This is a genomic window from Flavobacterium azizsancarii, assembly GCF_027980145.1.
GTDB lineage: Bacteria > Bacteroidota > Bacteroidia > Flavobacteriales > Flavobacteriaceae > Flavobacterium > Flavobacterium azizsancarii.
Genome location: NZ_JAMZNK010000010.1, coordinates 1 through 115,343, shown reverse-complemented (window position 1 = coordinate 115,343; position 115,343 = coordinate 1). Strand labels below are relative to the sequence as shown.

At 33.8% G+C, this 115,343-nt stretch carries 104 protein-coding genes and 1 pseudogene (1 of these 105 running past the window's edge); 39 read left to right on the top strand and 66 right to left on the bottom strand.

The features are described from left to right. On the top strand, window positions 1–11 hold the end of the coding sequence (locus tag NJT12_RS08735) for a DUF3137 domain-containing protein (protein WP_271335503.1). The gene continues 946 nt to the left of window position 1, outside the view; only the last 11 of its 957 coding nucleotides appear in the window; the start codon falls outside the window, past its left edge; it ends in the stop codon at window positions 9–11. Between the two features lie 15 nt (window positions 12–26). Here the strand turns inward: NJT12_RS08735 and NJT12_RS08730 are convergent, their stop codons facing one another. From NJT12_RS08730 to NJT12_RS08715, 4 genes are all read right to left on the bottom strand, one after another. After that, the gene (locus NJT12_RS08730; protein ID WP_271335502.1) at window positions 27–923 is read right to left on the bottom strand and encodes a hypothetical protein; all 897 of its coding nucleotides are present in this window, start codon (window positions 921–923) and stop codon (window positions 27–29) included. Between the two features lie 78 nt (window positions 924–1,001). Beyond that, the gene (locus tag NJT12_RS08725; protein WP_271335501.1) at window positions 1,002–1,454 is read right to left on the bottom strand and encodes a hypothetical protein; all 453 of its coding nucleotides are present in this window, start codon (window positions 1,452–1,454) and stop codon (window positions 1,002–1,004) included. Window positions 1,455–1,800: 346 nt separating this feature from the next. Further along, window positions 1,801–1,962: a hypothetical protein gene (locus tag NJT12_RS08720; RefSeq protein WP_271335500.1), complete on the bottom strand. Its 162-nt coding sequence runs from the start codon at window positions 1,960–1,962 to the stop codon at window positions 1,801–1,803. 65 nt (window positions 1,963–2,027) lie between these two features. Further along, window positions 2,028–2,168: a hypothetical protein gene (locus NJT12_RS08715; RefSeq protein WP_271335499.1), complete on the bottom strand. Its 141-nt coding sequence runs from the start codon at window positions 2,166–2,168 to the stop codon at window positions 2,028–2,030. Between the two features lie 227 nt (window positions 2,169–2,395). Here NJT12_RS08715 and NJT12_RS08710 point away from each other — a divergent pair, with 227 nt between their 5' ends. Both NJT12_RS08710 and NJT12_RS08705 read left to right on the top strand, forming a co-directional pair. Continuing rightward, window positions 2,396–2,839, top strand: a complete 444-nt coding sequence (locus NJT12_RS08710) for a DUF6896 domain-containing protein (protein WP_271335498.1) — start codon at window positions 2,396–2,398, stop codon at window positions 2,837–2,839. Window positions 2,840–3,216: 377 nt separating this feature from the next. Further along, window positions 3,217–6,123, top strand: coding sequence for an FAD-binding and (Fe-S)-binding domain-containing protein (locus tag NJT12_RS08705; RefSeq protein ID WP_271335497.1), 2,907 nt, complete (start codon window positions 3,217–3,219; stop codon window positions 6,121–6,123). 781 nt (window positions 6,124–6,904) lie between these two features. Here the strand turns inward: NJT12_RS08705 and pgl are convergent. The 3 genes from pgl to gndA all read right to left on the bottom strand — a co-directional run bounded on the left by pgl (window position 6,905) and on the right by gndA (window position 10,660). Then, a complete protein-coding gene (pgl, locus tag NJT12_RS08700) occupies window positions 6,905–7,624 on the bottom strand; it encodes a 6-phosphogluconolactonase (RefSeq protein WP_271335496.1) in 720 nt (239 codons plus the stop codon). Between the two features lie 78 nt (window positions 7,625–7,702). Next, complete coding sequence (gene zwf, locus NJT12_RS08695; protein WP_271335495.1) at window positions 7,703–9,214, bottom strand: glucose-6-phosphate dehydrogenase; 1,512 nt, start codon at window positions 9,212–9,214, stop codon at window positions 7,703–7,705. A 39-nt stretch (window positions 9,215–9,253) separates the two neighbouring features. Next, window positions 9,254–10,660 carry an NADP-dependent phosphogluconate dehydrogenase gene (gene gndA / locus NJT12_RS08690; protein WP_271335494.1) on the bottom strand — a complete coding sequence of 469 codons (1,407 nt, stop codon included), beginning with the start codon at window positions 10,658–10,660 and terminating at the stop codon, window positions 9,254–9,256. A 282-nt stretch (window positions 10,661–10,942) separates the two neighbouring features. Here gndA and NJT12_RS08685 point away from each other — a divergent pair, with 282 nt between their 5' ends. Together NJT12_RS08685 and NJT12_RS08680 are read left to right on the top strand one after the other, a co-directional pair. Beyond that, window positions 10,943–12,874: an amino acid permease gene (locus NJT12_RS08685; RefSeq protein ID WP_271335493.1), complete on the top strand. Its 1,932-nt coding sequence runs from the start codon at window positions 10,943–10,945 to the stop codon at window positions 12,872–12,874. 279 nt (window positions 12,875–13,153) lie between these two features. After that, window positions 13,154–14,248 (top strand): DUF695 domain-containing protein, encoded by a 1,095-nt coding sequence (locus tag NJT12_RS08680; RefSeq protein WP_271335492.1) that lies wholly within the window; start codon window positions 13,154–13,156, stop codon window positions 14,246–14,248. Window positions 14,249–14,452: 204 nt separating this feature from the next. Here NJT12_RS08680 and NJT12_RS08675 read toward each other — a convergent pair whose 3' ends face one another. Further along, window positions 14,453–15,655 carry an aminotransferase class I/II-fold pyridoxal phosphate-dependent enzyme gene (locus NJT12_RS08675; RefSeq protein ID WP_271335491.1) on the bottom strand — a complete coding sequence of 401 codons (1,203 nt, stop codon included), beginning with the start codon at window positions 15,653–15,655 and terminating at the stop codon, window positions 14,453–14,455. Between the two features lie 421 nt (window positions 15,656–16,076). Between NJT12_RS08675 and NJT12_RS08670 the strand changes: the two genes are divergently transcribed. Beyond that, window positions 16,077–16,532 (top strand): Lrp/AsnC family transcriptional regulator, encoded by a 456-nt coding sequence (locus tag NJT12_RS08670; RefSeq protein WP_133509395.1) that lies wholly within the window; start codon window positions 16,077–16,079, stop codon window positions 16,530–16,532. Window positions 16,533–17,027: 495 nt separating this feature from the next. Further along, the gene (gene lpdA / locus NJT12_RS08665; protein ID WP_271335490.1) at window positions 17,028–18,431 is read left to right on the top strand and encodes a dihydrolipoyl dehydrogenase; all 1,404 of its coding nucleotides are present in this window, start codon (window positions 17,028–17,030) and stop codon (window positions 18,429–18,431) included. A 62-nt stretch (window positions 18,432–18,493) separates the two neighbouring features. On the opposite strand, the gene NJT12_RS08660 is transcribed toward lpdA, so the two are convergent. Continuing rightward, window positions 18,494–19,147: a hypothetical protein gene (locus NJT12_RS08660; RefSeq protein WP_271335488.1), complete on the bottom strand. Its 654-nt coding sequence runs from the start codon at window positions 19,145–19,147 to the stop codon at window positions 18,494–18,496. 144 nt (window positions 19,148–19,291) lie between these two features. On the opposite strand from NJT12_RS08660, the gene NJT12_RS08655 reads away from it, so the two are divergent. Beyond that, on the top strand, window positions 19,292–19,834 hold the full coding sequence (locus NJT12_RS08655; RefSeq protein ID WP_271335487.1) for a lipocalin family protein: 543 nt from the start codon (window positions 19,292–19,294) through the stop codon (window positions 19,832–19,834). Window positions 19,835–19,963: 129 nt separating this feature from the next. On the opposite strand, the gene NJT12_RS08650 is transcribed toward NJT12_RS08655, so the two are convergent. Continuing rightward, window positions 19,964–20,341, bottom strand: a complete 378-nt coding sequence (locus tag NJT12_RS08650) for a DoxX family membrane protein (RefSeq protein WP_271335486.1) — start codon at window positions 20,339–20,341, stop codon at window positions 19,964–19,966. A 403-nt stretch (window positions 20,342–20,744) separates the two neighbouring features. On the opposite strand from NJT12_RS08650, the gene NJT12_RS08645 reads away from it, so the two are divergent. The 3 genes from NJT12_RS08645 to NJT12_RS08635 all read left to right on the top strand — a co-directional run bounded on the left by NJT12_RS08645 (window position 20,745) and on the right by NJT12_RS08635 (window position 26,262). Continuing rightward, entirely contained in the window at window positions 20,745–22,031 is a 1,287-nt protein-coding gene (locus NJT12_RS08645; protein WP_271335484.1) for an anthranilate synthase component I family protein, read from the top strand. Between the two features lie 821 nt (window positions 22,032–22,852). Then, the gene (gene tilS / locus NJT12_RS08640; protein WP_271335482.1) at window positions 22,853–24,166 is read left to right on the top strand and encodes a tRNA lysidine(34) synthetase TilS; all 1,314 of its coding nucleotides are present in this window, start codon (window positions 22,853–22,855) and stop codon (window positions 24,164–24,166) included. Beyond that, window positions 24,163–26,262, top strand: a complete 2,100-nt coding sequence (locus NJT12_RS08635) for a protein-disulfide reductase DsbD family protein (RefSeq protein WP_271335480.1) — start codon at window positions 24,163–24,165, stop codon at window positions 26,260–26,262. The genes tilS and NJT12_RS08635 overlap by 4 nt, the downstream gene beginning before the upstream one ends. A 372-nt stretch (window positions 26,263–26,634) precedes the next feature. On the opposite strand, the gene NJT12_RS08630 is transcribed toward NJT12_RS08635, so the two are convergent. The 3 genes from NJT12_RS08630 to NJT12_RS08620 all read right to left on the bottom strand — a co-directional run bounded on the left by NJT12_RS08630 (window position 26,635) and on the right by NJT12_RS08620 (window position 32,635). After that, entirely contained in the window at window positions 26,635–27,951 is a 1,317-nt protein-coding gene (locus NJT12_RS08630; RefSeq protein WP_271335479.1) for an ammonium transporter, read from the bottom strand. Between the two features lie 339 nt (window positions 27,952–28,290). Next, on the bottom strand, window positions 28,291–29,598 hold the full coding sequence (locus NJT12_RS08625; protein ID WP_271335478.1) for an amidohydrolase family protein: 1,308 nt from the start codon (window positions 29,596–29,598) through the stop codon (window positions 28,291–28,293). Window positions 29,599–29,638: 40 nt separating this feature from the next. After that, window positions 29,639–32,635, bottom strand: a complete 2,997-nt coding sequence (locus tag NJT12_RS08620) for an amidohydrolase family protein (protein ID WP_271335477.1) — start codon at window positions 32,633–32,635, stop codon at window positions 29,639–29,641. 129 nt (window positions 32,636–32,764) lie between these two features. On the opposite strand from NJT12_RS08620, the gene NJT12_RS08615 reads away from it, so the two are divergent. Then, complete coding sequence (locus NJT12_RS08615; RefSeq protein ID WP_271335476.1) at window positions 32,765–33,742, top strand: Gfo/Idh/MocA family protein; 978 nt, start codon at window positions 32,765–32,767, stop codon at window positions 33,740–33,742. Between the two features lie 13 nt (window positions 33,743–33,755). On the opposite strand, the gene NJT12_RS08610 is transcribed toward NJT12_RS08615, so the two are convergent. The 3 genes from NJT12_RS08610 to NJT12_RS08600 form a co-directional block, all read right to left on the bottom strand. Then, window positions 33,756–34,451 carry a DUF1963 domain-containing protein gene (locus NJT12_RS08610; RefSeq protein ID WP_271335475.1) on the bottom strand — a complete coding sequence of 232 codons (696 nt, stop codon included), beginning with the start codon at window positions 34,449–34,451 and terminating at the stop codon, window positions 33,756–33,758. A 134-nt stretch (window positions 34,452–34,585) separates the two neighbouring features. Continuing rightward, on the bottom strand, window positions 34,586–35,659 hold the full coding sequence (locus NJT12_RS08605) for an alanine/ornithine racemase family PLP-dependent enzyme (protein ID WP_271335474.1): 1,074 nt from the start codon (window positions 35,657–35,659) through the stop codon (window positions 34,586–34,588). Between the two features lie 36 nt (window positions 35,660–35,695). Continuing rightward, window positions 35,696–36,130, bottom strand: coding sequence for a GNAT family N-acetyltransferase (locus NJT12_RS08600; RefSeq protein WP_271335473.1), 435 nt, complete (start codon window positions 36,128–36,130; stop codon window positions 35,696–35,698). Window positions 36,131–36,426: 296 nt separating this feature from the next. Here NJT12_RS08600 and NJT12_RS08595 point away from each other — a divergent pair. Beyond that, window positions 36,427–37,519 (top strand): annotated as a pseudogene (locus NJT12_RS08595) (YifB family Mg chelatase-like AAA ATPase). A 355-nt stretch (window positions 37,520–37,874) separates the two neighbouring features. On the opposite strand, the gene NJT12_RS08590 reads toward NJT12_RS08595, so the two are convergent. The 12 genes from NJT12_RS08590 to NJT12_RS08535 form a co-directional block, all read right to left on the bottom strand. Beyond that, on the bottom strand, window positions 37,875–38,096 hold the full coding sequence (locus tag NJT12_RS08590) for a hypothetical protein (protein WP_271335472.1): 222 nt from the start codon (window positions 38,094–38,096) through the stop codon (window positions 37,875–37,877). Window positions 38,097–38,128: 32 nt separating this feature from the next. Further along, entirely contained in the window at window positions 38,129–38,815 is a 687-nt protein-coding gene (locus NJT12_RS08585; RefSeq protein WP_271335471.1) for a GNAT family N-acetyltransferase, read from the bottom strand. Between the two features lie 38 nt (window positions 38,816–38,853). Further along, a complete protein-coding gene (locus tag NJT12_RS08580) occupies window positions 38,854–39,723 on the bottom strand; it encodes an alpha/beta hydrolase (protein WP_271335470.1) in 870 nt (289 codons plus the stop codon). 184 nt (window positions 39,724–39,907) lie between these two features. Further along, window positions 39,908–41,137 carry a porin family protein gene (locus tag NJT12_RS08575; protein WP_271335469.1) on the bottom strand — a complete coding sequence of 410 codons (1,230 nt, stop codon included), beginning with the start codon at window positions 41,135–41,137 and terminating at the stop codon, window positions 39,908–39,910. A 117-nt stretch (window positions 41,138–41,254) separates the two neighbouring features. Beyond that, the gene (locus NJT12_RS08570; protein WP_271335468.1) at window positions 41,255–41,776 is read right to left on the bottom strand and encodes an SRPBCC family protein; all 522 of its coding nucleotides are present in this window, start codon (window positions 41,774–41,776) and stop codon (window positions 41,255–41,257) included. 29 nt (window positions 41,777–41,805) lie between these two features. Then, a complete protein-coding gene (locus NJT12_RS08565; protein WP_271335467.1) occupies window positions 41,806–42,306 on the bottom strand; it encodes an SRPBCC family protein in 501 nt (166 codons plus the stop codon). Beyond that, window positions 42,296–42,622, bottom strand: coding sequence for an ArsR/SmtB family transcription factor (locus NJT12_RS08560; RefSeq protein WP_271335466.1), 327 nt, complete (start codon window positions 42,620–42,622; stop codon window positions 42,296–42,298). The genes NJT12_RS08565 and NJT12_RS08560 overlap by 11 nt, the downstream gene beginning before the upstream one ends. A 163-nt stretch (window positions 42,623–42,785) precedes the next feature. Further along, window positions 42,786–43,496, bottom strand: a complete 711-nt coding sequence (locus NJT12_RS08555; protein WP_414655389.1) for a M949_RS01915 family surface polysaccharide biosynthesis protein — start codon at window positions 43,494–43,496, stop codon at window positions 42,786–42,788. A gap of 75 nt (window positions 43,497–43,571) precedes the next feature. Beyond that, on the bottom strand, window positions 43,572–44,060 hold the full coding sequence (locus NJT12_RS08550; RefSeq protein WP_271335464.1) for a YegJ family protein: 489 nt from the start codon (window positions 44,058–44,060) through the stop codon (window positions 43,572–43,574). A 38-nt stretch (window positions 44,061–44,098) separates the two neighbouring features. Further along, the gene (locus tag NJT12_RS08545; protein ID WP_271335463.1) at window positions 44,099–45,286 is read right to left on the bottom strand and encodes a COG3014 family protein; all 1,188 of its coding nucleotides are present in this window, start codon (window positions 45,284–45,286) and stop codon (window positions 44,099–44,101) included. A gap of 258 nt (window positions 45,287–45,544) precedes the next feature. Beyond that, window positions 45,545–45,934 carry a VOC family protein gene (locus NJT12_RS08540; RefSeq protein ID WP_271335461.1) on the bottom strand — a complete coding sequence of 130 codons (390 nt, stop codon included), beginning with the start codon at window positions 45,932–45,934 and terminating at the stop codon, window positions 45,545–45,547. A 129-nt stretch (window positions 45,935–46,063) separates the two neighbouring features. Then, window positions 46,064–46,621, bottom strand: a complete 558-nt coding sequence (locus NJT12_RS08535) for a hypothetical protein (protein WP_271335460.1) — start codon at window positions 46,619–46,621, stop codon at window positions 46,064–46,066. Between the two features lie 332 nt (window positions 46,622–46,953). On the opposite strand from NJT12_RS08535, the gene NJT12_RS08530 reads away from it, so the two are divergent. Further along, window positions 46,954–47,259, top strand: coding sequence for a nucleoside triphosphate pyrophosphohydrolase family protein (locus tag NJT12_RS08530; RefSeq protein ID WP_271335459.1), 306 nt, complete (start codon window positions 46,954–46,956; stop codon window positions 47,257–47,259). Between the two features lie 118 nt (window positions 47,260–47,377). Here NJT12_RS08530 and NJT12_RS08525 read toward each other — a convergent pair whose 3' ends face one another. The 11 genes from NJT12_RS08525 to gltB all read right to left on the bottom strand — a co-directional run bounded on the left by NJT12_RS08525 (window position 47,378) and on the right by gltB (window position 61,122). Next, window positions 47,378–48,463 (bottom strand): DUF6688 domain-containing protein, encoded by a 1,086-nt coding sequence (locus tag NJT12_RS08525; protein ID WP_271335458.1) that lies wholly within the window; start codon window positions 48,461–48,463, stop codon window positions 47,378–47,380. A 37-nt stretch (window positions 48,464–48,500) separates the two neighbouring features. Beyond that, window positions 48,501–49,220: a PA3715 family protein gene (locus NJT12_RS08520; protein ID WP_271335457.1), complete on the bottom strand. Its 720-nt coding sequence runs from the start codon at window positions 49,218–49,220 to the stop codon at window positions 48,501–48,503. Between the two features lie 8 nt (window positions 49,221–49,228). Beyond that, window positions 49,229–49,948, bottom strand: a complete 720-nt coding sequence (locus NJT12_RS08515; protein ID WP_271335456.1) for a hypothetical protein — start codon at window positions 49,946–49,948, stop codon at window positions 49,229–49,231. A gap of 144 nt (window positions 49,949–50,092) precedes the next feature. After that, entirely contained in the window at window positions 50,093–50,881 is a 789-nt protein-coding gene (locus NJT12_RS08510) for a hypothetical protein (RefSeq protein WP_271335455.1), read from the bottom strand. A gap of 23 nt (window positions 50,882–50,904) precedes the next feature. Then, a complete protein-coding gene (locus tag NJT12_RS08505; RefSeq protein WP_271335454.1) occupies window positions 50,905–51,273 on the bottom strand; it encodes a hypothetical protein in 369 nt (122 codons plus the stop codon). A 105-nt stretch (window positions 51,274–51,378) separates the two neighbouring features. Further along, window positions 51,379–51,669, bottom strand: a complete 291-nt coding sequence (locus tag NJT12_RS08500; protein ID WP_271335533.1) for an RDD family protein — start codon at window positions 51,667–51,669, stop codon at window positions 51,379–51,381. Between the two features lie 3 nt (window positions 51,670–51,672). Next, entirely contained in the window at window positions 51,673–51,834 is a 162-nt protein-coding gene (locus NJT12_RS08495) for a hypothetical protein (RefSeq protein ID WP_271335453.1), read from the bottom strand. Between the two features lie 18 nt (window positions 51,835–51,852). After that, on the bottom strand, window positions 51,853–52,302 hold the full coding sequence (locus NJT12_RS08490) for a hypothetical protein (protein WP_271335452.1): 450 nt from the start codon (window positions 52,300–52,302) through the stop codon (window positions 51,853–51,855). 623 nt (window positions 52,303–52,925) lie between these two features. Further along, a complete protein-coding gene (gene lysA, locus NJT12_RS08485) occupies window positions 52,926–54,149 on the bottom strand; it encodes a diaminopimelate decarboxylase (RefSeq protein WP_271335451.1) in 1,224 nt (407 codons plus the stop codon). A gap of 815 nt (window positions 54,150–54,964) precedes the next feature. Then, a complete protein-coding gene (locus NJT12_RS08480) occupies window positions 54,965–56,419 on the bottom strand; it encodes a glutamate synthase subunit beta (RefSeq protein ID WP_271335450.1) in 1,455 nt (484 codons plus the stop codon). Window positions 56,420–56,604: 185 nt separating this feature from the next. Then, the gene (gene gltB / locus NJT12_RS08475) at window positions 56,605–61,122 is read right to left on the bottom strand and encodes a glutamate synthase large subunit (RefSeq protein WP_271335449.1); all 4,518 of its coding nucleotides are present in this window, start codon (window positions 61,120–61,122) and stop codon (window positions 56,605–56,607) included. Window positions 61,123–61,537: 415 nt separating this feature from the next. On the opposite strand from gltB, the gene sucC reads away from it, so the two are divergent. After that, window positions 61,538–62,731 carry an ADP-forming succinate--CoA ligase subunit beta gene (gene sucC, locus NJT12_RS08470; protein WP_271335448.1) on the top strand — a complete coding sequence of 398 codons (1,194 nt, stop codon included), beginning with the start codon at window positions 61,538–61,540 and terminating at the stop codon, window positions 62,729–62,731. A 390-nt stretch (window positions 62,732–63,121) separates the two neighbouring features. On the opposite strand, the gene NJT12_RS08465 is transcribed toward sucC, so the two are convergent. Beyond that, window positions 63,122–63,925, bottom strand: a complete 804-nt coding sequence (locus NJT12_RS08465; protein ID WP_271335447.1) for a DUF5694 domain-containing protein — start codon at window positions 63,923–63,925, stop codon at window positions 63,122–63,124. A gap of 219 nt (window positions 63,926–64,144) precedes the next feature. Here NJT12_RS08465 and NJT12_RS08460 point away from each other — a divergent pair, with 219 nt between their 5' ends. Both NJT12_RS08460 and NJT12_RS08455 read left to right on the top strand, forming a co-directional pair. Further along, window positions 64,145–65,185 carry a sensor histidine kinase gene (locus tag NJT12_RS08460; RefSeq protein WP_271335446.1) on the top strand — a complete coding sequence of 347 codons (1,041 nt, stop codon included), beginning with the start codon at window positions 64,145–64,147 and terminating at the stop codon, window positions 65,183–65,185. A 3-nt stretch (window positions 65,186–65,188) separates the two neighbouring features. After that, window positions 65,189–65,893 (top strand): LytR/AlgR family response regulator transcription factor, encoded by a 705-nt coding sequence (locus NJT12_RS08455; protein ID WP_271335445.1) that lies wholly within the window; start codon window positions 65,189–65,191, stop codon window positions 65,891–65,893. A 145-nt stretch (window positions 65,894–66,038) separates the two neighbouring features. On the opposite strand, the gene NJT12_RS08450 is transcribed toward NJT12_RS08455, so the two are convergent. The 3 genes from NJT12_RS08450 to NJT12_RS08440 all read right to left on the bottom strand — a co-directional run bounded on the left by NJT12_RS08450 (window position 66,039) and on the right by NJT12_RS08440 (window position 68,837). Beyond that, the gene (locus tag NJT12_RS08450; RefSeq protein ID WP_271335444.1) at window positions 66,039–66,503 is read right to left on the bottom strand and encodes a DUF1456 family protein; all 465 of its coding nucleotides are present in this window, start codon (window positions 66,501–66,503) and stop codon (window positions 66,039–66,041) included. A gap of 289 nt (window positions 66,504–66,792) precedes the next feature. Continuing rightward, window positions 66,793–67,821: an aminotransferase class I/II-fold pyridoxal phosphate-dependent enzyme gene (locus tag NJT12_RS08445; protein ID WP_271335443.1), complete on the bottom strand. Its 1,029-nt coding sequence runs from the start codon at window positions 67,819–67,821 to the stop codon at window positions 66,793–66,795. Window positions 67,822–67,826: 5 nt separating this feature from the next. Next, window positions 67,827–68,837: a dipeptide epimerase gene (locus NJT12_RS08440; protein WP_271335442.1), complete on the bottom strand. Its 1,011-nt coding sequence runs from the start codon at window positions 68,835–68,837 to the stop codon at window positions 67,827–67,829. Window positions 68,838–68,973: 136 nt separating this feature from the next. Here NJT12_RS08440 and NJT12_RS08435 point away from each other — a divergent pair, with 136 nt between their 5' ends. Continuing rightward, entirely contained in the window at window positions 68,974–69,375 is a 402-nt protein-coding gene (locus NJT12_RS08435) for an excinuclease ABC subunit B (RefSeq protein WP_271335441.1), read from the top strand. On the opposite strand, the gene uvrB is transcribed toward NJT12_RS08435, so the two are convergent. From uvrB to NJT12_RS08385, 10 genes are all read right to left on the bottom strand, one after another. Beyond that, window positions 69,372–71,363: an excinuclease ABC subunit UvrB gene (gene uvrB / locus NJT12_RS08430; protein ID WP_271335440.1), complete on the bottom strand. Its 1,992-nt coding sequence runs from the start codon at window positions 71,361–71,363 to the stop codon at window positions 69,372–69,374. The genes NJT12_RS08435 and uvrB overlap by 4 nt on opposite strands. Before the next feature lie 392 nt (window positions 71,364–71,755). After that, on the bottom strand, window positions 71,756–72,694 hold the full coding sequence (locus NJT12_RS08425; protein ID WP_271335439.1) for an alpha/beta fold hydrolase: 939 nt from the start codon (window positions 72,692–72,694) through the stop codon (window positions 71,756–71,758). Between the two features lie 269 nt (window positions 72,695–72,963). After that, complete coding sequence (gene rlmF / locus NJT12_RS08420; protein ID WP_271335438.1) at window positions 72,964–73,920, bottom strand: 23S rRNA (adenine(1618)-N(6))-methyltransferase RlmF; 957 nt, start codon at window positions 73,918–73,920, stop codon at window positions 72,964–72,966. Between the two features lie 263 nt (window positions 73,921–74,183). Then, window positions 74,184–74,846 (bottom strand): thiamine diphosphokinase, encoded by a 663-nt coding sequence (locus NJT12_RS08415; RefSeq protein WP_271335437.1) that lies wholly within the window; start codon window positions 74,844–74,846, stop codon window positions 74,184–74,186. 213 nt (window positions 74,847–75,059) lie between these two features. Beyond that, entirely contained in the window at window positions 75,060–75,515 is a 456-nt protein-coding gene (locus tag NJT12_RS08410) for a RidA family protein (RefSeq protein WP_271335436.1), read from the bottom strand. 130 nt (window positions 75,516–75,645) lie between these two features. Continuing rightward, a complete protein-coding gene (locus NJT12_RS08405; RefSeq protein WP_271335435.1) occupies window positions 75,646–76,086 on the bottom strand; it encodes a DinB family protein in 441 nt (146 codons plus the stop codon). A gap of 153 nt (window positions 76,087–76,239) precedes the next feature. Further along, a complete protein-coding gene (locus tag NJT12_RS08400; protein WP_271335434.1) occupies window positions 76,240–76,722 on the bottom strand; it encodes a GyrI-like domain-containing protein in 483 nt (160 codons plus the stop codon). Window positions 76,723–76,730: 8 nt separating this feature from the next. Further along, complete coding sequence (locus NJT12_RS08395) at window positions 76,731–77,552, bottom strand: DUF4249 domain-containing protein (protein WP_271335433.1); 822 nt, start codon at window positions 77,550–77,552, stop codon at window positions 76,731–76,733. Between the two features lie 37 nt (window positions 77,553–77,589). Then, complete coding sequence (locus NJT12_RS08390) at window positions 77,590–79,971, bottom strand: TonB-dependent receptor (protein ID WP_271335432.1); 2,382 nt, start codon at window positions 79,969–79,971, stop codon at window positions 77,590–77,592. A 258-nt stretch (window positions 79,972–80,229) separates the two neighbouring features. Beyond that, window positions 80,230–82,452, bottom strand: a complete 2,223-nt coding sequence (locus tag NJT12_RS08385) for an NADP-dependent isocitrate dehydrogenase (protein WP_271335431.1) — start codon at window positions 82,450–82,452, stop codon at window positions 80,230–80,232. A gap of 403 nt (window positions 82,453–82,855) precedes the next feature. Between NJT12_RS08385 and NJT12_RS08380 the strand changes: the two genes are divergently transcribed. Further along, on the top strand, window positions 82,856–83,266 hold the full coding sequence (locus tag NJT12_RS08380) for a helix-turn-helix domain-containing protein (RefSeq protein ID WP_271335430.1): 411 nt from the start codon (window positions 82,856–82,858) through the stop codon (window positions 83,264–83,266). 531 nt (window positions 83,267–83,797) lie between these two features. Here the strand turns inward: NJT12_RS08380 and rplS are convergent. Both rplS and trmD read right to left on the bottom strand, forming a co-directional pair. After that, the gene (gene rplS, locus NJT12_RS08375; protein WP_271335429.1) at window positions 83,798–84,148 is read right to left on the bottom strand and encodes a 50S ribosomal protein L19; all 351 of its coding nucleotides are present in this window, start codon (window positions 84,146–84,148) and stop codon (window positions 83,798–83,800) included. A 266-nt stretch (window positions 84,149–84,414) separates the two neighbouring features. Next, window positions 84,415–85,098 (bottom strand): tRNA (guanosine(37)-N1)-methyltransferase TrmD, encoded by a 684-nt coding sequence (gene trmD / locus NJT12_RS08370; RefSeq protein WP_271335428.1) that lies wholly within the window; start codon window positions 85,096–85,098, stop codon window positions 84,415–84,417. Window positions 85,099–85,363: 265 nt separating this feature from the next. Between trmD and NJT12_RS08365 the strand changes: the two genes are divergently transcribed. From NJT12_RS08365 to NJT12_RS08315, 11 genes are all read left to right on the top strand, one after another. Beyond that, entirely contained in the window at window positions 85,364–85,693 is a 330-nt protein-coding gene (locus NJT12_RS08365; protein WP_271335427.1) for a hypothetical protein, read from the top strand. A 115-nt stretch (window positions 85,694–85,808) separates the two neighbouring features. Further along, a complete protein-coding gene (locus NJT12_RS08360) occupies window positions 85,809–86,264 on the top strand; it encodes a nuclear transport factor 2 family protein (RefSeq protein ID WP_271335426.1) in 456 nt (151 codons plus the stop codon). 553 nt (window positions 86,265–86,817) lie between these two features. After that, on the top strand, window positions 86,818–87,279 hold the full coding sequence (tnpA, locus tag NJT12_RS08355; RefSeq protein WP_271335425.1) for an IS200/IS605 family transposase: 462 nt from the start codon (window positions 86,818–86,820) through the stop codon (window positions 87,277–87,279). Between the two features lie 33 nt (window positions 87,280–87,312). Further along, window positions 87,313–88,218, top strand: coding sequence for a Zn-dependent protease (locus NJT12_RS08350; protein ID WP_271335424.1), 906 nt, complete (start codon window positions 87,313–87,315; stop codon window positions 88,216–88,218). Window position 88,219: 1 nt separating this feature from the next. After that, window positions 88,220–88,762 carry an NADPH-dependent FMN reductase gene (locus NJT12_RS08345; protein WP_271335423.1) on the top strand — a complete coding sequence of 181 codons (543 nt, stop codon included), beginning with the start codon at window positions 88,220–88,222 and terminating at the stop codon, window positions 88,760–88,762. A gap of 49 nt (window positions 88,763–88,811) precedes the next feature. Next, window positions 88,812–89,684: a sugar phosphate isomerase/epimerase family protein gene (locus NJT12_RS08340; protein WP_271335422.1), complete on the top strand. Its 873-nt coding sequence runs from the start codon at window positions 88,812–88,814 to the stop codon at window positions 89,682–89,684. A gap of 54 nt (window positions 89,685–89,738) precedes the next feature. After that, the gene (locus NJT12_RS08335) at window positions 89,739–90,086 is read left to right on the top strand and encodes a cupin domain-containing protein (RefSeq protein WP_271335421.1); all 348 of its coding nucleotides are present in this window, start codon (window positions 89,739–89,741) and stop codon (window positions 90,084–90,086) included. A 215-nt stretch (window positions 90,087–90,301) separates the two neighbouring features. Next, window positions 90,302–91,444: an MFS transporter gene (locus NJT12_RS08330; protein ID WP_271335420.1), complete on the top strand. Its 1,143-nt coding sequence runs from the start codon at window positions 90,302–90,304 to the stop codon at window positions 91,442–91,444. A gap of 1 nt (window position 91,445) precedes the next feature. Then, window positions 91,446–91,739: a hypothetical protein gene (locus tag NJT12_RS08325; RefSeq protein WP_271335419.1), complete on the top strand. Its 294-nt coding sequence runs from the start codon at window positions 91,446–91,448 to the stop codon at window positions 91,737–91,739. A 47-nt stretch (window positions 91,740–91,786) separates the two neighbouring features. Beyond that, entirely contained in the window at window positions 91,787–92,719 is a 933-nt protein-coding gene (locus NJT12_RS08320) for a peptidylprolyl isomerase (protein ID WP_271335418.1), read from the top strand. 97 nt (window positions 92,720–92,816) lie between these two features. Then, window positions 92,817–93,125, top strand: a complete 309-nt coding sequence (locus tag NJT12_RS08315; RefSeq protein ID WP_271335417.1) for a c-type cytochrome — start codon at window positions 92,817–92,819, stop codon at window positions 93,123–93,125. 112 nt (window positions 93,126–93,237) lie between these two features. Here the strand turns inward: NJT12_RS08315 and NJT12_RS08310 are convergent, their stop codons facing one another. The 3 genes from NJT12_RS08310 to NJT12_RS08300 all read right to left on the bottom strand — a co-directional run bounded on the left by NJT12_RS08310 (window position 93,238) and on the right by NJT12_RS08300 (window position 95,630). Further along, window positions 93,238–93,633: a GreA/GreB family elongation factor gene (locus tag NJT12_RS08310; RefSeq protein ID WP_271335416.1), complete on the bottom strand. Its 396-nt coding sequence runs from the start codon at window positions 93,631–93,633 to the stop codon at window positions 93,238–93,240. 418 nt (window positions 93,634–94,051) lie between these two features. Continuing rightward, a complete protein-coding gene (locus NJT12_RS08305) occupies window positions 94,052–94,606 on the bottom strand; it encodes a thioredoxin family protein (RefSeq protein ID WP_271335415.1) in 555 nt (184 codons plus the stop codon). A gap of 130 nt (window positions 94,607–94,736) precedes the next feature. Beyond that, a complete protein-coding gene (locus NJT12_RS08300; RefSeq protein ID WP_271335414.1) occupies window positions 94,737–95,630 on the bottom strand; it encodes an alpha/beta fold hydrolase in 894 nt (297 codons plus the stop codon). 134 nt (window positions 95,631–95,764) lie between these two features. On the opposite strand from NJT12_RS08300, the gene NJT12_RS08295 reads away from it, so the two are divergent. Next, on the top strand, window positions 95,765–96,100 hold the full coding sequence (locus NJT12_RS08295) for a tRNA-binding protein (protein WP_271335413.1): 336 nt from the start codon (window positions 95,765–95,767) through the stop codon (window positions 96,098–96,100). Between the two features lie 265 nt (window positions 96,101–96,365). Here NJT12_RS08295 and NJT12_RS08290 read toward each other — a convergent pair whose 3' ends face one another. The 4 genes from NJT12_RS08290 to NJT12_RS08275 form a co-directional block, all read right to left on the bottom strand. Beyond that, on the bottom strand, window positions 96,366–96,911 hold the full coding sequence (locus tag NJT12_RS08290; RefSeq protein ID WP_271335412.1) for an RBBP9/YdeN family alpha/beta hydrolase: 546 nt from the start codon (window positions 96,909–96,911) through the stop codon (window positions 96,366–96,368). A gap of 21 nt (window positions 96,912–96,932) precedes the next feature. Next, window positions 96,933–97,757, bottom strand: a complete 825-nt coding sequence (locus tag NJT12_RS08285; RefSeq protein ID WP_271335411.1) for an alpha/beta hydrolase — start codon at window positions 97,755–97,757, stop codon at window positions 96,933–96,935. A gap of 161 nt (window positions 97,758–97,918) precedes the next feature. Then, a complete protein-coding gene (locus NJT12_RS08280) occupies window positions 97,919–98,287 on the bottom strand; it encodes a PUR family DNA/RNA-binding protein (protein ID WP_029268690.1) in 369 nt (122 codons plus the stop codon). Window positions 98,288–98,355: 68 nt separating this feature from the next. After that, the gene (locus NJT12_RS08275; protein ID WP_271335410.1) at window positions 98,356–100,134 is read right to left on the bottom strand and encodes an ABC transporter ATP-binding protein; all 1,779 of its coding nucleotides are present in this window, start codon (window positions 100,132–100,134) and stop codon (window positions 98,356–98,358) included. A gap of 204 nt (window positions 100,135–100,338) precedes the next feature. Here NJT12_RS08275 and NJT12_RS08270 point away from each other — a divergent pair, with 204 nt between their 5' ends. The 3 genes from NJT12_RS08270 to yajC all read left to right on the top strand — a co-directional run bounded on the left by NJT12_RS08270 (window position 100,339) and on the right by yajC (window position 103,530). Continuing rightward, window positions 100,339–101,448 carry a Glu/Leu/Phe/Val family dehydrogenase gene (locus NJT12_RS08270; RefSeq protein WP_271335409.1) on the top strand — a complete coding sequence of 370 codons (1,110 nt, stop codon included), beginning with the start codon at window positions 100,339–100,341 and terminating at the stop codon, window positions 101,446–101,448. A gap of 831 nt (window positions 101,449–102,279) precedes the next feature. Then, complete coding sequence (gene nusB / locus NJT12_RS08265) at window positions 102,280–103,194, top strand: transcription antitermination factor NusB (protein ID WP_271335408.1); 915 nt, start codon at window positions 102,280–102,282, stop codon at window positions 103,192–103,194. A gap of 60 nt (window positions 103,195–103,254) precedes the next feature. Next, on the top strand, window positions 103,255–103,530 hold the full coding sequence (gene yajC / locus NJT12_RS08260) for a preprotein translocase subunit YajC (RefSeq protein ID WP_271335407.1): 276 nt from the start codon (window positions 103,255–103,257) through the stop codon (window positions 103,528–103,530). Between the two features lie 1,363 nt (window positions 103,531–104,893). Here yajC and pepT read toward each other — a convergent pair. Together pepT and NJT12_RS08250 are read right to left on the bottom strand one after the other, a co-directional pair. Then, window positions 104,894–106,171, bottom strand: coding sequence for a peptidase T (pepT, locus tag NJT12_RS08255; protein WP_271335406.1), 1,278 nt, complete (start codon window positions 106,169–106,171; stop codon window positions 104,894–104,896). A gap of 252 nt (window positions 106,172–106,423) precedes the next feature. Continuing rightward, complete coding sequence (locus tag NJT12_RS08250) at window positions 106,424–107,557, bottom strand: formylglycine-generating enzyme family protein (RefSeq protein ID WP_271335405.1); 1,134 nt, start codon at window positions 107,555–107,557, stop codon at window positions 106,424–106,426. Between the two features lie 432 nt (window positions 107,558–107,989). On the opposite strand from NJT12_RS08250, the gene NJT12_RS08245 reads away from it, so the two are divergent. Next, on the top strand, window positions 107,990–109,024 hold the full coding sequence (locus tag NJT12_RS08245) for a quinone-dependent dihydroorotate dehydrogenase (RefSeq protein WP_271335404.1): 1,035 nt from the start codon (window positions 107,990–107,992) through the stop codon (window positions 109,022–109,024). On the opposite strand, the gene NJT12_RS08240 is transcribed toward NJT12_RS08245, so the two are convergent. Further along, a complete protein-coding gene (locus NJT12_RS08240) occupies window positions 109,010–109,726 on the bottom strand; it encodes a DUF3307 domain-containing protein (protein ID WP_271335403.1) in 717 nt (238 codons plus the stop codon). The two genes, NJT12_RS08245 and NJT12_RS08240, sit on opposite strands and share 15 nt — an antisense overlap. Next, window positions 109,723–110,337, bottom strand: coding sequence for a SatD family protein (locus tag NJT12_RS08235; RefSeq protein WP_271335402.1), 615 nt, complete (start codon window positions 110,335–110,337; stop codon window positions 109,723–109,725). The genes NJT12_RS08240 and NJT12_RS08235 overlap by 4 nt, the downstream gene beginning before the upstream one ends. A gap of 184 nt (window positions 110,338–110,521) precedes the next feature. On the opposite strand from NJT12_RS08235, the gene NJT12_RS08230 reads away from it, so the two are divergent. The 4 genes from NJT12_RS08230 to guaB all read left to right on the top strand — a co-directional run bounded on the left by NJT12_RS08230 (window position 110,522) and on the right by guaB (window position 115,181). After that, the gene (locus NJT12_RS08230) at window positions 110,522–111,388 is read left to right on the top strand and encodes a hydroxymethylglutaryl-CoA lyase (RefSeq protein ID WP_271335401.1); all 867 of its coding nucleotides are present in this window, start codon (window positions 110,522–110,524) and stop codon (window positions 111,386–111,388) included. A gap of 121 nt (window positions 111,389–111,509) precedes the next feature. Further along, entirely contained in the window at window positions 111,510–112,061 is a 552-nt protein-coding gene (locus tag NJT12_RS08225) for a hypothetical protein (RefSeq protein ID WP_271335400.1), read from the top strand. Continuing rightward, window positions 112,058–113,458 carry a DUF5723 family protein gene (locus tag NJT12_RS08220; RefSeq protein ID WP_271335399.1) on the top strand — a complete coding sequence of 467 codons (1,401 nt, stop codon included), beginning with the start codon at window positions 112,058–112,060 and terminating at the stop codon, window positions 113,456–113,458. The genes NJT12_RS08225 and NJT12_RS08220 overlap by 4 nt, the downstream gene beginning before the upstream one ends. Window positions 113,459–113,708: 250 nt before the next feature. Next, window positions 113,709–115,181 (top strand): IMP dehydrogenase, encoded by a 1,473-nt coding sequence (guaB, locus tag NJT12_RS08215; RefSeq protein WP_271335398.1) that lies wholly within the window; start codon window positions 113,709–113,711, stop codon window positions 115,179–115,181. The last annotated feature ends 162 nt before the right edge of the window (window positions 115,182–115,343 follow it).

Here is a 115,343-nt window from a genome sequence, read left to right as displayed (position 1 = left end):
GGAAGGAGTAGGGTAATTTATAAAAATCAAAATTCACAAAGTAAAGACACGGGATATTTTTGTTCTCTGAATATGGTAATATGATTGTCAAGGTCTATAAAAATTTTTTCAAATCGATCAAAAGAAGATTCGTATCCGTATCCGGCATCTCTTTTAAAACTCTCTTTTATTTTGAGTTTACCAACAATTTCAAACTTATCTTTGAACGAAATCATATCTCTATGAGTAACCAAACTATAAGAAAGTCCGAAGAAAAAATTGTCTCGATTCACATATTCCCAAATTTCATCAACGTTTGGCTGTTGTAGTAAAGTTGTTTTCCAGTCATAACCAGATCCAATTTTCTGTCCTGCAATAAAGCAAGATTTCAAATCCTCAACAGTTGGTTTATTTTTTCCTTTATAGGTTGTAGCAACTAAATCATACGTGCATTGTCCTCTATGTTGCGTTATTTTTGCACAGATTATGGCATAATAATTTTGGTCTGAAAGTTGAAACGTTAATAAGTCGTCAGGTTGAAAATAAAGGTTTTTAATTAATCTGTATTTTTTTCTTTTCCTAATTTTCAAATTGGGTTGACTAATCTTCTTTATAAGTTTATCAAGTTCTTTTTGTCTTTTTTTACCTTCGTTTATATCACATTCCTCTGTCCATACTTTAACGCCGGCTTTTAATTCAATCACTCGTTTTACTTCTTCAATAATATCTTCTGTCATTTCTCCAATTTCCCAAAATGCAAGTGCGTAAGAAGTCACAAATATTTCGTGATAAAAATCGGTTTCCTTTCCGTAATCTTCTTTAATAAAAGGAATTTCTTTTTTAATGGTTTCAGTACTTGCATCACTATCATATAAATCCATTATTTGCTCGTAGGTATCTCGTGCTAAGTCTCCGTCAATTATTTTTATTCCGTCTGTTGCCATTTTATTTCAATAAATATTTAAAAATTGTAAGCTAATATAGTGCGTGTGTTTATGTGAAATTTAAATGTTTTCCTTGTTTTATTTGGATTTACCAATGAAATACTTTTCGATGCTGGCATTGTATCTTTTACTATTGTATTCTATAATAGGTTTATTTTTTCCATCAAAAATAACCATTGCTGTTCTTTTCTGAAGCTTTGTAATATCTATTAGATAGGTTTTATTGTTAGTTACAAATTTTAATTGTCGGGCATTTGTTCTTCCTATGAATCTATTATCAGTTGCTGGGCCATAATTATTGTAAAGAGAGTTTGCTACTTTCGTATGGATTTCAATTTTGTTTTTTGAAGCTGGAATTTTCTGATTTTCTACAAAAAAAACACCTCTTGAAGGTGAGGTTAGAGTAATACCGAACTCAGTTTTTGTATCTGGACTTACAAGTTTAATATACTTTGAAGAGCAAGCATTCATAACAATGATAATTACTAATGAGCAAATAGCAAGAGTTGTATTATTTTTTAAATTATTCATTTGTTTTAATGTTAATGTTTTTTTATTTTATCTCTGTTTTTTATGAATAGTTTTACCAGACTTCAAAAGATCTAAGCAATTTATCAACTCATTTTTTTTTGTTCTGTTCATTCTTAATTTCTCTCATGCTTTTCTTTGTGCTATCATCAAATTTTATTATTTCGGATAACGATTTATTGTGATCAAAATTTAAAAAACCAGTTTGATCTACTTTTGTCAACTATAGAATACCATTCATTACTTATACCATGAGTATCTTCATATTCAGTCTGTCCTTTAGTTGGTAAAACAAATATAAGTTTATTCGTACTCTCTTTTAATGAATCTTTTTCGATATTATAAAGACTTATCTTATTTTTCTGACACCCCAATCTAAATAATCTAATTCACCATCACTATCAAAATCTGCAAAAACTCTTGCGTCATAGAAGCTATTATAAAAAAGCCAGAAACCTATTAGTTGATTTTGATCCATCTTAATTAGAAGATAACTAAAGATAGTTCCCATTCATATTAAAATTTCTATTTTCTAACCCTATCAAAATAAAATCATTTTTAGTGAAATGTAAATAACTAAAATTTACCTGCCTTAGTGCTTTCGCCATTTGATCTGGCGCGATGGTGTTGTTGAAAAAAGACATAAGCCTGAATTCGGCTTCTTTCGAAAGGTTTTTTGTACTCATAACTTGACATTTTTTTGAATGTAAAACCCATGTAAATAAGATGTTATATGTCTTTAAGAACATTATTGTTGATTACAATATACCATCATACCGCAAGGGCAAATTTATTTAATTCTCAATGTGAAGATTTAAGAATAGCAAAGATATCAAAAAAGGAACATAATCAATAAGTAAGAAAAATAATATATTTAAAAATGTTTTATTAAAAATTTGACAGAGTTGCGAATCCAATATTTTCCATTTAATTTTGGAGTAATTATGATAGAACAAATCTTAACAGATTACATCAAGTTCATTAGGAATTTTGAAGTTTTACTAAAGGACAAATACAAACAAGACATAAATCCATGTTCATTTTCTCATACTTTTTTTGAGAGAATAGGATCGATTGACGGAATTGAATATTGGTTTCACGGAAGTGGCTGTACAGCTGAAAAAGACGGAGTCATTTATGCTTATGATATTGGAGGAAATGAAATTGAGTTTTCACAATGGAAATTTTCAGAATTTATTAGAACCCATCCTGAATATCGAAAATTAAATTATAGTCCTGAATTTATTGAATATGAACTATATCAGCTTATAAGTAAAGGAATTCTAAGCTGGTTAATTATTGAGGGAATAGAAGGAACTTCTTTTGGATGTGTTTTTATGTCATATAGAGTTATTCTTGAAGCGCCTTATGTTTGTGAAAATTTTTAAATTAATAGTCGCGCTGATAAATTACAAATTCTAATTTTCTGCATGCCTTATTTCCACAATCCCTTAGCGATCTTAAAGCAAAGCGAAATAACGACAAAGTCTTTGTGAACTTTGCGTAAACCTTAGCGTCCTTAGCGGTAAATTATTTTTTTTTAATTCTACATTCCAATTTTTGGTAAGGATTTAATGTAGTTTTCATTAGCCTTCGAATTCGCTCAGGGTCACAATTGAGTGTATAAATTCTAAATAATAAATAATAAATTCCAACTCAGGAAAGCCAAAGAAAAGAAAACCTCTGAACCTTTGGCACTTTGCACCTCTGAACCTTAAAAAATAACTATTTTTGTAACTGAAAGAAAGCCATAAATTCAGCGATAATGTCAATAAATAAGGAGTTAGAACAATTAGCAACGTCATTAGAAGGAACACTTTTATACGATGATCTTCATAAAACGCTTTATTCGACCGATGCTTCGGTGTACAGAATTCGACCAAAAGCGGTTTCTGTTCCTAAAACTATCGAAGATATCAGTAAAGTGATTCGGTTTGCGGCGCAGCATCATATTTCGATTACGCCCAGAACGGCAGGAACTTCACTTGCCGGACAAACGGTTGGTGACGGAATTGTGGTCGATGTTTCGAAAAACTTTACCAAAATCCTGAATTTCGACCCCATTAAAAAAACGGTTACAGTTCAGCCCGGTGTAATTCGTGATGAACTGAATTTATTTCTGAAACCACATGGCGTTTTTTTCGGACCTAACACTTCAACCACAAACCGTTGTATGATTGGCGGAATGGTGGGCAATAATTCTTCGGGAACGACTTCGATTCGTTATGGTGTGACGCGCGATAAAATTGTCGAAATCAAAGGACTTTTAAGCGATGGTTCTCAGGTGGTTTTTAACGAGTTGACTTCGGCGGAATTTATTGCAAAAACCAAAGGAGATACTTTAGAAAATAAAATATATAAAAGTCTTTATGAGGAACTTTCGGTAAAAGCAACGCAGGACGAAATTATCAAGGAGTTTCCAAAACCGGAAATTCACAGACGAAATACAGGTTATGCCGTTGATATTCTATTAAAATCGGATTTGTTTGGCGGAACTGAACCCACAATAAACGTAGGGAAATTACTTTGCGGAAGCGAGGGAACGCTGGTTTTTACAACCGAAATTACTTTAAAAGTTGATGATTTACCGCCAGCGAATAATATTATGGTCGTGGCGCATTATCATAGTATTCAGGAATCGCTGGAATCTGTCGTAGTAGCAATGAAACATCATTTGTATACTTGCGAAATGATCGACGATACAATTTTAGATTGTACAAAAACAAGTCGCGAACACATTAAAAACAGATTTTTTCTGGTTGGAGAACCTAAAGCGATTATGATGTTTGAAGTCGCTTCACATGATGCGGCAGATGCCGAAAATCAAGCAAATGCTTTAGTGGCCGATTTAGAAAAAAATAACTTTGGTTACGCGCTCGTAAAAATATACGGTGCTGATATTGATAAAGTAAACGAACTTAGAAAAGCCGGTCTCGGACTTTTAGGAAGTATTGTTGGCGATGACAAAGCAGCTGATTCTATTGAGGATACGGCAGTTCAATTGAGTGATTTACCTGCTTATATTGCAGAGTTTTCGGCCATGATGCTACGCCACGGACAAGACGCTATTTATTACGCACATGCCGGAGCGGGAGAACTGCACTTGCGTCCGGTTTTGAATTTAAAGAAAACATCAGATTTAAAACTCTTTAGAACCATTGCGACCGATGTGGCCATTTTGGTAAAGAAATACAGAGGTTCGCTAAGCGGTGAACACGGCGACGGAATTGTGCGCGGAGAATTTATTCCGTTTATGATTGGCGAAACCAATTATGAGTTGCTGAAAAGAATCAAATTGACGTTTGATCCGAATTCGGTTTTGAATATCGGGAAGATTGTCAACGCTTTAAAGATGGACGAAAACCATCGTGTGATTTCAGGCAGGACAGAACCGGATATAAAGACGTTTCAGGATTTCTCAGACAGTTTAGGGATTTTGCGTGCTGCCGAAAAATGTAACGGATCAGGAGATTGCAGAAAATTACCATCGGCAGGAGGATCAATGTGTCCGAGTTATCGTGCGACAAAAAACGAAAAAGAAACAACGCGTGCGAGAGCGAATGCGTTGCGTGAATATTTAACGTATTCTGAGAAAGAAAACAAATTCGATCAGAAGGAGTTATACGAAGTTTTTGAGTTGTGTGTGAGCTGTAAAGCTTGCGCAAGTGAATGTCCTAGTAATGTGGATGTTGCAACCTTAAAAGCAGAATTTTTATACCAATATCAAAAAGCAAACGGATTTTCGACCCGAAATAAGATTTTTGCACACAATGCAAAACTGAATAAAATGGGAAGTTTGTTTCCGTCGATTACGAATTTTATTTCGAATCAATCCCTGGTGAAGAAAAGTATGGGAATTGCACCGGAAAGACAAGTTCCGTTGCTAGCCAAAAAGACGTTTAAAAAATGGTATGAAAACCATAAGCCACAACAAAATAATTTCCCGAACGGACAAGTGTATTTGTTTAATGATGAATTTACGAATTATTACGATGTCAATATCGGAATCGATGCTTTCGAATTATTAACCAAATTGGGTTACGAAGTTCTGGTTGTAAATCACGAAGAAAGCGGAAGAACCTATTTGTCGAAAGGATTTCTGGAAGAAGCAAAGAAGATCGCGAATATCAATGTCAATATTTTCAAGGATTTAATTTCTGCGAAAGCACCTTTGATAGGTATAGAACCATCGGCAATTTTGACTTTTAGGGACGAATATTTACGTTTGGCAGATGATAAAGAAAGCGCTCAGAAAGTAGCACAAAGTGCTTTTACGATCGAAGAATTCTTTAAAAAAGAAATTATAGACGGTAAGATCAAACCTGATTCTTTTTCAGAAGAAAAGAAGGAAATCAAAATTCACGGGCATTGCCATCAGAAATCGTTGAGTTCGGTAGAAGCGACTTTCGCAATGCTGAATTTGCCAACGAATAATACGGTTACTATCTATAATTCGGGCTGTTGCGGAATGGCAGGATCATTTGGCTACGAAAAAGAACATTATCAGGTAAGTATGCAAATGGGAGAGGATGCCTTATTCCCTAAAGTCCGTGCTACTGCCGAAAACGTAAAAATCGCCGCCGCAGGAACGAGCTGCCGCCATCAAATTTTTGACGGAACGAGTAGGGAAGCACAGCATCCGGTAAGCATTTTAAGGAATTGCTTGCGTTGAGATAGTATGCCCACGGATGATACGGATTCACTACGTGAAAACGCGGATAAGCGCGGATTTTTATGTTTTATCTTAAGTTTTAGCCACTCATTAAAAAGATTCTTTCACGCAGTCCCGATAGCTATAGGGAGCGTGAGAAATAATTTGTGCTAATTTGTGAAATTTGTGGCAAAAAAATCTAAGTAAAGAAATGTTCAGCCAAAGACTATTAAGATTAAAATGATTTTGTTTCACGTAGTCCCGATAGCTATCGGGCAATGTCATTAAGTTAAGGAAAAGCTATGATGCTTTTGTCTAATTGATCTCGCGCAAAGTCGCAAAGCCGCCAAGTTTACATCCGTTTTCTTTGCGCCTTTGCGAATTTTTTTAGCCATAATTGTCCTTAAAAAACTTAACTTAATGACATTGAGCTATCGGGAGCGTGAGAAAATAATTTGTGCTAATTTGTGAAATTTGTGGCAAAAAAATCTAAGTAAAGAAATGTTCAGCCAAAGACTATTAATATTAAAATGATTTTGTTGCGCGCAGTCCCGATAGCTATCGGGAGCAGATTATAGCAGATTTAATTTTAGATTTTTATTAAATAATCTGCGCTTATCTGCTTAAATCTTTTTAAATCTGCGAGAAATTTTTATTAAAAGAATCTATGGCTAATTTTTTCTCTCGCAGATTTATCAGATTTTTTTTGACAAAGATTAAAAAGAAACCGGCGTCAATCTGTTTTGTCCGTAAAATCCGTGGGCAAAAAAGCTCTCCGGGAATCTCTGTGAGATACCTCGCCTTATAGCAAGCTGGAAGCTGCTTCATCAACAAACCAGGTCAATTTTCCGTCGATAGGCTGTATCAATTGAGAAGGGTAGTTGTTCACCTCTTTTTGCTCGTCTTTAATTACGTGTTTTAGTGCTTCGGCTTTGTTTGCTCCAAAAACTAAAAATGCCACATTTAGCGCTTTATTGATTAACGGAGCTGTTAAGCTAATACGATGTGTGTTTAATTTTTCTACAAATACTGATGCTACAGTAGCTTCTGTATCAGCAACCAAAGTAGTATGCGGGAAAATAGAAGCTGTGTGTGCATCATCTCCCATGCCTAAAAGAATTAAATCAAAAACAAGATCATTGTTGTCAAAATGTTTGTCGATTCTGCTTTTATAATCAGCGGCTGCGGCTTCAGGATCTAAAGTAGTATTGACATAAAAAATATGATTTTCGGATGTTTCTAAGATATCAAAAAAAGATCTTTTAGCCATTAAGCCGTTATAGTTTTCATCGTTTGCAGGAACAGTACGTTCGTCGCCAAAAAAGAAAAATACCTTGTTCCAGTCGATTTTGTTTCTGTATTCAGTAGCTAGAAAAGTATAAAGTGCTTTAGGTGAATTTCCTCCGGTAAGCACAAAATTAAAACGGTCGTTTTTTTCTATTGCTGTTTGTGCAATCTCAATAATGTAATTGGCTAAATCCAGCGTTAATTCTTCGGTTGTTTTGTATATACGTAAGTTCATGTTTTTTATTCTAAATAAGTAATAACGAAGCACAAATAATTTTTTAATTGATTTGTACTTCGTTCAATTACGTTTGTATTATTCTTTTTCTTTTAATGGTAGATTAAACCAATGAAAACCATCTCTGGCAATCAATGCTTCAGCTTTTTCAGGTCCCCAGCTGTCAGCTTGATAATTAGGGAAGTTAATCGATTTTTTGCCTTCCCACGAGTTCAGGATTGGCATCACCAATTCCCAGGCAGCTTCTACCTGATCGCCACGCATAAATAACGTTTGATCGCCCATTATGGCATCTAGCAGCAATGTTTCGTAAGCTTCCGGACTGTCATTTTTATAAGTGCCTTTATAATCAAAAATCATGTCTACAGGATTTAGGACCATATTCAGCCCCGGTCTTTTAGCCAATACTTGCATTCGAATACTCATCTCTGGCTGAATACTGATTATTAATCGGTTTTGCTGCCAGTTTTCGGTCGCGCTTCCGGAAAAAATCTGATGAGGTACGTCCTTAAATTGAATAGTGATTAAAGACGAAGTTTGGTTTAAACGTTTTCCTGTTCTTAAATAGAAAGGAACGCCTTGCCATCTCCAGTTGTCGATATGAAATTTAGCCGCTGCAAAAGTTTCTGTATTAGATTCCGGGTCAACACTTTTTTCCTGGCGATATCCAAGTACTTCTTTGCCCTCGACCCAACCTTTGCTATATTGTCCTCTTACGGTGTTAAAACGAATGTATTCCTGAGAAAACGGACGAACAGCTTTTAGAACTTCTACTTTACGATTTCTAATTTCAGTCGCATCAAAACTTATAGGAGCTTCCATTCCAACTAAACAAAGCAATTGCAAAAGGTGATTTTGAATCATGTCTCTTAATGCTCCGGCTCCTTCATAATAGCCACCGCGATCTTGTACGCCCAATTGTTCCGTTACCGAAATTTGGACATGATCAATATATTGCCTGTTCCATAAAGGCTCAAACATAGCATTTGCAAAACGGAAGGCCATCATGTTTTGCACTGTTTCTTTTCCTAAATAGTGATCGATACGATAGATTTGCTTTTCAGTAAAAATGCTGCTTAACAGCGAGTTTAAATCTTTTGCAGTTTCTAAATCGTAGCCAAAAGGCTTTTCGATTATAATTCGGCTATTATCTTCGTCTTCAGTTAATTTGTATTTTTTTAAGCTTTCGGCAATTACAGGAAAAAAACTAGGTGCTACAGCTAAGTAAAAAATTACCTGTGTATCTTCTCCATATTCCTGTTGGTATTTTTCGATACAGGCTTTTAAATTTTCAAAAGTTTGAGGCTGATCAAAATCCGTTGCACAATAATGTAAGGTATTACCAAAACGATCCCATTTTTCCTTGACTTTTCCGGTGCGCGAGAATGCGCAAACAGCGTCTTCCAGTGCATCTTTATAGCCTTGATCAGTATATTCTGTTCTCCCTGTGCCAATGATAGCAAATTGATCAGGCATATAACCTTCGATAAACAAATTATAAAGTGCCGGCGCTAATTTTCTTTTATTTAAATCACCTGTTCCTCCAAAAATTACAAAAATAGTGGGGTTTAACTTGGCTTTAGTTTTCATATTTATATTGTGATTCGTGTATTAAAACATTGATGCTGGTTAATTCCATTTCGCATGAAAAACACCTTCTTTATCAATGCGTTCAAAAGTATGAGCTCCAAAGAAATCTCTCTGTGCCTGAATTAAGTTCGAAGGCATTCGGGCACTTGTAATAGTGTCAAAATAAGTAAGAGTCGAAGCAAAAGCAGGAATACCAACACCAGAAGTTACACAAGCAGCAACTGTTTTGCGAGTACCTGCCAAAGTAGATTTGATGATTTCCTGAATACCGGCATCTCCAAACAAATGTTCTAATGTGTTGTTTTTATCATAAGCCTGATAAATATTTTCTAAGAATTTGGCTCTAATGATACATCCTCCACGCCAAATTTTAGCAATTTCGTTTAATTTCAATTCGTACTTGTATTCTTTAGAAGCTTGTACAAGCAAATGCAAACCTTGTGCATAAGCAGAAATCATCGAAAAATAGAATGCATTTTCAAGATCCTCAAGCGAAATATCAATTTTAGAATCTTTTTTGCCAAAAGCATCTTCCAGAGAAACTCTCAGTGCCTTGTATTTAGATAAATCACGATTGGTAACAGCTTCATTAATGGTAGGGACAGGCAATTGCAGTTCCATCGAAACCTCTGAAGTCCATTTTCCAGTACCTTTTGATCTCGCTTCATCTTTTATCATGTCCAGAAGGTCGTTTGGTGTTTCGGTATCTTTAACAGGGAAAATATCTGTTGTAATTTCTAATAAAAAAGATTGAAGCCTTCCTTCATTCCATTTCTTAAATACATTGTGAATTTCCTGATTCGAGTATCCCAAACCATTTTTAAGAATTCCGTACGTTTCGGCAAGAAGCTGCATGATAGCATATTCAATTCCATTATGCACCATTTTTACAAAATGTCCGGATGCACCAGGACCAATATAAGTTACACACGGATCGTTGTTTACTTTTGCAGCAATGGCTTCAAAAATATCTTTCATGACATTGTAGGCATTTTTGTCTCCGCCAGGCATCATACTAGGACCAAATCGCGCACCTTCTTCACCACCGGAAATACCCATACCAAAGAAATGTAAACCATCATTTTCTAGTTCTGCAACTCTTCGGTTCGTATCGCTAAAATGAGAGTTCCCACTATCGATAATGATATCGCCTTTGCTCAAAAGCGGTTTAAGTTCAGCTATAACACTATCAACAATTGGTCCGGCAGGCACTAATAAAATTAGCGTGCGGGGTGTTTGCAGACTGTCAATAAAGTTTTCGATATTATCAAATCCTTCCAAGTTATGATTCTTACCTTCCTCTTCAAGTTTCGTAATCATTTTTTGGTCTTTATCATACCCTGTAACAGAAAAACCTTTGTCTGCCATATTCAATAAAAGGTTTCGGCCCATTGTGCCTAATCCAATCATTCCTAATTTATATTTTTTAGAATCGTTATTTGCCATTTTTTATACATTTAGAACATCAAAAATAAGGTTTAAAATTTATATTATTAAGGATTAGTCCTGATTTCGAATTAAGGATCCGGTATTTTAGCTTTGAGGTTATTCAGATAAATTAAGTTATAAAGAAAAATCCTTAATTATGTTGTTTAAATTTAATTTTATCAGAATAACTAAAGAGAAAACAAAATGGTTTTATATATTTGAAATCAGGATAATTTTTGCATTATTTGCAAAATAAAACAGCAAACACCGATTTAAATTAATTTAAAAGCAAAACCATATATGGCATTATCAGGTTTATTCCGTAAAAAAACGGTACAAGATATTCTGAAGCAAGTTGCAAAAAACGAAGCAGATGGTCATAATGCATTAGGAAAACATTTAACCACGAGAGATTTAACTGCGTTTGGAATTGCTGCAATTGTGGGAGCAGGAATTTTTAGTACCATCGGAAAAGCCAGTGCTGATGGTGGACCGGCGGTAATTTTCTTGTTTTTATTTACTGCTTTAGCCTGTAGTTTTGCTGCTTTTGCTTACGCCGAATTTGCCTCAATGGTTCCGGTTTCAGGAAGTGCTTATACGTACTCTTATGTAGCTTTTGGAGAAATAGTTGCCTGGATAATTGGTTGGGCTTTAATCATGGAATATGCTGTAGGAAATATAACCGTTGCCATATCGTGGAGTGATTATTTTACAGGACTGCTCCAGAGTGGCGGAATTCATCTCCCGCAATGGATCCAGATGGATTATCTAACGGCTTCAAACGGATTTAAAGATGCCACGGCTTTAATGCAGGGCGGAAAATCATATGAGAATTTAGGCAGGGGATTACAGGAAGCTTATACGGCCTGGACAACATCACCAACGATTGGATCTTTCCATTTTGTTGCTGATTTACCGGCATTGTTTATCATTATTTTGATTACAGCGTTGGTTTACAGAGGAATGAAAGAGTCCCGTAATGCCAGTAACTTAATGGTTGTAGTAAAACTTTGCGTAGTGCTTTTAGTAATTGCAGTGGGTGTATTTTATGTAGATACAGCAAATTGGGATCCGTTTGCACCAAATGGGGTTAGTGGAGTTTTAAAAGGAGTTTCGGCTGTTTTCTTTGCTTATATTGGTTTTGATGCAATCTCGACAACTGCCGAAGAATGTAAAAATCCACAACGTGATCTACCACGCGGAATGATGTGGGCGATTATCATTTGTACTATATTATATATCGCCATAGCCTTGGTTCTGACCGGAATGGTAAATTATAACGAACTAAATGTTGGAGATCCTCTGGCGTTTGTTTTCGATAAATTAAACTTAAAATGGATGTCCGGAATTATAGCCGTAAGTGCTGTAGTTGCAATGGCAAGCGTTTTGTTGGTTTTCCAGATGGGTCAGCCCCGTATCTGGATGAGTATGAGCCGTGATGGTTTATTGCCAAAGAAATTTTCTACCGTGCACCCAAAATTCAAAACACCATCATTTGCTACTGTTGTAACAGGTTTTGTGGTGGCAGTTCCAGCTTTGTTTTTGAATTTGACAATGGTAACAGATTTATGCAGTATCGGAACTTTATTTGCCTTTGTCTTGGTTTGCGCCGGAGTTTTGGTTTTACAGGATAAAAAAGATATCCCGAGAGGAAAATTCAAAACACCTTATGTGAATTCAAAATATATTTTGCCAGTTTTTATGATTGTCGGACTGTATTATGCTTTCAATTTCAATACTAAAGCAACAATGGCTTTTATTAATAATGAAGAGCAGACTTATGACGCAACGACAATTATCACATCATTAAATAAAGAAGAATCAACCAAAGTTTTCAATTATTTAGAAAGTATCGATCTTCATAATAAAACTGCACAAACCGCAGATTTAGAGCATTTATTAAGCCAGTATCAAGACGATGATGCTAAATATGCTGCCGTTGTAAAAGGATTGCCAGTCAGTGATTCTCTAAAATACGAATCAGGATTCAGCTTATTCAAACACAAAATCCCAATGTGGATATTTTTAGTAGTTTTAGTTGGATTAGCAGTTTGGGCCTTCAGAAAAAACTTGTCTTTAATTCCGTTATTAGGTCTTATCTGTTGTCTGTATATGATGGCTGAATTAAGCGTCTGGAATTGGATCTACTTTACCATCTGGTTATTAATAGGATTGATTATTTACTTTACGTACAGTAGAAAAAACAGTAAGCTGAATACGATTGAAATATAATTAACTATAAATTATAAATAGAAATCCGCTCTGAAAATAATCTCGGAACGCTACAAACACGAATTTTATCAATTGTCAGTACTAACTAGTTTGTGAAATAAATTTTACAAACTAGTTTTACGCAATTAAACTTGGTGCTAAGACGTGAAATTCGTGTTCATAACAGATTTATAATACTTCCATAATTAGTTCAGAACGACTTTTTTTATCAATATATTCTTATGTTTTTCTAAAAGGTTTTCTTAAGTTTGAGGATTGTAATTTTTAAATTCTAAACGAATGAGTTTTCTTAAAAATATTCTGGGTAAAAAAGATACTCCGATAAATTCTAGTAGCGATTTTTGGAATTGGTTTCTAAAAAATGAAAAAGAGTTTTTTAAAATTGTTCAAAGCCGTAAAAACATAAATACAGATTTCTTTGATAAACTTGCTCCAAAGTTAAATGAAGTGCACTCTGGGATTTATTTCCTGACGGGTATGTTTGACGATCAGACTGTCGAATTAATTTTAACACCGGATGGGGCAATTAAAAATATTTACGTAATTGAAGAGTTGGTAAATAATGCTCCGCAAATTAAAGGCTGGAAATTTACAGCTCTTAAACCGGCATCAAATATTAAAGACGTTAGTATTAATTATGAAGATTATGAATTTAAGAAAGAAAATTTAAAATTTTATCCTAATCTCGATAAAAACTATCCGGACGAAATTGATCTTACAATTATTTACGATCATTTTACAGAAGAAAAAAAAGGAATACTAGCGAATGGAATTTATATTTTTCTGGATAATTACCTGGGCGAATTGCATTCAGTTACTTTGATAGATAATATGAGAGTAATTGGCAACAATGAAGTTGCTGAGGAGCTGATTCCAATCGAAAAATTAAAAGATTATTTAATTTGGAGAGAAAAAGAGTTCATCGAAAAATACGAAGGCACAAGGCATAATACAGAACATGATGGTTACGCAAGTTTTGAAGGGAAAACAAAAGAGGGTGGAATTGTTTTGGCAGTAATCAATACAACTCTTTTGCAATGGGATAAAAAAGCATCCCATCCCTGGATTTTGATAGTTGGAATTCCGTATGAGGAAACTGACGAAAGTGGTTTGCCGGATAATGAAACTTACAAACGATTGGATGAAATTGAAGATGAAATAACGTTAAGTTTAACTGATGCAGATGGCTATCTAAATGTTGGACGCGAAACAGCAAATAACAAACGAGAGATCTTTTTTGCCTGTAAAGATTTTCGAAAACCTCCTAAAGTTTTAGATGCATTAATAAAAAAACACAATAAAACGTTTGAAATAAATTACGAAATTTATAAAGATAAATATTGGAAATCCTTTAGGCATTACGAACCAAAATAAAGTAAAAATCCGTTCTGATAGATTTCAGAACGGATTTTTTGTTTTGCTACAGATAAAAAAGGTTTTTTTTTCACGCAGATCTTGCAGATTTCAGCACATTTAATGTAGATAGTAATAAATAAGACCTGTTTATATCTGCCTAAATCTTTCAAAATCTGCGTGAAAAAACTTTAGTGCAACACTGCGAGCCTCTGTGAACCAAGGCTACAATATGCCAAGCTCCACCATACAAGCCTTCATCATTTCATAAGTACGCTCAATATCGTTATCCAACCCAATAGAGAAACGAATCAAACCGTCCGTTAATCCCATTTCGTGTTGTTCTTCTAACGGAATCTCACTAGACGTCGAAGTTCCGGGAGCACTAAATAGTGTTTTGTAGAATCCTAAACTTACAGCGAGATAACCTAGATTTCTGGCTTGCATCAATTCCATTAGTTCATTCGCTTTTGCCAGAGTTCCAACATCAATTGTCAGCATTCCGCCAAAACCATATTCCGGATTGATCATCGTTTTGTAAAGTTCATGGCTTGGGTGACTTTTCAGTCCCGGATAAACTGTTTTGAGTCCGTCTTTTTCGAATTTATCCGCCAGGACATGAGCATTATGACTGTGTTGTTTGATACGGATATGTAAAGTACGAAGGTTTTTCATCACAGAAGCTGATCGCAAACTGTCCATTGTTGGACCCAAAAGCATACTTGCTCCCGAGTTTACATTTTTAAGCGAATTGATGAATTCTTTCGATGCGCAGGTCACGCCGCCAACTGTATCGCTGCTTCCGTTGATGTATTTGGTCAAACTATGAATCACGATATCGGCGCCTAATTTTGCCGGAGAAACAGACAAAGGCGAAAACGTATTATCGACCACCAATTTCAAATTATGCTTTTTAGCAATTTTGGACAAACCTGCAATATCAGCAACTTCTAATAACGGATTACTCACCGTCTCGCAATACAAAACTTTCGTTTTTGGCGTAATTGCAGCCTCTACAACATCAAGTTTTGTAATGTCTACAAAGCTTGTTTCGATCCCGAATCTAGGAGTGAAATTCTTCAAAAAAGCATAAGTTCCGCCATAAATTGTTCTGCTCGAAACAATGTGATCGCTCGTACCACACAACTGCAACAGAGTAGGTGTAATCGCGCCCATTCCCGAAGCCGAAACATTTGCCGTTTCCGTTCCTTCCATTGCCGCCAAAGCCTGATCTAAGTATAAATTGCTTGGAGACGAATGACGTGAATACAAATAGCAGCCCTCCATATTCCCCTCGAAAGTGTCGAACATCGTTTTAGCCGAAAGAAACGTATATGTCGAAGAATCAGAAATAGAAGGGTTTACACCGCCAAATTCACCAAAGTATTGCAAATCCTGAATTTTATCTGCTGGATTAAAGTTTTTCATTTTTAGTTAGTTTCAAGTTTTTATTTGTTTTAAGTTTTAGGTTTCAAGTTGTTGGAACTGATTATCAAATTTTAATTTTTAACCATTTTCATTGGAATTCAAAATTTGGAATTTGATTTGTCATCCTGAGCGAAGTCGAAGGAAGGAACTATTCCTGCTATCCGTTTCAATCTTTTGTGCCGAACCCCGGCACAAAAGGATTTCCACTTCTATCAGGGCTAATACATTCGTATTCAAAAGAAATTCTATTCAAAATAAGGACTATTTAGAAAATTAATCAATTGAGTAAGTAATAATTAGAATTTAAAACTATAAAAAGTAATTTTTAAAGATTTTTAATCTAAATTTGATAAAGAAAGTCTAACGCAGTAGATTTTCTATCTTTTCGTAACAAACTATCAACCAAAAACCATCAACTATAATGACTTTAGACGCCACCGATAAAAAACTCTTAGTCTTACTACAGACCGACAGTAAAAAGACCACCAAAGAATTATCTTTAAAACTGAATCTGTCAGTAACTGCAGTTTACGAACGCATCAAAAAGCTAGAGCGCGAAGGAATCATCAAAAACTACGTAGCATTAGTAGACAAAACCAAAATCGACAAAGGATTTGTCGTTTTCTGCCACTTAAAACTCATTCAGCATACCAAAGAGTTCCTCACCAAATTCGAAAGCGAAGTGATCAAACTCAACGAAGTTTTAGAATGCCATCACGTAAGCGGCGATTATGATTATATCCTGAAAGTATTAGTAAAAGATATGGAAGAATACAGAGAATTTCTGGTAACCAAATTGACTTCGCTACAGCATATTGGCAGCACGCAAAGTATGTTTATGATTAGCGAGGTAAAGAATTCGACGGTGATTTTTTGAGGAAGGTTCAGAGAGGCAAAGGGACGAAGGTTTTTCTCATCATTTTTGTCATCCTGAGGAACGAAGGATCACATGAGATATTCCGCAAACAGAATCGCCAATCTTTGCCGAGCCCCATATGTGATCCTTCGTTCCTCTGGATGACAAGTTTATGTATAAGCTTTGCGACTATGTGACTTCTAAGTTTTTTTAAAACTGCTTTATCTGTAAAATCAGCCTGAAACATTCTTTTTCATTTTCAAAATCAAAAAGAAAATTTAAAAAATTTGCGTCTCTTCACGAGACTAAAAAACAACAACTTTGCGAGCTTTCGCGTAACTCTTCGCGAACTTCGCGGTAAAAAAAACTTTGTACCTTCGAGACTTCGTGGTAAAAAAACAAAACTTCTTAGCAAAACCCTCCACCCAAAATTTCACACAAAAAACATTGAGATTTAAACTTTAAACAAAACTTTATTCCTTAATTTTGTATCGCTAAAAATAAAATAGACAAACTATGAGTTCATTTGACGTAGTCATTATAGGTTCAGGTCCTGGAGGATATGTATCAGCAATTCGTTGCGCACAATTAGGTTTCAAAACTGCGATTGTAGAAAAATATAATTCATTAGGCGGAACTTGCCTTAACGTAGGTTGTATTCCTTCAAAAGCATTATTATCATCTTCTCATCATTATGCAGAAATTGCACATTTTGCAGATCACGGAATCGAAGTTTCGGGTGAAGTAAAAGTCAATTTAGAGAAAATGATTGCTCGTAAACAAGCAGTTGTAGATCAAACCGTAGGTGGAATCAACTACCTAATGGATAAAAATAAAATTACTGTTTTCAACGGTTTAGGATCTTTCGTAGACGCAACGCACATTGCAGTTGCAAAAGCTGACGGAACTTCTGAAACTATCGAAACAAAATATGCTGTAATCGCTACAGGTTCAAAACCATCTTCTTTGCCATTTATCAAAATTGATAAAGAAAGAATTATCACTTCTACTGAAGCATTGGCTTTAAAAGAAGTGCCAAAACACTTAGTAATTATTGGTGGTGGAGTTATCGGAATCGAGCTTGGACAAGTTTACTTGCGTTTAGGAGCACAAGTTTCTGTAGTAGAATTCATGGACAGAATCATTCCCGGAATGGATAGTTCTTTGTCTAAGGAATTGACTAAAGTATTGAAAAAACAAGGAATGAAATTCTACGTTTCTCACAAAGTAAAATCAGTAGAAAGAAACGGTGATGCTGTTGTCGTTCAGGCTGAAAATGCAAAAGGAGAAACAATCACTTTAGAAGGAGATTATTCATTAGTTTCTGTTGGTCGTCGTCCGTACACAGACGGATTAAATGCTGACAAAGCAGGAGTTAAAATTTCAGACAGAGGACAAGTAGAAGTAAACGATCATTTACAAACTAACGTTCCTAATATTTATGCAATTGGTGATGTTGTTCGTGGAGCAATGTTAGCACACAAAGCAGAAGAAGAAGGAACTATGGTTGCTGAAACCTTAGCAGGTCAAAAACCACATATCGATTATAACTTAATTCCTGGTGTAGTTTATACCTGGCCGGAAGTTGCTGCAGTTGGACAAACAGAAGAGCAGGTTAAAGCTTCTGGAACTGAATACAAAGTAGGAAGTTTTCCTTTTAAAGCTTTAGGTCGTGCAAGAGCAAGTGGAGATTTAGACGGATTCGTAAAAATCATTGCTGATGCTAAAACAGATGAGGTTTTAGGAGTTCACATGATTGGAGCCCGTACTGCAGATTTAATTGCTGAAGCGGTTACTGCTATGGAATTCAAAGCTTCTGCTGAAGATATTTCAAGAATGAGTCATGCACATCCAACTTTTGCTGAAGCAGTAAAAGAAGCAGCATTAGCGGCTACAGATAATAGAGCATTACACGTATAATTTACGTTAAATCATAATTTTAAAAAACCTCTAATTCCGAAGTTTTGGAATTAGCGGTTTTTTTATTCTTTTACGATTTTAAAAATATAGTAGGTTTCTTTGTTTTTAGTATAAAGACTATACGTTTCATTTTCTTCATCGTATATTTTATAGAGGTATTTATCGCCTTTAATACTTAAATTTCCCCTTGAGATATTATTGCTTTCAATGAATTCCAGTTCAAATTCGCAATTGCCTTTTTTTCGATAATGAAGTTTTGAAAAAGTATTATCAGAAAATTGCTCAGTCCACAAATTATCCTTTAAAGTTACTGCTACCTTATTGCCATCGTTCTCGATATAATAATATTTTGAAGTCTTGTCGAATTGATTACACTTTGCCTTCGCTATTTTCTCGACAGGTTTTTCCTCTTGCATAGACCAGGTCCTTTCTTCTGCCTTATTAGGAAAAAGTGCTACAAATTCATTACAGTTTTTTTGTAATCTATAGAATATAAGTTCAAAAGCTTTTTTTTGAACCAGACTATCATTAAACTTTGCTAAATAAGGCGTAATGTGGGAATTGTTTATAGTATTGATTCTGATTTCATTATTCAGGTTTTTATTCTGAATCAATGATTTACATATTTCAGTAGTTAATGAATCAACAGATTGTATCGATTGAGCGTTAGAAAAATAATAAAAAGATAAGAAAGCTAATAAGATATATTTTTTCATTTAATGGAGTTGTTGATTGATCAAATATATAATTTTCAGCAGAAAATCTTCTTTCTTAAAACCAATAAAGTTGTAAATGTTATTTTAAATTGTGTAAAATAAATGCTTTACGGTATTTGTAGCTTTATACAAAAATAGATCGTTATGAAAAATAGATATATAGCTCCCGTTTTAGTTGGAGCAGGAATAGCTCTCGCACTTTATTCTTGTGGTACTACAATTCCCAAAAATGCAAAAGCAGTTACTAATTTTGACAAATCGAAATATTTAGGAAAGTGGTACGAAATTGCCAGACTTGATTTTAAATATGAAAAAGGACTGAATAATGTTACAGCCGAATATTCTCTCAATGATAACGGAACAATCAAAGTTGATAATAAAGGTTATGACGAAAAAAAAGAAAAATGGGAGCAAAGTATAGGTAAAGCTAAGTTTGCTAAAAGCGATAATGTCGGAATGCTGAAAGTTTCCTTCTTTGGTCCATTTTATGCCGGATATAATGTGATTGCTGTTGAAGACAACTATAAATATGCACTTGTTGCCGGCGAAAATTTAAAATACTTGTGGATACTTTCCAGAGAAACGACAATCCCCGAAAGTATAAAAGCAGATTTTCTAATTAAAGCCAGAGAAATAGGATATGAAATCTCAGATTTAGTTTGGGTAAAACATGATAAAGCAAATTAATGAAAACGGATTACTGTTAAATGCCGTGACACGATAAATTAATAAAGATTATAAACGTTGAATCTTTATTAAATAAGAAGCCCGATGCTCAAAAAGTATCGGGCTTCCGTATTTTTAAGTACAAATAAGTTATCTCGTAAAAACAGTTTTATAATTATCCCAATATCTGTAAATCAAAAATAAATTAGCAAGAAAGAGCAATGCCGCAATTGGCAAACCTTCAGGAGTCAGAAAATAATTGATAAACAAGATATTTACCGTTATCGGTAAGATCAAAATATTAGCTAACGTTACGTAGCGGCCAGTTACAAAAGCAATTCCGCAAAGCAATTCGATTGATTTCGCTAAAGGCATTAAATAAGTAGAGGCCAGTAAACCAGTATTAAAAGCTTTAAAGTCATCATTTGTAGCTGGTTCTGCAGGCATCAAATGAAAGAAAAAACTAATAGAGGCAAAAAGAAATAAAAGGCCAATTAAAACGCGGACAATAATAGTAGCAATTTTCATAATACTTAGGATTTTTAGATACGTTAAAAAAGTATAATTATTTTTTGAAAAGTGATATAATCTAAATCCTCAATTGAAATGGTATTTGATTTTTAAGGCTTTTTTATTGAGAATTTTACAATCTATTCAACCTATTTTAGGATTAATACAATGCTATATCAAATATAACGAATTTTTACTTACTAAATTGCTGTTTTTTTAACACTTTTGCTATTTCTTTATGTATTTCTTGTAAAGGATAAATCCACCTGCGCCAATCAAAATAAAGGGCCATAAATTAATAAGAAATACAAAGATGGATTCAGGAAAATACGGCGACTTTTAGGCAATTAATAATTTTTGACTATTCTTTTATCGAGGGATTTTTTTTGTCGTAATTTTGGAATCTAAAATTTATTTATTTTTGAGAGTTTCCATTCATAAACATATTGCAAATCCAGAGCACTTGAAGCAACAACTATTAAGCTGGTCGCAACAATTTCGCGAAGTAGTTTTTTTAGACAGCAATTCGTATCCGCAAGAATATTCCAGTTTTGATTGTATGTTAGCTGTAGATGCTTTTACTTCGTTAAAAACTGATTTCCATAATGCCTTCGACGATTTAAAACAATATCAGCAAACGACTAAAGACTGGCTTTTTGGTTATCTTTCTTATGATTTGAAGAATAATGTCGAAGAGTTAAAATCAAGTAATTTTGATGGATTAGATTTTCCTGATTTGTTTTTCTTTCAGCCAAAAAAAATAATGGTATTGAAAGGAAATCAGCTGGAAATTAAATATTTATTCCTTTGCGATGATGAGGTCGAAGATGATTTTGATGAGATTGTTCAAAATGAATTTAATACTTTCGAAACACTGAGTAAAGTCGATGTACAGCAAAGAATTTCGAAAGAATCGTATGTCGAAAAAGTAAGCGCAATGCTCAGACATATTCATAAAGGAGATATGTATGAAGCCAATTTTTGCATGGAGTTTTTTGCAGAAAATGCAATCATAAATCCGCTGGAGAAATTTCAAAAATTAAATGCAATTTCACAAGCCCCGTTTTCTGCATTTTTTAAAAATAATAAACAATTTTTGCTTTCAGCGTCTCCGGAACGTTATCTGAAAAAAGTAGGAGAGACTCTGATTTCACAACCCATAAAAGGAACATCAAAGCGGTTTTCTGACCCAATTGAAGATGAAAAATCAAAACAATTTTTAGCATCAGATTCGAAAGAACGCGCTGAAAATATTATGATTACAGACCTGGTTCGGAATGATTTGTCTCACACCGCACAAAAAGGTTCTGTAGAAGTGGTTGAGCTTTGCAAAATCTATTCGTTTTTGCAGGTACATCAAATGATTTCTACGATAACTTCAAAGTTAGATCCTCAATATTCGCCTATTGATGTTTTAAAAACAACTTTTCCAATGGGTAGCATGACAGGAGCACCGAAGATTTCGGTAATGAAAATTATCGAAAATCTCGAAGAAACTAAACGCGGTTTATACAGCGGAGCTATTGGCTATTTTACACCCGAAGGCGATTTTGATTTTAATGTCGTAATCAGAAGTATTTTGTACAATCAGGAAAATAAATACGTTTCGTTTTCAGTAGGGAGCGCCATTACAGCACAATCAATCCCTGAAAAAGAATACGAAGAATGTTTGCTGAAGGCTAAGGCGATGCATGAAGTTTTGCAGTAAGTTTTTTAAAAAAAAAGTTAGCCACGAATTACACTAATTAGCGCGAATTTTTTATTAGCTTAATGTAATTTAATTAGTGAAAATTTGTGCAATTCGTAGCGAAAAAGTATAGCCACAGATTATAAGGATTATAATGATTTTGTTTCACGTAGATTCTGCAGATTAAAGCAGATTTAAAATGATTTTTATTAAAATTGATTTGCATTAATCTGCTGAAACCTTTTTAATCTGCGTTAAAAAATAATTCGTGCTAATTTGCGCAATTCGTGGCGAAAATCATAGCCACAGATTAAAGGATTATAACGATTTTGTTTCACGCAGATCCTGCAGATTAAAGCAGATTTGAAAAGATTTTTATTAAAATTAATTGCGTGAATCTGCTGATTTTTTTTTAATCTGTATTAAAAAATAATTCGTGCTAATTCGTGCAATTCGTGGCAAAAAATATAGCCCCAGATTAAAGGATTAAAATGATTTTTATTAAAATTGATTTGCATTAATCTGCTGAAATCTTTTTTAAATCTGCATTAAAAAATAATTCGTGCTAATTCGTGCAATTCGTGGCGAAAAAGTACAGCCACAGATTAAAGGATTATAATGATTTTGTTTCACGCAGATTCTGCAGATTTAAGCAGATTTGAAAAGATTTTTATTAAAACTGATTTGCGTGAATCTGCTGAAATCTTTTTTAATCTGCGTTAAAAAATAATTCGTGCAATTCATGGCAAAAAAAATAGAGCAATAGTAAAATTAGTGGCAAAAAATACACGCTTAACATTTCATTTAAAAATAGAACGAATTTAATTTTTTACATTTATCAAATGTTTTCAAAATTTCAAAATCATATCGTTTCAAGGTTTCCATTTTTGGAAGATAAAAAACTATTTCTGGCCGTTAGCGGAGGTTTAGACAGTATGGTCCTATTGCATTTAATAAAGCAATTGCCGTATGAAATTGCCGTCTTGCATTGCAATTTTCAACTGCGCGGATTAGAAAGTTTTGGTGATCAAAGTTTTATTCAGGATTATTGTGATCAGAATAATATTTCTGTATTTATTACTCAATTTGATACTGAAGCTTTTGCGAAAGATTATAAATTGTCGACACAAGTTGCAGCACGTGAATTACGTTATAGTTGGTTTTATGAACTTTTAGAAACCGAAAATTTCGATTATATCTTAACTGCACATCATGCTGACGATAATCTCGAAACTTTTATCATTAACTTAACCCGTGGAACAGGATTGGAAGGATTGATAGGGATTCCGGAAGAGAACGATCGGATTATTCGTCCGTTATTGCCATTTTCCAGAGATGAAATCCTGAAATATGCTGAAGAGAATGGTATTGAGTGGCGAGAAGACAGCAGTAATGCGTCGAATAAATATCTTAGAAATAAGATTCGTCATGATTTGGTTCCAATGCTGAAAGAAATCAATCCTAACTTTTTGAATGCTTTTCAGAAAACACAATCGTATTTGCAGGAATCGCAGGTAATGGTCGAAGATGCTTCGATTATGATTTACCAGCAAGTAGCTAAAGAAGAAGGGGATGATATTCATTTCGACTTGAAGCAGCTTAAAAAATTACCCAATTATAAATCGTATTTGTACCAATGGCTGAATGAATTTGGTTTTTTGGCATGGAACGATATTTATGATTTGGTCGACGGACAATCAGGTAAACAAGTGCTTTCATCTGAATTTCGCTTATTAAAAAATAGAAATACTTTGATTTTAAGCCCAATTTCTGAAATGTCAGAAAAGGAAGAATTTGAAATTACTGCAAACGATAAAGAAGTTAATTTTCCCTTAAAATTAAAGCTTTGTAACGTAAGTCACATAGCAATAGATGCAAATAAAGCTATATTTGTCGACGCTGAAAAAATCCAATTTCCCTTGATTTTACGTAAATGGAAGGAGGGGGATGTTTTTTATCCTTTTGGAATGGAGGGGAAGTCTAAAAAAGTGAGTAAACTTTTTAAAGATGAAAAATTATCCCTGATCGAAAAAGAAAAAATATGGATTCTGTGTTCTGATAATCAGATTGTATGGGTTATTGGAATCAGACAGGACGATCGTTTTAGAATTGAAAATGCCACAAATCGAATACTTAAAATAGAATTAGAATCATGAACTTTAATCAACATCATCAAGCAATAATGTCAAAAAATATCTGGAATAAAACTATTGTGTTTTTCTTGTTTTTTTTGTTCGCTTTTTCAAAAGGTAATGCTCAAATCCTGGAGCCGGTAAAATGGACTTCAAAAATTGAAAAGAAAGCAGGTAATAATGCTGTTTTAATTTTCGACGGAACGATTGAAAAAGACTGGCATATGTATTCGCAATTTACACCTGATGGTGGACCGCTTGCGTTAGAAATTACATTTCAAAATCAAAAAGGAAATTATAATTTAGTTGGAAAAGCTAAAGAAAGAAAAACAAGAACCGCTTTTAATGATGTTTTTGGGGTTAATGAAACTTTTTTTGAAGGTAAGGCACATATCGAACAGGAAATTACTATTATCAATCCTAATTTAAAAACGGTTGATGTTGAATTTGATTTTCAGGTTTGTAAAGAAGTTTGTATCAATTCAAATAAAAAGTTCTCACTTGCTATTCCATCAACTTTTAAAATGGATGCGGTTGCTGCCGTAACTGAATCGAAATTAGACGAAACAAAAGTTCCGGCTTTAGTTGTGGATACAGCAAAAACTGTCGTAAATAATGCTAAAACTGAAACAGGAAAAGCAGCAGTTACTGAAACTCCTGCAAAAGAAGATATGCCTGAGCAGGCTCCTGCAAGAAGTTTATGGACGATCTTTTTTATCGCTTTTATTTCAGGATTTGCAGCGTTGTTAACACCTTGCGTTTTCCCGATGATCCCAATGACGGTAAGTTTCTTCACGAAACAAAGTAAAAGCAGGGCAAAAGGAATTCGTAATGCTGTAATTTACGGTTTCTCTATTATTGCTATTTATGTTATTTTAGGATTAGTTGTTACTAAAATATTTGGTGCAGATGCATTGAATGCGTTGTCTACAGATGTTTGGTTTAACTTGATCTTCTTTGTGATATTGATCATTTTTGCAACTTCATTTTTGGGTGCCTTCGAAATTATGCTTCCAAATTCATGGGGAAATAAAGTAGATCAGCAAGCTGACAGAGGCGGAATAATCGGAATATTGTTCATGGCTTTGGCTTTGGCAATTGTGTCATTCTCTTGTACAGGACCAATCGTTGGGACTTTATTGGTTGAAGCTGCTTCAAACGGTGGAATTGCTCCGGTTGTTGGAATGTTAGGATTTTCGTTAGCATTAGCATTGCCTTTTATGTTGTTTGCTATGTTTCCGGGCTGGTTGAATTCGCTGCCAAAATCAGGAGGATGGCTGAATACTGTCAAAGTAGTTTTAGGGTTCCTGGAATTGGCTTTAGCATTTAAATTTTTATCAAATGCTGATTTAGTTTTACAATTGCATTTATTAGAGAGAGAAGTTTTCCTAGCAATCTGGATCGCCATTTTTGGAGCATTGACGTTGTACTTATTCGGGAAAATTTCATTGCCGCATGATAGTCCGTTACAGCATATTTCTGTAGGCAGATTGTATTTAGGATTACTTACTCTTGTGTTTACAGTATATTTAATTCCGGGACTTTGGGGAGCACCATTGAAGTTAATTAGTGCTTTTCCGCCACCGCCACAATATAGCGAAAGCCCGTTTGGAGTAGGAGGTTCGTCTAATTCAAATGTTAGTGCAGAATCTATAAAAGGTTTTCCTGACGGAGCAGAACTAGGTCCTCATGGTATTATGGTTTTTCATGATTACGAAGATGGTGTTGCCTATGCAAAATCAATCAACAAACCAATTATGCTTGATTTTACAGGTTATGCTTGTGTGAATTGCAGAAAAATGGAAAACAACGTTTGGTCTGAACCAATGATATTGCCAATCTTAAAAAATGATGTTGTTCTGATTTCTCTTTATGTAGATGATAAACGTGAGTTGCCAGAAGAGCAACAATTTGTAACAGCTGCAGGAGATAAAATCATAACGGTTGGTGATAAATGGACTGATTTTATGATTTCAAAATATAAAACCAATACACAGCCTTTGTATATCATAACAGATTTAGAAGGAAATAATTTAAACAGTTCAAAACCTACTATTAGTTATGTAAATGCTGAAGAATACTTACATTGGCTAAAAGAAGGAATTGGGAATTTTAAGTAGAGAATAAAGAGAATAGAATAAAAATTATAGATGAGAGAGATTGTCGAATTGATAGAATAGAATAAGGGCAATCTAACAAGAAAATATAGAGAATAAATTTAGAATTTGCATTCTCAAATTACAATAATAAGGTTGAAATTAATTCAAAGTAAAAAGCACTTTAGGTAATAACTTAAAGTGCTTTTTTATTTGGTTTACCCACAGCCTAAAATTTAGAAAAAATCTTTCGTCTAAATCTACTCTCTTGACTCTTTGTTCTTGACTCTTTACTCTATATTCTCTTCCCTCTTAAAATCTTCAAAGCAAAAAGCACTCTAAGTCAGACTCAGAGTGCTTTTTTAATTTTGGTTTATTTGGTTTTGGTTTGTTTTTTTATAAAAATTCTCCGTGTTGAGAAATGTCAAGACCTAATTCTTCTTTTTCTTCAGTAACTCTTAGTGGTGTAATTTTATTTACAACGAAGAATAGGATATATGAACCTACAAAAGCGAAGATAGAAACGATGATCATGGCAGTTAATTGGTTGATGAATAAAGTTGGACTTCCGAAAATCAAACCTTGATTATCTCCAACAGCCGGGTTGATTGCTTTAGAAGCAAAAACACCAGTTAATAACATTCCTACCATACCACCAACACCGTGACAGGCAAAAACATCAAGAGCATCATCGATTTTTCCTTTAGGGAATTTGCTCACTACAAGATTACTTACGATGGCAGAAAAAGCGCCTATAAATATTGCATGCGGAATGCTAACGAAGCCTGCGGCAGGTGTAATAGCAACAAGGCCTACCACAGCTCCGATACATGCACCAAGTGCAGATAATTTGTGTCCAATTATTTTATCAAGGAAAACCCATGCCATTGCAGCAGCGGCAGCAGCAACAGTTGTAGTTCCTAAAGCCTGAACGGCTAATCCGTTTGCTCCAAGTGCAGAACCTGCATTGAAACCAAACCATCCAAACCATAGTAAACCTGTACCTAGTAATACATAAGTAATTCTGGCAGGATTCACTTTCTGGATTTTTCTTTTTCCTAAGAAGATCGCTCCGGCTAACGCAGCCCAACCAGCACTCATGTGTACCACAGTTCCTCCGGCGAAGTCTAATACTCCCATTTTAAAGAAAACTCCATCAGGATGCCACGTCATGTGTGCCAAAGGAGCATATATAAGTAAGATAAATAAAACCATGAATAATAAATAAGCCCAGAAACGTACACGCTCTGCAAATGCACCAGTGATTAATGCAGGTGTAATGATGGCAAACTTAGCCTGAAATAATGCGAATAACATAAACGGAATAGTTGGGGCAAGACTCCATGCGGTATTAGTACCAACACCCTGAAAAAACAAGTTAGAAGTTGGATCTCCAATGATGCCTCCAATAGTAGGGCCAAATGCTAATCCAAAAGCAACAACAACCCATAAAATAGTTACAATTACCATTGCCATAAAACTTTGCAGCATAGTACTGATAACATTTTTCTTACCTACCATTCCTCCGTAGAAAAATCCTAGTCCTGGTGTCATAAGCAATACAAATGCAGTTGCTACGATCATCCAAGCTGTATCTCCTGTATCAAACTTAACAGCTTCTGCCGGAATAGGGTTATCTGTTAAGATAAAATTCGATATAAAGGTTAGTACCAAAATAGTGATAAGAATCACACTTAAAATAATTTTTCGCATAGTTATTTAGTTTTAAATTTTTTATAAAAGTATAAAATCAATCGACATCCCTATAAAAAATAGGGGCTAATGCTTAATTTTTGTTAATTTTAAAATTTAACCCCCTGTATTTTGCGTGTATTTGTTAAAAAGAACTTAAAATTTGTAATTTGTCAATCTAAAATTCGAAATATTTGCCTTTTTGGAGCTGTGTTAACAAAAAGCAGAGATAATATTTTATGTTTTAAGAGTAATTATGGTTGAATTGTTGCTTAAAAGAATAAAACGTTACCAATTTTAAATAAAAAAGGCATCAGATGATTTCTCAAATGATGCCTTTTTTATAAAAAGAGTTTTTAACTATTTCTGATTGTATTTTGCTTTGAATTTATCGCTCAGCTTGGTTTGGAAAGTCTCTAAATTAATTGTTCTTCCCTGAATAAAAGCTGATGTTAATTTGTTTGTTCGCATATCCAGCGCATCACCTTCAGAGATAAAGAGTGTGGCATCTTTACCGGTTTCTAATGTACCGCAGGTCGCATCTATTCCTAGCAATTTTGCTGTATTAGAAGTAATAAGCTGTAAAGCTTTTTCTTTGTCTAAGCCAAAAGCGGCACAAGTTCCTGCTAAAAAAGGCAGGTTTCTTACACTCATACGTTCGTGATCCCCACTGTTTTCAAGACCAACCACAATACCTTTATCAGTAAGTATTTTTGCCATTTTATAAGGCAGGTTTACATCTTCGTCATCACTGGTTGGCATATCATGAACACGTCTTAGTAAAACACCCACATTGTATTTTTGCAAAACATCAGCTGATTTATAAGCTTCAAATCCTCCTACAATCACAATCTTTTTGATCTGGTTATCAACTGCTAATTGTATGGCGTCTACAATTTGTTTTTCCTCATCTGCGTGTACATAAAGCGTTTGGGTACCATCAAAAAGTCCTTTTGTAGCTTCCAGGACAATGTTTCTGTCTTTTGAAGCAGTTTGGTTGTAAGCCTTTGCATTGACTAAAAAAGCAGTTATTTCCTCAACTTGTTTAGGATATTCTTTATTAGCTTCAATTATTCCAGGTTCAAACCAGGATCCCGATCTTTTAAAATTAGATGGAAAATTAAGATGAATTCCGTCATTCTCTTTTATAATGGCATCTTCCCAACTCCAGGCATCGAGCTGAACCACTGAGGATGTTCCTGAGATGCGACCACCACGAGGTGTTATCTGAGCAATTAAAACACCATTTGGACGAACTGTTTCTACTACTTTCGATTCAGAATTGTATGCAATAATACTTCTTACATTCGGATTAAAACTTCCTATTTCTTCCTCGTCATTTGATGATTTTACAGCATCAATTTCTACCAGACCTAATGTTGCGTTAGGAACAATAAATCCGGGATAAACGTGTTTTCCGCTGGCATCTATAGTCGTATCATATGCATTGGCGGCAAGTCTGATTGTTGTTGCATCAGCTACCAGAGTAATTTTTCCGTCTTTAAAACCAATCGCACTATTCTGAATCACCGTTCCGTTGCCTAAATGGGCTGTGGCATTTAAAATCAAAATGGATTTGGTTTGTTTTGGTGCCGGTATTTGTTGCGCTTTTATTTGCAGCGAAGCACAAAAAGCGATCAACATTATATATATGTTTTTATGTATCATATTATCTGTTTTTATCTTTACGAATTTTCTAAAGCCGTTATTATTGTTCTAAAGTATCACAGTGGTATTCTGTTTTCTCTTTTCTGGTAGGCTGTTGCATGCTCATTCCCTTGTTTTTTTCCTGCAACATTTGTCCAATTAGTACACTTCTTTCTTTAGAAATAGACAATTGTTTTTCAGCATCTTTTTCAATGTCAAAATAAACCACACCATCAATAATTGTTTTTTCGGCTTTAGCATAAATAGACAAAGGATTATCGCTCCATAGGACAACGTCAGCATCTTTGCCCACTTTAAGACTTCCTACTTTATCATCAATATGCAATAATTTAGCAGGATTCAGGGTTACAAATTTCCAGGCATCTTCTTCAGAAATATTTCCGTATTTGACCGCTTTTGCAGCTTCCTGATTCAATCTTCTTGACATTTCTGCATCATCAGAATTATAGGCAACTATTAATCCTTCGTTGTGCATGATTGGTCCGTTGAACGGGATTGCGTCATTTACTTCAAACTTATAAGCCCACCAATCAGAGAAGGTCGAAGCACCAGCTCCGTGTTCTTTCATTTTGTCAGCAACCTTATAACCTTCAAGAATGTGGGTGAAAGTGTTTACTCTAAAATTAAATTTTTCAGTAACATTCATCAACATCAAAATCTCTGATTCTACATAAGAGTGGCAGGTAATAAAACGCTCTTTATTGATAATTTCAGCAATAGTTTGTAATTCTAAGTCAACTCTTGGCGCTTTTCCTTTTTTTGAATTTGCATTGAATTTTTTCCAGCTTTCATCATACTCTTTTGCACGCTGAAAATAATCGGTAAAAACTTGTTCAACTCCCATTCTGGTTTGCGGAAAACGAGTAGGATTATCAATTCCCCAATTGGCTTGTTTTACATTTTCTCCTAAAGCAAATTTGATAAACTTAGGTTGGTTTTTGTATAACATTTCGTCTGGAGACGAACCCCATTTCCATTTTACAATCGCAGAACGGCCACCAATAGGGTTGGCAGATCCGTGTAATAACTGAGAAATGGTTACACCACCGGCAAGATCTCTGTAGATATTAATGTCTTCAGAGTTTACTACATCCTGAATGGTAACTTCGGCAGTTGAGTTATGTCCCATTTCATTAACCCCTTTTGATATAGCGATATGGGAATGTTCATCAATAATTCCGCTTGTGATATGTTTGCCTTTTGCATCAATAACAGTAGCAGTTGCATCCGAAAGGTTTTTACCAACGGCAGCAATTTTTCCGTTTTTAATTAAAACATCTGTTTCAGTCAAAACACCTTCTTTTTCATTTGTCCAAACCGTAGCATTTTTGAATAGTAAAGTCTGAGCCGTCAATTTTTTAGTATCACCAAAAGCAATGTTAGGGTATGTTGTAGGAATAACAGGATTTGGTTTATCTGCTTTGACAGTATCTTTAACAGCAACAAATGCACTGGTTTTCAAAGCTGTCCAAACCAATTCATCTCCGTTTGATAATACTGCTTTTCCGGATAAACTTTCCGGTTTTTCGATAAATCCTGTTAAACGGCTATAATTAGATTTAATAGTATCTGCAGGTTTAATCAAGAGTGAAATCCAATTTTTAGAAACTGAAAAAGTAGTTTTTAATTTTTTGGCATCAGCAGTAGTAATTTCAGATTTTGGTGCATCGACAGTTCCGTCAATTTTCCATTTATAAGTGTCTTTTCCAACAGTTAAGTTATAGTTTCCACGAATATCTTTTGCATTAATATCGTTCACCACATATTTGCTTCCCTGAACCCAGTTTTCGTATAAAACTGTTTTCTCATCGAAGATTTCTCCTGAAGTAATGACAAAATTGGCATAACTGCCCGTTTTTAAACTTCCAATTTCGTTGCTTTTCCCTAGAATCGCTGCCGGAATTGTAGTCAAAGCTTCTAGAGCTTTTGTTTTGTTAAAACCATATTTAATGGCTTTCAGTAAGTTAGGTTTAAAATCTTCTGTCTTTTTTAACTTGTCCGTTGTCAGGGCAAAAACAATTCCGTTCTCTGATAGCACTTTTAAGTTGGTAGGTGCCTGATTCCAGAAACGCATATCAGTCAATTCGATCTGGTTTGATAAATACGGATTTGAGACATCGTATGCTTCCGGGAAACTGATCGGAATAATATATTTAGCATTTGTACTTTTAATCTCTTCGATTCTTTCAAACTCATTTCCACTGCCTTTCAGAATATAGTTCAAGCCAAATTCTTTGGCGATTTTTGCAGCTCTTAAACTATTCAGTTTGTCTTCGGAGGCAAAAATCTGAATTAGTTTTTCATTGTTTGCCAGTGCTTCTAATGATAAATCTTTAGTTTCAGAATTTCCTTTTTTGTACCAATCCAGATCCAGATACATTTGGCGTAACAATGCCATCATACCCATTAATGAGCTTGGATAAGCCTGTTTTGTCAAGGCGCTTTTTGTAAATGCAAAGTGGTTGGTGATTTTATTGGCAATAATTTGTTTACTGTTTTCAGTATTGTTTAATGCGACTAAAATTCCGGTTCCCTGTGCAATTCCGTCAGGAATATGAGTACCTACAACACCAAAACCTGCTTTTAGCAATTCTTCGGCTTTAGGTTGATCGTATTTAAAAGTCTCATAAGTGTTTACTTCCGGTTTCACACTTTCGTTCCAGTAATATCCCACTCTTTTCGTATCGTATAATGGGTTACGATCACGCCCGCGAGAGAGGTTACTTTTTGGTTTTTCAACTCCAAAACTAGTATAAATATCAATAAATGAAGGATAGATTGTTTTTCCTTCAAGATCGATAATAATGCTATTTTTAGGAATAGCCACAGTATTACCAACCGAAACGACTTTACCATCCTGAATCAGTAAAGTTCCTTTTTCGATTTTTTGGGTTGGAGTAACATAAATAGTGGCATTCATAAAAACAGTATAATTTTTGTTTTTATTCTGCACACTTTCATTAACAGGGAAATAGTCTTGAGCATACGTTTTTGTTAAAAAAACGCTCAAAAAGAGTAGGAGTAGGGCTTTTTTCATAGTGTATCTGCAATTTTGTTGCTAAAAATATGAAATATATGTTGTTTAAAATTGATTTTTTTAAATGTTTTTTCTTTATTTAGATAATAATTTAATTAAACGCCTGATAAGTAGCGTTTATAGAAACGTATGAAAAATAACAATAAAATAAAATGGGGAGTTATTGGCTTAGGAAATATTGCAAATCAATTTGCTGCAGATTTATTACTACTAAACGATGCAACGCTATTTGCGGTTGCTTCCAGAAATAGAGATAATGCGATTGACTTTGCTGAAAAGTACAATTGCCCAAAAGTTTATGATTCTTATGAGGCACTTTGTAAGGATGATGAGATTGATATTATTTACATCGCAACGCCGCATAATTCGCATGCCGAATTATCGATCAAGGCATTAGAAAATGGTAAACATGTCTTATGCGAAAAACCAATTGCATTGTCTTATAAAGATGCCATTCGAATGACTGAAGCTTCAGTAAAGTACAATAAATTTTTTATGGAAGCTTTCTGGACCCGCTTTATTCCGTCGGTTCAGGAAGTTCTAACAAAAGTAAATGAAGGAATAATTGGTGATATAAAAAGCGTGAATGCTGACTTTGCTTTTTATGCTGATGAAAAGAATGGAGGAAGACTTTTTGATAAGGATCTTGGCGGAGGAGCACTTTTTGATATTGGCGTTTATCCTTTATTTCTCGCCTATATATTTCTGGGAATTCCTAAAGAAATAATTGCAAAATCTATTCTTCATAAAAACGGAATCGATCTTCAGACTTCAATGATTTTGCAATATGAAAATGCTCAGGCCGTTTTGCAGGCTTCTATAATTTCAGAATCTGATATGAAAGCAACAATAAGTGGAACAGAAGGCTATATTAAACTTAATTCTCCGTGGTTTGTAGCTGACGGATATTCTGTATTTAGAGACCAAAAGGAAACCAATTACAGTTTGCCTAATCTAGGAAAAGGATATACGTACGAAATTCTAGAATGTCATCATTGTATTAGAAACAGTCAAATCGAAAGTGAGTTTTGGTCGCAGCAAAATAGTTTGGATTTGAGTAAGATGGTGGAGGATATAAAAAAACAAATTGGATTAAGTTTTTCTTAATCCGATTTAGATTTTAATAAAAATCACAATAATAAACCCAATCTTCAGTCGTTCTGTTTTTTGCTAAATAAATATTTCCACCGTCAACGATATTTAAATTCGCTTTTTCATCAGAAGCAATCTGAAAAACAAATTCAAAATCATCTCCAAAATCAATTCCGGATTGGCAATATGTTGCATAGCCACCAATTTTGTGACCATAATTGTTTTCGATAATATCGTAATAAGAATCAATAATTCCTGAATCCTCAAGTTGATTAATATTATTGGATATATCATTTGGTATTTCAGGGTCTTCCCAAACCGGATAATCTTTTTCAATTAGTGTATTGGATAACGGAAAAGGTTTTATAAATGAAGCATCATTTTTTAAATCCTTAATTACAATATTATCTAAGTTTTTATATTCACGCAGAACCCAATTATTTTCATTAGGCGTTAAGTCCATCGGGAATTTTTTAGAAATAAAAACGGTAATAATCTTAGATTGTTCTAAAATTTCAGGCACAAAAGGTAATTGATTAAGACACAATTGAAACAGAGGAAGCATCAATTCACCATCATTATCCAAAGGAATTTCTTCATTTTCGTGATATAAATAGACTCTTCCAATCCAACTTTCAGTAAATGAATTTGTTGGTTTAAGACCTCCTGTTGTAAATTGAGTTGCTTTTTTTGCAAGTGCTGATTTTATTTGCGCTTCATTCATCGTATTAGTTTATAAAACTAGAATTAAAAATAGATTTAATAGTTATAATAATAACGTTATAAATTTATCCTTTTTCATGATTAGATATGGGCAATCGTAAATGAATAGATTTTTATACTTAAAATACTGATTTTCTACTCTATATTTTTTTCGATATAATTCGAATTTAATAAATACAAGGCGCCCATATATTTAATATTGAAAGAAACTAAATCGCCCACTTTGTATTTTTGGGTTGAACTCGTAATGTCAATTACCAACATATCAGAGCTGGCATCTACAATTGTGATTTCTTCATCGACAGCTTCTAAATATTGAGGTTGCATGTCGAGTAAGCCAATATCTAGAATAGCTCTTAAAGAAGTTCCGCTAAAATCCTCGGTATCCTGCATAGAAAAAGTATTTCCGGCTACATTTTCGCCTAGTTCTCCTATTGGGATATCCGGTTTTTCGGTTATTTCAATGACTTCTGCAAAAAGTTTAAAGACGTCATTGCGCATGCCTTTAATTGTTTCTCCTGTAAACAAATCTTTTCCAAAAAATAAAGCTTCACCAATTCTAAAGTGGTTTACAGCCATTGGTCGGGCATTTTTTAGAAGTAACGGGATTGCAACAGAAGTTCCGCCGGAAACCCACGGAATTGTAATATTGAATTTAGCTTCGATAAGTTGTTTATACAAGCTCAATTGTATCAGTTTATCCTGTGTTGGCATAACCCCGCTTAAACAATTTAAGTTTGTACCAATTCCACGAATCTCAATATTAGGCATACTAATAACAGTGCCGTAAAATTCGATTAAATCTTCGCCCATCACGCCTTCACGTAAATCTCCCATTTCGATCATAATGATGATTTTATGGATCTTGTTTTGCTTTTTTGCCTCTTCAGATAACATTTGAATCGTGTACAATTCAGTATTAAAACTGACATCGGCATATTTTACAATATTGACAATACTTCGCTTAGCAGGCGGTTTTATATAGACAGTTTGAATAGTGGGATCAAGCGATTTTATCTTTTTTAGATTACTCACACGCGAATCATGAATTTCTTTGACTCCCAGCGAGATAATTTCTTTTAAGTACAGTTTGTTACCGCATAAAAGTTTCGATACAACTCCCCATTGAATGTTTTTTGATTCGAAAAGTGAATTCAGAAAAGTATAGTTTTCTTTTAATTTTTTTCGATATAATTTTATAAATGCCATTAGGCTTTGTTTTTTATTGAATTAATTAATTTGCGTTTATTTAATCAGACGCATTTCAAGATACTTATTAGTAAAACCCAGTTTTTCATAAAGCTTTTTAGCAGGATTGTCCGGTTCTACGTGAAGAGCAATGTTTCCTTCGGCGACAGAAATGGCTTTTTCCATAAGTTTTTTTCCATAACCTTTTCCTCTTTCAGCATTGTCGACAGCTATATAAACCAGGATGTTTTCCGGAATATAATCTTTCATTCCCGTATTATTCAGAATTACGACTCCAACAATTTTTTGGTAGTCCAGACCAATGACAATATTGCCGCCTTTGTCAGGATTCATTGCATAAGCAATAGATTTTAGTATGTCTTGGGTAGTGTCTCCATATTGTTCTAAATGCGTATGTAAAAAAGCAGCAATTATTTCAGGTGTATAGATAGCGTCGTATCCAATAGTTGGATTAAGTAATTTAAATTCCATGTTTTAAATTTTAGATTATTTAGGCTGATAGAAAATTTTCAGCAGATGTAAAAGATGCAAAGTCAATTGCAGGTAAGATTCTTAGAATTAAGAAATCGAAATTATCGATAGAAATCGATGATATTTTCGCAAGATAGGCATAAATAATGGTTTTATTGCAGTTAAAACAGGCCTTTTTGGTTTTTTCAATACTGAAGCCTTATAATATGTATTTCTAAAAGTATTTATTTGTAATAATTTGATTGTTAAATTAAATTAGTTTCATTAGATTTAAAAACATTTAATGAAAGGATCTTATGTTAGTAAAAGTTTATGGAAGTGCCGTTTTTGGAGTTGAAGCTACTACCATTACAGTAGAAGTTCATATGGATAAAGGGATTGGTTATCACTTAGTTGGATTGCCTGACAATGCAATAAAAGAAAGCAGTTACAGAATTGCTGCTGCTCTTAAAAATAACGGATATAGTTTGCCCGGCAAAAAAATAACAATCAATATGGCGCCGGCTGATTTGCGAAAAGAAGGTTCTGCCTACGATTTACCTCTGGCAATGGGAATTTTAGTTGCCTCTGATCAAATAAAAGCACCAGAAATTGCACAATATGTCTCTAGCGTATATTGCAACTTTTCCCATTTCTTTTGTTTAATTATATAGGTCAAATATATACCACACATTTTACATACGCAACAAATGGAGCGCTTGTTGGTGGAGGAAGTTATCCGCAGCCCGGCGAAATTTTGATGGCGCACAATGGTGTTTTGTTTTTAGACGAATTACCGGAATTCAAACGTGATGTTTTAGAAGTAATGCGCCAGCCACTTGAAGATCGTGAGGTCACAATTTCGCGTGCTAAATTTACCGTGACTTATCCTTCTTCGTTTATGTTGGTAGCAAGTATGAACCCAAGTCCCAGTGGTTTTTTTAATGATCCCAATATGCCAAATACCTCATCTCCGCACGAAATGCAGCGTTATCTGAGTAAGATTTCCGGACCTTTATTAGACAGAATCGATATTCATATAGAGGTAACTCCTGTTCCTTTTGAAAAATTAGCCGATGATCGAAAATCCGAAAGCAGTGTCGAAATCAGAAAGCGGGTTACAGCAGCGCGCGAAATCAAACCAAGCGATTCGAAGCAATGGAAAACATACATTATAATGCCCAAATGAGCAGTAAACTAATTCGGGAATATTGTGCTCTTGACGACCAGTCAAAAGAATTATTAAAAACTGCTATGGAACGATTGAATCTTTCTGCCCGTGCCTACGATAGAATCCTCAAAGTGGCGAGAACAATAGCAGATCTTGATGCCACGGCAATTGTAATTTCGCAACACATTGCCGAAGCCATTCAATATAGAAGTCTGGATCGTGATGGCTGGTTGGGGTAATATAGATTTCAGATTTTGAATTGTTGGATTTTGAACCCTCAGTAGCAGAAAATCAATTTTCATAAAACCTCCAGTCTCGTTGTACACTATATCTTTTTCTGTCTAAAGAAGCCAGAAAAAGGATGTCGTTTCCATCGGGGCTAAGTGAGAGGTTTATTTTTTATAAGAATAAAAAGTTACATCTTTAATATAAGATGCGAAACCATTTAAGCTATTCCGTAACCTTTTTGTATTCAAAAGTTCCTATTTGCGGAGTTGTAATGATACGTTTGTTGGCATAAAAATAGTCTATTGAAAACTTTACGGGCATCATAGCCAGAGTAATAGTAAGCTCAGAATTATCTTTAGATAATTTCTATTTTGCTTTATGTGATTCATCGCCAACAATACTTTCAAAATCTCCATTTTCTTTGAAAACCTGGAAAACCTGATCCGTTTTATAATAGTCTTTTATATCTTTTTCCTTGCCTTTCTTTACCCACTTTACCAATTGCCATTTACCAATAAGTTCTTTAGAGGTTTGAGCATTTACAGAGAAACCAACTAAACAAATGAAGATTAAAAATATTTTTTTCATAATGATAATGATATTAGTACTGTAAAGTAAATTTACTGATTTTTAGAAATATTCCAAAAACTCATTTTTCTTCTCGTCACAAAACCTAGTTTTTTGTATAAAGCTATTGCTCCAATATTACTTTCAACTACATGAAGGTAAGGCGTTTTATTCTCATTAAAAATTCTATTCACAACATGTGCAATCAATTGTTTTGCATAACCTTTTCCGGTGTGGTCAGGATAAGTAATAATAGCGCTTACTTCTGTAAAGTCGTTCATTTTCATTCGTTCACCAGTAATAGCTATTAATTGATTGTCTTTGAAAATCCCATAATAATTGCCTAATTCAGCTGTTTTATTTTTGAAATATCCTGGCTGAACCAGGTTAACCAATTGAACTAATTCGTCATTGTATTCTTCAGTAATTTTTACAATCTCAGTAGTTATGGGCAGCTCTATTTTGTTGTAAATAATCATTTGAAGACAGACTAACTCTTTCGCAATTTTTAGAGAGTCACTGATTTTAGGTTTTTCTCCAACAATAAAGAAACTTTCTGCCAGTGCTGAATATTGATTAGCTGCTTCTAAAGTGCTTTCCGGATTTACAAAACCTCCAAACGGGCAATGATCAGGACTGTAAAATTTAGTTGAATTATAATCAATTGCAAATGTTGCATGACTTTCAGACAAGGAATACCAAACGGGATTGTCTAATTTGTTTTCTTCTGTATTTTTCATTTCTGTAAAATTTGGTTTTCATTTCAAAATATTCGTTTCTATTCTTTTGTCTGCGGATAAAAGAATTTAAATGAATTTGAAGCAGCGGGATGCAAAATAGTAGCATGATTCTCCTGTGGGAAATAATCAAAGTACACTTTTATGTTTTTACTTTTAGTAGCTTTAATTTTTTCAGCCAGTAGATTAGCATCTACTTCCATCACTCTCGGGATTTCTGTTGGTGTAAGTCCTTCTTTACCAACAGCGATATAAATATCAGTTTGCTGATTAAAATTTTCCTGAAAAATTGTGCTTTCCTGGTTTAATAAAGAACCATTATCCCACCAGATACTAGGACTCACAATAACATATTTATTAAAAAGAGTTGGTTTCTTTAATAAAATTTCCGTTTCTAATAATCCGCCTAATGATTGGCCAATAATAGTTTTAGAATGGGTTGTTTTGTATTTTTTGTCAATAAACGGCTGTAATTCTTTTTCGATAAAAGCAATAAATTTATCCGAATGTCCTGAAGTAGCAAAACGCTTTTTATCTTTTTCGATATTCGTTGGATAAGTAAAATCTCTTCTTCTGTCTACAGTTGCAATTCCCACAACAATTGATTTTGGAACCTGATTGATCCATTCAAAACTATTGAACTGTACTAATCCTGCAATATGTATAAAGTCTTCGTCAGCCGAGCCATCCAATAAATAAATTACAGGATATTTTGTTGTGTGTTCTGCTTTATAACCTTCGGGAAGATAAATGTTCAGGATTCTTTTTTCGCCCAGTTCTTTCGATTGTATTTCGTCTATAACGCCTAAAACAAAAGGTTTGCTGGTATCTGTAGATTTAGATTTGGTAGTTTGACTAAAAAGTAATGTTGAGGTGAAAAGGAAAAAGGCAAGGGAAATAATTTTGTTCATTGGGTGGTATTTAAATCGTTCAGAATTTTGAACTTTTTATGAGAGTATTCGTGGACTAAAATACAAATTTAAGACATTCTAAATTTTTACAAACATCAAATTGAAATTTTAAAACAAGTTATAAAACAAATCCCTATCATTAATTAATGATAGGGATTTGTGAAGTTTAAAGGCATGAAATGTTTTAAAAAAAGGAATATCCCAATATTAAGGATGCTGTTGAATAAGAAGAATCCAGGAATAGATAATTTTTTAGAATAGTTCTGTTTATTAAGTATCTGAATTCTATGCTGTATTTGTCGTGGAGTTTTCCTCCAATTCCTAAAGCGAAAGTACTACCGGATTTAATATCAAGAGAATTTATTATCGACCCATCTTTTCGCGAAAATTCGATTTTTGAATTTGAGCCAAAATCAATGAGATAAGATGCATTTATAAATATTTTAGAATCATTTTTTAGAAAAAAGTAATGTCTGACACCTATTGGTAATTCAACAGACTTGTAATCAACTTTTGCGGTAATTTCTCCACCTACTAAAGAAGTAGTTTCGTTTGTTTTTTCTGCTTTATAAAATTGATAAGTAGGCTCTACGATTAATGACCATTTATTTCTATTGAATGGCAAAATAAACTCTGCTTCAACGCCCAAACTTAAACTTGATTTAGAATCAAATTCAAAATTATAAAGATCTGTATTTGAATTGCTGATAGATAATGAACTATTGTTTAATCTTGGTCTAACTGTTAAATTAAATAAATCTTTTTTTTCTTTTTTCTCAAATTCGGTAAAATTTGTATCACTGCATTTATTATATTTTATAAAAAATTTGAGCAAGGCACGGCGATCGTAGCTCAAATTTTCATAATCTCTTTGAAGTATATTATCGCACTTCAGGTCAATAAAAAGTTGTTCTCTGAAATAATTATTTTTGGCAATAGAAGAATTTCCGTTTATAAGATAAGGTTTGTAGACCAATTGTTTTATTTCTGCATCATTAACTTTATAAAAGAAACGAGTTAAGCTTCCTTCGTCATACATATAAAGAGATGCTTTTCCTTCAATAAGTACTTTTAGCAATAAAGTCTCTTCCTTAAAAACCGGATCTTTATCCGTACTCATATTTTCTATGAATTTTGAAGATCGGTCTATTTTTAATGAAGTTCTAATGTATTTACTTTCGCCTGAGATTGCAAATTCTTTTATAGTCTTAATATCCGCAATAATGATGTCTTGACTTTCAGGTAGTTTGTATTTGAAACTAGTTGGTATGTTTTTCCAGTCTAAATTTTCAATTAGGCAATCTGTTTTTTTATTATTTTGATCAATGAAATATCCATTTTCGTAAGTTATTTGCGAATAAGAATTTATACTAAGAACAAGGGTAAGAACAAGGAATAGAATTTGTTTTTTCATTAAGATTTGGGATTGTAATTATAGCTTAAAGCCCAAAAGTAATAGGTAAAAATTTGTTTTCATTACGGGAAACCGTAAAAATTGTTTTAATTTATGCAAAAAGGACACACAAGAAATTTACGCATCTTTTTTATTTTTAGATGAATTTGAAGTAAAAACAGCATCCAAGCCTTCCAGGGCAATTGTAAAGCCTTCTTTGAATCCCATTTTGATTATTTTTTCCAGATCAGAAAGATTTTCATGCTTAATAGCGATGTCAACAATAGTGCTGTCTCCTTGTTCTGCAAAACTCACATTCCAGTCAGAGCGTGGAAAAGCTGCATTCAAATTTCCTTCGCTGTCAGAAAAAGCATCCAGATATTTAAAATTAGTCTTTGGAGTTATAGAAGTAAAATCGGCTACAGCCCAATGTTCTTCTCCAGCAGGACCAACCATGGCATAAAGTCTTTGTCCGCCTTCCTTAAATTCCATACGTTTTGTTTTAGATTTCCATGGGGCAGGTGCCCACCATTGATCTAAAATTTCAGGTTCTGTCCATGCTGACCAAACATTGGCAAGAGATGCATTGAACTCACGTTTTACATTTACCGTACTTGTTTCTTTGTCTACAGTAAAATTCATTAAGAGATTAGATTTCATTTTCTTAAAATTTTAAATTCATTACTATTTTACTTTTGTACTTCAAGGATTTTATCCAACGTTTCCATAGTGCTTGTAAATCCTTCTTTAAAGCCCATTTCAATTATTTTTTCTAAATCAGATAAGCTATCTCGTTTAATTTCAATAGCAACAATTACGGAATTTCCTTGTTCGGAAAAATTGACATTCCAATAAGAACTTCCAAAAGTTGAATCAGGATTGCCTTCAGCATCACAAAAAGTAGCAGAATATTTAAAATTGGTTTTTGGAGAAATCGAGGTATAATCAATAAGTCCCCATCGTTCCTGATTTTCAGGACCAACCATGGCATACAATCTTTGTCCGCCTGCTCTAAATTCCATGCGTTTTGTTTTAGATGTAAATGGGGCAGGAGCCCACCATTGATCTAAAATTTCAGCTTCTGTCCATGCTGACCAAACATTGGCAAGCGATGCGTTGAACTCACGTTTTATGTTCACCGTTATAGTTTCCTTGTTTACGGAAAAATTCATTAAGAGATTAGATTTCATTTTCTTTAGATTTTAGGTTCATTAACACATGATCAAGTTGACTGAATCGGTTTTCCCAAATTTCCTTAAACTGTTCCAGCCATTTGTCAACTTCTTTCATTTTGTCAATTTTAAGTTGATAATAGATTTCTCTGCCTATTTTTTTTTCGTCTAATAAGTCGCATTCGTTGAGAATTTTAATATGTTTCGAAACGGCTTGTCTCGTTGTATTAAACTGCTCTGCAATTGCATTTGGGGTTAAAGCAGTAGTAGCCACTAATACTAAGATGGCCCGACGGGTTGGGTCGGCAATAGCCTGAAATATATCTCGTTTCATTTTTGATTTATTTAAATACGCAACTAATCAGTTGCAAATATACATAACATTTTGATTAGTAGTATGTTTTTTTTATTTTATGATTTTCTGTAAAAAAAAAATAGAGACATACAATTTTGTACATCTCTATTAAAATAAGGTCAGGGTTTATGTTCACCGCCTATTAATTGTCCCAATTTTCTATTATGTTTTTATTCCACAAGTCTTCGGCAAACTGTCTAAAGACTTTTGGAGCTTTCTTAAAATTGTCATCAAATTTAAATTCACCGCCTTCAAATAATCTTTTTCCGTTATCATCAGTTCCAAATTCAACTTTGTTGCGTCCTCGTATAGCATATTTCTGGTTGCCTTCGTACATAATAATCTTCATATCGCACGGGCTTACATCTCCATGACAAACCGTTTTATACATTAGCCATATTTCAGCGATACCATTTTTATCTAAGTCTGTAATTTTAAAAGTATTTTTGACAAAAGCCGCTATAATATCTACCGGACAATCGGCAATAAAATCCTTTACTCTCCAGATTTGTTTCGCTTCGTTATTCGATATTATAAAATGGTAGGCATATAACTCAGCATCACTGCTGTCTTCAAATTCGTGTCCCTGTTTTTCATTTTTGTAAATACCCGTTTCAGTTGTGATTACAATATTATCTCCTGAATTATCTTTCCAGCGAACAGCATTTTTAATAAAACCTTCGTATTTTATTGAACGGGGAAATTGTGTCGAATCAATTTTTGTTACAACTAAAGGTTGATTTTTTGAAACGTTTAGCGTTGTATTATCAGATGTTTTTGGCTGTTCTTTTTTCTCCTCTTTACAACCTGAAAATGCTATAATAAGTATTAATAAAATTGCAATTTTTCTCATGTGTTCATTCATCAACATTTTTTTAAAGGATATAGGATTTTGATACAATACGCTTAAAAAGTAATATGTTTTTGCTTATTCTATTTGCATACCGCTTTCGGCATCAAATTGTTTTCTTTCGCTTTCAGACATTTTGTTTCTTAGTACTTTTATCGTGTAACCGCCAAACAGTTTTCCGTTTTCAATATACATCCAGTCGCTAATGTTTTTACTGTCGACGTTTATGGTATCCCCAATTTTATAATCTGTAATATATTCAGGTTCATTATCTAAAATTCCGGAATATTTGCCATCTTTAAACTCAACATTAGTTAACCAGATATGCTCAGCATCGGTTTCATTTTGAAATTTAACTTTCAAAGATTTAACTTCAATTTCCGGATTAAGTAAAGCAGTATTAAAAGCTGCTAAGGTTTGGTTCGCTTTTTCTATTGCTTCATTCATATTTGTATCACTGCCTTTAACATTGTAGATATCCGGCTGGTCTTTTCTTTCGACCTTATCAGAATTTTTACAGCTGATAAAACAAAACAGAATTAAAGTAATCAGGATTTTGGTTTTCATTTTTTGATTGTATTAAATTGTTTTTTTGGTCAGAAATTTTATCCTCTGAATTTATTTCTGACAATAATATCTTTAAGTCTCGCTTTTAGATCTTCGCCGGTATCATAAACCATTTGATCATTATTAGGGAAAGGCACAGCACGTTTATTAAAATAATTCATATAATTATCCTCACAAGCACTTCTGTCGCCTTTATACGTAGAGTAAACATTTTCGAAAATAAATTCGCTCGTGACCGGAAATGATTGTAACAGCGCATTTGTGCGAACATCAACATAATCTACTTTTGCCGTTATCTGGCAGGATTTAAACTGTCTGAATTCGTAGATATTTGCTCTAAGCCATCTGTAGTTGTCGACCTTTATCTCTTTGCCCAGACTATCTTTTACAGGTCTTCCGCGGCTGTCAAGAAGAGTTTTTATACCATCTTTGACTTGTCTTTCTTTAATGAATTCTTTCTCCTTGATTTGCTCCGGCGAAATATTAATTTGTCTAAAGTTGATTATCAGGCTATAATCGTAAGTAATATTTTTTTGTCTGGCACTATGATAAACCGTCCATTTATCATTTAAACCGTAAGTTTTAAAATCCAGTAAATCATCCTGAAGCATTTTTGGGATCACCATATTAGTTTCGTTTGTGGCATATACATCAACGAAATCAGTTCCTTTGAACTGGGCGTCATCCATCATTTTTTTCGTGTTCTTGTAGCCCGGACTAAGACTTTCAAGATAGAAAAGATCATCATATGCGAGTCTGAAATCCAGTTTGTTTTTTGATTTTAAAAGAACAGAAGCTTTGTCATATAAATATTTCGTAAGCGCAATTTTACTGCTCACAATCTGATCTGAATAATTATCAAATGCAAAAGAAGCATTTTTTCCCTGTTTCAATAAAGGCAACGGCAATAACGGTCTTATTTTTTCCTGACGGTTATTCAACTGCAAATAAGTATTATAAACACGTTCAGAATTTGTTGGTGTAGCTTCTTTAATCATCAAATCGAGATCACGCAAATCCCTGTCCTTTGCTTTTGCAAAAGCTTCTTCCAGCAAATAGACATAATCTTGTTTTCCTTTAGCGTCTTTTTTGGTTCTCAATGCCTCGACAGCACGGTCTATGGCACCATCATAATTACCATCGCTTAGCAATGATTGCGTGGTTTTTACGCCACATGACGAAAGGGCTAAAAATAATATGGAGAATAGTAATCCGAATTTTTTCATTCTAAAGGCGATTGATTTTAAAGGTGTAAATATATCGGTTTTTAGATGAATTCAAATAGTGTAAATTTTAAATTTCAGGAGCAGGAATTTTAGTTCACAAAAGGAACAATTGTCCCGCTTTCGCCTTTATCGCTTGGTACCGATAATTATCGGGAATTCGAGGATACGGGCTCTATTGGGGCTAGATTAGAATTTTAGTTTTTTATAAGGGTTGAGACGCAATAGGATGCGCCTTTATGTATTTACCTGAAGATCCTTTTATTTAGGCCAGAACAAAATATTAAATTTGTGTCCATCCGGATCAGAGAATCCAAAGAAATATCCTTTTTCAATACTTTGAGGTTCAGCGAAAATCTTTCCACCTGCATTTTTAACATTCAGTAACCATTGATGTACTTCGTCTACGCTTTCGGCCGAAAGAGAGAAAATAACTTCATTACCCACTTTTAAGTCGGCAGCTTCACTACTAATAGCCCACTTAAACTTTTCTTTTATAAAAAAATGAATTATAAAATCATCCTGTCCAAAAGTAAAACTGGTCAATTCTGTATTGGTACCATTGGGTTTAAAACCTAGTTCGCTGTAGAATTTGGTTGTTCGCGCCAGATCTTCTACACCCAAATTGGCCCATATTTTTTTAGTTTTCATAATAATGATTTAAAAAATTAGAACTTAGTTTCGACCATTAAATAATAATCGAACAATAAATTTATGAATTTTTAAATTAATAATTATAGAAACGTTGATATACAGCGGTTTGTCTAACGTGTGATAAAATTATTCCCGCTGAATCCATTCGTATTTGTTGTTTTTTAGGTAAATGATACCACCTCCGCAGCTTTCTTCGGCGTGAATAAATATACCGTCATTGGGAAGTTTGATTTTATCTTCGTCCTTTATTTCTTCATCGCCCATTATTTCGCCTTCGTCACTTATGTTATTCCAGTAAACTTCATTTTTTGGCGCTTTTTCGAAAATTCCCACCCAGTCAATTTCGTCAAAACCTTGTTTCAAAACAGTATTTCCCATTCCCAGATAATCGGTTCGTTTTCCGTTACCGAATATGATCCTTAGACCACTTTTGTTATTATTGGTACTTCTGACAATTTCGACAGTTTCATTTTTCCCGTCGCCATCTAAATCACATAGAATTTTGTTTTTTTTATGTTTGGCCGAAATTACAATAGTATCTGAACTGTTTTTTACAATTTCTTTTTCCTCAGGTATTTGCACAGTATCTTGCACAGAAACTTGTATTTTTTCGGTTTCTGTTTTTTGATCTTTTTTACAGGAAATAAGTATGAAGGCAGATAGAATTAGAATTGTGGTTTTCATGATTTATAAAAAAGGGTTAAAGTATTAATTAATAATTTCGTTAGCAATTTTGAAAACTTTATTGTCGAGATTTGACTCAGCTAATTTCAAAACACAAATATAATTGTTCAGACAAAGATTGTTATTTTATTTATTTTTTTTTACAGATCTTACAATTAAAGTATAAATCGTCAAAATCTGAAAAGTAATAAAAATTTTAATTTTGTAAATTTTTATTTACAAAATATTATAATAGCAATATCTTTGCTAATCGATATTGTTTTCAATTCTGACCTAAGAAAAGAAAAAAACAGACGAACAATCAATTAAAAACTTAACCATAGTACAATCTAATGGATTTAAATACAGTAACAAAAAAAGTGGAAATGGTTTCTGATCAGTACGAGAAAAACTGCAATATAAAAAGGGACGCCGATTGGTATATTTTGAAATTGCAGGAAGAAATAGGAGAGTTGACCCAAAATTATCTTTCGTATACAGGGAGAGGAAGAAGCAGAAATCTGACACAAGAAGAATTAAAAAAGAACATTGCGAATGAAGTCGCTGATGTGCTTGGGCAAATTTTATTATTTGCCAATTATCACAATATTGATGTAGAGAAGGCTATGGAAGATAAATGGTTTTCGTACCTGAAATAGATTTATATTAGAGTTTTATTGATTGTAGAGACGCACAACAACTCGACTGAATTACAGCAAAAAATGCACAAAGATCAAAAGTGATATTTGTGCATTTTTTCTTTTTTGCATATGCTGATTAGATTTGATATTGTTTATTGATTTTTTCCTCCGGTTTTTCGCAAAACAAATACAAGCAAAGTAAAAACGCCCATTCTATTGGTTTCATTACTAAATAGGTAAAGCTGGATAATGGTTTAGTATTGATTTTCTGAGATAAATTATATCCGTATTTATCATAATTGGTGCGTATAAAATGATGTAATTTAGGAGAGAAATCCTGTACCATTTCTTCAAAAGCATTTGCAATAAGCAATTGACGGTTTACTATTATTGTTCTGCCATTTCTTTTTCCTAATCTTAGAGGTTTTACAATTTTAGGATTTCCGGAGGCAGCAACCGTACATAAATAATGTCCTTTATGATCCAGGATTGGCGGATGCATTTGTTGCGAAAATCTCCAGGTTGTTGTGTCTGTAAAAACTTTTATCAATGAATTAGAATCCTGACCAAATAAGACTAGGATAAGCGTAATGATCAATAATAGCGGAATTATTAGAATAATACTCCACAAAGGTAAGTTGCTTTTTTGAGCGAAAAACTGGTTGATTTTATTCAAAAAATTATTGGAATATCTTTTTTCATTTGCAATCCTCATTTTGGTTTTTAGGATGCCAATGACAAGGCTTACTGCGATTATCAGACTTATAATTGGAACACCTATAAAAAAATACATATGTTCTGAATTGTCATACATATCAATACTTTCGGTATTGTGTTGTGATACTTGTAGTAAAATTACAAAAGAGAGAATACTGCCAATTACAAGAAAACTCAAGGATAAAACCTGTGTTAAGGGAGGTAATTTATTGCCTTTTAGCCAAATTAATAAAACTGAAATAATAAAGGCTATAAAATAAAAGAGTAAACTAAGAATATGCTTGCCCCCAAAAGGAATATAACATTGCCCATCGACAGGATCAATAGCGATATGGTAATCGTTGCCATGAGATTCTAACCCAACGAACATAAAAAGGAGTGAAAAAACATAGATGTTTGTTACAATCAACTCTAAAATTGAAATGTTCTTTTTAATTTTTTTTAAAATAATAACCACAATACTAACTATAGCTATAAAGGCTAATCCGGCATAAAAAAAAATCATATATAATTTTGAATTTATTCGTTTTTAGAGAGGTGTTTTATTTATACTCTTTTCCATTAAAAACTAATTTCGATGTTTCGGTTTTAATCGTATCCTTAGAGATACAATCATCTTTTGTGGGCGTACTTATTGTTTGTACAATTTTAGTTTTGACTATAATATTGCTAAAATTATTGTTTTGCACTTTGCCCATGTCGAAGGTCGAATTACTGTATTCAAATTCTCCTGCACAATTAGTATCCCATTCTCCATGAGATTGTGAAATTTTATAATTCTTCAGCACTTGCTTCAAAGATCCTTTTTCTATAATGTACAATGACAAATTGGTTTCGCTAAACGGATTAGGTTTACTGCTGGCATTAAAGTCTACTCTTACTCCAAAGGCTCTCGTAGTTTTATTAAGAAGGTACAATCCGGTATCAATCGAAATATCGGTTAATACAAAAGCATCAGATGTCCAGGCGTTGGGTTCAATAAATTTGCAGATTATTTTTCCTGTTGCATTATCGATTACCACGATATAAGCATCTAATTCAAAGTAAAAATGACCTTCATTGTCTTCTTCATTGACAATATATTTAGGGATCACCAAAACACTTTTGTCCTTGTCGTATGGTAGTATTTTTTGAGTAAAAAGATTTTGATTTATGTCACTTTCTTTTAAGTTAAGCTGTTTGAGTACAGTATCTAAATGATCAACCTGTTGTGAAAACGAAAGTTGAAAACAAAATAGTAAGGCAAGGAAACATTTTTTCATTGTTTTGCTTATTCTATATTGATTAAATTAAATTTCTTAAGCTCCGGATTAAATTCATAATTCAAAATATTGCCTTTAAAACAATCTTTTGAGTCTTCTAATAAATCAGAATCACTAATCTGTATTTTTTTTGTTCCAATGAAGTTATAATCAAATAAAATCTGATTGTCCTCAAGGAATTCCATACAGTTTTTATCGTTTTTGTCAATTAAAAATGCTGTTAAATTGTCAAATAAGCTTTTGAACGGGATGTATTTTAACTCACCATTTAAGTATTCATAGGCGTGAAGATCTTTTCCATCGCCAACAACATCATTTGTAATTACGATATAGTTATTGGTTTTTATTTTATAAATTGATAAGACCCAATATCCGTCAACAACTTGAATTTCAATTGTATTGGGTTGTGTCAGTGAAATTTTAGAAAAATGTTCTGCTGGTGTAGTTGTATAACTAAGTTTCTGTATTTGCTTTACAAATTCTATTCTCTCATTTTTATTCCATCGCCAGCTTGCCATCGTACTGTCTGGCAAAATAGTAAGAATATCAAAGAGGTTTTTATGTTCGTAGTAACTGATTTTTAGAGTATCTAACTTTTTAATGCCATCATTTTCTCTTTCTGAACTATCCTTCTCTTTTTTATTTGAAATTTTAGAATCTGACGTTTCCTCATTTTTTTTACATGAAAACAAAATCAGGACTAAAAGTGATAGCATTAATTGTTTCATTTCTAAGAGTGGGTTGGTTAGAATTTATCTCTACAAAAAGAGTATTCGCTGTCGTTCGAAAATTTTTTATTAACGAAACTTTGTTTTGCTAAAATATAAAAATAAACTTACGTCAGAACAGCTTTTAAACAGAACTTTAAATTATTATTTAATAGCTAATTTATGGTAGGAATATAACTTTTGACGATCAACTTCTTTGTAACCTTTTATATAGAAAACATGGTCTGTTTTCCAGATGATTTTTTCTATTTTAAATTCATCTGAGTGATAAGTCGCAGTCTCTGTTAGATACGTTTTTGGATTTTTTTTATCATTTATTTTTAATATTCCAATATCACAATTTTGACTTTCGTAAGCAGAGTTGTAATAATAAACTAGATATTTATTATTTACAGACGGAATTGGTAACTCTACCCTTCTATCGCCAAATGAAACAATATTGTATTCATAATCATTAGTATCATCTAATAAAAAGAGTTCTCCAAATCCCAGAGATTCAGATGTGGAGCTGTTGGTAATCGCAAACAATTTCAAGTTTGTATAATATCCTAATAAATCATAGCCGCTCCAGCTTTCTTCTCCGCCGTAATCTTTGTATTTTTTAAATTGGTGTTTTGTATGTTCAGTTTGAATATAGAAAAAATTGCCATTTTTTTCAGTTTTGACTTTTTCTAAAGAAGCAAATGATTTAAGTTGGTTAAATTCTGTTTCGGTAATAGTGTCTACAGCTAATCTCGGAAGTTTTTCGTACTTGTCAGCGTAGCCAAGATCTATTTTTTTGGTAGTATCGAGAACCGTTTTTTCTGTTTTAGAAGCTTTGTTTTCGGATGTTATTTCGGTTTTAGATGCTGTTTTTATATTTGCATCATTCTTCTTTTGCTTGATACAGGAAATAAACGAAAGGAATATAAACGATAGAAGAATTTGCTTCATTGAAATTGATTTATAAAGCGCTTTTACTTTAATTCTAGTCTACTTTTTATCTGATATACAATTTCCCAAAACAAAATAGATAAAATAGCATTTGTAAATATTGCTGTTTTTACTAAATAAGGATCATAATTGACAAGCAGATGTAAATTTGCAAATTGTACAGCCAAAAATAAACTTAAAGCAGCAATAGCAATAGAACAAATTATATTTAGGAACAGTGTCCACTTGAGGGCGAAGAAAGTATACATCAGGTTCAGAACTGCAAAACCACAGCCTAAAGTGATATACGGATCTGTTTTTAATACTTCGCCTAACGAAAGTAAAAGTGAAGTTGTAGAAAGGTATAGAAAAAATAGAATGGAGTAAATTAGGATTCTTATTTGTGGTTTCATTTTGATGTTTTTTTTAATTTGACGAAATTACGAATTAAAAATGAAGCTGTAATTAAGGTAGATTTAAAAAACGGTTTTTGTTATTTAAATGATATAAATTCGAGTTTAAACAAAACGTTTATAAAATTGCTCACTATCTGTAGAATCAATGACAATTGTTTTCGCCCACAAATCTCCAAGTCTTTGATTGTATTTTGTGTTTTTTATCAATAATATTCCCAGTAGTCCAAAAAACCAAATGTCTAATATATCTACCAAATGTCTTTTAAAGGATTGTCCAAAAGTTAAACTTGAAGTGTTGTTATCCCGTATGGAAACAACTTTTAAATCAAATACCAGATTACCAAGAGTGCCTCCAAATTTTAATTCGAATCCAATCATATAAAAACCCCAAATTAATTATGTTGTTAATGCAGGAAATCCTTCTAGTTTGTATCCTGTTAAAGTTTTTTCTCCATAATAGACGAACATAATATATAGCATTCCAGACATTAGCGAATAGTCAATTAATCCCGCAAATATTCTTTTTCGAAGATTTGGTTTCGTAGCAATTTTTTCCATTTGTTGTGTAGTATTTAGTTATTTTAAAATCGTCTCTATTTTAGTTTCTGATTTTTCTTTAAGAACACTGTCCGGATGAAAACTCCAGATTACGAGAAATCTTCCTTTTGCAAGATATTCTTCGGGATGTTCATCTGTTGGCTGACCGTCTTTTCCCCAAAGCAAACCTTGCAGAAATCTATCCCCTTTAAAAGTGTGTTCAAATTCAAAATACATGATAGATCCACGATCGGTTTTACTTTTAAAACTTTGAATCGCTTTACTTTTTAAAGTTCCAACAATGGTGCTATAGGTTTCAATATCAGTATAAAAATTACAAGCGGCAGGAGTAACACAAATATTACCGTCGTTTGAAGTATATGTTTTAGGGATTTCTTTTGGTTTTAGTTTTAGATCAGCAATGGTTTGACTGAATATATTGGTAGTAAGTAACAGAAATAATAGCGATAGGGGAATCGTAATTTTCATGGGTTTAAGGTTTAGTTGGGCTTGCTAAAATAGTTTTTTTATTTGAGTTTTTGTAGAGAAAAAAAATATTAGCAGGTTAGCCTGCAATGTCATTAAGTTAAGAGATTTTTGAATGAGGATTAACTATTTCTGTATCAATAATTCTATCAGAATCCGCAATCTTGTCATCTCGACGAAGGAGAGATCACACAAGAAACTTGACAAAGATTGAGGATTCTGATTACGGGATATTGGATGTGATTTCTCCCTTCGGTCGAAATGACAAACTTTGGGGTTACTTTGCGCTTCAAGGGATTAAAATCCCTCGCTTCAATATGTCCCGAACCTCCGGTTCTCTAAAAAAGTTCCGGAGGAACGTATTATTTTGTAAGGCTGGACTTCAGTCCAGTCTGATAAAGTTGAGTCTGGAATATCATGATAAAAATCCTTTTTAATCCGCGTTTTTGCAAAGCAAATCCGCGTCATCTGCGTTCAGTATTGGCGATTTGCTTGGCGGGGCTTCGACTTCGCTCAGCCTGACATGCGTTTGCCAATCTAAAATATAAAAGCAGCAATCTAAAATAAAAAAATCCCGCTTCAAAATGAAACGGGATTTCTACAATTGATATTCTCTTTTTTTTATTTTAAACTGTTGCAGCAACTTCTTGTGGCAACGGAATTTGATTTTTAAGCAAATCTTCGAATGTTTCGTGTTGGCGAATTAAGATTCCTTTTCCGTCCATCCATAAAACTTCGGCTGGTTTGTATCTTGAATTGTAGTTTGATGCCATGGAGAAACAGTATGCACCGGCATTTCTGAAAGCAAGAATATCACCCTCAGTAATTTCTGAAATTCTACGGTTGTTGGCAAACGTATCAGTCTCACAAATGTATCCTACTACAGAGTAAAAACGCTCTTTTCCTTTTGGGTTAGAGATATTTTCGATATGGTGTTGTGAACCGTAAAACATAGGACGAATTAAGTGGTTGAAACCACTATCGACTCCGGCGAAAACTGTTGAAGTTGTTTGTTTTACTACGTTTACTTTTGCTAAGAAGAAACCTGCTTCGCTCACGAGGAATTTCCCTGGTTCGAAAATCAACGTTAAATCTCTACCATATTCTGTACAGAAAGAGTTGAATCTTTTTGATAATTTTTTACCTAATTCTTCAATGTCAGTTTCGATATCGTCTTTTTTGTAAGGTACTTTGAATCCGCTTCCGAAATCTAAAAATTCAAGATCTTTGAAGTGTTTTGCGGTATCAAACAAGATTTCAGCAGCATACAAGAATACTTCGATATCAAGAATATCAGATCCTGTGTGCATGTGAATACCTACGATGCTCATTTTTGTGTTCTCTACAATTCGTAATATATGCGGAATTTGGTGAACAGAGATTCCGAATTTACTATCGATATGTCCTACTGATATATTTGCATTTCCTCCCGCCATTACGTGCGGATTGATACGAATACATACCGGAATTTGTGGATATTTTGTCCCGAATTGCTCCAGAATAGATAAGTTGTCAATATTGATTTGTACACCCATTGCGGCAACTTCTTCGATCTCTTCAAGAGAAACTCCGTTTGGTGTAAAAAAGATTTTTTCAGGTTCATAGCCAGCATGAAGTCCCAATAAAACTTCTTGAATTGATACAGTATCTAAACCAGACCCCATGTTCTTTAATAACTGAAGAATCGCAACGTTTGACAATGCCTTCATGGCGTAATTAACTCTTAAGTTTTCTACCTTAGAGAAAGCTTTAGTTAACCTATTGTACTGTGATTGGATTTTTTCGGCATCATAAACATATAATGGACTTCCAAATTGGTCTGCTAACTGCAGTAAATCTTTTGCTTGCATTTTTTTAACTTATTTTAAGCAAAGTTATTACACTTTTGACTAACGACAAATTAATTGTAGAAAAATAACAAATTGTAACAAATTGTTTGTTTTTAAACAAAAAGTCGTTTATTTTAGATTTTTATAAAATTCTTTTTAGCCTCTAAGTTGCTAAGGTTCTAAGTTACTAAGTTTTTTGCATAGATTGTCGAATGCTTGCTTTTTTTTGCCACGAATTTCACGAATTTTCGCTAATTTTTATTTTGGTTGTTTTTTCAAAACTTTGCAAAACCATAGCCCGAGGTTTCAACCTTTGGAACTAAGTTTTTTGCATAGTTTGTCGAATGTTTGCTTTTTTTGCCACGAATTACACCAATTTTCGCTAATTTTTATTTTGGTTGTTTTTTCAGAACTTTTCAAAACCATGGCCCGAAGTTTTAACCTTGGGTACTAAGTTTTTCGCATAGATTGTTGAATGTTTGCTGTTTTTTGCCACGAATTACACCAATTTTCGCGAAATTTTTATTTAGGATATTTTTTCAAAATTTTTCAAAACCATAGCCCGAGGTTTCAACCTTGGGAACGCAATATATGATTACAATACGTTTTCCAAAGTTGAAACCTCGGGCTATGCATTAAGATTTTTGGGTTTTTTAAATCTTTGTTCCTTTGTTTCTCTTGGTCTTTAAACCTAAAAAGCCCTGACGTTAGTCAAGGCTTTTTGTTGTGTGTTGTTTATAAGAATAAAGACGTTATAATTTTTTTGATGTTCTAAAGATTTAAGAAAGTAAAAAACGTAGTCCCTTAGCAACTTAGTATCTCAGAACCTTAAAAAATTATAGACTTGGTAAGTCTCCGTTTCCTTTGGTTGGCAAGTTAGTAGAGCCCATTAAGAACAAATCTACTTCTCTTGCTGCTTCGCGACCTTCTGAAATAGCCCATACGATTAATGATTGTCCACGACGCATATCTCCGGCAGTGAAAATATGAGGTACATTCGTTTGATAATTTTTTGCCTGATAGTTGCTTCTCATGTCAAGTTCAATACCTAATTGCTCGCTTAAAGTTTTCTCCGGACCTGTAAATCCTAAAGCCAATAAGGCGAGATCACACGGCCAGATTTTCTCTGAACCTTCTTTTTCGATTAATTCAGGACGTTGACCAGGAGTCATTTTCCATTGAACTTCAACGGTTTTTAATCCTGTTAATTCTCCTTTGTCGTTAGAAATGAATTCTTTAGTATTTATTAACCAGTTTCTGCTGCAACCTTCTTCGTGAGATGAAGACGTTTTCAACTGCAAAGGCCAGAAAGGCCAAGGCGTAGATTCGCTTCTTCCAACCGGAGGTTTTGGCAAAATTTCAAAATTAGTTACTGATTTTGCTCCGTGTCTGTTTGATGTTCCAACGCAGTCAGATCCAGTGTCACCACCACCAATTACAATTACATCTTTTCCAGTTGCTTTAACCTGGTCCGGAATCGATTCTCCGTATAAAACTTTTGTTTGTTGAGTAAGGAAATCCATTGCCTGAACAACGCCTTTGCTTTCGATTCCTTTAGTTGGCAAACTTCTTCTTTCGGTTGCTCCACCGCATAATACGATAGAATCAAAAGCATTTAGTTCTTCTACGCTAAAGTTAACACCAACATTTACATTCGTTTTAAAAGTGATTCCTTCAGCTTCAAGAATTAAAACACGTCTGTCGATGATTCCTTTTTCTAATTTGAAATTCGGAATTCCGTAACGCAATAAACCTCCAATAGCATTGTCTCTTTCAAAAACAGTTACCGTGTGACCGGCTCTGTTTAATTGTTGAGCTGCTGCCAAACCTGCAGGACCTGAACCAATAACGGCTACGGTTTTTCCTGTTCTGGTTTTTGGTGCTTGTGGTTTGATCCATCCTTCAGCAAAACCTCTTTCGATGATGTTTTTCTCGATGTTTTCGATAGCAACCGGTTCTTTGATGATTCCTAATACACATGATTTCTCACATGGAGCAGGGCATAATCGACCTGTAAACTCCGGAAAGTTATTAGTAGACTGCAAAATATTTAATGCACTCTGCCATTCTTCCTGATGTACCATGTCGTTGAAGTCAGGAATTAAATTTCCTAACGGACAAGCACTGTGGCAAAAAGGAATACCACAATCCATACATCTTGAACCTTGTTCTTTTTTCTTATCTTCTGCTAACGGTATTGTAAATTCGCTGTAGTTCGAAACACGTTCTACAACTGCTAAATTACTTTCGTCGGCTCTGTTATATTCTTTAAATCCGCCTATTTTACCCATGACATTTTGATTAAAATTTAAATGATCAATTTTAAATTCCAATTTTTTAAATTCCAAATTCCAATTTTTTTAACCGCAAAGAGCCCAAGGTCTTTGTTTTTGCTTTTTTGAGTGTTTTAAGTTCGCAAAGCTTTGTGGTCAAAATTTCAATAATCGAAAATCTAAAATCAGAATTCTAAAATCATTTAACCCGCAATTAATTCTTCTATTTTTTTCTCTTCTGCAATTCGTTGTAATGCTTTCTTGTAATCAGTTGGCATTACTTTCACGAAATTGTTTTGTTCATTTTCCCAGTCTGCTAAAATTCTTTTTGCTAATGGACTGTTGGTATACAAAGAGTGATTTTTGATTAGTTTTCTCAATTTAGTCACATCTTCTTCTTCGACAGGATCAAAAGCAACCATTTCCATGTTGCATAATGTCGCATCAAATTGTTGTTTAGGGTCGTAGACATAAGCTACACCACCGCTCATACCAGCTGCGAAGTTTCTTCCTGTTTTTCCTAAAACAACCACTGTACCACCGGTCATGTATTCGCATCCGTGATCTCCAATTCCTTCAACAACTGCGGTTGCTCCAGAATTTCTCACGCCAAAACGCTCACCAGCCATTCCATTAATATAAGCCTCTCCGGTAATAGCTCCGTAAAGGGCAACGTTACCAATAATGATATTTTCTTCAGGTTTGAAAGTTGCAGTAGGAGGGACTTTGATAATCAATTTTCCTCCGGACAATCCTTTTCCTAAATAATCATTACAGTTTCCGTGAATTTTAAACGACAATCCGTTTGTTGCAAAAGCACCAAAACTTTGTCCGGCAGAACCTTCAAAATCAACTAAAATAGTGTCTTCAGGTAAACCTTGTGCGCCATATATTTTTGAGATTTCATTACTCAAAATAGCACCTACAGAACGGTCTGTATTTTTAATTTTAAATGTAACTCTTGTTTTCTCTTTTCTATAAATAGAAGGAATAGCTTCTTTGATAATTTCGAAATCCAATACGTTTTCAAGATTGTGATCTTGTTCAGTTGTATTGTGATTTGGAACTGTTTTAGCTTTTTCCGGTTTGTATAGAATCGATGATAAATCTAAACCATTTGCTTTATAATGTTTGATCGCTTTGTTCACATTTAATTTTTGTGACTGACCCACCATTTCTTTTAAGGTTCTGAAACCTAATTGCGCCATGATTCCTCTTAACTCTTCAGCAATAAAATACATGAAGTTGATAACGTGCTCCGGAGTTCCTTTGAAATTTTTTCTCAATTCAGGATCCTGAGTTGCAATACCAACCGGGCAAGTATTTAAGTGACAAGCTCTCATCATGATACATCCTGATGCAACAAGCGGTGCAGTAGCAAAACCAAATTCTTCGGCTCCCAATAATGCAGCGATAGCAACATCACGACCCGTTTTCAATTGTCCGTCACATTCCAGAACCACACGGCTTCTTAAATCATTTAAGATCAGAGTTTGTTGTGCTTCGGCTAAGCCAAGTTCCCACGGAATACCTGTGTGTTGTAAAGAAGTTAATGGTGCAGCACCAGTTCCTCCGTCATAACCTGAAATCAGGATTACGTCAGCTTTTGCTTTTGCAACACCGGCAGCGATGGTTCCAACTCCAACTTCAGAAACTAATTTTACGTTTACACGTGCTTCACGATTGGCATTTTTTAAGTCAAAAATCAACTGAGATAAATCCTCAATAGAGTAAATATCGTGGTGAGGCGGAGGCGAAATCAAACCTACATATGGTGTAGAGTTTCTTGTTTCAGCAATCCAAGGCACTACTTTTTCTCCAGGTAATTGACCACCTTCTCCGGGTTTTGCACCCTGAGCCATTTTAATCTGGATTTCTTTAGCGTTTGTCAAATAGTTGATCGAAACACCAAAACGTCCCGATGCCACTTGTTTGATTGCACTGTTTCTTGAATCTCCGTTGATTTCTTTCTGGAAACGTTTAGGATCTTCTCCTCCTTCTCCAGAATTACTTTTTCCGCCAATTCTGTTCATTGCAATCGCTAAATTCTCGTGTGCTTCTCTACTGATAGATCCGTAAGACATCGCACCCGTTTTGAATTTTTTTACAATTTCTGTCCAAGGTTCTACTTCATCAATAGAAATTGGATCTAAATTGTTGAATTCGAATAAACCTCTAATAGTCATTAAGTTTGAGCTCTGCTCATTGACCATGTCCGAGTATTCTTTATAACTTTCAGGGCTATTCAAACGAACGGCCTGTTGTAATTTTGCAATAGTGGTTGGGTTAAACATATGTTTTTCTCCACCACGTCTCCATCTGTAAATTCCTCCAATTTCTAAAGGCAATAAACCTGCAATTTTAGAATTTGGAAATGCTTTTTGGAAACGTTTTTTTACTTCTTTTTCTACTTCCATCAAACCAATTCCTTCGATTCTTGAAGGGGTAAATGGGAAGTATTTGTTAGTGAAGGTTTTGTTTAAACCTAAAATCTCGAAAATTTGAGCAGCTCTGTACGAATGTAAAGTAGAGATACCAATTTTATTCATGATTTTAAGGATACCTTTTGCAATTGCTTTGTTGTAATTTACTATAGCATAATCTGCTTTTACTCCTGTAATATGTCCCTGGTTAACCTGATCGTGAATGATCTCGTTTACCATATAAGGATTGATCGCACTTGCACCATATCCGAATAATAAAGCAAAATGATGAGGTTCACGTGGTTCAGCAGATTCGATTATGATTCCGAATTTAGAACGAACCTGTAAAATATTCAAAGAGTGATGGATATAAGAACAAGCCAATAGCATTGGTATTGGAGCCAATTCTTCACTTACACCTCTGTCAGATAAAATAATGATATTACATCCTTCAGAAACCGCTTTAAAAGTTGCCTGAACACATTTTTCAAGCGCGCGTTCTAAACCGTTAACTCCTTTTTCTATTTTATATAAAGTAGAAATTGTAGCCGATTTGAAATCTGCGTGATCAATGTTTCTGATTTTATCTAAATCCTCATTCGAGATAACCGGATTCTGGATTTTTAGTTTTTTACATTGTTTTGATTCAATTTCAAAAATATTAAAATCTCCACCAATTGCTAAACTGATATCGGTAATGATTTCTTCACGAATACCATCCAAAGGCGGGTTGGTAACCTGAGCAAATAATTGTTTGAAATAGTTGTACAACAATTGAGGCTGATCTGATAAAACTGCCAATGGCGTATCGTTACCCATAGAGCTAATGGCTTCAGCGCCCTGAGCTCCCATTGGGTTAATGATAGTTTTTAAGTCTTCAATTGTATAACCAAATAATTTTTGTCTTGTTAGAAAATCAAGTTTCTCAACAGGAGTAGGATTATTGGTATATGGTATTTTAGATAATTGCAACAAGTTTTCATCAATCCATTCCTGGTAAGGACGTTTTGTTACAATTGCTTTTTTAATTTCTTCGTCTTCAATAATACGACCTTCGTTCATGTCTACAAGGAACATTTTTCCTGGCTCTAAACGACCGTGTTGTACTACATCTTCCGGTTCTACATCAAGTACACCAATTTCTGATGACATGATCACAAAACCACTTTTTGTCAATGTATAACGAGAAGGACGCAAACCGTTACGGTCTAACAAAGCCCCAATTACGTTACCATCTGTAAACGGAATAGAAGCAGGACCATCCCAAGGTTCCATGATACAAGAGTTGAATTCGTAGAACGCTCTTTTTTCAGGAGACATTGTCTGGTGTTTTTCCCAAGCTTCAGGAACTACCATCATCATCGCCTCAGGCAATGAACGGCCTGTCATTAATAAAAGTTCTACCACCATATCCATAGAAGCAGAATCTGATTTTCCTTCTAAGATAATTGGGAATAACTTTTTGATATCATTTCCGAAAATTTTGCTTTCCATCAATTCTTCACGAGCACGCATACGGCTTACGTTTCCACGAAGCGTATTGATTTCACCATTATGACACATATATCTAAATGGTTGTGCTAGTTCCCATGAAGGGAAAGTATTAGTAGAGAAACGTTGGTGCACTAACGCCAGACGAGTCACTAAATCGGGATCTTTTAAGTCAACATAATAACGGCTGATGTCTTCCGGCATCAATAAACCTTTGTATATTATGGTCGTTGTCGATAAACTAGAGAAATAAAACATGTGACTTTCAGAGGTTTTTGATCCTCTTATGGCATGTTCAGCAATTTTTCTAGCTGCAAAAAGTTTTGCATTAAATTCGTTTTCAGTTAAATCCTGACCGTTTTTGCTAACAAAAACCTGTTTAACTGTTGGTTCTTTTTCTGCGGCAATCTGCCCTAAATTCTCCACTTCAACAGGTACATCTCTCCAACCCAGAACTTTTAAGTTTTGATCCTTAATAGTCGATTCAAAAGCGTTGATGCAAAAAGAAACCTGGTTTTTGCTTTTTGGTAAAAACACCATTCCTACTGCATACTCACGTGTTTCAGGGATTTCAAAATCACATACTTTTTTAAAGAAAGCGTGTGGGATATCGAATAAAATTCCAGCTCCGTCTCCAGTTCTTCCATCAGAACTAACGGCACCACGATGTTCCAATTTTATTAAGATATCCAATGCTTTGTGAATAATATCGTTTGATTTAATACCATTCAGATTACAAATAAATCCTGCACCACAATTGTCGTGTTCAAATTCAGGCAAATAAAGCCCTTGTTCTTTAACTTTCATTCTTGATATTTTTTCTACAAAAATAAAGATTTCGTTAAATATAATGTATTGGAATTGTAATTTGACTTACATTTTTATTGTAATACTAGAAAAACGCTTCTTAATTGATAATAATATTATATTAACCATTGCGAAATGATAAAATGACAACGGCTGTTAGAATATATTAAGAAAAATCGCCGTAAGCCTAATGAATACAGTGATGTATTTGTTAAATATCAAACGTTTTAGTGGTTTTCCGTTAATATTAACAAATTGTTTTGTTAACTATTTCTTGGTATTGAAAAAGAATAAACGTTTTGCAAATATCTCACACGTTTTTTAATTGAAAAAGATTTTACTATTCAGTTGAATTTTGCTACTTTTGTCGCACTTTTATTCTGAAATAAATTCAGAACCAGACAAATTCTATATTATGAACATACACGAATATCAAGGAAAAGAAATTTTAGCGAGTTACGGAGTACGCATTCAACGCGGAATTGTGGCTAACAATGCAGTCGAAGCTGTGGCTGCTGCAAAACAATTAACTGCCGAGACTGGTACAGGATGGCACGTAATAAAAGCACAAATTCACGCAGGTGGTCGTGGAAAAGGTGGTGGAGTTAAGCTAGCTAAAAACTTGCAACAAGTTGAAGAAATTGCTGAACAAATCATCGGAATGCAATTGATTACACCTCAAACTTCTGCTGAAGGTAAAAAAGTAAACAAAATTTTAGTAGCAGAAGATGTTTACTATCCTGGTGAAAGTGAAACTTCTGAATTTTATGTTTCTGTTTTATTGAATAGAGCTACTGGTCGTAACATGATTATGTATTCTACTGAAGGTGGAATGGATATTGAAGAAGTTGCTGAACACACTCCTCATTTAATTTTTACTGAAGAAGTTGATCCTTCTGTTGGATTACAAGGTTTTCAAGCAAGAAGAATTGCTTTTAACTTAGGTCTTTCTGGAAATGCTTTCAAAGAAATGGTGAAATTCATCGACTCATTATACAATGCTTACATTGGTTCTGATGCTTCTATGTTTGAAATCAACCCGGTTTTGAAAACTTCAGACAATAAAATTATGGCTGTTGATGCTAAAGTAAATATCGATGATAATGCTTTATACAGACAACCAAAATATGCTGAGATGAGAGATATCCGTGAGGAGAACCCAATCGAAGTTGAAGCTAAAGAAGTAGGATTGAACTATGTAGATCTTGACGGTACTGTAGGATGTATGGTAAACGGAGCAGGTCTTGCAATGGCAACTATGGATTTAATTAAATACGCTGGTTTTGAGCCTGCTAACTTCTTAGATGTTGGTGGAACTGCTGATGCAAAACGTGTTGAAACTGCTTTCCGTATTATCTTAAAAGATCCTAACGTAAAAGCAATTTTGATCAATATTTTTGGAGGAATCGTTCGTTGTGACCGTGTGGCGCAAGGAGTTGTTGACGCTTACAAAAATATGGGTGATGCTATTAAAGTGCCAATTATCGTTCGTTTGCAAGGAACAAATGCTGAAATTGCAAAAGAATTAATTGACAATTCAGGTATGCCAATTTTATCAGCTACTCAATTTCAAGAAGCTGCTGATCAGGTTAAAGCTGCACTTTCTTAATCAAATAAGAAATCAATTATATAGAAAATCCCTCCGATCATCGGAGGGATTTTTTTTTTGGAGTCATTTTAACTGGTGAGGATTTAACCGCAAAGATCGCAAGGATTTTTAATTATAAGGATCTTTATAAACGCAGAGTTCGCAAAGCTATACTTGATAAAGCTTGGCGATTTTTGAGAACATAGCCCGTGGTTTCAACCACGGGGACGCTACGGGATATACAAATTGTGATATGCGGATTGTGATATACATTGTGTCTCCGTGGTTGAAACCACGGGCTATATTTTACAACGGAATTTATTATTATACTTTTTTAAGGCATAAAATCCGCAAAGCTTTATTAATAAAACTTTGCGTAAACCCTTGCTTTCTTTGTGGTTAGATTCGTAACTATTTCAAAACGGTTGCCAATTCTATAATTTCAAATTCGGGATCATGTGCAACAAATTCTCTCAACATGGCCGTATGTCCCGCTCCCAATAAAACCATTATTTTATCGTCTTTGCTTTCTGTTAGTTTCTGGATTAGAGCATACATATAAAGATTTCTTCTGTACCATTCTGAAACTAAAAAAGCACCCACAAAATTATCTGTTTTACCGCCTTTATTCGCCGTTTCGAGATACCAGCCAATATTATCTTCATTGGACGCTTTTGTATTAATATCTAGAAGAAGTTCAGTTAAATTGTATTTAGCAATTTTTTTATTTTGATCTGTTTCATAATGTTTCATTGACTCTTCATTTTTTTTAATCAGGTCAAACTGATTGGCTGCTTCTATTCCCTTTACTAAACTATCATAAGGAAAGTCAGTGTCTTTATAATCAATTCCGTATAGCTTTTTGTGTTCTAATTTTTTAGCCGATCTTAATGCAACTTGTACAATTTCGCTGGCATTTTTATGGAGTAAACTATCCGTGTTTTTGTTATAGAATTTATCCAGTTTGTCCTGTTTTTGATAATTCCATTCTACAAAAATTTTATCAGGACCAAATTTTTTGATTTTATTGGTAATGTTTTCAAGCTCTTTCTGGCTCTTGTCTGTCATTACATTAAAGGTATTGATTTTGGCAACATCAAGCCCGGGATTTTCAAAATGGAAAGTTCCAAGCAGTAAGATTTGTTTCTTTTTTTGTTGAGCAGAAACGGTGTTGAATACAATTGTAAAAACTAATAGTAAAGCGATTTTTTTCATGATGATTGTTTTAAATTCATGACAAATGTAGAGCAGCTTTTCAGTTGGATTTTTAGTTTTTGATGAACACCACATTCCGGATTGCAAACAATGATAATTGGCTGGTAAAAAATTTCGTGTACTATTTTGGATAGTTCATCCAAGGAAATGACCATTTTATATAAATATAGTATTCATGTAAAGTCATAGTTGTATTTTTGAAATAATAACAACATCATTATGAAGTCAAAAATCCCGTTTTATTATCATGTTCTTCTTTTTTTAGGGCTATTTATACTTCTTTATCTGTGGGATATAGGAGTTAACAATCGTGGGTTAGATTCCGTTTTTAGTAGTTTGTATTTTGCATTTAATATCGGTTTCTTTCTGTCTATTTTCGTTGTTTATATTCTGAATTTCTATACCTTTTGTAATTGGTTTTTAAATAAAAAGAAAGCTTTTTTGTATTTATTGAGTATTCCGGTTTCATTAGTGATTTTTGCCGGCGTACGCTATTTTTTGCAAGAAGTTGTTATTTTTGAAATTACAGGAATTCATAATTATGGAGAGAAAGCGCGAGAAATAACCTATTACATCCGTGACAACTTTTTCTTTGGATTGCCATCTGTTATTTTAAGTGCTGTGAGTTACTTATTTTGGCAATTTCAAAATACCTACAAGCAAAATCAGCAATTAGTATTAGAAAATAAAAAAGCACAGCTTCAAATGCTAAAGTCACAAGTAAGCCCGCATTTTTTGTTTAATACACTTAATTCCTTCTACAGTCAGTTGATTCTGAAAGATGATAAAATGGCATCAGATATTTTAGTATTGTCAGATTTACTTCGTTATGTCATTACAGAGACAGAAAAAGAGGAGGTATTGCTCTCTAAAGAAATTCAGTTTCTACAAAATTATATTCATTTGCAGCAAAAACGATTTGAAGATCAGCTTTATTTAGATTTTGAAATTGAAGGAAATTTTTCGACTGAAAAAATCCTTTCTTCGGCATTAATACATTTTATCGAAAATGTTTTTAAACATACAAAACTTAATAATCCCGATGAAAAAGCCATTATTCTGATCAAAATAAAAGAAGGTTTTTTAGAACTTTTAACTTTTAATTATAATGTGGGAGGAGAGAATTATTCGTCGACCGGAATTGGTTTTGAAAACCTGACCAAACGATTAGAGTTTACTTATAAAGATCAATTTATACTCGAAAAAACAGCAGAAAATAATACCTTTAAAACCTATTTGAAAATACCACTAAAAAAATAATTTATGACCTTTAAATGTATCATTGTTGATGATGAACCGCCAGCAACCCGCATTCTCGAGAATTACATCGAAAAAGTATCTTTTCTGGAAAAGGTGGGAGTTTTCAATGATTCATTAAAAGCATTAGAGTTTCTGAATACACAAAGCGTTGATGTTATTTTTTTAGACATTCAAATGCCGCAATTAACAGGTTTACAGATTTCAAGGATAATTTCTAAAGATATTAAGGTCATTTTTACAACGGCTTATCCTGATTTTGCATTAGAAGGATTTGAATTAAATGCTATTGATTATTTATTGAAACCAATTGCTTTTGAACGTTTCTATCAGGCCGTTTCGAAGCTGAATTCCGACCCTAAAACAGAAGTTGTAATGAATAATTCATCTGATTTTATTTTCATAAAAACAGACGGAAAAAACAAATTTCAGAAGTTGTTTTTAGAAGAAATTTTATACATAGAAAGTCTTCAGAATTATGTTTGTATCCATACTCATAAACAACAAATTATCACCCATTCGTCTTTAAAAAATGTAATAGAATCATTGCCTGAAAAAGATTTTATTCAAATCCATAAGTCATTTATCGTTGCCTTAAAACAAATAGAATCTACGGATAGTTTTTCGGTTTTTATTAATGCAAAAGAATTGCCAATTGGAGCGACTTTTAAAGATGCTTTTTTTGATCGAATTGATCAGAATAAGATATAAAGAAAACCTAATCATTAATTTTATTTAACCGCAAAGTACGCCAAGTTTTTATCTCGGACTTATGCTGATAAACGCAAAGTTCGCAAAGCTTTATCAATAAAAACTTTGCGAACTTTGCGTAAAACCTTGCGACCTTTGCGGTTAATTATTTTTTATTCTTACCGTTTTTGTAAATCACTTTTTCTACAACCTGTACTTTAGGAGCAGTTTTAGTGTTATTCTTCTTGAAAGGTTTTTTAGCTGCAGGTCCTGATTTAGAAGGTGCTTTATCGCCTCTTCCTTTTTCAGCATCTTTTGCACTAGCTTTAAATTCAGGTCTTTCTTTCGTACTGTCTTTTTTAGGAATCTCTGCTTTATGTTTTGCTAAAACATCGTTTGGGTTTTTAGGATTTTCTTTCGTTCCTCTTAAATGAATTACCAATCCGTTTAAGAAATTACGTAAAACCTGATCGCCACATTCCATGTAATTTTCATGATCTTCGGCTCTAAAAAAAGCTCCCAATTCTGATTTTGTAATTCTAAAATCTACTAATTCTAAAATTTCAACTATTTGGTCGTCACGGAGCATCAAAGCCACGCGAAGTTTTTTTAGGATATCGTTATTTGTCATTTTTTGTTTTTTAATTTCAATTGTTTCAAGTTTCAAGTTCCCCAATCTTTGTCATTCATATAATAGAGGAATCTTCGCAATGTGAGCAAACAACGAAGATTGCTCTTTCGCGTGATAACAAACTATGCACTTATTTTCTACAAAGGTACGTTTTAAAACTAATTTGATTACAATTTATTCAGTTGTGCCTGGTTTTTTTGCCACGAATTACACGAATTTTTACTAATTGAAATTTACGCGCAATGCAATTCGTGAAAATTAGTGTAATTCGTGGCAACTTTTTTTGCTTTTACTTAAAATTAGAATTGTTTAAGATATTTACTAATTTATCTAAATCTTCGTGAAGATGATTGGCGGTAATCACTATTCGATTTAGGTTGTTAGCATTTTTCTGATATTTGAAATTGGCTATAATAATCTTATTTTCTTTTAATATTTCGATTAGATTGTCATTTTCTAAATAAATTAAAGGATAGGTTTTGTCAAATTTGATAGTGTCATTTTTGATTAACTTTTGATCAATATAATTCAGGTTTTCAATCAATTTTTGATGTTGATTTTTGTAAAGAACTGAAGCATCGGCCAGAGTCTGGACAAAAGCAGGATTCATTCCAGCAGCAGAAACAAAAGTGTCTTGTTCTTTTATTTGGTTGATAAAAGAAGCATCGCTTGCAATAACGCCACCGTTTAAGCCAAATGCTTTCCCCAAGGACGAAATCATGATTTTTTTTTTGATGGGAAGATCGATTTGTGAATAAATTCCACAGCCATCTCTGCCTAAAATTCCAAACGAATGCGATTCATCAATAAGAAGTGTAATTTCTTTATGATTAGGAATTGCTGCCAGCATTGATAAATCAACTGCCCGGGTTTGGAAAGACGGAACTCCATCAGTCAGAATTGTAATTCTTTCCGGTTGAGAATCCAGTAATCTCGGGTTTATTTTCTCGTTTATAAACAACGGTAAACTATTCGTTTTGATGGCAGTATGAATATCTGAAAAATGGAAAAATCGATCCGTGCTTTTATTCAGTATATCAATTACTAATTTGCCGGCGAGCATTCCGGACGAAACTGTAACGGCGCTTTCTGATTTTATATGTGTGGCTAAGAAAGTTTCGCCGCTCTCATAAGCCGTTAGATTTATATTGGCACTTCTGGAACTCCCGTAAGTAGTTCCCCATTTTCGTATGTTTTTAATCACCAATTCCTGAAATTCCTTATTTGTTGGTAATCCCAAATAAGCCGTTCCTCCAAAATACAAATATTCTTCGTGATCGATTTCGATAATTCTATCCGGAAACTGATTGACATTCATAACGTTTAGATTAAGGTAACTCCCGTTCCGTTAAGGTCAGAATAATGAATAACACCATCTTTTATTGTTACGCCGGTTGCAATATCTTCGGCTAAAAGCAAAGCACCATCCATATCAACATAATCTAGTTGAGGTAATAAATGTGCAATGGCAGAAATTCCCACCGTTGATTCCGTCATACAACCCACCATTGTTTTTAAACCGAGTTTTTTAGCTTCTTCGATCATACGTTTTCCCGGAGTTAATCCGCCACATTTTACCAATTTTACATTTACACCATGAAAATGGTTGAAACATTTGGCAACATCTTCTTCGATAATACAGCTTTCATCAGCAATTACAGGTAAAACTGAGTGTTTGAAAACTTCTTTATGCGCTTCCCAATTATCAGCTTTCATGGGTTGTTCCAAAAATTCTACGCCTAATTTTTTTAGTTCAATCGCATTATTAATCGTTTCCTCAACACCCCAGCCACAATTGGCGTCGATCCTAAAAATAGCATTCGTGTGTTTGCGGAGTTCTTTTACAATCGCAAGATCTTCTTTCGTTCCCAGTTTGATTTTGTAGATAGGCCACGGAAGTTCCTGCATTTTCGAAACCATTTTGTCTATAGAAGCAATTCCGATCGTATAATCAGTAAGCGGATTATTTGCGATATTATAATTCCATAATTCATATAATTTCTTGCCTTTTTTACGAGCATATAAATCATTATAAGCTAAATCTAAAGCGCATAAAGCAAACATATCGCCTTTTAAATAAGGATAGATTTTTGCCCAAAAAATATGGGGAGTTTCATTATCTGTAGTTTCAATAACAGTTCTGATTTTTTCTAAATCCTGCATCATTACCGGAACCGTTGTTTTGTAATACGGATTCGAAGTGGCTTCTCCAAAACCCGAAAAGCCATCACTTTTGAGTTCGACAATCAGTGAAGGCTGAAAATCAATAGATTCTCTTGAAATGGTAAAAGTATGTTTTAGTTTTAGATTGTATTCTCTTAAAATAAGTTTCATAGCGAGTTTGATTGCTTTTTATATTTCATATAAAATATTTGTTATCCACAACAATACAAAAGAGAAAGATCTGTAATCATGAGTTGTGTTGCGTTTTAGGTTTAAAAACAATATTTTAGCTAAAAATAATAAATTGATGAATACCGAAACAGAAAAGAGAAGTTTACTTTTAGAAATGATTGCTTTTTCTACCGTTGATGGGCAACTGCATAAAAGGGAGTATGATTTTTTGTGGCTGGTAGCTCAGGAATTGAGCATCGAGTATGTCGATTTTAAAGATTTATTTCATCAGGAGCATACTGCTCAAATTATAAAATCGGAGTTTCAGCGCATACAGCAATTTTACAGACTCGCTTTAATCATGTATTGTGATGGTATTTTGCACGAAAAAGAAGCCAAAGCAATTCAGCAAATTTCAATCGAAATGGGGTTGAACCCAAATGCAACCAAACGTGTTTTAGATTTGATGAAAAATGCTCCAAACGCAATAATAGACCCTAACGTTTTATTGAGAGTTTTTCAGGAACAACACAATTAAGCCAATTGTTCCTGTAGTTTTTTGATATCATCACGCAACTTAGCCGCTTGCAAAAAGTCCAGTTCTTTTGCCGCTTTCTCCATTGATTTTCGTTTTTCGCGAATCATTTTTTCTAATTCGGTTTTCGATAGATAAGCAGTTTCCGATTCGGCAGCGGCAGATAGAGTATGTCCTAACTCATATTCTACCAAAGGATTTTTAGTAAAGGCACTGTCAATCTTTTTATTCAGAGCTTGTGGTGTAATTCCGTGTTCTGTATTATAGTTAATCTGTTTAGTTCTTCGATATTCTGTTTCGTCCATTGTTCGTTGCATACTCGCCGTAACTTTATCCGCATACAAAATTGCCTTTCCGTTAAGGTTTCTTGCAGCACGACCAATAGTTTGTGTTAAAGACCTGTGATTACGAAGAAAACCTTCTTTATCAGCATCTAAAATTGCAACTAGCGAAACCTCTGGTAAATCAAGACCTTCACGAAGTAAGTTTACTCCAATAAGAACATCAAAAATACCTTTTCGTAAATCCTGCATAATTTCGATACGTTCCAGCGTATCTACTTCAGAATGTATATAACGACAACGAATGTTTACTTTAGTTAAATATTTTGCGAGTTCTTCGGCCATTCTTTTGGTCAGCGTGGTTACTAAAACTCTTTCGTCTAATTCGCAGCGTACCTGAATTTCTTCAATCAGATCATCGATTTGATTCAAACTGGGTCTTACTTCGATAATAGGGTCTAATAGTCCCGTTGGACGAATAATTTGTTCTACATAAACACCATCTGTTTTTTGTAATTCGTAATCTGCCGGTGTTGCAGATACATAAATTACCTGATTTTGTATGGCTTCAAACTCTTCAAATTTCAAAGGTCTGTTATCCATGGCGGCCGGTAAACGGAAACCGTACTCCACCAAATTTTCTTTACGGCTCCTGTCGCCTCCGTACATGGCGTGAACCTGAGAAACGGTTACGTGACTTTCGTCAACAACCATCAAATAATCACTTGGGAAATAATCTAATAAACAGAACGGTCTTGTTCCGGCCTGTCTTCCGTCAAGGTATCTGGAATAATTTTCGATTCCGGAGCAATACCCCAATTCACGAATCATTTCTAAGTCAAAATTAGTACGTTCTTCCAGACGTTTGGCTTCGAGGTGTTTTCCTATTTCTTTGAAATAATCGACTTGTTTAACCAAATCTTGCTGAATTTCCCAAATAGCGCCTTGCAAAACATCCGGAGAAGTCACAAACATATTAGCGGGATAGATAGTAAGTCTTTTGAATTTTTCTATAACTTGTGAGGTCTTCACATCAAATGATTCTATTTCTTCGATTTCGTCGCCAAAAAAGTGAATTCTGTAAGCGTCATCGGCATAACTTGGATATACTTCGACCGTATCGCCTTTGATTCTGAAAGTTCCCGGATTAAAATCGGCCTCGGTTCTGGCGTATAAACTCTGAACCAGACTATGAAGTAATTTAGTTCTCGAAATAACCTGATCTCTGCTTATTTCTATTACATTTTTTTTAAATTCAACCGGATTCCCAATACCATATAAACACGAAACAGAAGCGACAACCAAAACATCCCGACGTCCCGAAAGGAGGGAAGAAGTTGTGCTTAAACGCATCTTTTCGAGCTCTTCATTGATGGATAAATCTTTTTCGATAAAAACCCCTGTTACAGGCATAAATGCTTCGGGCTGATAATAATCGTAGTAGGAAACAAAATATTCGACCGCATTATTGGGGAAAAATTGTTTGAACTCAGAATATAATTGCGCTGCCAAAGTTTTATTGTGGGCCAAAACTATGGTTGGTCTTTGAACTTCCTGAATGACATTGGCTACCGTAAATGTTTTTCCGGATCCGGTAACGCCTAATAATGTCTGGTATTTTTCGCCATCGATCACACCTTGTGAAAGTTTTTCGATTGCTTGTGGCTGATCACCTTTTGGACTATACTCTGAGGATACTTGGAAATTCATTTTTGAAGGATGAAAAAATTAGTTTTGTAAAGATACAAAGTTTGAATTCTATATAAAAGGGTTGCCACGAATTACATGAATTGCCCGAATTTTTACGAATTGTCTTTTGTTATTATTAATTGAATTGGTATAATCCCTACGCGATATTCTGTGTGGTTATGGTTCTTTTATCAAAATTAAACTTCTAAAGGAGTTTTTTTATTAAACTTGTCATCTCGACGAAGGAGAGATTGCACAAGAAACTCGACAAAGATTGGCGAATATCTGAACGGAAATACTAGTGTGATCTATCCTTCGTCGAGATGACAAACTTTGTGAATACTTTCTGTGTTTACTCATGTACTCATGTCTTAACTTGATTGCATTAGTTGTAGGGAATATAACTTATTTGGCTATTCTAAAAAATCAATCATCGCATCATTTACAACTTTTGGCTGATCGATGGTTAAAAAATGTCTGGCATCTTTTATAACCTGAGTTTTACTGTTACTTACATATTTTTTGGCTCTTTCTAAACTCTCTTCAGAATTTATGACATCATGATCTCCAATTAAAACCAAAACAGGATTGGTAATCGATTTTAAATCATCATCTGAAAAGGGATGCATTTTGAACATACTTGAATTTGATTTAGCATATTTATTGGCCAAATAAAATTGCTTTTTATAAATGGGACTAATTTTTTCAGGATGTGCAGAAAATGTTTTTAGTGTTTTTCCGAATTTCTTTTCGCTTGGGAAAAGTTTCAGCATTAAAGCAGAAGTCGTTTTACCTACTTTGTCAATGAATTTAAAGGTTTGCGCCGGACTTAGCAACACTACTTTATCTATTGAATTTCCTTTTTGAGTGGCTAATAATGTGGCAATCCAGCCGCCGCGGGAAGCTCCAACAATATCAAATTTCTTTAATTTGTAATGGTCGAAAATTTCATTGTATAAAATTACAATTTCTTTTGATGAAAGTGATTTTGAAGCCAGAGTCGATTTTCCCGGTTCCATCATGAAATCAATTGCGTAAATGCGATGGTTTTTGGCTAATGGTTTAATATTTGGATACCACATGGTAGAGCTCGCATCCATTCCGTGAAGTAAAACCAGATCTTTTCCATTTTTTGGACCAGCCATAATAACGTGAGCCGTGCCGTAAGTGGTTTTTATGTCTTCCTCAGTATAAGGAATATCCCAAAGTTTTAAGGCTTTGTCGTAAGAGTTAATATAAGCTTGCTTTTCACTTTTTGTTTTAAAAACATAATCGTCAAATTTTGCTTTTTTAGTCGAAGAACAGCCTGTAAGTACAAGTAATAAGAGTATTCTGAAGTATGTTTTTGGCATAGTAATAAAATTCAATTTACTTTAAAGGTACGGAAATACACTATCGATAAAGTATCAGAATTTTATTTTAAAGTATCATAATTGTAATTTCTTGAATTTACTTTCCATTTTTCAATATTATTTTTAACCTCACTGTGAGAGTAAAAACTTCCATTTTTAATTTCTTTTTCAGAACATGCCAGCTCTTTATTGTATTGTTCCAAATCAATTTTTGAAATTTCAGAAACAGTGCTGTTTTTAGTTTTACTTATGATAATAGGATTTAATAGTTAAGAATTCTCAAACTTCCACGCCTTTTGCTGACTTTCGCTTAAAAAAGTCCAGGCAATGATTCGGCTGGTTTTTTGGCCTTGAGCCATATCAATAGTTTTTATCGAAGAAGCATTTACTTTATTAAGTGTTTTGTAAATGCTGGACAGGTTTTCTCTTTTTGAAACTAATGTAGTAAACCACAAACATTGCATAGCAAATTTTGAGCTTTCGTAAATCATTTGGGTAACAAAACCAATTTCGCCGCCATCGCACCATAATTCGGCATTGTGACCTCCAAAATTCAGTACAGGATTTGTTTTCTTTCTTTCCTTTGTCAGGTTCGAAATTTTGCGAAGGGTACTTTGATTTGCATCTTCAGCAGAAGAATGAAAAGGTGGATTGCACATCGTGAACGTAAAACGATCTTCGGGTGTGATGATGTTTTTGAATATAAAACGAGCTTCAGTTTGTTGCTGTAAACTGATGGCATCAATCAATTTTGGGTTTGCTTCGATGATTTTACTACAATTTTCAATTGCATTTTCGTCGATATCCGTTCCTACGAAACTCCAATCGTAAATTGCATTTCCTAAAATAGGATAGATACAATTGGCACCTGTACCAATATCTAAACCTAAAACCGAAGATCCTTGAGGGATAACTCCGTTATTGGTTTCGGCTAATAAATCAGCCAGATAATGAATATAATCAGTTCGGCCAGGAATTGGCGGGCAAAGATAATTTTTAGGAATATCCCAGTCTTGTATATCGTAATAGGTTTGTAGTAAGGCTTTGTTAAGCGCTTTTACAGCCAAAGGATTACTGAAATCTATGGTTTCAATTCCGTGAATATTTATTGCAACGAATGGTTTTAATTCAGGACAATTCGTAATAAGAAGTTCGAAATCATAGTGGGAACGGTGAAGATTTCGAGGATGTAAATTATTTTTTTCGGAATTGTCTGTTTCTTTCATTTTGTAAATTTCCGTGCAAAGATAGTCATTCCTTTCTTAGTCTCAGTCGGTTTAAAATTCCAATGTTTAAAATCTAAATTCCAATAAAAAAAAATCCAAATTCCAAATGCGAATTAATGTAAGGGTAAGTGATTTTTTTAGAGATTTTAAACTATGTTTCTATGTGCTAATTTTTCTCGCAGATTTTAAAATAATTTAGCTGATGTACACAGATGATCATTCAAAATTTGATCTTCTATAATCTGCGTGAAACAAAATTTTTTTTAATCCATGCACTCCATCAACAATAAATCGCCCTCGTTATGGGTAATGCTGACTAAACCGTCCTGAAGAACAGAATTGCTGCTTCCGGTTCGATAACCAATTGTTAAGGTATCGTCTTTTAGAGGATATAGTAAATTGGTAGAATTAATTCCGTTGACAACACCAATGGGAATCAAAGAAATAGGTGTTTTTGCGGTGTACCATTTCTCGAATTTGTTAGGCAGCAAGAATATTTTAGAATGATCGTCGAGAATAACAATTTTAATCAGATTGCGGTAACGAACGATATTAGTAAGGTTTGTAATGGTATGATCGGCGCGTTTTCCCGTGGCCCAAACTACGTTTACGGCAGGGATTTTTCGCGCGATTAAATAATCGAAAGCTTTCTCTAAATCGGTTTTGTCCTGATCCGGAGTGTGTACAATTTCTATTGGATATTGAGATGTTTTGTAGATTTCAGGATCAAAGCCATGATCGAAATCTCCTAAAAGTACATCGACTTTTATACCTAATTCAACAACTCTTTCCATGGCAGAATCCAATACGATCACAAGTGGCGACCATTCGAGCAATTGTCCTAATAATTCAGGATTACATGCTGCTCCGTTGGCAATAATTAAAGCGGGTTCCTGGTCGTCGCGTACGATATGGTGTGAAGACATTTAGATTTTTGATTTGAAATGTGCTGCAAAGGTACGAAAGTTATAAGTTTTTTATTTTACCATTAAGAGATTAAGAAAGTTTAGTTGGCTGGCTTAATATCCTAATGGTTGTATTTTTTTTACCACAGATTATTAAGATTAAAAGAATTTTCAAATGGTTTGCTTTTTAGAATAGCAACCTAACTTTCTTAATATCTTAATGGTGAAATTTTTTTATTTTGCCTTGAAAGCGATAGCATCAACTTCGATTAGCATTCCGTCGATAGCTAATTTAGGAACGGGAATTAAAGTACTTGCCGGAAATGGATTGTTTTTCCAAACTTTTCTGATTTCTTCGTTCCATATTTTTAGTTTTTCAGGAGAATGATCTACAATCAGAATGGTTATTTTTATAATATTCTCCGGTTTTAGTTTGTAGCTATCGAGAACCGTGACTATGTTTTGTAAGGCAATCTGAGTTTGCTCTCTAAAATTATTACTTAATGTATGTTCTTTTCCTGCTCCGCCACTTTGCCCTGAAATGTAAACCAATTCTCCAGGAGCAGAAACCGATGATGCGTGACTAAATCCATAAGGAGTTGGATCGAATAGGGATTCTGGATTTTTGAATGTTTGTGCTTTTGTAGTAAACGCGCAAAGTGAAAATAGGCTAAAAAGTAAATGTTTCATGTTTTCGAAATATTGAATTAATTATTTGCAAAGTTTGCTTAATTCTAACTTCTAAACCTGTACATATGTTGAGGTTTTTTTCAGTCGCAGTTTTCAGTCTCGGTGCTTACTGTAAACTGAGACTAAAAACTTAAAGTAGCCTTCGATGGTAATTGATTTGTCCTAAATGATAGGCCAAATGTGTGGAGAGATGCACTAAAAAGAATCCTGTTGTCATCTCTTTTTCGAACACAATTTGTGGATAAATGTTTTCCAGATCATCTTCGGTTAAACTGTCAAGCGTATTATTTACGACCAGAATAGTGTCGTCAATTTTGGTAATTAGCTCAGTTTTTGGAATATCTTTTAAGGAAAACTCTAAAGGACGATCACGGACATAACCTGTTTTGCCTATTTCGGCTCCAATATAAGTATTGATGTTCCCGATAAGATGTAAACAAAGATTTCCTCCGGAATTTGAAATACCTTTATCAATTGCCCAAAGTTTGCTTTCATCATGATACAATTCTATCTCGACTTTTAATTGGTGGAGATCTCGGTTGAAAAGAGATTTTAAGGTTTCAATTAGCATAACGTTTTTTTTTTTTTTTTTTGCCACAGATTTTAATGATTAATCCGGATTTCTTTTAATTAAAATAATTATAAATGGAACTTAGTACGATTTAATAATAATGTTATTGTTTTGATAATCTGTGTTTAATCATTAAAATCTGTGGCAAAAAAGTTAAGCTTTAGGCGTTATCGGAATCCAGATTTCTTCTTCAGAATCCGGATCTTCTTTTTTGTATTGATCACCCATTACTGCAAAATGCGGTCGTTCGTCTACGGTATATCTTGAATTGGGTAGCCATTCGACAAAAATAGAATGATAAGTTTTGTGTCCTTCGCTTTGTGGGCCTTTATGAACAAAGACTGCGTACAATCCGGTTGGGATAATTAAAGTTTCCATTTCTGGCGGGACTTTATCAAAATCAGAAACTTCGACAGCTGCCCATTTTTGGAAGCTGTTGTTAGGATCAAAATTATTAAAATGTCCATCAGGAAAAACTTCAAGCGAATATAAATTAGAGTCAATCGAATTCTTGATCTCTTTACGTTTTGGCATAAAAGAACTCCACAACTGGAATGTTTTATTTTCGATAAACGACATTACGATATGTTTACCAATTAATTTTTTTTCTGGTAATATTTCAATTCGGGCTTCCATTGTACTGATTATTGAATAGTGTATTTTTTATAATCTGTTTCGCTAAGTGAAAAATAACCTAACGGATAATTGGCCTTATCTATTGTGTTGATGATATTTCCTTTTACCGTAGCGGGTGGGGATTGAAATGGTCCGCCAACATTACTTCCCGCAATACTTACTAAAATGCTCATATAATTATAATATTGTTTTGAGATTCCGTAATGTGTGATTTCGACTTCATTTCCAATTTTTAAATCATCATCATCTGATTTACTAAAATACTCATTTCCCTGAAAGAATTTATCTTCACCCACATAATAGGTCGAGGTCACTTTATTTGAGTAGCCGTATTTGTATAAGTAGAAATTATCAGCATCCGGAGGATCGTTATAAAATGCTCTGATTTCGATTTCATCTCCTGTAAAACCACCTTCGTTATTTTGTTCTATACGGGTTATTGGCGCAACAGATTTCATTATTTCAGTGGCTGTATAAGTAATTCCTTTGTTGATGACAGTCAAAGTATAAGTCTCGTCAATTACCGGGTTGAAGTTGGTGCAAACATATCTTCCTGTTTTGGTTACTTCTATAAAATTGAATTGGTCGTTGTGGCTGTTTTTTATAAAAATGGTTGCCCCGGAAACTGTCGGAATCACATTTTCGAAATAACCGGTCGTTGTACTCAGTTTTATAGTTTGCTGTTTTCCTGATGTTCCTTTTTGCCAGTTTATAGCAGCTTCGATTACCAATTTTGGCGGAGCAGTATCGAGATCAACGTCGACAACTTCTTCGCAGCTGGTAAAGAAAATCGAAAATAAAAGTACAAAGAATAAGGTCGCTTTTTTCATGATATATTTTTTGTTTCCTTTTTGAAGAAAATGATTCTTAAAATTTAAAATTATAACTAACCGCAGGAACCATCCCAAAAATAGAAGTTTGTACTGCTTCATTTGCACCTGTATCAACGTTCTGACGGAAATTGATCGAAGCGGCATTATGGCGATTATACAAGTTGTAAATGCTAAAAACCCATTCGCCTTTCAGTTTTCTGTCTTTGTTTTTTCTAGGCGTTAAAGTTGCCGAAACATCTAAATGGTGATACGCAGGCAGGCGATTTTCGTTTCTTGATCCATAACTAGGAACCGTAATTCCTAAATATTCGTACTGACCGTTTGGATACGTAACAGGCTGACCGGATTGTAGCGCAAAGTTAGCACCAAAAGACCATTTCTCGTTTAAAGTATAAGCACCTGTCACTGCTAAATTATGTGTTTTATCATAAGCAGAACTGTACCATTGTCCATTATTGATACCTGTTTCTTCAGGAGTTCTTCCCGGCGTTTGTTGTTGTGATTTTGACAGCGTATAAGAGATCCAACCGTTTAGTTTGCCTTCATTCTTTTTCAGCATAAATTCAACCCCGTAAGAACGCATTCTTCCGTTTAGGATTACTTGCTCGATAGCGTCATTGGCAATCAAATCAGCACCATCGATATAATCCAGTCTGTTTTGAATTTTCTTGTAATACGTTTCAACTTCTACAGAATACGCGCCGTTATTTATGTTTCTAAAATAACCCAATGCCACCTGATCTGCAATTTGTGGTTTGATATAATTGTCACTTGGCATCCAGACATCAAGAGGAGTAGGAGATGAGGTGTTTGATATTAATTGAAGGTATTGCGCCATTCGGTTATAGCTGGCCTTAATCGATTGATCATCATTTAGTTGGTAAGAAGCAGAAAAACGGGGTTCTAAATTATTGTAATTTTGAATTTCCTTGTTTTTGCCAAAATATTTGGTAGATGTTGGTATTGCTTTTTCGTAAATCTGCATGTCAGTATTGAAGATCACAGGTTCATTATTATCGTAATAATTAATTGTCGAAGCTCCTAAACGATAAAATAAACTGTAACGCAATCCGTAAGAAATCGTAATCTTTTTCGAAATTTGATTTTCTGCTTCTATATAAACAGAGGGCTCAAAAGCATATTTTCGATCTAATTGGTCCGGGTTGATTCCTGAAGTTTCATTACTTGGTTTAATAGTTCCGGGATTGAATTCGTAATAGATTCCGTTTACACCATAGTTTAATTTGAATTTATCAGAAATATAGTTCTTGAAATCATATTTGATGTTGTAATTTTTGATTCCCGAATCCCATTTGAAACCTACGAAATCCAGATCAAGACCATAATAGTAATCACTGTAAATTAAGGATAGATTCGCAAACAATTTATCAGAATATAAATGATTCCAACGCAGGTTCAAAGTAGAGTTTCCGTAGATATTCGTAAAACTTTTGTTCAGGCTGAACACGTCACGACCAAAGTAACCGGATAAATACAAACTGTTATTGTCGTTTAGTTTATAACTTAATTTTGTGTTTAAATCATAAAAATAGGCCGAGTTGTCTTTTTGTTTTTCTGACAGTTTCAGGAATAAATGGGCATATGAAGCTCTTCCTCCAATTAAGAAAGAACCTTTGTCTTTTACAATTGGACCTTCAGCAAGAAGTCGGCTTGAAATTAATCCAATTCCTCCATTTACATGGAATTCTTTACTATTTCCGTCTTTTTGATAAATATCCAATACAGATGAAGCCCTTCCGCCATATCGAGCGGGAATTCCGCCTTTGTATAATTTTAAATCTTTTATAGCATCAGGATTAAAAACAGAGAAAAAACCAAAAACGTGAGAAGAGTTAAAGATCGTTGCTTCGTCTAATAAAATTAAATTCTGATCAGCTCCACCACCACGAACATTAAATCCAGAAGCACCTTCGCCTGCATTCGTTACTCCCGGAAGTAGTAAAATCGATTTAAGGACATCGACTTCCCCCATAACAACGGGCATTTTTTTTATGGCAGCAATAGAGAGTTTATTGGCACTCATTTCAGGCGACTTGATATTGATTTTGCCTCTGTTGTCTTTTATTACAACTTCCTGAAGCTCTTCGCCACCTTCCTTTATCCCAAAATTTGTTTTTGTATTTTGATTTAAGATAACTTTTTTGTGGATTGTCTGGTACCCCACATAACTAATTTCAATTTCATGTTCGCCTTTAGGAACCGTTAGAGAATAAAAACCATATTCGTTGGTGGTTGTTCCTATTTTTAAAGCAGGAATGTAAACATTTACGCCAATTAAAGTTTCGTTGTTTTTAAAGTCAGTGATTGTTCCGCTTAAAGTAAATTTTTCCTGAGAAAATGAAGTTAAAGTTGTTAATAGGAAGATGAGAATAATGCCAATTTTTTTTGTAATCATTGTCTTGTATTTGAAGCACATAGTTAATAATTCTTACTAAATATTAATGCGTAACGATTGTTAAACATTAGTTAAGAATATTCTATTATTGTTACAGGCTTTTGATCCTTTAATTAGTTTGCTTATAAATTCTCGATAGATTATTCTGAAAGGCAAAAAAAAGACAACCGTTTAAAGTTGTCTTTTTATGAAGGTTCAAAGGTTTCTCTCTAGAGACGAATAGTGTTGCGTCTTTATTTGATTGTCCTTAAAATCTTATTATTTTATTTCAGCAACAATTGCGTTAAATGTTGTACTAGGACGCATTGCTTTGCTTACTAAATCAGGAGTTGGCTGGTAATAACCACCAAGAGTTTGAGGTTTTCCTTGTGCACCAATTAGTTCATCATTGATTTTTGTTTCGTTAGCTTCAAATTGAGCAGCAATAGGAGTAAAGATCGCTTTTAATTCAGCATCTTTATTTTGAGCTGCCAAAGCTTGTGCCCAATAAAAAGCAAGATAGAAATGAGAACCACGATTGTCGATCTGACCTACTTTACGGGCAGGAGATTTATCGTTTGCTAAGAATTTATCGTTTGCTTCATCTAAAGTTTCAGATAAAACAATTGCTTTAGAGTTGTCTAAAGTTTGTCCTAAATGCTCTAAAGAAGCACCAAGAGCAAGAAATTCTCCTAATGAATCCCAACGTAAATATCCTTCTTCTGTAAATTGCTCAACGTGTTTTGGGGCAGAACCTCCAGCACCAGTTTCAAACAATCCACCACCATTCATTAACGGAACGATTGATAACATTTTAGCTGAAGTTCCTAATTCTAAAATTGGGAATAAATCAGTTAAGTAATCACGTAAAACGTTTCCTGTTACAGAGATAGTGTCTAAACCTTTGATGATTCTGTCTAAAGTAAATTCAGTTGCAGCAATTGGGTTAAGGATACGGATATCTAGATTTACGGTATTGTAATCTTTTAAATATTTTTGAACTTTTACGATCAATTCTCTGTCATGCGCTCTGTTTTCGTCTAACCAGAAAACAGCAGGAGTATCAGATAAACGAGCTCTGTTTACAGCTAGTTTAACCCAGTCCTGAATAGGAGCGTCTTTAGCCTGACACATTCTAAAAATGTCATTAGCCTCAACGTTCTGCTCCATTAACACAGTTCCTTTATTATCAACTACACGAACAACTCCGTCCGCTTTTACCTGGAAAGTTTTGTCATGAGATCCGTATTCTTCAGCTTTTTGAGCCATCAAACCTACGTTAGGAACACTTCCCATTGTTTTTGGATCAAAAGCACCGTGTTTTTTACAGAAATCGATAGTTGCAGTATAAATTCCAGAATAAGCACGATCCGGAATAACAGCGATTGTATCTTGTTGTTTCCCTTCTTTATTGTACATCTGTCCAGAAGTACGAATCATTGCCGGCATAGAAGCATCAACAATAACATCAGATGGAACGTGTAAGTTTGTAATTCCTTTATCAGAATTTACCATTGCAAGAGCTGGTCCGTTTTCGATCGCTTTAGTAATGTCAGCTTCGACAGCAGCTTGCTCAGGTCTTCCCGCAATTTTTGCGTAGATATCACCTAAACCGTTTCTTGTATCTATATTTAATTCAGAGAATAAAGTGGCGTATTTTGTAAAAAGATCAGCAAAATATACTTCAACGATAGCGCCAAAGATAATTGGATCTGAAACTTTCATCATTGTAGCTTTTAAATGCACAGAAAGTAAAACTCCTTCTTTTTTAGCATCAGCAATAGCGTCAGCAACAAAGCTTTTTAGAGCTTTTAAATGCATTACAGAACTGTCGATTATTTCACCTGCCTTAAGCGGAGTACTTGCTTTAAGAACAGTTGTTGTGCCATCTTTTGCTACGAATTCGATCTTTACATCATTTGCTTCTGCTACAGTAAGTGATTTTTCGCTTCCGTAAAAGTCACCATCAGGCATAGAAGCTACTTTTGTTTTAGAATCAGCAGACCATGCACCCATTGAGTGTGGATTTGCTTTTGCAAAGTTCTTAACTGCTCTTGGAGCTCTACGGTCAGAGTTACCTTCACGTAAAACAGGATTTACAGCAGAACCTAAAACTTTAGCATATTTAGCTTTAATTTCTTTTTCAGCATCATTTTGTGGATCTTCCGGGAAATTAGGAATTTTGTAACCGTGAGACTGTAATTCTGCAATTGCAGCTTTTAATTGTGGTACTGATGCAGAAATATTTGGTAATTTGATGATATTAGCTTCAGGTTGTGTCGCTAATTGACCCAATTCAGCCAAAGCATCTCCAGTTTTTTGAGCATCTGTAAGAACATCAGGAAAATTTGATAAAATTCTACCTGCCAAAGAGATGTCTCTCGTTTCAATTGCAATACCAGCTGTAGCAGTAAATGCCTGAACAATAGGTAAAAAAGAATAAGTCGCTAACAATGGCGCCTCATCAGTTAAGGTGTAATAGATTTTTGAATTCTGTGTCATTTTTTTTTTTTTTTTTATAATCGTATCGCCAAGATGTAGCGATGTAAAAGGTATAGTCGGCTCAGAATGAGCGGAGCAAATATAATAAAAACAGTTCGAAAACGGTGTAGTATTCCGGAGAAAAACTGAAATTATCAGATTGTTATTTCGAGGTCGTTAAATTGTCAAATCGATTATTTTGATCCTAAAAAATTATGGTTTTGATGAATCAGAGGTAAAAGTGAAAGATTCCGAAAGAGGAAAAGGCTGAAAGTTATAAAAATCCATTTTAGCTTTGGTGGTTTTTGTCTGAAAAGTTGTATTTTTGACTCAAATGCAATAAACATATAACAAATGTGAAATACATTGTTTAATATGTTTTTTACTTGTTGTTTATTATTAAGCTTAATCATTTCTTTGAATTATGAGCACACTTATAAAACCAAATCATATAGGGCGAAAAATTAGCCGTATTAGTGAACTTCGTGATATGAAACAGGAAGCTTTGGTACAAGCTTTAGGAACAAACCAACAAGCTATATCTGCTATTGAAAATAGTGAAACTATAGACGAACAAAAACTTGCAGAAGTTGCAAAAGCACTTGGCGTAACCGTTGAAGCAATTAAAAGTTTTTCAGAAGAAAATATGATTAGTTATTTTAATAGTTTCCAAGACAATAGTATCAATAATGGTAATTTTGCAAATAATCATTGTACTTTCAATCCATTGGATAAATTAATTGAAACTTTTCAGGAAAAAGAAAAGCTTTACGAGCGTTTACTGCAAGCTGAAAAAGATAAAATCGAATATTTAGAAAAACTATTGAATAAATAGAATATCAATTTTTCATTAAAATACAAACCGATGCTTTAATAAGTGTCGGTTTTTTTATTTTGGGCGTGTCCCGCCGAAAGAGGCGGCTCGGGCTATCCGCTGCAAGTCCTCGCACTTCCTTCGTCATGCTGTGGGCTTTCCACTTCTATCCCTCACGTTAGGCACTAAATATTGGTAGTTAATAAAAATCGTAATAAATCTAGCGTGCAGTAGGTACGCAATAGTTACGATTTTGTTGCGTAACTACGGCACGCCCGTATTTCTAATGTATATTATCTACCAATATTTAGTGCCTAACGGCACATTTCAATTCTTGGTTCGCATTGTTCTAATTATCAATACTAAAAAGCTTTTATGTAAATGATTGCCTTAGCCCCGATAGAAGTGGAAATCCTTTTGCTTTTTTCTTTAAAAAGCAAAAGATTGTAACGAATAGCGGGATTAGCTCCTGAAAATTTTAAAAATCAGGCACAAAAAAAAGCTCGTTTCAAATAAATGAAACGAGCTTTTTTATAACAAATCGATAAATGATTATCTTCTTTTATCTTTAATCTTAGCTTTTTTACCAGTAAGTTCTCTGAAGTAGAAAATTCTAGCTCTACGAACAGCTCCTTTTTTGTTGATTTCAACTTTCTGTAAAGCTGGTAAGTTTACTGGGAAGATACGCTCAACTCCAACAGCTCCAGACATTTTACGGATAGTAAAAGTTTCTGTGTTACCAGAACCTCTTCTTTGAATAACAACTCCTTTAAAAAACTGAGTTCTTGTTTTTTCACCCTCTTTAATTTCGTAGTAAACTGTGATAGTATCTCCAGCTCCGAAAACAGGGAAATCTTTTTTAGCAACTAATTCGGTTTGAACGAATTTCATTAAATCTGCCATGATATCTTGTAATTATGGTTTTTGTATAGAGCAACATTCACGGATCTCGCCAGAGGTTAGTCTAATTCGGGTGCAAAGATAAAAAAAAAGTTTAAAGTTTAAAGTTTTTCTTGTTTAAAGTTTTTAGACTTTATAATTAAATTTGCAATATAAAATTTAAAGCTAGGTTTCTAATTTTCAGTTAGATAAAGTTAAAGTTTTATTGGTTTTAAATTTGAATTTAGGTTTTAAGAAACCTGAAACAAAAATAACCCAAAAACCTGAAACTAATCTTGTCCTTCGAGAAGATCTGGTCGTCTGTTTTTAGTATGTTCATACGCCATATCTTCGCGCCATTTATCAATTTTGGCAAAATGGCCGCTTGTTAAAACATCAGGAACTTTCCATCCTTTATAATCTGCGGGTCTTGTATATATAGGTCCTGAAAGTAAATTATCCTGAAAACTATCTGTCAATGCAGATGTTTCATCACTTAAAACACCCGGAATTAATCGGATTAAAGCATCAGATAAAACCAGAGCGCCTAATTCTCCTCCGGATAAAACATAATCGCCAATCGAAATTTCCTTAGTAATAAAGTGATCACGAACACGTTGATCTACACCTTTATAATGTCCGCATAAAATGATAATGTTTTCATACATCGACATTGTATTGGCCATTTTTTGATTCAGAGTTTCTCCGTCAGGCGACATATAGATTATCTCGTCGTATTCACGCTCACTTTTTAGATGTGTGATGCAAGCATCAATGGGTTGAACAGTCATTACCATTCCGGCGCCACCTCCAAAGGGATAATCGTCGACACTTTTTTGTTTGTTTGTAGTGTAATCTCGTAAATTATGAAAATGTACTTCGACAAGACCTTTGTCTATGGCACGTTTCATAATCGAAGCTTCAAAAGGACTTCTTAAAAGTTCAGGCAAAATCGTTACAATGTCAATTCGCATTTTTTTTTGTTCAATAGTTCTAAGCGGCAAAGATACAAAGTTAATATTTGAGAATTTTAAAGATTTAAAAATGGTGCAAGTACGTCTGTCCGCATAAAATTGTAGTTCAAAATTGATTGCTAACATTGTATTTAATTAGTAATAATTATATAATATTAAAATGATTTTGTGTAAATATTTTCTAGTTAATTTCGGCTAATATTGTTAGTGTAATCCTTGTTTAACTGTTTAAAATGAGGATATAACTTTAAAAAACAGTGATCTTATGAAGAAACTTTTACTTTTGACTATTTTGTCAGTTTTATATGCATGTTCTACAAATAAAAATTCGAGTGATAAATGGATTGGCCAATCTAAAAAAAATCTTATAAAGACCTGGGGACCTCCAATACGTACTTTGAACAATGCTGAAAAAGGAGAAATTCTTATCTATGGACAGCAGGTTTATGCGAACGCCAATAATGATGAAGGATCCAGAATTGCCGGTCCTAATCATTGGATTTATACTTATATATATGCCAATAATGATGGGAAAATTTATTTGTATAAAATAGATAAACAGCAAATGACGCCACAAGAGATTGCTGTAAAGTAATTATTTTACATTTATTATTGCCAGATGAGGTTGCGATTTTTTATTGTAATCTCTAATCATTTTATTATATTTAAATTCTTTATTATCTGATTCGTAATGATTTAAAATAAAAATTATGAGAAAAATAATGGTACTTGTTATAATTTTTGTAATTATCTCGTGTAATAATCAAAACCAGCCAAAACCTATGGAAACTTCAAAGAATGAAAAATTAATCAAACAATATTTTGAGTATTTTAATAAGCATGATTGGAAAAAGATGTCGGAAATGTATACCGAAACTGCTGATTTTAAAGATCCTTCTTTAGGACAGGGAATTGTAAAACAAACCCGAAAACAGATTGAAGATAAATATGCGGAATTGAATAAAGTTTTTCCGGATTTGAATGATAAGGTAATTCAAATTTACCCTTCTGGAGAAAAGCATATTATTGTAGAGTTTGTTTCGACCGGAACTGCACCGGATAATTCAAAGTTTGAATTGCCTATTTGTACTATTTTCACAATAGAAAACGCATTAATTACTAAAGATTTTACGTATTTCGATAATTTTGAGGATGGCGAGGAGTAAATTTTATGTATAGTCCCTACGGGACATGATATGGTGGTCAGCTTATTTTAGTTACCGATATTTTGTTCCTAGGGGAACATCAAAAAGTATGATTTATGTATTTGCTACTCTGCTATAAATTATATGTTTACAGTTTTTTTCTTAAGCTAAAGAAATTTTAAAAATATGCTCAATGTATTATTATTCCGTTAGGAATTATATGTTAATAGAAAAAAAATTGCAAATCAAAATTGTCCCGTTAGGGACTATATATTTCGATAATTTCGAGGAAGATGAAAGTTAGGATTAAATGTGTAAAGGTACTTATGTATAGTCCCTACGGGACATGATATGTTGGTCAGCTTATTTTAGTTACCGATATTTTGTTCCTAACGGAACATCGAAAAGAATGATTTATGTATTTGCTATTCTGCTAGAAATTATATGTTTATAGTTTTTTTCTTAAGCTATACTGATTTTAAAAATATGCTCAATGTATTATTATTCCGTCAGGAATTATATGTTGGTAGAAAAAAAATACAAATTAAAATTGTCCCATAGGGACTACATAGTAATGGCAAATACATATACTCAAATACACATTCATTTTGTTTTCGCAGTAAAATTTAGACAAGGTATAATTAATAAAGAGTGGAAAGAAGAACTCTATAAATATATAGCAGGAATTATAAAAAATAATAATCATAAACTTTTAGCAATCAATGGTATTTCTGACCATGTTCATATTTTAATTGGAATAAGGCCAGCACAATCTATCTCTGATTTAATGAAAAATATAAAACAAGATTCTTCAAAGTGGATTAATAATAGTAGATTTCTAGAATGTCACTTTGAATGGCAGGAAGGTTATGGCGCATTTTCATATAGTAAATCACAATTGACTGCCGTAATTAGTTATATTGAAAATCAGGAACTACACCATAAAAAGAGAACTTTCAGAGAGGAGTATATTGACTTTCTTGAAAAATTTGAAATTGATTATGAGGAAAAGTTTATTTTTAAGGAATTAATTTAAAATTGTTTTTTATTAATACATACCAGAAAATAAATGAAAAAAATAATCTTCTTCCTGCTTGTATTATTTTGTTCCTGCAATAAAGAAAAAACAAAAGCAATTACCAAAGCAACACCTAAACAAATTCCTGAACAAGCACCATATTTTGGGCAAATCAAAAGCAATGACGTTAAATTGGCTGAACCTGTTTATGGAGATTGGTTGTATTCCCGTAAAGAAAAAGGACAAACTTTTGAACAATATTTTAGGTCTAAACATATAATTCCAGCAGAAGATTCTAATATTATTTATATACTGCCTATTGGAAATTTTAATACTTTACAAAAAAAGCAAATTAAGCTTGCCAATGAATATTTAGAAATCTACTTTCAATTAAAAACAAAAACTTTAGATCCTATTTCTAATGATGTGGTTCCAAATTCTGCCAGAAGAATGATGGATGGTCATGAACAATTATTGGCAGGTTATCTTTTAACAGATGTTTTAAAAGAGCAAAAGCCATCAAAGAGAATTGCGTTAATGGGGCTTTCAGAACTTGATTTATATCCTAAACCTGAATGGAATTATGTTTTTGGTTTGGCTTCTTATCACGATAAGATTGGCGTGAGTTCAATTTATAGATTACAAGACGGGGAATTGACGTCTGAAAATTTTGATTTGTGTTTATCACGATTGCTTAAAATAAGCTCTCATGAAATTGGACATATGTTTGGCCTGCATCATTGTATTACGGCAAACTGTGTAATGAATGGGACTAATAGCATGTATGAAACAGATAAAAATACTATTCGATTGTGTTCTGTTTGTCAGCAAAAACTAAATTCATGTATACAATACGATAATAAAAAAAGACTGGAAGATTTAGAGAAATATTTTATAAGAAACAATTTAACCGATGGATTTCAGTTAATGAAAAAAGATAGAGACGTAATTAAGTAAAATGCAAAAAGAAACAATAAAAATCTTCGCCATAACGGGAAGTACAAGAAGAAATTCTAGTAATTACAAAATTCTAAAATATATTTCGGAAAATATAAAAACCGAATTTAAAATTGAAATTTTTGAAGATCTGGCTGGTCTTCCTCATTTTAATCCGGATTTAGATAATGATGATGCGCCCAAAGAAGTCAAAGAATTCAGGGATAAAATTAGTGAGGCCGACGGAGTTCTAATTTGCACTCCGGAATATGTTTTTAGCATACCCGGAAGTTTAAAAAATGCTTTAGAGTGGTGTGTTTCGACTATTATTTTTTCAGATAAAAAGACGGGTTTGATAACGGCTTCGGCTTCGGGAGAAATGGGACATGAGCAATTGACATTAATAATGAAAACCCTTGAAGCTAAATTCGAGGATGAAACCAGACTTTTGATACAGGGAATTCGCGGAAAAATTAATGAAGAGGGGGAAATTGTAAGCGAAGAAACGGAAGTTGCTCTTCAGGATTTTATATGTAATTTCGAAAAACAATTTATAGAGGTTTAAGATTGATTTAAATAGATTAATTTTATTTCCGGATTTTTAAAATGAACGAATGATTACAAGGAGAAAATTTATACTAAATACAGGTCTGGCTACGACATTAGTTATGACTTTGCCATCATTAGCTTTTACTATGGATAAAAAAGAAATTGGTTTGCAATTATATACATTACGGGATGAACTCCCTAAAAATGTGGGGTTAACTTTTGAAAAAGTTGCCGCTGCCGGATTTACAACTGTAGAAACGTATGGTTTTTCGATTAAAGATCAGTTTTGGGGTGTTACGCCAATCGAATTAAAGAAGATACTGGACAAAAACGGGCTCAAAGCGATTAGCGGACATTATAATCTGGGAAGTTTTTTGTATGATGGAAATACATCAGAATTAATTGCTGCGATAGAAGCGGCAAAGGTTCTAAAAAGTGAATTTTTGACAATTCCATGGTTAGATGAGTCTTTCAGGAGAAATATTCAGGATTATAAAAATATTGCAGCCCGAATAAATGAAGCGGCGAAAATGTGTGCAGCCGCAGGTTTAAAAATAGCTTATCACAATCATGATTTTGAATTTCAGAAACATGATGGGATTACAGGTTATGAAATTCTCTTAAAAGAAACTAATAAGGATTTGGTTTATTTTGAATTGGATTTGTATTGGGTTGTTCGTTCAGGAAATGATCCGCTAAAATTGTTTGCAGCAAACCAGGGACGTTTTAAATTGTGGCATGTAAAAGATATGGACAAGGCAAATCAGGCTTTAAACACAGAAATAGGTTCCGGTTCTATTGATTTTAGAACTATTTTTAAGGAAGCAAAACAATCCGGAATGAAACATTTTTTTGTAGAACAGGAGAATAATTATAATCCCGATGCTTTTGAATCTATAAAAACAAGCAGTGGTTTTATTTCTAAAAAATTGATTTAAAAATAAAATCATCTAAAAGTATTATTTTTGTACCAATTCAATTAAAAAACAGATATGCAAACTTTCGGAACAAGCAAAGAATTTATAAAAGGGGATGAAATAGAGTGGGAAGTGGTTGGTGAAGGAATCAAACGCAAAATTCTGGCATACGACGACAGAGTGATGTTGGTGAACGTTCATTTTGAAAAAGGCGGAATTGGTGTTTTGCACGAACATTATCATACGCAAGTAACGTATGTTTCGAGTGGTAAATTTGATGTAACTATAAATGGCGTAACTCAAACCTTAAAAGAAGGAGACAGTTTCTACATTCCGCCTCATGCAATTCATGGAGTAGTTTGTTTAGAAAGCGGATTTTTGACTGATGTTTTTAGCCCTGCCAGAGAAGATTTTTTAAAATAGAATTAAATAAAGAAAATCATTAAGTATCCGTGTTTTTGCGATAACGAATGGGATTAAGCAGCGTCAATTTCCAGAAAATTAATGGTGCAGATTCTCTATTGCAAAGATGCAGATTTACACAGATTTTATAAAAAAAATAACTTTAATTATAAGTTTAGATTAAATATTGATGGTATTTTTGCAAAATGAATTTATCCAAAACGAATGTCTTATTTATGGCAGCTTGCACTGGACTTATAGTTGCAAATCTGTATTACTGCCAACCTCTAATTGTTTTAATTGCCAACGAATTTAAAATTCCCGAAGCCAGCGCTGGAACAATAACATATCTTACTCAGGCAGGTTATGCGATTGGGTTGTTTTTTATGGTTCCTTTAGGCGATAAAATTGAAAGAAAAAAACAAATTTTAATGACCACTTTTGCTTCTGTAATTGCCTTGATTCTGGCAGCTACGGCTAAAAGCTTTTTTCTTTTACAGATTGCCTCCTTATTAATCGGAATTACTTCAATTGTACCACAACTTATTTTGCCTTTGGCCGCTTCATTATGTGCGCCCGAACAACGGGGTAAAGTAGTGGGAACAATCATGAGCGGATTACTTGTTGGTATTTTGCTTTCAAGAACTTTAAGCGGGTTCATTGGTCAGTATTTAGGATGGAGATCAATGTTTTATATCGCTTCAGGAATTTGTCTTTTGATCTTTTTTGTTATTCAGAATAAATTTCCGGTTAATAAACCTCAGTTTAAGGGAAGTTATGGAGAATTAATTAAATCCCTTTTTACACTTATAAAAACACAACCAATTTTAAGAGAAGCGACAATCATAAATGTATTTAGTTTTGCTCAATTTGGTGCTTTCTGGACCACAATGGTTTTATTGCTTTCAGGAGAACCTTTTCATTATAATAGTGCAACAATCGGTTTATTCGGGATTGTTGGTGCATCAGGAGCTTTAGCAGCGCCTTTAGTGGGTAAACTTGGTGATAAAGGAGGATCTAGAGTTGCTGTGGGCTACGGTTGCTTGTTGATTTTGATAAGCTTTCTGGTTTTTTATTTTTCAGTAGAAAGCGTAATCGGAATTGCTATCGGAATCGTATTTATTGATATAGGAATCCAGGGCGTTCATATTTCTAATCAAACCCGGGTATACTCGTTGCTTCCCGAAGCCAGAAACAGATTAAATACCGTATTTATGTCATTTAGCTTTTTAGGAACAGCAGCAGGATCAGCTTACGGATTGTTTTTGTGGAAATTAGGCGGATGGCATGCTGTAACAATTGGGTGTGTTGCTTTATCAGTATTATCATTATTAGTATACGGACTTACTTATAAAGTAAAGTCTAAAAATAAAGTTTAAGATGAAAATAATAACGGCAATTGCTAGTTTGTTTTTGATTTTAAGTTGCCAAAAAACACTTTCTGACAATGAAATAAAAGAATATGTTTGGAAATGCGGGATTCCATGCGGATTGGGTGATATCATAGTCTTTAATCAAAATACAGTTCTTAGAAATGATACGATATTTTTAAAGAATATACCTTACGGGAAAATAGTGAAGCGTACATGTGATTTTGATGAAGGGACTAAAATTTCGGTTATCAATCTCGAAAATTCAGTAATTAAAGATACTTGTATTTTTCACGCAAAATGATATAAAATTAATTTTGTAAATTTGCATTTAAATAAAAAATAATAACAATGGAAAACGGAATATACGCTAAATTCAATACAAGCAAAGGTTCGATTTTAGTAAAACTAACTCACGATTTAACACCAGGAACCGTAGGGAATTTTGTAGCTCTTGCAGAAGGAAATATGGAAAATAAAGTAAAACCTCAAGGACAAAAATTCTATGACGGATTAACATTTCATAGAGTAATTCCTGATTTTATGATTCAGGGTGGATGCCCAAAAGGAACAGGAACTGGTGATCCTGGTTATAAATTTGATGATGAATTTCACCCAAGTTTAAAACACGATCGTCCGGGAGTTTTAGCAATGGCAAATTCAGGACCTGCAAGTAACGGTTCTCAATTTTACATTACTCACGTTCCAACTTCTTGGTTAGACGGAAAACATACTGTTTTTGGTCATGTAATCGAAGGACAGGATATCGTTGATGCTGTTGCACAAGGCGATGCTCTTGAAAATGTAGAAATTATCAGAGTTGGAGAAGAAGCAGAAAAATTTAATGCTATCGAAGCTTTTGTTGGTTTAAAAGGTGCTCGTCTAAAAAGAGATGCAGCTTTAAAAGCAGAGTCTGAAGCAAAAATGGAACAATTAGCTGCTGGTTTTGAAAAAACAGAAAGTGGTTTACGTTATAAAATGATTCAAAAAGGAGAAGGTAAACAAGCAGAAGCTGGTAAAACAGTTGCAGTTCATTACGAAGGTTCTTTAGAAAACGGAAAAGTCTTTGATTCATCTTATCCACGTAAAAAACCAATCGAATTTAGATTAGGTCAGGGACAGGTTATCGAAGGATGGGATGAAGGTGTTGCTTTATTGCAAGTAGGAGACAAAGCTCGTTTTGTAATTCCTTCTGACTTAGCTTACGGGGCTGCCGGAGCTGGAGGAGTTATTCCGCCAAATGCAACTTTGATTTTCGATGTTGAATTAATGGAAGTAAAATAAGAAATATAGAGACAATTTAGTATTGTTTTAAATTAGAATCCCGTATGTCAAGGCATATGGGATTTTTTTATATTTACTTATAAATTAAAGCAAAACAATGAAATCAAAAATCTTAATTCTAACTGCTGCGGTATTACTTTTAGTTTCTTGCGGAACCCAAAAGAATGCTTCTACTGCGTCAACAGTACCTGTAACCGAAACTGCTAAAACTGTAGTATTAACACCTGAATTGGAAGAAGGTAAAAACTTATACGAGAACAGTTGTGCAAGATGTCATAAATTATATGACGCAAAGAAATTTACTGAGCAAGAGTGGAAACCAATTTTAGCAAGGATGCAGAAAAAAGCGAAGTTGGATGATACCCAGATGGCTTCGATATCAAATTATATAACTTCTCAATTGTAAGAAGTTCTTTTGTAGATTTATAAAAACTATTCAGTAACTATTATTGGATAGTTTTTTTGTTTTTAAATAGGGCATAAAAAAACACCTTCACGAATGAGGTGTTTAAAAAAGGTTAAGAATTGTCTTCGGCTATATTACTAACCGCAACTATTTTTAGAGTCTTTATTCCAGCCGGTAGTTCCCAATCGACCTCGTCATTTTCCTTAAATCCAATTATAGCAACACTCAAAGGAGCAAGAATTGAAATTTTACTTTGTTTTACATCAGCAAATGAAGGTAAAACGATTTTAATTTTCATTTGCTTTTTTGCTTTTACATCTTCGATAGTGACGTATGAATTTATTCTTATAATCGAGTTGTCTAATTCGCTTTCTTTGCTAATTACAGCGCGATCTAACTCTTGTGAAAGCTGATTGGCTTCTTTTGCATTTGTTGAATTTTTACTTTTTAATATCAATTCTCTTAAGAAATGATAATCTGTTTTACAGAAAGTGGGTGTTGGTTTCATAAATATGTTTTTATATTATTATTAATGCGTAAGTGTTTTTTAGTGTATTTCTTTACAGGCTTATAAATACATAATTGTTGTTTCAAATTGTACAGGTACAGTTGAAATTTAAAATAATGTATGTTTTGGAAACTTTTGATTGAAAAAACCAAAAAATCATTTGAGAGAGAATTTACTCTTTCAAATAAAATAAATGATTAAATCGTGGTATAAATCCTCCGCCTGAAAGAAGAAATTGGAATAGACGGAGGCCTAATTAATAAAGGCCTTACTATGTGAAATAAATACAGCAGTAATTGGTCTTCTCGTAAGAGAAAACAACAACATAAAAACTGTAATTAGGTTTATAGTGCTCACAATGAGAATAATTAATTGATCTGCAAAGATAGGTAAACTTTTTGAAATACTTCTAATTTGTTTATTTCCATTTAATACTACAGCCAATACTTGGCTTTTGTGGTTCTTTTAAACTTCGGTTATAAATGAGCGCATCAATAGCACTACGAAGATCACTTCCGCTTAACGAAATTCCGTTTCCGGGTCTTGAATCATCCATTTGACCATGATAGAATAAACGATCCTGATTGTCGAATAAATAAAAATCAGGAGTACATGCAGCATTGTAGGCTTTGGCAACTTCCTGGGTCCCGTCAAATAAATACGGAAAATCGATTTTATTTTCAAAAGCAAATTCAGTCATTAATTCAGGAGAATCTTGCGGATATTTTTCGATATCATTACTCGAAATGGCAATAACTCCAATTCCCTGAACGCGATAATCATTTGCAATCATTACGATTTCGTTGATAACATGAAGTACAAACGGACAATGATTACAGATAAAAACCACTAATGTACCTTTTGATCCTTTCAAATCATCAAACGAATATTCATTGTTAGAATTCGCATCTTTTAATTTGAATTTTGGTGCAATTGTTCCAAGCGGAATTATATTTGAAGAGGTTTGTGCCATTTTTATAGAGATAAGATCTTCAAAAATAGCTTTAATATTCTTGTAAAAGAAAGTTTACAGGATTAAAAAAAAACATCCAAAGAAACTTTAACAAAGCTCATAAGTTTCTTTGGATTTATATAGTAGTATTTTATGAATTCAAAAAATTCAATAAATCAGTGTTCAGTTTATCTTTGTTGGTATAGAATAATCCGTGTGGAGCGCCTTCGTAAACGATATAAGTGTTTTCGCGAATGGCTTTTGCAGATTTTTCAGAGGTTAGTTCAATTGGAACGATTTTATCATCGTCTCCATGAATGATTAACGTTGGGACTTTTATAAAATCTAACTCTTCTCTAAAATCAGTATAAGAAAATGATTCGGCACATTTTAGTGTAGCACGAGGAGAAGCAAATGAACATAATGCTCTGTAATATTCAAGTAATGGAGTGCTTAGAGGTTTGTTGATGATGTTGATTCCGAAAAAAGTTTTTCCAAAATTATCCACAAAACCTATTCTGTCTTCTTTGATTGCATTTGCTGTTGCTTCGCTTTTTTCCTTTGGATGTCCGTCAGGATTGTCGCTTGTCTGTAGTAAAAATGGAACTACAGAAGATATTAAGGCAGCTTTTGTTACTCCTTTTCCACCATGACGGCTAAAGTAGCGAACAACCTCGCCACCACCCATTGAAAATCCTACAAGAGTTGCGTTTTCTAATTTTAGCTGGTCAATAATTTCTTTTAAGTCATCAGTCAAAGTATCATAATCATATCCGTCATAAGGTTGAGATGATTTACCAAAACCACGGCGGTCATACACAATTACCCTATAGTTGTTCTGTACCAAAAAATCAACCTGATATTCCCACATTTCATTCGAAAGAGGCCAGCCGTGAATCAAAATAACAGGTTTTCCTTTTCCGTAATCCTTTACATAAAGCTTTACATTTTTTGCAGTTTCGATGTATTTATCAGTGTTTAATTCCTGGATATCAAATTCAAAATCTCTCAGGGATTGGTCGGTATTTAGGATAGTGTTTTCCATTTCTATATCTTTTTTAGTGTTACTTTACTCAGTGATACGTAAATTTAGAAGTAGAACTAAAAAAAACGGTTATAGAATTAGTTGTAATAATTACAAAATTAATAGGTTTGTAATTCAACATTATGAAAACGTAAATGGATTTAACCTGGAATGAATTTGAGAGAACCGATATGCGTGTCGGAACCATTATAGAAGTAAATGATTTTCCCGAAGCAAGAAAACCGGCATATCAGCTAACGATTGATTTTGGCGCTGAAATTGGCATTAGAAAATCATCGGCACAAATTACCAAACGTTATCAAAAAGAAGACTTAGTAAACAGACAAATTGTGGCGGTTGTAAACTTTCCCAGAAAGCAAATAGGAAAATTTATGAGCGAATGTCTTGTTCTTGGTGCTGTAGGCGAGGAGGGAGATGTTATTTTATTGGCTCCTGATTTTAAGATTGAAAATGGACTTAGGATTGGTTAGTTTTCTGTCACAGTTTTCAGTTTGCCACTCCCGATAGCTATCGGGATTAAAGAATTAAAATAATTTTGATTTTGCGGTTAATTTTCGCCACGAATTACACAAATTCACACGAATTATTTTTTAAGCCCAGCTTTGTGACCTTTAATCAGGCAAAAGTTCACAAACCTTCAAAAGAAACTTTGTGAACTTTGCGTAAAATCTCTGTGAAATTTGCGGTTAATTAACCTCCAGACTGAAAACTGAGACTGAAGACCGCAACTGAAAACTAAGAAATTTTCTCAATTAACTGCTGTAAAATCAACTGACCTGCTTCCCAGTATTTTAAGTCAGAGTCAGAATTGATGTGTCCTTGCTGACCTACGTTTGCGAAATCGCTTCCCCACATTTTGGCAAAATATTCTTTTCTTTCAAAAGAAGCGTACGGATCATTTTCGCTTGCGACAACTATTGAAGGAAATGGTAATTTATAAACGGGCATTGGAGAAAAATTCCGAACAGATTCAGGAGTATGTTGAGGTGAATCAACATCAGCAGGAGCTACTAATAAAGCGCCTATGATGTTTTTGTTGGTATTTGAGCCCGCCCAATGCAAAACTAAAGAAACAGCTAAGCTATGCGCAACCAAAATCGTTGGTTCATTGAGTTTTGCAACTTCTTCATTTAATCTTTCGAGCCATTCTTTACAAACAGGTTCGTCCCAATTGTCCTGAACTAAACGAATTGAGTTTTTAAACTTTTTATGCCAGAATGTTTGCCAGTGTTTTTCGCCTGAATTTCCAAGCCCGGGTAGTATTAATAATTGTGTTTCCATTGCCGTGGATTTATTTAAAGATTATTTTTTATTTTCTTTTAGGATTCTGTTTACCTCTTTTACAAGCAGCGGAAATCCAGGTTCAGTCATTCCGTGTCCGTAACCGTCAAGTTCATAAAGTTTGGTTTGTTTGTGACCGACTAATTTCATCATACGTGCCATGTAGGCATTTTCTTCATATCGTCCTAACATCTCTAATTCGCGATCTCCGGTAATTAATAAAAGTGGCGGAGCATCAGCACGAACATAAAAAAGAGGTGCGAAAGCATCAATAGTTGGTGTTGTATCAGGAATTCCGTTTTCTTTTCTAATTTCGAAATGAGTAATGCATTGACCGCTAAATGGGATAAGTCCTGCGATTTTATTAGCGTCGATTTCTTCTTTTTGCAGCCATTTTTTATCCAGACCAATCATTAAACCTAAATATCCTCCTGCAGAATGTCCTGAAACAAAAATTGAAGAAGTGTCTCCGCCGTAATTTGCAATGTTGTTAAAAGCCCAGGCAACTGCAGCAGCTGCATCTTCGATAGCTTTTGCAGCTTTTACCTTTGGTGATAATCTGTAATTGACTCCAATAATCGCAAACCCTTTGTTTTTTAGAGCTTCAGGGATTTCTTTGCTCCCGCCGGTCAATCCTCCTCCGTGAAACCAAACTATTGTAGCAAAACCTTTTGTGTTTTTAGGGTAATAAATATCAAGAACACATCTTTCATTTATATAGCTATCAGTTTTATTAATTGCCGGGTTGTAGTATTGAATATTTGATTTCGTCTCGTATTCTGTTTTTTGGGCAAAAGATGAAACTCCAATAAAGAGGAAAGTAAATAAGAGAATTAATTTTTTCATTTAAGAGATATTTGAATTCGTATAGTTAATCTGGAAAAATATAAAAACTTCAGTCCGAAATCTAAAATGATTCTCGACTAAAATTATAGAATTTAAATATATAAAAAAAGTCCAAAATGCAGGACATATTGGACTTGTACTTTTTAAAAAGTTATTTAGGACTAAATATCGTCAAAATCAATATCAGTAAAACTAGATCGTTGTCCTTCAGGTTTATCGGAACCGTATTCTTTCTTAAAATCTTTTTGGTGTCTTTCAGAAATTACTTCTTCGCCTTTGTGGTTCAAGACATATGAAGTCATTTCTTCTAGTATTTCGGCAAAAGCACTAAAATCTTCTTTATACAAGTAAATTTTGTGTTTTTTAAAATGAAAAGAACCATCTTCTTCAGTAAATTTTTTACTTTCGGTAATAGTGATATAATAATCATCAGCTTTAGTAGCTCTCACATCAAAGAAATAAGTTCTTCTTCCTGCTCGTAATACTTTAGAAAAAATCTCTTCTTTTTCTAACATGTCATTTTCTCTCATAATACGTTCTATCATTTTTGGAATTAATAGTACTCAAAAATCATAAAAAATTATCTATTACGCAACATTTAAAGTGATTCTTTTTCTGAAAGTTGTTTTAAATATAAAGAAGCATAATAGCCCTCTTGATTTATTAATTGATTATGAGAGCCTTGTTGAATGATTCTGCCATCTTCTAAAATGATTATTTTGTCGGCATTTTTTGCTGACGAAACACGATGACTGACTATTATGGTAGTTTTATCTTTACAAATTTCGAATAAATTGTTCAAAATCGTCTCTTCTGTCTCAGTATCGACTGCTGACAGGCAATCGTCAAAAAGTAGAATCGCAGGTTTTTTAATAATAGCACGTGCAATAGATACACGTTGCTTCTGGCCTCCTGAAAGTGTGATACCTCTTTCTCCCAGAACTGTGTCGTATTGTTTGTTGAATGCAATGATATTGTCATGAACGACAGCATTTTTAGCCGCCTCGATTACTTCTTTGTCTGTAGCGTTTTGATTGCCAAATTTGATATTGTTTTTAATAGTGTCAGAGAATAAAAAAGCATCCTGAGGTACGATTCCTATATTGTTTCGAAGATCATTTAAGTTCAAAGTGCTTATTTCATTCCCGTCAATTGTGATTTTTCCCGAAGTAACGTCGTATAAACGGGAAATTAAGGAAAGGATAGTCGATTTACCAGAGCCTGTTTTTCCTAAAATAGCCAATGTCTCTCCTTTTTTTACCGTAAAAGTTACATTTTTCAGCGCTTCGATATTAGTGTCTTTATACGTATAGCTTACATTTTCGAAAGCAATAGAACCTTGAATATCTGATGTGTTCTCATTGTTATTCTTGATTTCCGGTTCAATTTTCAGGAATTCATTCAAACGTTTTTGAGAAGCTTCGGCTTCCTGTACCATTGATGAAACCCATCCTAATGAGGCAACTGGCCAGGTTAGCATGTTTACATATAAAATAAACTCAGCAATTGTTCCAATGTTCGCAATCGTTCCGTTAATGTACATAAGACCACCAAAATAAATGACAACCAGATTACTGATTCCGATTAAGGCAATCATCAAAGGGCCAAATAGTGATTGGACTTTGGCTAAATCCAAACTCTTTTTTTTGCTTTCATCCGCAAGAGCTACCATGTTATTTTGATGTTGGTTTTCTAAGGAGTATGCTTTTATAACCCTGATCCCTGAAAAAATTTCCTGCGAAAAACTCGAGACTTTCGATAAATATTGCTGAAAAGTCGTACTTCGTTTATTGATTTCAGAACTTAATTTAAAAATACAATACGAAAGTACAGGTAACGGTAAAATAGTATATAGTGTTAATAACGGCGAAACATTATACATATATATTATAACGATTGCAAAACGAATAAATGTATTGATGGTGTACATTACGGCCGGACCAACGTACATACGGACCTTTGAAACGTCTTCGCTGATACGATTCATTAAATCTCCGGTACGGTTTTGCTTGTAAAAGTTCTGTGAAAGATTTTCGTATTGCTTGAAAACCTCATTTTTTAAATCAAATTCAATATGACGGGACATTACAATTAAAGTCTGTCGTGTTAGGAAGAGAAAAAAGCCTGAAATTATTGCAGTAGCGATAATTAGCAATACGTTATTGATTAAACCATCTCTGTATGAGTCAATAACAACTTGCGACATCTGTTCAGATTTGGGAAGCTTATCAAAATTTTCGATAGCGTTTAGAGACTTACTAATTAATTGAGGGGTAAATAGAGCGAATATTTGTGAGATTATAGCGATTAAAATTCCTAAAGAGAAACTATATTTATATTTGATGAAATATTTGTTTAAATAGCTTAATTCTTTCATTTTTTTAAGAGATTCTATGACGAAATGTTTTGATTTTGTACAATATTGTGAATTAAAATTAACGGAAAGTATAATTTTATCAAAACAAAACGATTGTTATATTGTTATTTTAAAGATAAAAAATTAGCACATGTGTATTTTTTGTATAAATTTGAGAAGTCTTTTTGACAAATTCATAATTTATAACTAATAAATACTAGCGCTATGGATGCAACTTTCGCAACTGGAAAGGAACTTCAAAAAATGGATCCTGTTTTTGGTCAACTATCATTTGATGATCACGAACAAATTGTTTTTTGCAATGACAAAGATACAGGTTTAAAAGCAATTATTGGTATTCATAATTCAGTTATGGGGCCAGCTTTAGGAGGTACAAGAATGTGGAACTATAATACTGAATGGGAAGCATTGAACGATGTTTTGCGTCTTTCAAGAGGTATGACATATAAATCAGCCATTACCGGATTGAATATCGGTGGAGGTAAAGCAGTAATTATTGGTGATGCTAAAACGCAAAAAACACCTGAATTAATGCGCAAGTTTGGTGAGTTTGTTCACTCTTTAGGCGGAAGATATATTACTGCTGAAGATGTTGGAATGGAAACGAAAGATATGGACACTGTTAGAGATGTAACACCTTATGTTACGGGTATCTCTGAAGAAAGAGGTGGTTCAGGAAATCCTTCTCCAATAACAGCTTACGGTGTTTATTTAGGAATGAAAGCTGCTGCTAAAAGTCAGTTTGGTACTGATGTTTTAGAAGGTAAAAAAGTTTTGGTTCAGGGTATTGGCCACGTTGGTGAAGCCTTAGTTGAATATTTGACTAAAGAAGGAGCAATCGTTACTATTACAGATATTAATGAAGAAAAATTATATCAGGTAGCTGCAAAATATAATGCAACAGTTTATGCAGGTGAAGATTTGTATACTGCAGATGTTGATATTTATGCACCATGTGCGATGGGAGCAATCATTAATGATGATACTGTAAATAAAATTAAAGCTAAAGTTATTGCTGGTGCTGCCAACAATCAGTTAGCTGATGAGAATGTTCACGGTTTAAGATTGCAGGAAAGAGGTATTTTATATGCTCCGGATTTCTTAATCAACGCTGGTGGAATTATCAATGTTTATGCGGAATTAGAGCATTATGGTAAAGCTGAAATCATGACTAAAACAGAAAACATCTATAATACTACTTTAGAAATTATCGATTACGCTGTGAAAAACGGAATGACAACGCACAAAGCTGCTCTTACAATTGCTCAAAATCGTATTGATTTAAGAAAAATTGAAAACGCTGCTAAGAAGTAATTTTTAGTTTACAATTTATAGTCCCAGTATTCAGTCTCAGTTTGCAATGTAAACTGAGACTGAATACCGGGACTTTTTTTATAGGTAGCTTGATATTGCAGTTTATTTTTTACCGCAAAGTTCGCTAAGATTTTTATTTATTGCGGTTAGAAAACACAAAGTTCGCAAAGCTGGTTCAACACAAAGCTTTGCGAACTTTGTGTTTTTGCAAAACTGCTTAATTAAAAAAAAACTTTTTGAACTTTGAGGTAAAAAAAAACTTCAGATTGGAATGCGTATGTAATCATAAAGTTCGCAAAGCTGGTTCAACACAAAGCTTTGCGAACTTTGTGTTTTTACAAAACTGCTTAATTAAAAAAAACTTTTTGAACTTTGAGGTAAAAAAAACTTCAGATTGGAATACGTATGTAATCGTAAAGTTCGCAAAGCTGGTTCAACACAAAGCTTTGCGAACTTTGCGGTAAACAAAACTTCAGATTGGAATACGTATGTAATCGTAAAGTTCGCAAAGCTGGTTCAACACAAAGCTTTGCGAACTTTGTATTTTTACAAAACTGCTTAATTTTAAAAAAACTTTGCGAACTTTGCGGTAAAAAAAAACTTCAGATTGGAAGTTTTTATGCTGAAAAATAACATCTTTTTTGTTTAAAGATCTCAAAGTATTGTCCTGTGAAAAATGCGGCTTTTTATTAATATCATAAATTAATTGCTTTCTGAGAGCTTTTTTATCCATTTAAATTTTATTATCAACTGTTAAATCCTTAATTTTGCAGACTAATTTTTAAATGTTCTTACAAGGTGGTAAATAGAAGACACATACGCGTTAAAGTAATGCAATCCATTTATGCAATGCATCAAAGCGGTTCTGATAATATGGAAAAAGAAGAGAAGTTTCTTTTTTACAGCATTGATAATATTCAGGATTTATATCTTATAATGCTTTCTTCATTGATTGAAATTTGCAAAAAAGAATCCATTTTTTTACATCTATCAAGCAAAAAACATCTTGCAACTGCTGCAGAACGTAAACCGAACGAAAAATTCATCAACAATAAAATTTTTCAACTTCTTGCCGAAAGTAATTCACTTAGCATCGCTTTAGAAAATCGTAAAATCAACAACTGGTCATTAAATGATGATTATATTATTTTACTTTTAAATGATATTAAAGCAAGTGATCTGTATGTAAAATACATGAGTAGTTCTTCAGTAAATACTTTTGAAGAAGACAGACAATTTGTAATCGATTTATTTGCTGATGTAATTGTTCCTAATGAAAAATTATATGAGTATCTGGAAGATGATAAATTAACATGGGTTGATGATATTCCAGTTGTAAATACGCATATCGTTAAACAATTGAAGGCGATAAAAACACAAGATCCTGATGATTTTAGAGTGCCAAAATTGTATAAAGATGTAGAAGATAAAGATTTTGCTAAAGACTTGTTTAGAAGAACAGTTTTAAACGAAACTATTTTTGCTAAAGAATATGATGATAAGACACCAAATTGGGACAGTGACAGGATTGCTGAAATTGATACTATTATTTTGAAAATGGCAATTTGCGAGTTTTTAAAATTCCCTTCAATTCCAGTAAAAGTAACTCTTAACGAATATTTAGAAATTGCAAAAGAGTATTCTACACCAAAAAGTAGTATTTTTATCAACGGAATTTTAGATAATCTTGTTAAAGAGCTTACGGCTAATAAAAAGATGATTAAAGTTGGACGTGGTTTAATGTAAGACTAAGTCAAGGATTTCAAACTATTAATAATATAATAAATCAAAAACAGAATTTAAATTATGGGACAATTAACTCAATTTGCGCCATTTCTATTAATGTTCGTGGTAATCTATTTCTTCATGATCAGACCACAACAAAAAAGAGCAAAAAACGAAAAAGAATTTGAAAGCAGCCTAAAAGTAGGTGATAAAATAATTACTAAAAGTGGTTTTCACGGTAAAGTTGTTGAATTAGCTGATACAAGTGCAGTTATCGAAACAATGTCTGGAAAATTAAAAATTGAGCGTTCTGCTATTTCTATGGAAATGAGCGCTGCTTTGAATAAAAAAGCGTAATTATTTTTTAGAAATTCCAACTAAAATATAAATCCCAAATTCCAATTTAAACGTTGGAGTTTGGGATTTTTTTTTCTTTTATTAAACTCAATCTTGTCTTTTTCGACCAAAGGGAGAAATCACACAAGAAACTCCGTAAAGTATATCTTCAATCTTTGTCGATTAACTAGTGTGATTTCTCCCTTCGGTCGAAAGGACACGACAACTTAGTAAAAATTCCAGACTCCAAATTAGTGATTGCACTTTGTGATTTTTTTTTTACTCAATCTTGTCTTTTCGACCAAAGGGAGAAATCACACAAGAAACTCCGTAAAGTATATCTTCAATCTTTGTCGATTAACTAGTGTGATTTCTCCCTTCGGTCGAAAGGACACAACAACTTAGTGAAAATTCCAGATTCCAAATTAGTGATTGCACTTTGGGATTTTTTTTTAAACTCAATCTTGTCTTCTCGACCAAAGGGAGAAATCACACAAGAAACTCAGTAAAAGTATATCTTCAATCTTTGTCGATTAACTAGTGTGATTTCTCCCTTCGGTCGAAAGGACACAGCAACTTAGTGAAAATTCCAGACTCCAAATTAGTGATTGTACTTTGTGATTTTTTATTAAACTCAATCTTGTCTTTTCGACCAAAGGGAGAAATCACACAAGAAACTCCGTAAAGTATGTCTTCAATCTTTGTCGATTAACTAGTGTGATTTCTCCCTTCGGTCGAAAGGACACAACAACTTAGTGAAAATTCCAGACTCCAAATTAGTGATTACACTTTGTAATTTTTTTTAAACTCAATCTTGTCTTTTCGACCAAAGGGAGAAATCACACAAGAAACTCCGTAAAGTATATCTTCAATCTTTGTTGATTAACTAGTGTGATTTCTCCTGTCGGTCGAAAGGACACAACAACTTAGTAAAAATTCCAGATTCCAAATTAGTGATTGCACTTTGTGATTTTTTCTAAACTCAATCTTGTCTTTTCAACCGAAGGGAGAAATCACACAAGAAGCTCCGTTAAGTATATCTTCTATCTTTGTCGATTAACTAGTGTGATTTCTCCCTTCGGTCGAAAGGACAAAAAACTTAGTACATATTCCAGACTCCAAATTAGTGATTGCACTTTTTGATTTTTTTTAAACTCAATCTTGTCTTTTCGACCAAAGGGAGAAATCACACAAGAAACTCCGTAAAGTATATCTTCAATCTTTGTCGATTAACTAGTGTGATTTCTCCCTTCAGTCGAAAGGACAAAAAACACATAAAAAAAGCCTTTTTCAAAGTTTTCAAACTTTGAAAAAGGCTTTTGCTAATAACTGGAATTTGGAATTTTTTCACCAATCTTCAAAATTGGAATTTATTTTCCTCGTATTATCTTTTTCTTTTTGGTTTTTCGGCAACATCAAAAATACTTGGAATAGCTGTTAATTCAGCGATTTTTACAATAACATCAGTTGCTTTTTGAATGCTTTCTGCGGGAACATATTCATATTTTCCATGAAAGTTATGTCCGCCTGCAAAAATGTTAGGACAAGGTAATCCCATAAATGATAATTGAGATCCATCAGTTCCGCCACGAATAGGCTTAATGATAGGTTTGATGTTTAGTTCTCTCATTGCTTTTTCAGCAATATCAACGATATGTTTTACAGGTAATACCTTTTCTTTCATATTGTAATACTGATCTTTAACTTCGGCAGTTACAATATCTTCACCAAATTGTTTGGCGAATTTTTTATTGATTTTCTTGGCGATTTTTCCAATTAAGTCTTTTCTTTTTTCGAATTTAAGCTTGTTGTGATCACGGATGATTAGTTCTAAAACTGTTTCTTCGATGCTTCCCGTTAAGTGATGTACGTGAAAAAAACCTTCATAACCTTTGGTTTCCTGTGGTGTTTCTCCTTTTGGAAGTTCGTTGATGAAATCATTGGCAATCAACATCGAATTGATCATTTTTCCTTTGGCATAACCCGGGTGAACGCTTTTTCCTTTAAAGGTTATTTTGGCTCCGGCTGCATTAAAGTTTTCATATTCTAATTCTCCAATCTGGCTTCCGTCCATAGTGTAGGCCCATTGCGCGCCAAACTTCTCCACATCAAAATGATGTGCACCACGACCAATTTCTTCATCTGGAGTAAAACCAATTCTAATTTTTCCGTGTTTAATTTCAGGATGCTGAATTAAATACTCCATTGCAGAAACAATTTCTGTAATTCCGGCCTTGTCATCTGCGCCTAATAAAGTAGTACCGTCAGTTGTGATGATAGTTTGTCCCTTATATTGTAGTAAATCCTTAAAATAGCCTGGAGATAAAATGATGTTTTTCTCAGCGTTTAGAATGATATCTTTTCCGTCGTAATTCTCAATAATTTGAGGTTTTACATTTGCACCGCTAAAATCCGGTGAAGTATCAAAATGCGAAACAAAGCCTATTACAGGAACTTCATGATCTACATTACTTGGTAAAGTAGCCATTATGTATGCTTTTTCATCTATAGTAACATCGTCAAGACCAATTGTTTTTAATTCTTCGACTAATTTATTGGCAAGATTCCATTGTTTCTCTGTACTTGGAGTGGTTTGTGAATTAGGATCTGACTCGGTATCAATAGTTACATAACTAATAAAACGATCTATAATATGTTGCATTTTTTTAATTTTCAGCAAATATAAGCAAATAATTGGGCGCTGTGAAGCTGTAAATTACGAAAACTGTAAAATCAGATAAAAAAATGCTGCGAATTTGCTTTGCCAGTTCACTAACGAGTGCGTTATGAATTTTCAGGAATAAACAGGTATTCCATAAATGCTTAAAAACGAATTTCAAGAATCTAAATTCTTGAAATTCGTTTTTATATTTAAATTAATTCGTATAGATTCGTGTAATTTGTGGCAAAAAAACTATTGCACACATCTGAAACCAATATGGTTTGCTGGTGATTTGTAATCTCCTTTTCCTCTGGTACCTACCATGTAGCGCGTGCAATATTGATCTGTACATAAAAATGATCCTCCGCGTTGTACCTTTTTAGGTAAATTTGGTTCTCCGGGATCGTATGACGATTCAGGTCCTTGAGGGTTTCTGGCAACTTTATCTTTTTCGCTTATTACAGAATAATAATCAGCAGTATACCAATCGTTAGTCCATTCCCAGACATTTCCTCCAATGTCGTAAAGACCATACGGATTTGGTTCAAATTGAGCAGTTGGTGCAATACCTATATAGCCATCTTCGCCGGTATCTCCTTTTTCGACAGGAAAATGGCCTTGATAGATGTTAGCCTGAAATTTTCCTTTAGGTTTCAATGTGTTTCCCCAGGCATATAATTGCCCGGATTTTCCGCCACGCGCTGCAAATTCCCATTCAGCTTCAGTAGGTAATCTTTTGCCCGCCCATTTAGCATAAGCAGCAGCATCATCATATGAGACCTGAACTACCGGGTACTTTTCTCTGCCTATTATTGAGCTTCCGGCTCCTTCGGGATGTCTCCAGTCAGCTCCCTGAACATACGTCCACCATTGCATATAGTTGTTTAGGTTAACATGTGCAGATGTAGGGGTAAAAACGGCTGATCCTGCAACTAAATTTTCTACCGGAGCATCAGGATATTCTTCGTGAGTTGGTTTTATTTCTGCTAAAGTTTTATAGCCAGTAGCTTTTACAAAGGCTTCAAATTGTTCATTAGTCACTTCGGTGTGATCCATGTAAAAACCGTCAACATATACCTGATGTATTGGTGCTGCATCTTTTGTAACTCCTTTTATGCTGCATAAACTTTCATCAGAAACATTACTTCCCATAGAGAATTCTCCGCCAGGAATCCAAACCATTCCTTTAGGAGTTTTATTGGCGGCAGGTTTGTTTTTATTTTCGATCGTGGGTTTAAATAAAGAAGTGTCAGATGTATTTGCAGTTTCGGCACAATCCATTGCCGTCAACGTTTGGTCTGGGCGAATAAATTTAGTGTAACCATAGGCAATTGAAATAGCAGAGATGGTAAGAATTGCTAAAATCCAGTAAGTTTTATTTTTCATTCTTGATTTGATTTTGGTGTTGTCAATATAAGAGGGAATAAAGTTAAAAAAATAACTTTAAATTATAGTTGTCCTATAGGATTAGTTGTTTGTTTTTGCAATACGAATAGTTTTAGTGTTGTTTCTTGCTTCCGTTTGAATAAGTTGTAATGCTTTTTTAAATTTCCCATATTTAAAGGTAGTAATGGTAAGTGGTTTATTGTCATTACTTTGTCTTGTACTATTCCTTAAAATTTAAAAAATAATTTAATTGCTTAAAGAATAATTATTTTGCTGATTATTTTTTTATGAATTTCATTTTCAATCTTTTAATCCCATTAAAATTAAAAAAAAAATAGTAATAATTGTAAAAAAATAAAAATCATTTTAGTTAATAGTTGTCTGAAGTATTATAATTAAATTTGCCATCGAAAAAACACACACAACACTCTTATGTATAAATTGATAATTCGCCCGATACTTTTTTGGTTTGATCCGGAAGAAGTTCATTACTTTACTTTTTCATTTGTTAAATTCATTTCAAAGATCCCAGGAGTTTCGTCGATTATAAGATCAATTTATGAAGTAAAAGATGCTCGCTTAGAACGTGAAGTTTTCGGAATCAAATTTAAAAACCCGGTGGGACTTGCGGCGGGATTTGATAAAGATGCCAAGTTATACAAGGAACTTTCAGATTTTGGTTTTGGTTTTATAGAAATAGGAACCGTAACTCCGGTTGGCCAGGAAGGAAATACAAAAAAACGTTTGTTCAGATTAAAGGAGGACCAGGCGATTATTAACCGAATGGGCTTTAATAATGGTGGGGTTCTTGAAGCCGTAGAACGTTTAAAAAAGAATTCAGGCGTTTTGATTGGTGGAAATATTGGTAAAAATAAAATTACACCAAATGAAAATGCTGTAGATGACTATATCATTTGTTTTGATGCCTTGTTTGATCATGTAGATTATTTTGTAGTAAATGTGAGTTCTCCAAACACACCAAATTTAAGAGCTTTGCAGGATAAGGAACCGTTAACGGCTTTATTGCAAACTTTGCAAAACAGAAATGTTGCAAAGCAGAAAAGAAGTACTCAGAAAATAAAACCAATTCTTTTAAAAATTGCTCCGGATCTTACTGACGAGCAGTTATTGGATATTATTGACATTGTAAAAACGACTCAAATTGCGGGCGTAATTGCAACCAATACAACAATTTCAAGAGAAGGATTGCAGTCTGAAAACCAATCTGAAATGGGAGGTTTGTCCGGAAAACCTTTGGCGAAACGTTCGACGGAAGTGATTCGTTTTCTTTCTGAAAAAAGCAATAAAGCATTTCCAATTATTGGAGTAGGAGGAATACATTCTGCAGATGATGCTATCGAAAAGTTGAATGCAGGAGCGAGTTTGGTACAATTGTATACCGGATTTATTTACGAAGGCCCGGCTTTGATAAAAGCAATCAATAAAAAAATCTTAAACCAGTTGTAATAAAAGCGCCTGAACAAGTAATCCTGTAATAATAGCAGTTCCAAAACTGATCAAAGTACCAATTAGAACATATTCGGTAAGTTTTCTTTCTTTGGCTTCTTTTAAATCTCCAAATCTAAAGATAGATTTGGCGGCCAATAAAAATCCGATTGCTTCAAAATGTCCTGTTAGGATAAAACAAAACACAAAAAGACGTTCTAGTATTCCGATATAATTTCCTGCCGTAGCAAGTGAATTATCGTTGTGACTATTTTGACTTTCAGGATTCCAGATAGAAATAATGGTTTTAATAAAAATAGAAGTCGGTTTCGTGATGAATAAAATACCGATAATTAAAATCCAAAATTGATTGTTAAACCATAGAAAGTTTATGGATTCTCCGTTGTAGAGTAATACAATTGCAATTAAAATAAGGATATGAGCAATTTGATCCAGAACAAACCAAGTACGTTTTGTATTTGGTTTTTGATAATTGAGTTTGATCAAATCTACTGAACCATGCGTAATGGCAATTAAAATAGCATAAGGTATAAACTTAATTTCTCCAACTAAAACTGCCGCCAGAATTGCATGCAAAAGAATATGAAAGTAGAGATAGATACTTTTATATTTCCTGGCTTCTTTATCTTTAACCCATGAGTTGGGCTGCCATATAAAATCGCCTAATAAATGTGCTAAAAGTAGTTTTATAAATAAAATCATCGCGTTTTAAGTTGTTTTATCTCTGTTCTAAAATAACGATCTAAATGTTGTACCAAATCAAACTGGGCCCTTTTTTGTCTTCGGCTTACCGCGGCCTGATTAATGCCTAATTTTTGTCCTAATTCTTCTTGAGACAAAGTAGGATTTTCTATTGCAGCGGCAACAAATTGTGCAGGTTGTGCAAGCCAGTTGTCCATGAAGGTAAGCGCCAATTGTATCATTAAATTCATTTTTTCATCGAGATTGGTATCGCCTGTTCTCATTGCTAAAGTTACCTTTTGTTTTTTTAATGTTTCAAAAAGTTCTCCGGAATGTATAAAGGCAGAACCGTTGCTCTCTGATATTTTCTCGGCATTATATGTCTTGTCGCCAAAACCAATACTCATTCGGGCGTCTAGTTTTATAGCTTTTAAATGTGCTTTTATTAAAATAGCAGACAATAAAGCATCTTCGGGATTTTTAATCTCGATCTGAAATTCATCACCTCTGTAAACTTCCCATTGACTTGGTGTTGCTCCAAAAGGAGATAAGATTTTTTTTAAATCTTCTACCCAATCTTTTGATTTTTGTTTTCTGGAGTCAATGATATCACCTGTAATTACGCTTGTCATAATTCAAATATAATTAAAAATAAATAAAGTTTAATATTACAAATATATGTAATATTATTTATTATTACGTTTTTGTGTAATGTTATGTGTTATTACAATATTGTGTAATACTGTAATTAATGAAAATTATAACTTTTATTTCTTTAAAAAAGACGTTAACTTAGCCTTCACTAAAGAATAAGCTTTGAATAAAGAAATCAAGATTATCGAATGTCCGCGTGATGCTATGCAAGGTATCAAAACTTTTATTCCTGCTAAAAACAAGGTTTCATATATACAAGCTTTGCTTAGAGTTGGGTTTGATACGATTGATTTTGGAAGTTTTGTATCTCCAAAAGCAATTCCGCAAATGCAGGATACTGCCGAGGTTTTGGCACAACTTGATTTGTCGCAAACCACAAGCAAATTGTTAGCAATAATTGCGAATACACAAGGAGCTATATCAGCGTCAGAGCATGAACCAATTCGATATTTAGGATTTCCTTTTTCGATATCTGAGAATTTTCAGATGCGAAATACACATAAAACAATAGCTGAATCTTTAGTAACACTTGAAGAAATTCTGGAGATTGCAGATAAGAAAAACAAAGAAGTGGTAACGTACCTTTCAATGGGGTTTGGAAATCCATATGGAGATCCGTGGAATGTTGAAATCGTTGGCGAATGGACAGAAAAATTAGCCGGAATGGGCGTTAAAATATTATCACTTTCAGATACTGTTGGCAGTTCGACGCCGGAAGTCATTACATATCTTTTTTCGAATTTAATTCCAAAATATCCTGAAATAGAGTTTGGGGCACATTTACATACAACGCCCAATAGTTGGTTCGAAAAAATAGATGCAGCATCGAAAGCCGGCTGTACCCGTTTTGACGGAGCGATTCAGGGTTTTGGCGGCTGCCCAATGGCTACAGATAAACTAACAGGAAATATGCCTACAGAAAAATTGATTTCTTATTTTACAGCCAATAAAAAATCAACAGGTTTAAACTCTTTAAGTTTTGAAAGTGCTTATAATGAAGCTTCAAAATTGTTTGGTAATTATCACTGATAAAGCAATTAAATATAATCTTCAGGTTTAATATGACGAAAATAATAACAAAAAGATAAACACCAATCGGGCAATATATAGTTAATAAAATACGTTTTTTGTGTATCCAAATACCACTTCTATGAAGTCAAATCTTATCAATAGGATTTTTATATTAATATTTTCATCAGTTTTGTTTCTTTCCTGTTCAAGCGATCTCGATTTTGATCAGACTAAAGATTTAAAACTAGAACCGGTTTTTGTAGCCAATCTGGCTTATTTTAATGTTCCTGCAACACAATTAGCAAATACTGGTGGAGGCCAAATAGTCTCTGATGTAGAGCAATTTGATGCTTTTAAAGAGAAGTTTTTTAGAGATAATCTTGTAAAAGCAGAACTGAATTTCGAATTAGAAAATACAATAATTAGAGCTTTTACGCTCGATATAGTGCTTTTAGATGCTAATAATAAAGTACTGGAAACCAATACCTATTCAATTCCAGCCTATTCAGGAAGTTCAAATATTGTTAAATTCCCAACTGAAGTCTATGAAAATCAAAGACTGGCACTCTTGAAAAAAACGGTTAAAATAGCTTTTTTTGTCAGAATGGCGGCTGGACCACCTCTGGATCAAAATAGTACAGGAAGTTTAAAATTACGCTCAGGTGCAACCGTTTATATGGTAATAGAATGAGAAAAGTATATCTGATTCTAATTGTAGCTTTTCAACTTTCCTCCTTTGCCCAAAACAAAGAAGTGTTGTATAATTTTACGGCTATTCCGCAATCGTCACTCGTAAATCCAGGAGCTGATGTTTCGTATAAATTCTATTTTGGAGTTCCTCTTTTGTCCGGGGTTTATGCGAATTTAGGTTCAAGTAGTTTTTCTGCTTATGATTTATTTGCTAATAACGGAGTAGATTTTAATGACAAAGTCCGTAACGTTATTAATAATTCTTCAGCCAAAGATAAGACTCAGGTCAATCAGCAACTCGAATTATTTTCAGGTGGTTTTAGAGTGGGAGGAAAGGACAGTCAATCTTATATTTCGTTTGGAGCCTATCAGGAGTTTGATTTTTTAATGTACGTTCCAAAAGATTTGGCTATATTAGCCCTAGATGGAAATCGGGATTATATAGGTAAATCATTCAATCTGGCTGATTTAAATGTCAGAGCCGAAGTGCTGTCTGTCTTTCACGTGGGATTTCATAAAAAATTAAATGATAAACTTGTTTTAGGCGGTCGTGCAAAACTGTATTCAAGTGGTGCAAATGCAACATCTACTAAAAATTCGGGTTTTATTTATACAGGACAAGCGGCAGGATCTCCAAATATCTATAATCAAATAATAGAATCAAATTTAGAACTGAAAACGTCAGGGATTGGAACATTTACAAAAGACGAATACGAAGGAAATATTCCAAAGGATATTGCACATAATACGTTCTTTAACGGAAGTTTAGGTTTGGGAATCGATGCCGGACTGACCTATTATTTTAAGGATAATCTTCAATTTACGGCAAGTATTGTCGATCTCGGTTTTATAAGACATACTAAAGATATCGAGACCCTGACATACAAAGGGACTTATAAATATGATGGAGTAAACCCTAGTTTTGATCCCACAAATAAGCCCAAAAATATATTTGATGAGTTTGAGAAAGCCATACCACGAGATACACTCTATAATAAATATACAACTTGGCGACCAACTAAATTTTATTCATCGATGCAGTATTCCTGGGGCGAATCACGCTCAGATGATGCTTGTAATTGTAAAGGAAGAACAGTCCGAAAGTATGTCAACGCAGTGGGAGGGCAATTGTTTATAATGTCTATGCCGGTAGAACCTTTTGTTGCTTTAACTGCTTTTTACAAACGAAGTGTTTTTGATAAATTAGATGTCAAAGCAACTTATACAATTGATTCGTATTCTAATAAAAATATCGGTTTAGGACTTTCAGGAACAGTCGGGAAACTCAATATGTATCTTCTTGTCGATAATGTTCTCGAATACAAAGATGTTTCAAAAGCCAATAGTATAGCATTTCAGTTCGGCTTTAATTTTGTCTTTCACGATTCAGAGGATTAGTTTTTTTGAAAATTCCAATATAAAAATTCGAAATTCCAATTTTAATTAGTAGCTGTAACAGGACTGTTAATTCGAGCGTAATCGGTAACCATATGCAAGTTATTAAATGAACTTATATATCTTATATGGTTAAAATAGTACCCATATAATTATAGGATATTTCTTGTAAAGTTAATTTTATGAATAAGTTAGTATTCAAGTTTCCAATTTATTCACTATATTTGCACGCAATTCAACTAGAAATTGCAACATGATAGCACACAACTCCAAGATTATCGGCGAAGGTTTAACTTACGACGATGTATTATTAGTACCTAACTACTCGAATGTGCTTCCTCGCGAAGTGAGTATCAAATCAAAATTTTCACGAAATATAACATTAAACGTTCCAATAGTATCAGCTGCTATGGATACCGTTACCGAAAGTTCTATGGCAATTGCTATGGCGCAAGAAGGCGGGATTGGTGTTTTGCACAAAAACATGACTATCGAGCAACAAGCTGCGAAAGTTAGAAGAGTAAAACGTGCTGAGTCTGGAATGATTATCGATCCGGTAACTTTACCAATGACTTCGACAATTGCAGATGCAAAAAATGCAATGAAAGAATTCGGAATTGGCGGAATCCCAATCGTTGATGAAAATAGAATCCTTAAAGGAATTGTAACCAATCGTGATTTACGTTTTGAAAAAAACGGAGCAAGAGCAATCGCTGAGGTAATGACAAGTACAAACTTAGTTACTGTTGCCGAAGGAACTTCATTAGAGCAGGCCGAAGTAGTTTTACAAGGACATAAAATCGAAAAGTTGCCAGTTGTAAATGCTAATTATGAATTGGTTGGTTTAATCACTTTTAGAGATATTACAAAACTGACTCAAAAACCAATCGCTAACAAAGATGTTTTTGGTCGTTTAAGAGTTGCTGCTGCAATTGGTGTTACTGGTGATGCTGTCGAAAGAGCTGCTGCATTAGTTGCTGCCGGTGTAGACGCTATCATTATTGATACTGCTCACGGACATACTGAAGGTGTAGTAAATACATTAAAAGAAGTAAAAACAAAATTCCCTAATATTGATGTAATCGTAGGAAACATTGCAACTCCGGAAGCAGCTAAATATTTAGTAGCAAACGGTGCAGACGGTGTTAAAGTAGGAATAGGACCTGGTTCTATTTGTACAACGCGTATTGTTGCAGGTGTTGGTTTTCCTCAATTCTCAGCAGTTCTTGAAGTAGCTGCGGCTATCAAAGGAACCGGAGTTCCGGTTATTGCTGATGGTGGAATTCGTTATACAGGAGATATTCCTAAAGCAATCGCTGCCGGTGCTGACTGTGTGATGTTAGGTTCATTATTAGCAGGTACAAAAGAATCTCCGGGAGAAACAATTATCTTTGAAGGAAGAAAATTCAAATCTTACCGCGGAATGGGTTCTGTTGAAGCGATGGAAGGCGGATCGAAAGACCGTTATTTTCAGGATGTTGAAGATGACGTTAAAAAACTAGTTCCGGAAGGAATTGTTGGTCGTGTTCCTTACAAAGGTGAATTGAACGAAAGTATGCTTCAATTCGTTGGTGGTCTTCGTGCCGGAATGGGATACTGCGGTTCAAAAGACATTCCGACTTTACAAGAAACGGGACGTTTTGTTAGAATCACATCAAGCGGAATTACAGAAAGTCACCCGCATAACGTTACAATTACAAAAGAAGCTCCAAATTATTCAAGATAATTTTTAGTTTTTATTATAAAACAAAAGGCATAAGAGTTTGATTCTTATGCCTTTTTTTGTTGTGTGCCCAGCATGGGCGATAACTCTAGGGTGTAAGTCCCGAACACGCCTTTACAGTGGGAAGTGTTAGCTGAATGCAAGGGTGTCCATCGCGAGGTGGAA

What these genes read in the sequence shown, in the direction of transcription:
- NJT12_RS08730 (WP_271335502.1), bottom strand. Translation starts at nt 923, where the DNA reads ATGGCAACAGACGGAATAAAAATAATTGACGGAGACTTAGCACGAGAT.
- NJT12_RS08725 (WP_271335501.1), bottom strand. Translation starts at nt 1,454, where the DNA reads ATGAATAATTTAAAAAATAATACAACTCTTGCTATTTGCTCATTAGTA.
- NJT12_RS08720 (WP_271335500.1), bottom strand. Translation starts at nt 1,962, where the DNA reads ATGGGAACTATCTTTAGTTATCTTCTAATTAAGATGGATCAAAATCAA.
- NJT12_RS08715 (WP_271335499.1), bottom strand. Translation starts at nt 2,168, where the DNA reads ATGGGTTTTACATTCAAAAAAATGTCAAGTTATGAGTACAAAAAACCT.
- NJT12_RS08710 (WP_271335498.1), top strand. Translation starts at nt 2,396, where the DNA reads ATGATAGAACAAATCTTAACAGATTACATCAAGTTCATTAGGAATTTT.
- NJT12_RS08705 (WP_271335497.1), top strand. Translation starts at nt 3,217, where the DNA reads ATGTCAATAAATAAGGAGTTAGAACAATTAGCAACGTCATTAGAAGGA.
- pgl (WP_271335496.1), bottom strand. Translation starts at nt 7,624, where the DNA reads ATGAACTTACGTATATACAAAACAACCGAAGAATTAACGCTGGATTTA.
- zwf (WP_271335495.1), bottom strand. Translation starts at nt 9,214, where the DNA reads ATGAAAACTAAAGCCAAGTTAAACCCCACTATTTTTGTAATTTTTGGA.
- gndA (WP_271335494.1), bottom strand. Translation starts at nt 10,660, where the DNA reads ATGGCAAATAACGATTCTAAAAAATATAAATTAGGAATGATTGGATTA.
- NJT12_RS08685 (WP_271335493.1), top strand. Translation starts at nt 10,943, where the DNA reads ATGGCATTATCAGGTTTATTCCGTAAAAAAACGGTACAAGATATTCTG.
- NJT12_RS08680 (WP_271335492.1), top strand. Translation starts at nt 13,154, where the DNA reads ATGAGTTTTCTTAAAAATATTCTGGGTAAAAAAGATACTCCGATAAAT.
- NJT12_RS08675 (WP_271335491.1), bottom strand. Translation starts at nt 15,655, where the DNA reads ATGAAAAACTTTAATCCAGCAGATAAAATTCAGGATTTGCAATACTTT.
- NJT12_RS08670 (WP_133509395.1), top strand. Translation starts at nt 16,077, where the DNA reads ATGACTTTAGACGCCACCGATAAAAAACTCTTAGTCTTACTACAGACC.
- lpdA (WP_271335490.1), top strand. Translation starts at nt 17,028, where the DNA reads ATGAGTTCATTTGACGTAGTCATTATAGGTTCAGGTCCTGGAGGATAT.
- NJT12_RS08660 (WP_271335488.1), bottom strand. Translation starts at nt 19,147, where the DNA reads ATGAAAAAATATATCTTATTAGCTTTCTTATCTTTTTATTATTTTTCT.
- NJT12_RS08655 (WP_271335487.1), top strand. Translation starts at nt 19,292, where the DNA reads ATGAAAAATAGATATATAGCTCCCGTTTTAGTTGGAGCAGGAATAGCT.
- NJT12_RS08650 (WP_271335486.1), bottom strand. Translation starts at nt 20,341, where the DNA reads ATGAAAATTGCTACTATTATTGTCCGCGTTTTAATTGGCCTTTTATTT.
- tilS (WP_271335482.1), top strand. Translation starts at nt 22,853, where the DNA reads ATGTTTTCAAAATTTCAAAATCATATCGTTTCAAGGTTTCCATTTTTG.
- NJT12_RS08635 (WP_271335480.1), top strand. Translation starts at nt 24,163, where the DNA reads ATGAACTTTAATCAACATCATCAAGCAATAATGTCAAAAAATATCTGG.
- NJT12_RS08630 (WP_271335479.1), bottom strand. Translation starts at nt 27,951, where the DNA reads ATGCGAAAAATTATTTTAAGTGTGATTCTTATCACTATTTTGGTACTA.
- NJT12_RS08625 (WP_271335478.1), bottom strand. Translation starts at nt 29,598, where the DNA reads ATGATACATAAAAACATATATATAATGTTGATCGCTTTTTGTGCTTCG.
- NJT12_RS08620 (WP_271335477.1), bottom strand. Translation starts at nt 32,635, where the DNA reads ATGAAAAAAGCCCTACTCCTACTCTTTTTGAGCGTTTTTTTAACAAAA.
- NJT12_RS08615 (WP_271335476.1), top strand. Translation starts at nt 32,765, where the DNA reads ATGAAAAATAACAATAAAATAAAATGGGGAGTTATTGGCTTAGGAAAT.
- NJT12_RS08610 (WP_271335475.1), bottom strand. Translation starts at nt 34,451, where the DNA reads ATGAATGAAGCGCAAATAAAATCAGCACTTGCAAAAAAAGCAACTCAA.
- NJT12_RS08605 (WP_271335474.1), bottom strand. Translation starts at nt 35,659, where the DNA reads ATGGCATTTATAAAATTATATCGAAAAAAATTAAAAGAAAACTATACT.
- NJT12_RS08600 (WP_271335473.1), bottom strand. Translation starts at nt 36,130, where the DNA reads ATGGAATTTAAATTACTTAATCCAACTATTGGATACGACGCTATCTAT.
- NJT12_RS08590 (WP_271335472.1), bottom strand. Translation starts at nt 38,096, where the DNA reads ATGAAAAAAATATTTTTAATCTTCATTTGTTTAGTTGGTTTCTCTGTA.
- NJT12_RS08585 (WP_271335471.1), bottom strand. Translation starts at nt 38,815, where the DNA reads ATGAAAAATACAGAAGAAAACAAATTAGACAATCCCGTTTGGTATTCC.
- NJT12_RS08580 (WP_271335470.1), bottom strand. Translation starts at nt 39,723, where the DNA reads ATGAACAAAATTATTTCCCTTGCCTTTTTCCTTTTCACCTCAACATTA.
- NJT12_RS08575 (WP_271335469.1), bottom strand. Translation starts at nt 41,137, where the DNA reads ATGAAAAAACAAATTCTATTCCTTGTTCTTACCCTTGTTCTTAGTATA.
- NJT12_RS08570 (WP_271335468.1), bottom strand. Translation starts at nt 41,776, where the DNA reads ATGAAATCTAATCTCTTAATGAATTTTACTGTAGACAAAGAAACAAGT.
- NJT12_RS08565 (WP_271335467.1), bottom strand. Translation starts at nt 42,306, where the DNA reads ATGAAATCTAATCTCTTAATGAATTTTTCCGTAAACAAGGAAACTATA.
- NJT12_RS08560 (WP_271335466.1), bottom strand. Translation starts at nt 42,622, where the DNA reads ATGAAACGAGATATATTTCAGGCTATTGCCGACCCAACCCGTCGGGCC.
- NJT12_RS08555 (WP_414655389.1), bottom strand. Translation starts at nt 43,496, where the DNA reads ATGAGAAAAATTGCAATTTTATTAATACTTATTATAGCATTTTCAGGT.
- NJT12_RS08550 (WP_271335464.1), bottom strand. Translation starts at nt 44,060, where the DNA reads ATGAAAACCAAAATCCTGATTACTTTAATTCTGTTTTGTTTTATCAGC.
- NJT12_RS08545 (WP_271335463.1), bottom strand. Translation starts at nt 45,286, where the DNA reads ATGAAAAAATTCGGATTACTATTCTCCATATTATTTTTAGCCCTTTCG.
- NJT12_RS08540 (WP_271335461.1), bottom strand. Translation starts at nt 45,934, where the DNA reads ATGAAAACTAAAAAAATATGGGCCAATTTGGGTGTAGAAGATCTGGCG.
- NJT12_RS08535 (WP_271335460.1), bottom strand. Translation starts at nt 46,621, where the DNA reads ATGAAAACCACAATTCTAATTCTATCTGCCTTCATACTTATTTCCTGT.
- NJT12_RS08530 (WP_271335459.1), top strand. Translation starts at nt 46,954, where the DNA reads ATGGATTTAAATACAGTAACAAAAAAAGTGGAAATGGTTTCTGATCAG.
- NJT12_RS08525 (WP_271335458.1), bottom strand. Translation starts at nt 48,463, where the DNA reads ATGATTTTTTTTTATGCCGGATTAGCCTTTATAGCTATAGTTAGTATT.
- NJT12_RS08520 (WP_271335457.1), bottom strand. Translation starts at nt 49,220, where the DNA reads ATGAAAAAATGTTTCCTTGCCTTACTATTTTGTTTTCAACTTTCGTTT.
- NJT12_RS08515 (WP_271335456.1), bottom strand. Translation starts at nt 49,948, where the DNA reads ATGAAACAATTAATGCTATCACTTTTAGTCCTGATTTTGTTTTCATGT.
- NJT12_RS08510 (WP_271335455.1), bottom strand. Translation starts at nt 50,881, where the DNA reads ATGAAGCAAATTCTTCTATCGTTTATATTCCTTTCGTTTATTTCCTGT.
- NJT12_RS08505 (WP_271335454.1), bottom strand. Translation starts at nt 51,273, where the DNA reads ATGAAACCACAAATAAGAATCCTAATTTACTCCATTCTATTTTTTCTA.
- NJT12_RS08495 (WP_271335453.1), bottom strand. Translation starts at nt 51,834, where the DNA reads ATGGAAAAAATTGCTACGAAACCAAATCTTCGAAAAAGAATATTTGCG.
- NJT12_RS08490 (WP_271335452.1), bottom strand. Translation starts at nt 52,302, where the DNA reads ATGAAAATTACGATTCCCCTATCGCTATTATTTCTGTTACTTACTACC.
- lysA (WP_271335451.1), bottom strand. Translation starts at nt 54,149, where the DNA reads ATGCAAGCAAAAGATTTACTGCAGTTAGCAGACCAATTTGGAAGTCCA.
- NJT12_RS08480 (WP_271335450.1), bottom strand. Translation starts at nt 56,419, where the DNA reads ATGGGTAAAATAGGCGGATTTAAAGAATATAACAGAGCCGACGAAAGT.
- gltB (WP_271335449.1), bottom strand. Translation starts at nt 61,122, where the DNA reads ATGAAAGTTAAAGAACAAGGGCTTTATTTGCCTGAATTTGAACACGAC.
- sucC (WP_271335448.1), top strand. Translation starts at nt 61,538, where the DNA reads ATGAACATACACGAATATCAAGGAAAAGAAATTTTAGCGAGTTACGGA.
- NJT12_RS08465 (WP_271335447.1), bottom strand. Translation starts at nt 63,925, where the DNA reads ATGAAAAAAATCGCTTTACTATTAGTTTTTACAATTGTATTCAACACC.
- NJT12_RS08460 (WP_271335446.1), top strand. Translation starts at nt 64,145, where the DNA reads ATGAAGTCAAAAATCCCGTTTTATTATCATGTTCTTCTTTTTTTAGGG.
- NJT12_RS08455 (WP_271335445.1), top strand. Translation starts at nt 65,189, where the DNA reads ATGACCTTTAAATGTATCATTGTTGATGATGAACCGCCAGCAACCCGC.
- NJT12_RS08450 (WP_271335444.1), bottom strand. Translation starts at nt 66,503, where the DNA reads ATGACAAATAACGATATCCTAAAAAAACTTCGCGTGGCTTTGATGCTC.
- NJT12_RS08445 (WP_271335443.1), bottom strand. Translation starts at nt 67,821, where the DNA reads ATGAATGTCAATCAGTTTCCGGATAGAATTATCGAAATCGATCACGAA.
- NJT12_RS08440 (WP_271335442.1), bottom strand. Translation starts at nt 68,837, where the DNA reads ATGAAACTTATTTTAAGAGAATACAATCTAAAACTAAAACATACTTTT.
- NJT12_RS08435 (WP_271335441.1), top strand. Translation starts at nt 68,974, where the DNA reads ATGAATACCGAAACAGAAAAGAGAAGTTTACTTTTAGAAATGATTGCT.
- uvrB (WP_271335440.1), bottom strand. Translation starts at nt 71,363, where the DNA reads ATGAATTTCCAAGTATCCTCAGAGTATAGTCCAAAAGGTGATCAGCCA.
- NJT12_RS08425 (WP_271335439.1), bottom strand. Translation starts at nt 72,694, where the DNA reads ATGCCAAAAACATACTTCAGAATACTCTTATTACTTGTACTTACAGGC.
- rlmF (WP_271335438.1), bottom strand. Translation starts at nt 73,920, where the DNA reads ATGAAAGAAACAGACAATTCCGAAAAAAATAATTTACATCCTCGAAAT.
- NJT12_RS08415 (WP_271335437.1), bottom strand. Translation starts at nt 74,846, where the DNA reads ATGTCTTCACACCATATCGTACGCGACGACCAGGAACCCGCTTTAATT.
- NJT12_RS08410 (WP_271335436.1), bottom strand. Translation starts at nt 75,515, where the DNA reads ATGAAACATTTACTTTTTAGCCTATTTTCACTTTGCGCGTTTACTACA.
- NJT12_RS08405 (WP_271335435.1), bottom strand. Translation starts at nt 76,086, where the DNA reads ATGCTAATTGAAACCTTAAAATCTCTTTTCAACCGAGATCTCCACCAA.
- NJT12_RS08400 (WP_271335434.1), bottom strand. Translation starts at nt 76,722, where the DNA reads ATGGAAGCCCGAATTGAAATATTACCAGAAAAAAAATTAATTGGTAAA.
- NJT12_RS08395 (WP_271335433.1), bottom strand. Translation starts at nt 77,552, where the DNA reads ATGAAAAAAGCGACCTTATTCTTTGTACTTTTATTTTCGATTTTCTTT.
- NJT12_RS08390 (WP_271335432.1), bottom strand. Translation starts at nt 79,971, where the DNA reads ATGATTACAAAAAAAATTGGCATTATTCTCATCTTCCTATTAACAACT.
- NJT12_RS08385 (WP_271335431.1), bottom strand. Translation starts at nt 82,452, where the DNA reads ATGACACAGAATTCAAAAATCTATTACACCTTAACTGATGAGGCGCCA.
- NJT12_RS08380 (WP_271335430.1), top strand. Translation starts at nt 82,856, where the DNA reads ATGAGCACACTTATAAAACCAAATCATATAGGGCGAAAAATTAGCCGT.
- rplS (WP_271335429.1), bottom strand. Translation starts at nt 84,148, where the DNA reads ATGGCAGATTTAATGAAATTCGTTCAAACCGAATTAGTTGCTAAAAAA.
- trmD (WP_271335428.1), bottom strand. Translation starts at nt 85,098, where the DNA reads ATGCGAATTGACATTGTAACGATTTTGCCTGAACTTTTAAGAAGTCCT.
- NJT12_RS08365 (WP_271335427.1), top strand. Translation starts at nt 85,364, where the DNA reads ATGAAGAAACTTTTACTTTTGACTATTTTGTCAGTTTTATATGCATGT.
- NJT12_RS08360 (WP_271335426.1), top strand. Translation starts at nt 85,809, where the DNA reads ATGAGAAAAATAATGGTACTTGTTATAATTTTTGTAATTATCTCGTGT.
- tnpA (WP_271335425.1), top strand. Translation starts at nt 86,818, where the DNA reads ATGGCAAATACATATACTCAAATACACATTCATTTTGTTTTCGCAGTA.
- NJT12_RS08350 (WP_271335424.1), top strand. Translation starts at nt 87,313, where the DNA reads ATGAAAAAAATAATCTTCTTCCTGCTTGTATTATTTTGTTCCTGCAAT.
- NJT12_RS08345 (WP_271335423.1), top strand. Translation starts at nt 88,220, where the DNA reads ATGCAAAAAGAAACAATAAAAATCTTCGCCATAACGGGAAGTACAAGA.
- NJT12_RS08340 (WP_271335422.1), top strand. Translation starts at nt 88,812, where the DNA reads ATGATTACAAGGAGAAAATTTATACTAAATACAGGTCTGGCTACGACA.
- NJT12_RS08335 (WP_271335421.1), top strand. Translation starts at nt 89,739, where the DNA reads ATGCAAACTTTCGGAACAAGCAAAGAATTTATAAAAGGGGATGAAATA.
- NJT12_RS08330 (WP_271335420.1), top strand. Translation starts at nt 90,302, where the DNA reads ATGGCAGCTTGCACTGGACTTATAGTTGCAAATCTGTATTACTGCCAA.
- NJT12_RS08325 (WP_271335419.1), top strand. Translation starts at nt 91,446, where the DNA reads ATGAAAATAATAACGGCAATTGCTAGTTTGTTTTTGATTTTAAGTTGC.
- NJT12_RS08320 (WP_271335418.1), top strand. Translation starts at nt 91,787, where the DNA reads ATGGAAAACGGAATATACGCTAAATTCAATACAAGCAAAGGTTCGATT.
- NJT12_RS08315 (WP_271335417.1), top strand. Translation starts at nt 92,817, where the DNA reads ATGAAATCAAAAATCTTAATTCTAACTGCTGCGGTATTACTTTTAGTT.
- NJT12_RS08310 (WP_271335416.1), bottom strand. Translation starts at nt 93,633, where the DNA reads ATGAAACCAACACCCACTTTCTGTAAAACAGATTATCATTTCTTAAGA.
- NJT12_RS08305 (WP_271335415.1), bottom strand. Translation starts at nt 94,606, where the DNA reads ATGGCACAAACCTCTTCAAATATAATTCCGCTTGGAACAATTGCACCA.
- NJT12_RS08300 (WP_271335414.1), bottom strand. Translation starts at nt 95,630, where the DNA reads ATGGAAAACACTATCCTAAATACCGACCAATCCCTGAGAGATTTTGAA.
- NJT12_RS08295 (WP_271335413.1), top strand. Translation starts at nt 95,765, where the DNA reads ATGGATTTAACCTGGAATGAATTTGAGAGAACCGATATGCGTGTCGGA.
- NJT12_RS08290 (WP_271335412.1), bottom strand. Translation starts at nt 96,911, where the DNA reads ATGGAAACACAATTATTAATACTACCCGGGCTTGGAAATTCAGGCGAA.
- NJT12_RS08285 (WP_271335411.1), bottom strand. Translation starts at nt 97,757, where the DNA reads ATGAAAAAATTAATTCTCTTATTTACTTTCCTCTTTATTGGAGTTTCA.
- NJT12_RS08280 (WP_029268690.1), bottom strand. Translation starts at nt 98,287, where the DNA reads ATGAGAGAAAATGACATGTTAGAAAAAGAAGAGATTTTTTCTAAAGTA.
- NJT12_RS08275 (WP_271335410.1), bottom strand. Translation starts at nt 100,134, where the DNA reads ATGAAAGAATTAAGCTATTTAAACAAATATTTCATCAAATATAAATAT.
- NJT12_RS08270 (WP_271335409.1), top strand. Translation starts at nt 100,339, where the DNA reads ATGGATGCAACTTTCGCAACTGGAAAGGAACTTCAAAAAATGGATCCT.
- nusB (WP_271335408.1), top strand. Translation starts at nt 102,280, where the DNA reads ATGCAATCCATTTATGCAATGCATCAAAGCGGTTCTGATAATATGGAA.
- yajC (WP_271335407.1), top strand. Translation starts at nt 103,255, where the DNA reads ATGGGACAATTAACTCAATTTGCGCCATTTCTATTAATGTTCGTGGTA.
- pepT (WP_271335406.1), bottom strand. Translation starts at nt 106,171, where the DNA reads ATGCAACATATTATAGATCGTTTTATTAGTTATGTAACTATTGATACC.
- NJT12_RS08250 (WP_271335405.1), bottom strand. Translation starts at nt 107,557, where the DNA reads ATGAAAAATAAAACTTACTGGATTTTAGCAATTCTTACCATCTCTGCT.
- NJT12_RS08245 (WP_271335404.1), top strand. Translation starts at nt 107,990, where the DNA reads ATGTATAAATTGATAATTCGCCCGATACTTTTTTGGTTTGATCCGGAA.
- NJT12_RS08240 (WP_271335403.1), bottom strand. Translation starts at nt 109,726, where the DNA reads ATGATTTTATTTATAAAACTACTTTTAGCACATTTATTAGGCGATTTT.
- NJT12_RS08235 (WP_271335402.1), bottom strand. Translation starts at nt 110,337, where the DNA reads ATGACAAGCGTAATTACAGGTGATATCATTGACTCCAGAAAACAAAAA.
- NJT12_RS08225 (WP_271335400.1), top strand. Translation starts at nt 111,510, where the DNA reads ATGAAGTCAAATCTTATCAATAGGATTTTTATATTAATATTTTCATCA.
- NJT12_RS08220 (WP_271335399.1), top strand. Translation starts at nt 112,058, where the DNA reads ATGAGAAAAGTATATCTGATTCTAATTGTAGCTTTTCAACTTTCCTCC.
- guaB (WP_271335398.1), top strand. Translation starts at nt 113,709, where the DNA reads ATGATAGCACACAACTCCAAGATTATCGGCGAAGGTTTAACTTACGAC.